General features: G+C 57.6%; 106 protein-coding genes, 1 other RNA gene, 2 pseudogenes and 1 other annotated feature (2 of these 110 only partly in view). Of the genes and pseudogenes, 30 read left to right on the top strand and 79 right to left on the bottom strand.

Features of this window, described 5'->3' with window-relative positions; all coding sequences use genetic code 11:
* The 14 genes from AC236I_RS10720 to AC236I_RS10655 all read right to left on the bottom strand — a co-directional run.
* Positions 1-1599: the 5' portion of a heme lyase CcmF/NrfE family subunit gene (locus tag AC236I_RS10720; RefSeq protein WP_104896377.1), read on the bottom strand. It extends 354 nt beyond the left edge of the window; only the first 1599 of its 1953 coding nucleotides appear in the window; its start codon is at positions 1597-1599; the stop codon falls past the left edge of the window.
* Positions 1596-2054: a cytochrome c maturation protein CcmE gene (ccmE, locus tag AC236I_RS10715; RefSeq protein ID WP_004862993.1), complete on the bottom strand. Its 459-nt coding sequence runs from the start codon at positions 2052-2054 to the stop codon at positions 1596-1598. The genes AC236I_RS10720 and ccmE overlap by 4 nt, the downstream gene beginning before the upstream one ends.
* Positions 2038-2271: a heme exporter protein CcmD gene (ccmD, locus tag AC236I_RS10710; RefSeq protein ID WP_004862998.1), complete on the bottom strand. Its 234-nt coding sequence runs from the start codon at positions 2269-2271 to the stop codon at positions 2038-2040. Before ccmD ends, ccmE begins: the two co-directional genes overlap by 17 nt.
* Positions 2268-3011, bottom strand: a complete 744-nt coding sequence (locus tag AC236I_RS10705) for a heme ABC transporter permease (RefSeq protein WP_004863001.1) — start codon at positions 3009-3011, stop codon at positions 2268-2270. The genes ccmD and AC236I_RS10705 overlap by 4 nt, the downstream gene beginning before the upstream one ends.
* Before the next feature lie 53 nt (positions 3012-3064).
* Positions 3065-3724: a heme exporter protein CcmB gene (gene ccmB, locus AC236I_RS10700; RefSeq protein ID WP_032717706.1), complete on the bottom strand. Its 660-nt coding sequence runs from the start codon at positions 3722-3724 to the stop codon at positions 3065-3067.
* A complete protein-coding gene (gene ccmA / locus AC236I_RS10695) occupies positions 3721-4344 on the bottom strand; it encodes a cytochrome c biogenesis heme-transporting ATPase CcmA (protein WP_015584146.1) in 624 nt (207 codons plus the stop codon). Before ccmA ends, ccmB begins: the two co-directional genes overlap by 4 nt.
* Positions 4345-4427: 83 nt before the next feature.
* The gene (locus AC236I_RS10690; protein WP_004863010.1) at positions 4428-5771 is read right to left on the bottom strand and encodes a c-type cytochrome; all 1344 of its coding nucleotides are present in this window, start codon (positions 5769-5771) and stop codon (positions 4428-4430) included.
* A gap of 10 nt (positions 5772-5781) precedes the next feature.
* Complete coding sequence (locus AC236I_RS10685; RefSeq protein WP_004863011.1) at positions 5782-7566, bottom strand: GMC family oxidoreductase; 1785 nt, start codon at positions 7564-7566, stop codon at positions 5782-5784.
* 2 nt (positions 7567-7568) lie between these two features.
* Positions 7569-8315, bottom strand: a complete 747-nt coding sequence (locus AC236I_RS10680) for a gluconate 2-dehydrogenase subunit 3 family protein (RefSeq protein ID WP_004863012.1) — start codon at positions 8313-8315, stop codon at positions 7569-7571.
* 650 nt (positions 8316-8965) lie between these two features.
* Positions 8966-10036, bottom strand: a complete 1071-nt coding sequence (locus tag AC236I_RS10675) for an ABC transporter ATP-binding protein (RefSeq protein WP_487608791.1) — start codon at positions 10034-10036, stop codon at positions 8966-8968.
* Positions 10029-11798 (bottom strand): ABC transporter permease, encoded by a 1770-nt coding sequence (locus AC236I_RS10670; protein WP_327204497.1) that lies wholly within the window; start codon positions 11796-11798, stop codon positions 10029-10031. Before AC236I_RS10670 ends, AC236I_RS10675 begins: the two co-directional genes overlap by 8 nt.
* A 107-nt stretch (positions 11799-11905) precedes the next feature.
* A complete protein-coding gene (locus AC236I_RS10665) occupies positions 11906-12994 on the bottom strand; it encodes an ABC transporter substrate-binding protein (RefSeq protein WP_004863020.1) in 1089 nt (362 codons plus the stop codon).
* A gap of 400 nt (positions 12995-13394) precedes the next feature.
* Positions 13395-14219: a phytanoyl-CoA dioxygenase family protein gene (locus AC236I_RS10660; protein WP_032717708.1), complete on the bottom strand. Its 825-nt coding sequence runs from the start codon at positions 14217-14219 to the stop codon at positions 13395-13397.
* Between the two features lie 205 nt (positions 14220-14424).
* A complete protein-coding gene (locus AC236I_RS10655) occupies positions 14425-15339 on the bottom strand; it encodes a LysR family transcriptional regulator (protein ID WP_004863024.1) in 915 nt (304 codons plus the stop codon).
* 499 nt (positions 15340-15838) lie between these two features.
* Here AC236I_RS10655 and AC236I_RS10650 point away from each other — a divergent pair, with 499 nt between their 5' ends.
* Genes AC236I_RS10650 through AC236I_RS10635 form a run of 4 tightly spaced genes read left to right on the top strand, consistent with a single transcriptional unit; the run spans position 15839 to position 19832 of the window.
* Positions 15839-17359: an amino acid ABC transporter permease/ATP-binding protein gene (locus tag AC236I_RS10650; protein ID WP_004863028.1), complete on the top strand. Its 1521-nt coding sequence runs from the start codon at positions 15839-15841 to the stop codon at positions 17357-17359.
* A gap of 25 nt (positions 17360-17384) precedes the next feature.
* Positions 17385-18257, top strand: a complete 873-nt coding sequence (locus AC236I_RS10645; RefSeq protein WP_004863029.1) for a phytanoyl-CoA dioxygenase family protein — start codon at positions 17385-17387, stop codon at positions 18255-18257.
* 20 nt (positions 18258-18277) lie between these two features.
* Positions 18278-19096, top strand: a complete 819-nt coding sequence (locus AC236I_RS10640) for a transporter substrate-binding domain-containing protein (RefSeq protein ID WP_015584142.1) — start codon at positions 18278-18280, stop codon at positions 19094-19096.
* A gap of 4 nt (positions 19097-19100) precedes the next feature.
* Positions 19101-19832 carry a class II aldolase and adducin N-terminal domain-containing protein gene (locus AC236I_RS10635; protein ID WP_004863037.1) on the top strand — a complete coding sequence of 244 codons (732 nt, stop codon included), beginning with the start codon at positions 19101-19103 and terminating at the stop codon, positions 19830-19832.
* 40 nt (positions 19833-19872) lie between these two features.
* Here AC236I_RS10635 and AC236I_RS10630 read toward each other — a convergent pair whose 3' ends face one another.
* The 8 genes and pseudogenes from AC236I_RS10630 to nqrC form a co-directional block, all read right to left on the bottom strand.
* A complete protein-coding gene (locus tag AC236I_RS10630) occupies positions 19873-20364 on the bottom strand; it encodes a TlpA family protein disulfide reductase (protein ID WP_097357829.1) in 492 nt (163 codons plus the stop codon).
* Complete coding sequence (locus AC236I_RS10625; protein WP_004863043.1) at positions 20351-21046, bottom strand: ABC transporter ATP-binding protein; 696 nt, start codon at positions 21044-21046, stop codon at positions 20351-20353. Before AC236I_RS10625 ends, AC236I_RS10630 begins: the two co-directional genes overlap by 14 nt.
* A gap of 4 nt (positions 21047-21050) precedes the next feature.
* Positions 21051-22181: an ABC transporter permease gene (locus tag AC236I_RS10620; RefSeq protein WP_032717712.1), complete on the bottom strand. Its 1131-nt coding sequence runs from the start codon at positions 22179-22181 to the stop codon at positions 21051-21053.
* Positions 22171-23454, bottom strand: a complete 1284-nt coding sequence (locus AC236I_RS10615) for an ABC transporter permease (protein ID WP_015584139.1) — start codon at positions 23452-23454, stop codon at positions 22171-22173. Before AC236I_RS10615 ends, AC236I_RS10620 begins: the two co-directional genes overlap by 11 nt.
* A 2-nt stretch (positions 23455-23456) precedes the next feature.
* On the bottom strand, positions 23457-24836 hold the full coding sequence (locus AC236I_RS10610; protein WP_048024879.1) for a Fe-S-containing protein: 1380 nt from the start codon (positions 24834-24836) through the stop codon (positions 23457-23459).
* 88 nt (positions 24837-24924) lie between these two features.
* On the bottom strand, positions 24925-25452 hold the full coding sequence (locus AC236I_RS10605) for an iron transporter (protein ID WP_004863053.1): 528 nt from the start codon (positions 25450-25452) through the stop codon (positions 24925-24927).
* 18 nt (positions 25453-25470) lie between these two features.
* The gene (locus tag AC236I_RS10600) at positions 25471-27420 is read right to left on the bottom strand and encodes an FTR1 family iron permease (RefSeq protein ID WP_065906643.1); all 1950 of its coding nucleotides are present in this window, start codon (positions 27418-27420) and stop codon (positions 25471-25473) included.
* Positions 27421-27649: 229 nt separating this feature from the next.
* Positions 27650-28410: pseudogene (gene nqrC, locus AC236I_RS10595) on the bottom strand (NADH:ubiquinone reductase (Na(+)-transporting) subunit C).
* 443 nt (positions 28411-28853) lie between these two features.
* On the opposite strand from nqrC, the gene AC236I_RS10590 reads away from it, so the two are divergent.
* Positions 28854-29813 carry an AraC family transcriptional regulator gene (locus AC236I_RS10590; protein ID WP_004863061.1) on the top strand — a complete coding sequence of 320 codons (960 nt, stop codon included), beginning with the start codon at positions 28854-28856 and terminating at the stop codon, positions 29811-29813.
* 15 nt (positions 29814-29828) lie between these two features.
* Here the strand turns inward: AC236I_RS10590 and AC236I_RS10585 are convergent, their stop codons facing one another.
* Positions 29829-29948, bottom strand: coding sequence for a small membrane protein (locus AC236I_RS10585; protein WP_099144820.1), 120 nt, complete (start codon positions 29946-29948; stop codon positions 29829-29831).
* A gap of 211 nt (positions 29949-30159) precedes the next feature.
* On the opposite strand from AC236I_RS10585, the gene AC236I_RS10580 reads away from it, so the two are divergent.
* Both AC236I_RS10580 and fdhF read left to right on the top strand, forming a co-directional pair.
* Positions 30160-31242, top strand: a complete 1083-nt coding sequence (locus AC236I_RS10580) for a malate/lactate/ureidoglycolate dehydrogenase (RefSeq protein ID WP_004863067.1) — start codon at positions 30160-30162, stop codon at positions 31240-31242.
* A 240-nt stretch (positions 31243-31482) separates the two neighbouring features.
* Positions 31483-33633, top strand: coding sequence for a formate dehydrogenase subunit alpha (fdhF, locus tag AC236I_RS10575; RefSeq protein ID WP_004863070.1), 2151 nt, complete (start codon positions 31483-31485; stop codon positions 33631-33633).
* Positions 33634-33695: 62 nt separating this feature from the next.
* Here fdhF and AC236I_RS10570 read toward each other — a convergent pair whose 3' ends face one another.
* A complete protein-coding gene (locus AC236I_RS10570; RefSeq protein ID WP_004863074.1) occupies positions 33696-34853 on the bottom strand; it encodes a M20 aminoacylase family protein in 1158 nt (385 codons plus the stop codon).
* Between the two features lie 289 nt (positions 34854-35142).
* Here AC236I_RS10570 and AC236I_RS10565 point away from each other — a divergent pair, with 289 nt between their 5' ends.
* On the top strand, positions 35143-36345 hold the full coding sequence (locus AC236I_RS10565) for an MFS transporter (RefSeq protein WP_004863077.1): 1203 nt from the start codon (positions 35143-35145) through the stop codon (positions 36343-36345).
* A 57-nt stretch (positions 36346-36402) separates the two neighbouring features.
* On the opposite strand, the gene AC236I_RS10560 is transcribed toward AC236I_RS10565, so the two are convergent.
* The 8 genes from AC236I_RS10560 to AC236I_RS10525 form a co-directional block, all read right to left on the bottom strand.
* Entirely contained in the window at positions 36403-37125 is a 723-nt protein-coding gene (locus tag AC236I_RS10560; protein WP_004863080.1) for an amino acid ABC transporter ATP-binding protein, read from the bottom strand.
* The gene (locus AC236I_RS10555) at positions 37112-37876 is read right to left on the bottom strand and encodes an amino acid ABC transporter permease (protein ID WP_004863083.1); all 765 of its coding nucleotides are present in this window, start codon (positions 37874-37876) and stop codon (positions 37112-37114) included. The genes AC236I_RS10560 and AC236I_RS10555 overlap by 14 nt, the downstream gene beginning before the upstream one ends.
* A 65-nt stretch (positions 37877-37941) precedes the next feature.
* Entirely contained in the window at positions 37942-38709 is a 768-nt protein-coding gene (locus AC236I_RS10550; protein WP_004863087.1) for a basic amino acid ABC transporter substrate-binding protein, read from the bottom strand.
* A 95-nt stretch (positions 38710-38804) separates the two neighbouring features.
* A complete protein-coding gene (locus AC236I_RS10545) occupies positions 38805-39704 on the bottom strand; it encodes a MurR/RpiR family transcriptional regulator (RefSeq protein ID WP_004863091.1) in 900 nt (299 codons plus the stop codon).
* Entirely contained in the window at positions 39701-40654 is a 954-nt protein-coding gene (locus AC236I_RS10540; protein WP_004863094.1) for an iron-siderophore ABC transporter substrate-binding protein, read from the bottom strand. The genes AC236I_RS10545 and AC236I_RS10540 overlap by 4 nt, the downstream gene beginning before the upstream one ends.
* Before the next feature lie 15 nt (positions 40655-40669).
* Complete coding sequence (locus AC236I_RS10535; protein ID WP_137055883.1) at positions 40670-41722, bottom strand: FecCD family ABC transporter permease; 1053 nt, start codon at positions 41720-41722, stop codon at positions 40670-40672.
* Positions 41719-42741 (bottom strand): FecCD family ABC transporter permease, encoded by a 1023-nt coding sequence (locus AC236I_RS10530; protein WP_104895227.1) that lies wholly within the window; start codon positions 42739-42741, stop codon positions 41719-41721. The genes AC236I_RS10535 and AC236I_RS10530 overlap by 4 nt, the downstream gene beginning before the upstream one ends.
* A complete protein-coding gene (locus AC236I_RS10525; RefSeq protein WP_071359544.1) occupies positions 42738-43559 on the bottom strand; it encodes an ABC transporter ATP-binding protein in 822 nt (273 codons plus the stop codon). The genes AC236I_RS10530 and AC236I_RS10525 overlap by 4 nt, the downstream gene beginning before the upstream one ends.
* Before the next feature lie 516 nt (positions 43560-44075).
* Between AC236I_RS10525 and AC236I_RS10520 the strand changes: the two genes are divergently transcribed.
* The gene (locus AC236I_RS10520; RefSeq protein WP_086817543.1) at positions 44076-46145 is read left to right on the top strand and encodes a TonB-dependent siderophore receptor; all 2070 of its coding nucleotides are present in this window, start codon (positions 44076-44078) and stop codon (positions 46143-46145) included.
* Between the two features lie 67 nt (positions 46146-46212).
* Here AC236I_RS10520 and AC236I_RS10515 read toward each other — a convergent pair whose 3' ends face one another.
* The 7 genes and pseudogenes from AC236I_RS10515 to AC236I_RS10485 form a co-directional block, all read right to left on the bottom strand.
* Entirely contained in the window at positions 46213-47001 is a 789-nt protein-coding gene (locus AC236I_RS10515; RefSeq protein ID WP_064356970.1) for an ABC transporter ATP-binding protein, read from the bottom strand.
* Complete coding sequence (locus AC236I_RS10510; RefSeq protein WP_004863112.1) at positions 46995-47990, bottom strand: ABC transporter permease; 996 nt, start codon at positions 47988-47990, stop codon at positions 46995-46997. The genes AC236I_RS10515 and AC236I_RS10510 overlap by 7 nt, the downstream gene beginning before the upstream one ends.
* Positions 47971-49017: an ABC transporter substrate-binding protein gene (locus tag AC236I_RS10505; protein ID WP_004863115.1), complete on the bottom strand. Its 1047-nt coding sequence runs from the start codon at positions 49015-49017 to the stop codon at positions 47971-47973. Before AC236I_RS10505 ends, AC236I_RS10510 begins: the two co-directional genes overlap by 20 nt.
* Complete coding sequence (locus tag AC236I_RS10500) at positions 49014-49988, bottom strand: ABC transporter substrate-binding protein (RefSeq protein WP_487608790.1); 975 nt, start codon at positions 49986-49988, stop codon at positions 49014-49016. The genes AC236I_RS10505 and AC236I_RS10500 overlap by 4 nt, the downstream gene beginning before the upstream one ends.
* Before the next feature lie 11 nt (positions 49989-49999).
* A complete protein-coding gene (locus AC236I_RS10495; protein WP_044348910.1) occupies positions 50000-51088 on the bottom strand; it encodes an acyl-CoA dehydrogenase family protein in 1089 nt (362 codons plus the stop codon).
* Between the two features lie 70 nt (positions 51089-51158).
* A pseudogene (locus tag AC236I_RS10490) lies at positions 51159-52245 on the bottom strand (LLM class flavin-dependent oxidoreductase); the annotation flags it as partial.
* A gap of 141 nt (positions 52246-52386) precedes the next feature.
* The gene (locus AC236I_RS10485; RefSeq protein ID WP_004863127.1) at positions 52387-53280 is read right to left on the bottom strand and encodes a LysR family transcriptional regulator; all 894 of its coding nucleotides are present in this window, start codon (positions 53278-53280) and stop codon (positions 52387-52389) included.
* 107 nt (positions 53281-53387) lie between these two features.
* On the opposite strand from AC236I_RS10485, the gene AC236I_RS10480 reads away from it, so the two are divergent.
* The gene (locus tag AC236I_RS10480) at positions 53388-53984 is read left to right on the top strand and encodes a cysteine dioxygenase family protein (RefSeq protein WP_201165722.1); all 597 of its coding nucleotides are present in this window, start codon (positions 53388-53390) and stop codon (positions 53982-53984) included.
* Between the two features lies 1 nt (position 53985).
* Positions 53986-55566 (top strand): rhodanese homology domain-containing protein, encoded by a 1581-nt coding sequence (locus tag AC236I_RS10475; RefSeq protein WP_032717721.1) that lies wholly within the window; start codon positions 53986-53988, stop codon positions 55564-55566.
* A 25-nt stretch (positions 55567-55591) separates the two neighbouring features.
* On the opposite strand, the gene AC236I_RS10470 is transcribed toward AC236I_RS10475, so the two are convergent.
* The 8 genes from AC236I_RS10470 to AC236I_RS10435 all read right to left on the bottom strand — a co-directional run bounded on the left by AC236I_RS10470 (position 55592) and on the right by AC236I_RS10435 (position 63958).
* Positions 55592-56323 (bottom strand): purine nucleoside phosphorylase YfiH/LACC1 family protein, encoded by a 732-nt coding sequence (locus AC236I_RS10470; RefSeq protein WP_015584128.1) that lies wholly within the window; start codon positions 56321-56323, stop codon positions 55592-55594.
* A 103-nt stretch (positions 56324-56426) separates the two neighbouring features.
* Positions 56427-57623, bottom strand: a complete 1197-nt coding sequence (gene mhpT, locus AC236I_RS10465; RefSeq protein WP_004863142.1) for a 3-(3-hydroxy-phenyl)propionate transporter MhpT — start codon at positions 57621-57623, stop codon at positions 56427-56429.
* 68 nt (positions 57624-57691) lie between these two features.
* A complete protein-coding gene (gene mhpE / locus AC236I_RS10460) occupies positions 57692-58708 on the bottom strand; it encodes a 4-hydroxy-2-oxovalerate aldolase (RefSeq protein ID WP_015584126.1) in 1017 nt (338 codons plus the stop codon).
* On the bottom strand, positions 58705-59655 hold the full coding sequence (gene mhpF / locus AC236I_RS10455) for an acetaldehyde dehydrogenase (RefSeq protein WP_004863147.1): 951 nt from the start codon (positions 59653-59655) through the stop codon (positions 58705-58707). The genes mhpE and mhpF overlap by 4 nt, the downstream gene beginning before the upstream one ends.
* Positions 59648-60454 (bottom strand): 2-keto-4-pentenoate hydratase, encoded by an 807-nt coding sequence (gene mhpD, locus AC236I_RS10450; RefSeq protein WP_487608789.1) that lies wholly within the window; start codon positions 60452-60454, stop codon positions 59648-59650. The genes mhpF and mhpD overlap by 8 nt, the downstream gene beginning before the upstream one ends.
* A 9-nt stretch (positions 60455-60463) precedes the next feature.
* The gene (gene mhpC / locus AC236I_RS10445; RefSeq protein WP_004863152.1) at positions 60464-61330 is read right to left on the bottom strand and encodes a 2-hydroxy-6-oxonona-2,4-dienedioate hydrolase; all 867 of its coding nucleotides are present in this window, start codon (positions 61328-61330) and stop codon (positions 60464-60466) included.
* 17 nt (positions 61331-61347) lie between these two features.
* Positions 61348-62292, bottom strand: coding sequence for a 2,3-dihydroxyphenylpropionate/2,3-dihydroxicinnamic acid 1,2-dioxygenase (mhpB, locus tag AC236I_RS10440; protein ID WP_004863155.1), 945 nt, complete (start codon positions 62290-62292; stop codon positions 61348-61350).
* Between the two features lies 1 nt (position 62293).
* Positions 62294-63958: a bifunctional 3-(3-hydroxy-phenyl)propionate/3-hydroxycinnamic acid hydroxylase gene (locus AC236I_RS10435; RefSeq protein WP_004863158.1), complete on the bottom strand. Its 1665-nt coding sequence runs from the start codon at positions 63956-63958 to the stop codon at positions 62294-62296.
* Positions 63959-64145: 187 nt separating this feature from the next.
* Between AC236I_RS10435 and AC236I_RS10430 the strand changes: the two genes are divergently transcribed.
* The 4 genes from AC236I_RS10430 to AC236I_RS10415 all read left to right on the top strand — a co-directional run bounded on the left by AC236I_RS10430 (position 64146) and on the right by AC236I_RS10415 (position 67855).
* Entirely contained in the window at positions 64146-64952 is an 807-nt protein-coding gene (locus AC236I_RS10430) for a DNA-binding transcriptional regulator (RefSeq protein ID WP_487608788.1), read from the top strand.
* A 98-nt stretch (positions 64953-65050) separates the two neighbouring features.
* A complete protein-coding gene (locus AC236I_RS10425; RefSeq protein ID WP_004863165.1) occupies positions 65051-66112 on the top strand; it encodes an ABC transporter substrate-binding protein in 1062 nt (353 codons plus the stop codon).
* A complete protein-coding gene (locus AC236I_RS10420; protein WP_004863169.1) occupies positions 66102-67106 on the top strand; it encodes a FecCD family ABC transporter permease in 1005 nt (334 codons plus the stop codon). Before AC236I_RS10425 ends, AC236I_RS10420 begins: the two co-directional genes overlap by 11 nt.
* Positions 67106-67855, top strand: coding sequence for an ABC transporter ATP-binding protein (locus AC236I_RS10415; protein WP_487608787.1), 750 nt, complete (start codon positions 67106-67108; stop codon positions 67853-67855). Before AC236I_RS10420 ends, AC236I_RS10415 begins: the two co-directional genes overlap by 1 nt.
* Here AC236I_RS10415 and AC236I_RS10410 read toward each other — a convergent pair.
* From AC236I_RS10410 to AC236I_RS10395, 4 genes are all read right to left on the bottom strand, one after another.
* Positions 67839-68579 (bottom strand): substrate-binding domain-containing protein, encoded by a 741-nt coding sequence (locus AC236I_RS10410; protein ID WP_015584119.1) that lies wholly within the window; start codon positions 68577-68579, stop codon positions 67839-67841. The two genes, AC236I_RS10415 and AC236I_RS10410, sit on opposite strands and share 17 nt — an antisense overlap.
* Positions 68580-68638: 59 nt before the next feature.
* Positions 68639-69475 carry a shikimate dehydrogenase family protein gene (locus AC236I_RS10405; protein WP_004863178.1) on the bottom strand — a complete coding sequence of 279 codons (837 nt, stop codon included), beginning with the start codon at positions 69473-69475 and terminating at the stop codon, positions 68639-68641.
* An 11-nt stretch (positions 69476-69486) separates the two neighbouring features.
* On the bottom strand, positions 69487-70809 hold the full coding sequence (locus AC236I_RS10400) for an MFS transporter (protein ID WP_015584118.1): 1323 nt from the start codon (positions 70807-70809) through the stop codon (positions 69487-69489).
* An 82-nt stretch (positions 70810-70891) separates the two neighbouring features.
* The gene (locus tag AC236I_RS10395; RefSeq protein WP_487608786.1) at positions 70892-72745 is read right to left on the bottom strand and encodes a bifunctional sugar phosphate isomerase/epimerase/4-hydroxyphenylpyruvate dioxygenase family protein; all 1854 of its coding nucleotides are present in this window, start codon (positions 72743-72745) and stop codon (positions 70892-70894) included.
* A 125-nt stretch (positions 72746-72870) separates the two neighbouring features.
* Between AC236I_RS10395 and AC236I_RS10390 the strand changes: the two genes are divergently transcribed.
* Positions 72871-73509, top strand: a complete 639-nt coding sequence (locus tag AC236I_RS10390) for a TetR/AcrR family transcriptional regulator (RefSeq protein WP_004863188.1) — start codon at positions 72871-72873, stop codon at positions 73507-73509.
* 27 nt (positions 73510-73536) lie between these two features.
* Here AC236I_RS10390 and fumD read toward each other — a convergent pair whose 3' ends face one another.
* Entirely contained in the window at positions 73537-73752 is a 216-nt protein-coding gene (fumD, locus tag AC236I_RS10385) for a fumarate hydratase FumD (protein WP_015584115.1), read from the bottom strand.
* 222 nt (positions 73753-73974) lie between these two features.
* Between fumD and ynhH the strand changes: the two genes are divergently transcribed.
* The 3 genes from ynhH (at position 73975) to lpp (ending at position 76216) form a co-directional block, all read left to right on the top strand.
* Positions 73975-74250 (top strand): protein YnhH, encoded by a 276-nt coding sequence (gene ynhH, locus AC236I_RS10380; protein WP_419722016.1) that lies wholly within the window; start codon positions 73975-73977, stop codon positions 74248-74250.
* A gap of 7 nt (positions 74251-74257) precedes the next feature.
* Complete coding sequence (gene pykF / locus AC236I_RS10375) at positions 74258-75670, top strand: pyruvate kinase PykF (RefSeq protein WP_015584114.1); 1413 nt, start codon at positions 74258-74260, stop codon at positions 75668-75670.
* 309 nt (positions 75671-75979) lie between these two features.
* On the top strand, positions 75980-76216 hold the full coding sequence (lpp, locus tag AC236I_RS10370; RefSeq protein WP_001082307.1) for a murein lipoprotein Lpp: 237 nt from the start codon (positions 75980-75982) through the stop codon (positions 76214-76216).
* A gap of 73 nt (positions 76217-76289) precedes the next feature.
* Here the strand turns inward: lpp and ldtE are convergent, their stop codons facing one another.
* The 7 genes from ldtE to sufA form a co-directional block, all read right to left on the bottom strand.
* Positions 76290-77288 (bottom strand): L,D-transpeptidase LdtE, encoded by a 999-nt coding sequence (gene ldtE / locus AC236I_RS10365; protein ID WP_487608785.1) that lies wholly within the window; start codon positions 77286-77288, stop codon positions 76290-76292.
* Positions 77289-77386: 98 nt separating this feature from the next.
* Positions 77387-77803 (bottom strand): cysteine desulfuration protein SufE, encoded by a 417-nt coding sequence (gene sufE, locus AC236I_RS10360; RefSeq protein WP_004863272.1) that lies wholly within the window; start codon positions 77801-77803, stop codon positions 77387-77389.
* Positions 77804-77814: 11 nt separating this feature from the next.
* Positions 77815-79035, bottom strand: coding sequence for a cysteine desulfurase SufS (gene sufS / locus AC236I_RS10355; RefSeq protein ID WP_015584113.1), 1221 nt, complete (start codon positions 79033-79035; stop codon positions 77815-77817).
* Complete coding sequence (gene sufD / locus AC236I_RS10350; protein WP_004863278.1) at positions 79032-80306, bottom strand: Fe-S cluster assembly protein SufD; 1275 nt, start codon at positions 80304-80306, stop codon at positions 79032-79034. Before sufD ends, sufS begins: the two co-directional genes overlap by 4 nt.
* On the bottom strand, positions 80281-81027 hold the full coding sequence (sufC, locus tag AC236I_RS10345; RefSeq protein ID WP_487608784.1) for a Fe-S cluster assembly ATPase SufC: 747 nt from the start codon (positions 81025-81027) through the stop codon (positions 80281-80283). The genes sufD and sufC overlap by 26 nt, the downstream gene beginning before the upstream one ends.
* 31 nt (positions 81028-81058) lie before the next feature.
* Positions 81059-82546: a Fe-S cluster assembly protein SufB gene (sufB, locus tag AC236I_RS10340; RefSeq protein ID WP_015584111.1), complete on the bottom strand. Its 1488-nt coding sequence runs from the start codon at positions 82544-82546 to the stop codon at positions 81059-81061.
* 2 nt (positions 82547-82548) lie between these two features.
* Positions 82549-82926: a Fe-S cluster assembly scaffold SufA gene (sufA, locus tag AC236I_RS10335; RefSeq protein WP_004863289.1), complete on the bottom strand. Its 378-nt coding sequence runs from the start codon at positions 82924-82926 to the stop codon at positions 82549-82551.
* Positions 82927-83693: 767 nt separating this feature from the next.
* Between sufA and AC236I_RS10330 the strand changes: the two genes are divergently transcribed.
* On the top strand, positions 83694-84011 hold the full coding sequence (locus AC236I_RS10330) for a hypothetical protein (RefSeq protein WP_004863292.1): 318 nt from the start codon (positions 83694-83696) through the stop codon (positions 84009-84011).
* Positions 84012-84174: 163 nt separating this feature from the next.
* On the opposite strand, the gene AC236I_RS10325 is transcribed toward AC236I_RS10330, so the two are convergent.
* Positions 84175-84423 (bottom strand): GlsB/YeaQ/YmgE family stress response membrane protein, encoded by a 249-nt coding sequence (locus AC236I_RS10325; RefSeq protein ID WP_004863295.1) that lies wholly within the window; start codon positions 84421-84423, stop codon positions 84175-84177.
* A gap of 166 nt (positions 84424-84589) precedes the next feature.
* Between AC236I_RS10325 and AC236I_RS10320 the strand changes: the two genes are divergently transcribed.
* A complete protein-coding gene (locus AC236I_RS10320; RefSeq protein ID WP_004863298.1) occupies positions 84590-84778 on the top strand; it encodes a YegP family protein in 189 nt (62 codons plus the stop codon).
* A gap of 76 nt (positions 84779-84854) precedes the next feature.
* Here the strand turns inward: AC236I_RS10320 and menI are convergent, their stop codons facing one another.
* Both menI and ydiJ read right to left on the bottom strand, forming a co-directional pair.
* Entirely contained in the window at positions 84855-85265 is a 411-nt protein-coding gene (gene menI / locus AC236I_RS10315) for a 1,4-dihydroxy-2-naphthoyl-CoA hydrolase (RefSeq protein WP_004863303.1), read from the bottom strand.
* Positions 85262-88318: a D-2-hydroxyglutarate dehydrogenase YdiJ gene (ydiJ, locus tag AC236I_RS10310; protein WP_487608783.1), complete on the bottom strand. Its 3057-nt coding sequence runs from the start codon at positions 88316-88318 to the stop codon at positions 85262-85264. Before ydiJ ends, menI begins: the two co-directional genes overlap by 4 nt.
* A 370-nt stretch (positions 88319-88688) precedes the next feature.
* On the opposite strand from ydiJ, the gene ydiK reads away from it, so the two are divergent.
* A complete protein-coding gene (gene ydiK / locus AC236I_RS10305) occupies positions 88689-89813 on the top strand; it encodes an AI-2E family transporter YdiK (RefSeq protein WP_044350647.1) in 1125 nt (374 codons plus the stop codon).
* Between the two features lie 172 nt (positions 89814-89985).
* Positions 89986-90093: antisense sRNA RprA (gene rprA / locus AC236I_RS10300), an RNA gene on the top strand.
* 130 nt (positions 90094-90223) lie between these two features.
* Here the strand turns inward: rprA and ppsA are convergent.
* The gene (ppsA, locus tag AC236I_RS10295; RefSeq protein ID WP_004863315.1) at positions 90224-92602 is read right to left on the bottom strand and encodes a phosphoenolpyruvate synthase; all 2379 of its coding nucleotides are present in this window, start codon (positions 92600-92602) and stop codon (positions 90224-90226) included.
* A 340-nt stretch (positions 92603-92942) separates the two neighbouring features.
* Here ppsA and ppsR point away from each other — a divergent pair, with 340 nt between their 5' ends.
* From ppsR to hemP, 3 genes are all read left to right on the top strand, one after another.
* Positions 92943-93776, top strand: coding sequence for a posphoenolpyruvate synthetase regulatory kinase/phosphorylase PpsR (gene ppsR, locus AC236I_RS10290; protein WP_004863318.1), 834 nt, complete (start codon positions 92943-92945; stop codon positions 93774-93776).
* A 155-nt stretch (positions 93777-93931) separates the two neighbouring features.
* Entirely contained in the window at positions 93932-94978 is a 1047-nt protein-coding gene (aroH, locus tag AC236I_RS10285) for a 3-deoxy-7-phosphoheptulonate synthase AroH (RefSeq protein ID WP_004863320.1), read from the top strand.
* Positions 94979-95143: 165 nt separating this feature from the next.
* A complete protein-coding gene (gene hemP / locus AC236I_RS10280) occupies positions 95144-95323 on the top strand; it encodes a hemin uptake protein HemP (RefSeq protein ID WP_046852335.1) in 180 nt (59 codons plus the stop codon).
* Between the two features lie 41 nt (positions 95324-95364).
* On the opposite strand, the gene selO is transcribed toward hemP, so the two are convergent.
* From selO to AC236I_RS10260, 4 genes are all read right to left on the bottom strand, one after another.
* Entirely contained in the window at positions 95365-96807 is a 1443-nt protein-coding gene (gene selO / locus AC236I_RS10275) for a protein adenylyltransferase SelO (RefSeq protein ID WP_015584107.1), read from the bottom strand.
* A gap of 116 nt (positions 96808-96923) precedes the next feature.
* Positions 96924-97388, bottom strand: a complete 465-nt coding sequence (locus tag AC236I_RS10270; protein WP_004863328.1) for an NlpC/P60 family protein — start codon at positions 97386-97388, stop codon at positions 96924-96926.
* A gap of 81 nt (positions 97389-97469) precedes the next feature.
* A complete protein-coding gene (gene btuD / locus AC236I_RS10265) occupies positions 97470-98219 on the bottom strand; it encodes a vitamin B12 ABC transporter ATP-binding protein BtuD (protein WP_004863331.1) in 750 nt (249 codons plus the stop codon).
* Positions 98219-98770, bottom strand: coding sequence for a glutathione peroxidase (locus AC236I_RS10260; RefSeq protein ID WP_004863334.1), 552 nt, complete (start codon positions 98768-98770; stop codon positions 98219-98221). The genes btuD and AC236I_RS10260 overlap by 1 nt, the downstream gene beginning before the upstream one ends.
* A gap of 226 nt (positions 98771-98996) precedes the next feature.
* Here AC236I_RS10260 and AC236I_RS10255 point away from each other — a divergent pair, with 226 nt between their 5' ends.
* Positions 98997-99797: a MetQ/NlpA family ABC transporter substrate-binding protein gene (locus tag AC236I_RS10255; RefSeq protein ID WP_004863338.1), complete on the top strand. Its 801-nt coding sequence runs from the start codon at positions 98997-98999 to the stop codon at positions 99795-99797.
* A gap of 52 nt (positions 99798-99849) precedes the next feature.
* Here AC236I_RS10255 and btuC read toward each other — a convergent pair whose 3' ends face one another.
* Together btuC and AC236I_RS10245 are read right to left on the bottom strand one after the other, a co-directional pair.
* Positions 99850-100836, bottom strand: a complete 987-nt coding sequence (btuC, locus tag AC236I_RS10250; RefSeq protein ID WP_015584105.1) for a vitamin B12 ABC transporter permease BtuC — start codon at positions 100834-100836, stop codon at positions 99850-99852.
* Between the two features lie 152 nt (positions 100837-100988).
* Positions 100989-102422, bottom strand: coding sequence for a gluconate:proton symporter (locus AC236I_RS10245; RefSeq protein WP_004863342.1), 1434 nt, complete (start codon positions 102420-102422; stop codon positions 100989-100991).
* A gap of 278 nt (positions 102423-102700) precedes the next feature.
* Here AC236I_RS10245 and admX point away from each other — a divergent pair, with 278 nt between their 5' ends.
* From admX to AC236I_RS10230, 3 genes are read left to right on the top strand one after another with little or no spacing between them, the layout of a single operon-like run.
* Positions 102701-103624 carry an HTH-type transcriptional regulator AdmX gene (gene admX / locus AC236I_RS10240; RefSeq protein ID WP_004863346.1) on the top strand — a complete coding sequence of 308 codons (924 nt, stop codon included), beginning with the start codon at positions 102701-102703 and terminating at the stop codon, positions 103622-103624.
* A 14-nt stretch (positions 103625-103638) separates the two neighbouring features.
* Positions 103639-104919, top strand: a complete 1281-nt coding sequence (locus AC236I_RS10235) for a D-amino acid dehydrogenase (protein ID WP_227511381.1) — start codon at positions 103639-103641, stop codon at positions 104917-104919.
* Positions 104916-105269 (top strand): RidA family protein, encoded by a 354-nt coding sequence (locus tag AC236I_RS10230; RefSeq protein ID WP_004863350.1) that lies wholly within the window; start codon positions 104916-104918, stop codon positions 105267-105269. Before AC236I_RS10235 ends, AC236I_RS10230 begins: the two co-directional genes overlap by 4 nt.
* Before the next feature lie 53 nt (positions 105270-105322).
* On the opposite strand, the gene ihfA is transcribed toward AC236I_RS10230, so the two are convergent.
* The 10 genes from ihfA to AC236I_RS10180 all read right to left on the bottom strand — a co-directional run.
* The gene (gene ihfA / locus AC236I_RS10225) at positions 105323-105622 is read right to left on the bottom strand and encodes an integration host factor subunit alpha (RefSeq protein ID WP_004102960.1); all 300 of its coding nucleotides are present in this window, start codon (positions 105620-105622) and stop codon (positions 105323-105325) included.
* A gap of 4 nt (positions 105623-105626) precedes the next feature.
* Positions 105627-108014, bottom strand: coding sequence for a phenylalanine--tRNA ligase subunit beta (gene pheT / locus AC236I_RS10220; protein ID WP_004863353.1), 2388 nt, complete (start codon positions 108012-108014; stop codon positions 105627-105629).
* 15 nt (positions 108015-108029) lie between these two features.
* Complete coding sequence (gene pheS / locus AC236I_RS10215) at positions 108030-109013, bottom strand: phenylalanine--tRNA ligase subunit alpha (RefSeq protein ID WP_004863355.1); 984 nt, start codon at positions 109011-109013, stop codon at positions 108030-108032.
* A gap of 173 nt (positions 109014-109186) precedes the next feature.
* Positions 109187-109312: a sequence feature (Phe leader region), on the bottom strand.
* Positions 109263-109307 (bottom strand): pheST operon leader peptide PheM, encoded by a 45-nt coding sequence (gene pheM / locus AC236I_RS10210; RefSeq protein WP_001386830.1) that lies wholly within the window; start codon positions 109305-109307, stop codon positions 109263-109265. (Overlaps the previous feature by 45 nt.)
* Before the next feature lie 118 nt (positions 109313-109430).
* Positions 109431-109787, bottom strand: a complete 357-nt coding sequence (gene rplT / locus AC236I_RS10205; protein ID WP_004102963.1) for a 50S ribosomal protein L20 — start codon at positions 109785-109787, stop codon at positions 109431-109433.
* Positions 109788-109838: 51 nt separating this feature from the next.
* A complete protein-coding gene (gene rpmI / locus AC236I_RS10200) occupies positions 109839-110036 on the bottom strand; it encodes a 50S ribosomal protein L35 (protein ID WP_001124225.1) in 198 nt (65 codons plus the stop codon).
* 96 nt (positions 110037-110132) lie between these two features.
* Entirely contained in the window at positions 110133-110675 is a 543-nt protein-coding gene (gene infC, locus AC236I_RS10195; protein ID WP_049267827.1) for a translation initiation factor IF-3, read from the bottom strand.
* A 3-nt stretch (positions 110676-110678) separates the two neighbouring features.
* Positions 110679-112607, bottom strand: coding sequence for a threonine--tRNA ligase (thrS, locus tag AC236I_RS10190; protein ID WP_015584103.1), 1929 nt, complete (start codon positions 112605-112607; stop codon positions 110679-110681).
* Positions 112608-113060: 453 nt separating this feature from the next.
* Positions 113061-113294, bottom strand: a complete 234-nt coding sequence (locus AC236I_RS10185; protein ID WP_004863364.1) for a YdgH/BhsA/McbA family protein — start codon at positions 113292-113294, stop codon at positions 113061-113063.
* Between the two features lie 270 nt (positions 113295-113564).
* Positions 113565-113734: the end of a DUF481 domain-containing protein gene (locus tag AC236I_RS10180; protein WP_004863367.1), read on the bottom strand. It continues 589 nt past the right edge of the window; the window shows 170 of its 759 coding nt (coding positions 590-759); the start codon falls outside the window, past its right edge; its stop codon occupies positions 113565-113567.

The raw sequence follows: 113734 nt of genomic DNA, 5'->3' as shown, positions 1-113734 counted from the left end.
GTAGCGATGAATATCGATGCTATCGCCGGTTTTCATCCGTACGTCGCGCTCAATACTGTAGTTCTGGCTGAAGGTAATCCCGATAACGGTGACCGCCACGCCAACGTGACCCAGCACCATTCCCCACTGGCTGCGCGAAATCACCCGCAGGCCGCGCCAGAAACCGTGCCGGTGGGTCGCCCGTTCATGGATTTCAATCAGGGCAAAGAGCAGTACCCAAATCGCCATCATCAGACCCAGAACCGCCATGGCGACAATCCGGTCCTGCAACAGCCACGGCAGCAGCAGAGAAAGTGACAATGTCACCAGCAGCGCAATCGCCAGCCGCTTAAGCTGCTTGCCCGGCTGGTCGCGTCGCCAGCGGATCAACGGTCCCAGTCCCAGCAACAGCGCAAACGGCGCCATCAGCGCGGTGAACAGCAGATTAAAAAAGGGTTCGCCGATCGAGATACTGCCAAGCCCCAGCTCTTTGTGCACCAGCGGTAGCAGCGTGCCAAGCAGAACCACCAGCATGGCGGCGATCAGCAAAATATTGTTCCCCAGCAGAAACGACTCTCGCGACCACAGCGCATGTTCGACTCGCGCCCGTACCTGCCCCCCCTTCAGGGCATACAGCAGCAGCGAACCGCCGATAGCCACCACCAGCAGCGCCAGAATAAACAGCCCGCGCGTCGGATCCGAGGCGAACGAATGGACCGACACCAGCACCCCGGAGCGCACCAGGAAGGTTCCCAGCAGGCACAGTGAAAAGGCGGCAATCGCCAGCAGCACGGTCCAGGCCCGGAAGCTCCCGCGTTGCTCGGTGACCGCCAGGGAGTGCAGCAGCGCCGTCCCCACCAGCCATGGCATAAACGAGGCGTTCTCCACCGGATCCCAGAACCACCAGCCACCCCATCCCAGCTCGTAGTAGGCCCAGGCAGAGCCCAGCACGATACCCAGAGTCAGGAATACCCATGCCGCCTGGGTCCACGGACGCGACCAGCGCGCCCAGGCGGTATCCAGCCGTCCGGCGAGCAGCGACGCAATCGCAAAGGCGAACGCCACCGAGAAGCCCACGTAGCCCATATACAGGATCGGCGGATGGAAAATCATGCCGATATCCTGCAGCAGCGGATTAAGGTCGCGACCATCAACCGGATAGAGCGGCAGCGTGCGGGCAAACGGATTCGAGGTGAACAGAATAAACAGCAGAAAGCCGAAGGCGATGGTCCCCATCACTGCCAGCACCCGCGCCACGGCGTCCTGCGGCATCCGCCGACTGAACAGCGCCACCGCGAAAGTCCAGACGCTCAGCAGGAGCACCCACAGCAGCAATGAGCCTTCATGGGCGCCCCAGGTCGCCGCGACCCGGTACCACACCGGCAGCGCGCTGTTCGAGTTATCCGCGACATAGCGCACGGTGAAATCATTGACCACGAAGGCATGGACCAGCACGAGAAAAGCGCCCGCGACGCAGAAAAAGAGCGCGCAGGCCAGAGGCCGCGCCAGCGCCATTAGCCGCGGCTCCTGCCGCGCCGCGCCCCATTGCGGATAAATGCCCAGCAGTAGCGCGAGGCCTGTCGCCAGGCACAGCAGATAGTGCCCCAGTTCCGGCATCATGGTTGTTCTCCTTTCTTCTCCGGCTGCAGCGCCTCTTTCACTTCCGGCGGCGTATAGTTCTCATCGTGCTTTGCCAGCACCTGCCGGGCGGTAATGTGCCGATCGCCATCGAGCACCCCCTGGGCTACCACTCCCTGCCCCTCGCGGAAGAGGTCCGGCAGAATGCCCCGATAGCTGACCTCCACCACACCGCGAGCGTCGTACAGTCGGAAACTGACGTCCAGGGTCTGCGGATCACGCTTGACGCTGCCGGGCTGTACATAGCCGCCGATCCGCAGACGCTGGCCGTGATGTGGCCGCTGATGAGTTTCCGTTTTGCCATACAGGATCTCCCCCGGCGTGTAGAAGAGATCGATATTGGCGCTGAGGGCATACAGCGTCAGGCCAATGGTCAACCCGAGGCCAACCAGCACCGCCAGCGCGATCCCGAGCCGGGTTTTACGACGCGTTTGCATCGGCGCCCTCCGCTTCTGCACGGCGGCGAGCGGCGGCGATACGCCGCTCCCGGGCCTGCTGACGACTCAGCTCGCGGAACAGCGTCCGTCGCTGCCACCAGGTATGCAGCGTCAGAACCCCGAAGATCAGCAGCGTCGCCGCCACCGCCAGCCAGACATAAAATGCGTAGCCGCCCATCGCCAGAAAGGCGGCGACAGATGAAAAGGCGGGGGTCATTTCTCCGCTCCTTTTGGGGCCGTGACCAGCGCCTGGACCCAGGGCCGGCGCCGCTCCTGTAACAGAATCAAATTGCGCAGGCGCATCAGGGTCAGCGTGGCCACCAGGCTCAGGAAGGCCAGAATACAGATTCGCAACGGCAGACGCATACTGGGGTCAATCGACTGTTGCATGTTGGTCGACCCTTGATGCAGCGTGTTCCACCAGATGACCGAATAGTGAATGACAGGCAGATTCACCACCCCCACCAGCACCAGAATACCGACCGCCCTGCCCGCCAGACGGCGATCGTCGAAGGCGTGCCAGAGGGCGATAATCCCGGCATAGAGAAACAGCAAAACCAGCTCCGACGTCAGGCGCGCGTCCCAGATCCACCACGTTCCCCACATCGGTTTCCCCCATGCCGCCCCGCTGACCAACGCGATGGCCGTGCAGGCGGCGCCCACCGGCGCCAGCGCCGCCACCGTCAGATCGGCCATTTTCATCTGCCAGACCAGCCCCACAAAGGCGGCGACGGCCATCGCCAGATAGACGCCCATCGACCACATGGCCGCCGGGACATGCAGATACATAATCCGATAGCTTTGCCCCTGCTGATAATCCGCCGGCGCGTAGACAAATCCCCACACCAGCCCCACCGCCAGCAGCAGTGCGCTCAAGGCCGTCAGCCAGGGAATACAGCGGCCGCACAGGCCGTACAGCCGTTCGGGTATCGCCAGTTGATGTAATGCTTTCCACATAACGTTTGCTCACACTACTGTTTTTATGACTGCGGCAGCGTCACCGCAGCGAATTATTGCACCGTCAGCCGTAATGCGGCGGCGGTGGCGAACGGACACAACGTGGCGCTGGCGGCTAAAAACGCCGCCAGAATCGCCAGATAGCCATCCACCGGCAGCCCCGCGGCGCCAGCCTGAATGGCGCCGCAGGCAAAAATAAGCAGCGGAACCGACAGCGGCAGCACCAGCAGACTCAGCAGAACCCCGCCGCGCCGCAGTCCTACCGTCAGGCCGACGCCAACCGCACCGAGAAAACTCAGGGTCGGCGTCCCCAGCAGCAGGGTCAGCGCCAGTACGCCGGCATCGTGGGGGGCCATCCCCAGCAGCAGCGCCGCCAGCGGGGATACCACCAGCAGCGGCAGACCGGTCATCGCCCAATGGGCGAGCACCTTGACCACAACCACCGCCACCAGCGGTGTCGGCAGCAGCAGCAGTTGCTCAAGCGAACCGTCCTGCCAGTCGTCGCGAAACAGGCGGTCCATCACCAGCAGCGCCGCCAGCAGCGCGGCAACCCAGACAATGCCGGGCGCGATCTGTACCAGCAGCTGCGGGTCGGCGCCGACGCCAAACGGAAACAGGGTGATCACCACCAGGAAAAACCACAGCGGATTGAGAATCTCTGCCCCGTTGCGCCATGCCAGGCGCATTTCGCGGGCAAACAGCGTCCACATCATGCGTTTTCCTCCTCTCCGGCGCCGAGCCTTAACGTGCGCAGAGCGCAGGCCAGCGGACGCAGGGGCTGATGAGTCGTGAGGATCGCGCTGCCACCCGCCAGAACATGCTGCTCCAGCCGACGACTTAAGGTCGCAATAGCCGACGCGTCGAGCGCGGTAAACGGCTCGTCAAGGATCCACAGCGTCGCCGACGTCAACCACAGACGGGTCAACGCCACCCGCCGCTGCTGTCCGGCGGAGAGCTGACTCAGCGGGACATCTTCATAACCCGCCAGCCCCATTTCGGCCAGCGCCGCTTCTCGCGTCTGCTGCCGGGTTTGCGGGAAGAAGAAATGCAAATTTTCGTCCGCGGTCAGCGCCGTTTTGACGCCGGGCTTATGCCCGAGCCACAGCAGCTGACGATGAAACGCTTCACGCACGCTCGCCAGCGGTTCGCCCTGCCAGCTCACCGTACCGCTTTCCGGACGCGTCAGGCCGCACAGCATCCGCAGCAGCGAGGTTTTCCCGGCGCCGTTATCGCCGGCCACCTGCAGGAGTTCGCCTGGCCCGACCGTCAGAGTCAGCGCCTGGAACAGCACCCGGTCATCAAAGATGCCGCTCAGTCCTTCGGCATGCAGCATGAATGTACTCTCCTTGGTTCAGACCGCCGTTAGCGTCGACAATCCGTTCGGGATGCGCCACCCGGGCGGCGCATCCACGACGGTTACTGACCGGAAACAGGCAGTTTCGAGATGTCGACATTACCTGTCGCCTTCTCATCGCGAACGATCGACTTGTCCTTACGCACTTTTGCCACATCGCTGGCGCTCACCGGCGAGGCGTGGTTCCCCCAGCTGGTGCGGATAAAGTTGACCACATCCGCCACCTGCTGGTCATCCAGACGCCAGCCGAACGAGGGCATGGTCAGATTAGACACCGCATTTTTCACCGCCGGCGTGGTGCTGCCGGTGAGGATGATGTGGATGAGCGACGTCGCATCTTCGGTCTGCACTACCGGGTTGCCCTTCAGCGACGGGAAGGCGCGCTTGTAACCCACGCCATCGGTACGGTGGCAGGCCGCGCAGTTATCCACGTACAGCGCCGCGCCGGGCTTGCTGTCATCGCCCTTCCACAGATCCTTCGCTACGCTGTCTTCAACCGGCGCCGGGGTCTGTTTTCCACCGCGCGGCGGCAGCGATTTCAGATAGCGGGCAATCGCGGTGATATCGTCGTCAGAGAGATACTGCAGGCTGTGTTCCACTACATCGCTCATTCCCCCGAAGACCACGGACTTATCGTTACGCCCGGTTTTCAGGAACTCCGCCAGTTCGGCTTCGCTCCAGGTGCCCAGACCGTCCCGATTTTCGCCGCGCAGGCTGGAAGCCACCCAGCCGTCAATCGGCGCATTGCTGCCTGCCAGATAGTCGTCACCCTCGCTTTCGCTAAGCGCTTTTTCCTGCATCGTCAGGCTACGCGGAGTGTGGCAGGCCCCGCAGTGACCGAGTCCCTCCACCAGATAGCGCCCGCGCTCCAGCACCGGGTCGACCTGCGGATTCGCGACAAAATCGGCCGGCGTCGGAGCGAAGATCCCGCGCCAGAACGCCAGCGGCCAGCGCATTGACAGCGGCCACGGAATATCGGTATCGCGATTCGCCTCGGCAACCGGCGCCACGCCATGCATAAAGTAGGCGTACATCGCCCGCATATCCGCTTCGCTCACCCGGGCGAATGACGGGTACGGCATCGCCGGATAGAGGGTTGAGCCATCCTTGCGAACCCCTTTGCGCACCGCGTCGTCGAACTCCTCGAAGGTATAGCCGCCGATGCCGTGGGCGCTGTCCGGGGTAATGTTGGTGGAGTAAATCGTGCCAATAGGCGTCTCCATCGCCAGGCCGCCGGCAAAAGGTTTCCCCTCTTTACCGTTGGTGTGACAGGCCACGCAGTCCCCGGCCCGCGCCAGATACTCGCCCTGCTGAATCAAATTGCTGTCCGCGGGCGCCTCTTCGGCAAACGCCGCACAGCTTAACGCACCGAGCACCAGTGCCGATAACCATTGCATTTTCATCATTTGCCTTCCTTTATGCCTGCACCAGTGGACCCGGGTTTTTCAGGTACCGTTCACGGATCGCTTTTGCTGACCAGTAGGCCAGCGCGGCCACCGTCCCCGTCGGGTTATATCCCAGACCCTGCGGGAAGGCCGAAGCGCCGATAACGAAGACGTTATGCACGTCCCAGCTTTGCAGATAGCGGTTCACCGCGCTGGTTTTCGGATCTTCGCCCATTACCGCGCCGCCGTTCATATGGGTGGTCTGGTAGCTGGTGGTGTCAAAGTGGCTGTTGGCATTTTTCGGGCTGCCGAGCAGATATTTCGGCTTCATCGCTTTGGCGATCGGCGCCATCTTATCGAACATGAACTGCGCCATCTTGATGTCGTTTTCCTGCCAGTCAAAGGTCATTCGCAGCAGCGGCTGGCCGAAGACGTTTTTGTAGTTCGGGTCGAGATCGAGATAGTTCTGGCGGTAGGACTGGTGCGCGCCGTGGGCGTCCATCGACAGATGATGGGTGTAGGTATCGGCAACCGCCGATTTCCACTTGCTGCCCCACGCCGGCGTCCCCGGAGGAACCGGAAGTCCGGAGATGGGTTTGGTCCCGGCCTGGTTGACCCAGAACGGCGAGCCGCCGACAAAGCCGGCCTCGGCATGGTCGAAGTTATCGGCGTTAAAGTCATCCACCCCGACACCGTTACCACCGGCGCCGATAAACGGATTGGTAAAGGTATTCTTATCAAAAATAGCCTTGATGGTGGTCATATTCTGATAGGCGAAGTTGCGACCCACCACCCCTTCCCCGGTTTGCGGATCGTAGGGTTTGCCGATGCCGGAAAGCAGCATCAGGTGAACGTTGTGGAACTGGAAGGCGCCGATAATCACCAGATCTGCCGGCTGCTCCATTTCGCGCCCCTGTCCGTCGACGTAAGTCACGCCGGTGGCGCGCTGCTTATCGGCGGTCAGATTGACCTTCAGAACATTAGCGTTGGTGCGCAGCTCAAAGCGTTTTTCCTGGCGCAGCGCGGGCAGGATGTTGACGTTCGGCGAGGCTTTGGAATACATGTAGCAGGCGTAGCCGCTGCAGTAGCCGCAGAAGTTGCACGGCCCCATCTGCGCGCCGTAAGGGTTGGTGTAGGAGTCCGAGGTGTTCGCCGACGGCAGATTGTAGGGGTGGTAACCCACTTCCCGCGCCGCTTTCTCAAACAGCTGCGCCGACCAGGTGTTTTTCTGCGCCGGCAGCGGGAAGTCGTCCGAACGGTCCGGCGCAAAGGCGTTGCCGCCGCGCCCTTTGCCGACTACCTGTCCCTTCACCGACCAGGCGGTACCGGAGGTGCCAAAGACTTTCTCAGCCTTATCGAAGAAGGGCTCCAGCTCGTCGTAGGTGACGCCAAAATCCTGAATAATCATATCCTGCGGGATAAAGCTTTTGCCGTAGCGCTCTTCATAGTGGCTGCGCATGCGCAGTTCTATCGGATCCACGCGGAAATGGACCCCGGACCAGTGAAGTCCGGCGCCACCGACGCCGGTCCCCGGCAAAAAGGCCGCCAGCTGGCGATACGGTACCGCCTGCTGGCTGGTGTTATGACGAATAGTGACGGTGCTTTTCGACAGATCCTGGAATAACTTACGGCGAATATTGTAAGTCAGCTCGTCAACCACCTGCGGATAAGCACCGTCAGGCCAGGTATCGCGCATCGGGCCGCGCTCCAGGGCGACAACATTTAATCCGGCTTCGGTCAACTCTTTGGCCATAATGGCGCCAACCCAGCCAAAGCCCACAATCGCGACGTCGGTTTTTTTCAGTACGGTGGTCATCGTTATGCCCTCTCCCCATTAATTGATACCGGCGGGAGGGGATAGCGTTCACCCCGTTCAACCCAGTCCATAAAGTCGGCGCGTGCGCCGGGAAAATTAATCAGCGTCCAGCCAACCATGCCTTTGTTGCCGCCATGAATCGGATCGCTGAAGAAACCTTCGCGGGTGTTTTGCAGCAGATAAGAGAAGAACAGCGAAGACGGCAGCTGTTTAAAGGCGGCGCTGCCGGCTTCAAACTGACTTAAAGCGGCATCCTGTTGTTCCGGGGTCAGCCCGGCGAACGGCTGGTGATACTGGCCCTGGCACCATTCATCGGCGTCGGCAATCCCGAGGTTGTAGATCTGTTTGGGGACCAACGGCAGCTGATAACCCATCTCTTTTGGTACATCGGGGTTAAACGGCCCCTGCATGTACCAGATGGAACCGGTGGCATACGGAGTATTCATCTGCCGATCGATAAACTCCGGTACGCCGGCTTCGCGTGCGCCAGGCCCCAGTTCATCGGCCGGAATGAGGCGCGCTACCGCGGCGTTGATAAATGCCCACTCGCGTTCGTTAAAAAACTGCGGTTTCCAGTCGCCGGTGGTCGCGGAAGCGGATCCGCCGGCAGTGGCACGCTCCGCCGCCTGCGCGGTGCTGGCGGCGGCAACCGCGCCGACGCTGCCGCTACCGATCACGACCGTGGGTATCAAAGCCATTGATTTTACTAAAAAATCACGCCTCGAATTATTGGTTTTTTCGCTCGACATTCTCACATTCCTGTCAATTAAATTACTGATTTTGTTGTTACAAGCCCAGCAAACGCTGCTTTGGAACCGATTCCAGAAAGGTACCGCTTTAGCGGACCTGCTGGCACGACGCCATTAAGTCGTACAAAAAATAAATCGCCGCTGGCGATGATGTTTATAGAGTTATCGTTTGGATATTAGTCGATTCTCATACACCGTCATGAAAAAAAGGAAAATATCCCTTTTCATTTGATAATCAGAACGCGTATGCAATATCCAGAGGGCAGAAATGGGGGTGGAATCAGCGCCGAAGTAGGTCTGACCATTTTCCCAAAAAAGAGTGATACGTATCACAAATGTTGCTTTTTTGTTTATGGTACATGGCTGTCTGGCAGCGTGCAAACGTAAGATTCCGTAAAAAGTAAACAATTTGAGCGGTTAAATTGCTTAATAACGGATATTAACTGTATTTCGCGCAATGCTTATTCGCTGAGAGACAATGCACAATGCCGCCGGCGATGAATTATTCGCCGCGACGGTGAATAGAGACAGAATATAGAATTACCGCAGTGAAATTGTTTCTTAACGGTATATTTTCATGACGCCAGTATTACGCTATTTATTTCGCGGACGGCGCTCACGCTATCGCCGTCCGCCAGAGACGTTCAGGCCTACGTTCGCGGGAAAATCCACAGATCATTGGCCGGGAAGGTAAGGTGACAATGCCCGTCGTCGCGCAGCGCTGGACCATAGGCGCGAATAGCGAAATCATCTCCCCGGGTACGGAACAGATACTCCCAGCGGTCGCCGAGATACATACTGGTTAACAGCGGTAGCTCCAGCATATTATCCTGGGGCGTCGCCCCAAGGCACAGACGCTCAACGCGGATCACCGCCGTCGCCTCCTGCCCGACGCTGACCCGTCCGTCCGCCATTCCCCACAGCGCCCAGCTCGCCCCTTCAATCCGCGCCCGACCGTCCATCACATCGGTAATCTTACCGTGCAGGCGGTTATTGCTGCCCATGAACTCGGCGGCAAACAGAGTCGCCGGATTGCCATACATCTCCTGCGGCGTCCCCTGCTGTTCAATCACGCCATTGTTGAGCAGCAGGATACGATCGGAAATCGCCATCGCTTCGTTCTGATCGTGCGTGACCATCAGCGCCGACAGCCCCAGCTTGATAATCAGCTCGCGCAGAAAAACCCGCGCCTCTTCGCGTAATTTGGCGTCAAGGTTCGACAGCGGTTCATCAAGCAGGATAACCGGCGGGTTGTAGACCAGCGCCCGACCAATCGCCACGCGCTGCTGCTGCCCTCCCGATAGCTGATGCGGATGGCGGTTTCCGAGGTGCCGCAGCCCCAGCTGATCGAGCACCGCCTGCACCCGCTGTTTCATTTCGCCAGAGGCGACTTTCCGCAGCCTGAGCGGGTAGGCAACGTTCTCGAATACCGTTTTGTGCGGCCACAGAGCGTAGGACTGAAACACCAGCCCAAGATTGCGCGCCTCGGCCGGAATTTCGCTGCGCGGATTGCCGTCATAGACCGTCTGCTTGCCGATAGCGATCCGCCCGCCGGTGGGCTTCTCCAGCCCGGCAACCGCACGCAGTAAGGTGGTTTTTCCGCTGCCAGAGGGTCCCAGCAGCGACACCACTTCTCCCCGCTTCAAGGTCATCGACACCCCTTTCAGCACCGGGTTGTCACCGTAGGTCAGATGCAGATTTTCTACTGATAATTCAATCATGTAATTTCACTCCAAAGCGCAGGGCGATACCTAACCCGACCACCACCAGCAAGATATTGATAAACGAAAGCGCGGCGACAATATCGATGGCTCCCGCCGCCCACAGCGAGACCAGCATCGAACCAATGGTCTCCGTTCCCGGCGAGAGCAGATAGACGCCGGTGGAATACTCACGCTCAAAGATCAGAAACATCAGCAGCCAGGAACCAATCAGGCCGTAGCGCGACAGCGGCACCGTAACGTGGCGCGTAACCTGGCCCCGCGAGGCGCCGTTGCTCCGGGCGGCTTCCTCCAGCTCCGGCGCCACCTGGAGCAGGGTTGAGGAGATCAACCGCAGCCCGTAGGCCATCCACACAACGGTGTAGGCCAGCCAGACGCTGAAAATGGTATTGCGCAGCGCCCGCAGCTGCACAATCAGATGTTCGCGTAGCCAGTCGGCCACCGGCAGCGCCGAGAGCCAGCCGTTTTTCAGCGACTGATCCAGCCACATCGGCAGGAACAAAAACACCCACAGGAACGCCAGTCCGGCCAGCAGGCCCGGCACCGCACGCGGAACCAGCACGCTGTAGTCGAGAAAGCGCGTGACATTATCCGCTTTGCGATGCATCGCAATCCCGACAAACAGGTAGCAGATCACCGCCAGCGCGCCGCCGAAAATACCGATGGCCATGGAGTTGACGATGGCCCGCAGCAGGTTCGGCTGCTGCCAGATATTACGGAAGGTCGCCAGCGAGAGTTCATCCCAGATAGAAACCCCCACCCCCCAGTTGGAGATAAACGCCCGCAAGGCTACGCCAATCAGCGGCACGCCGATAGTCACGGTTAGCCAGAAGACCACCACCCCGCCGGCAACCCAGCGCCACTTGCCGAGCGGTAGCGCTCGCGCCTGCGACGCTTTGCCCTTCATGGTCACAAACCGATTGGCCGTGCGCATCAGGCGACGCTGCAGCATGACCAGCGGAATGGTGATGCAGATAAGGACGACCGCCACCGCCGCCATCAGATGATAGGAGGGCGTACCGAGTTTATTGGTGAGCTTATACAGGTAGGTGGCCAGCACCATGTTGCCTTCCGGGTCTCCCAGCACCAGCATCAGACCAAACACTTCAAGGCCGAGGAAAAACAGCAGCACGCAGGCATAGAGAATCGACGGACGTACCATCGGCAGGCTGACCGAGGTCATCACCTGCAGCGGAGATGCCCCTACCGTCCGCGCCGCCTCTTCGACATCCGAACCGACGCTACGCAGCGCGGAGGAGATATAGAGATAGGCATGCGGGACGTGAGTCAGCCCGGCAATCACCACAATGCTGAACATGGAATAGATATTCCACGGCACAACCCCCAGCAGCTGCTCTGCCCATTGCGAGAAAAACCCGACCGGTCCGGCGGCGACCACATAACCAAAAGCCAGTACCATCGGAGAAACAAAAATCGGCACCAGAATCAGCGGTTCAATAAACCGTCGCCCGGGCAAATCAGTACGCACCATTAAGAATGCGAGGATCCCGCCCAGCGGTATCGCAATCAGCACCAGCCCCACCGCCAGAATAAAACCGGACTTCAGCGCGAGATAAAAGTCGGGGTCGGTAAAAATAAATTCAAAGGCCCCGAGGCTGAATTCTTTGCTGCGGGCGAAAAACGGGGCGGAAAGAAAGCTCTGCACCACGATAAATAACAGCGGGATATAAATCACTAATGCCGTTATCACTACCACGATGCCACGCGGTAGCCCCTGCCACTTTCTGCGTATTACATTCATAGCTTATCCCTTTGGTCAGGCGCGGAGTACAAACCAGACGGGTGTTGAAAACCGGGAATACCCGGCGCGAAAAGGCGGCGCATCCGATGATGCGCCTCCGGCAGGTATTATTTTGCGGCGGCGGTACGCCATTGTTTGATAAATTCCAGACGTTTTTTCGGTTCAAGATATTCCAGTAACGTTTCATCGACCGGAATCGGCTTCAGCGCATTACCCAACATTTTGGTCATGCCGTCGATATCGTTTTTACCTTCAATATCATTACGAATAGAGGGAATATCCGCCTGGTTGGCCAGAATACTCTGCCCTTTTTCCGACAGAACATAATCGAACCACAGTCTGGCGGCATTCGGGTGTTCGGATTCCTGAGTAATAAACGAGACCCGCGACAATACCAGTACATAATCTTTTGGATAGGAAATGCCTAATGAGGGATCGGTTTTCGCCCGCGCCTCGGCGTAGGAGCCGAGAATGTTATAGCCCAGCAGGTTTTCACCCGAGGAGACCCTCTCCATCATGGTGCCGGTTGAAGACTGCACGGTCAGACCGCCTTTCGCCATCCCGGCCAGATCGGCGAAATAGTTGGCGTCGGCTTTGCTGTCCTGTACCGCCAGCATGAAGCCCAGCCCCGATTTCTCGATATCGTAGGTGGTCACTTTGCCTTTGAATTTATCCGCCTGCGCGGTGACCAGTTTGGCCAGCGCGGTGTGCGAATCCGGGACATCACCCTGCGGAATCAAACGTTTGTTATAGATAAAGACCACCGGTTCGTAGGTGGTTCCATAGGCTTTTTGCTGCCAGACCGCCCATTTCGGCAGCTTGCTCAGTTCCGGAGAGGCGTACTTTTCGGCATAATCCGTCGCCAGTTTTAGCGCCGTATCCATCGATGAACTCCAGACCACATCGCCGCTCCCGCCGCCCGCCGCCTGCTCGCTGATATAGCGATTATAGAGTTCGGTACTGTTCATATCGTTATATTCAACTTTTATCCCGGGGTATTGCGCCTCAAACCCTTTAATTAACGGGCCTGCGGCTTTGGTATCCGTCGTCGAATAGATCACGACCTTGCCCTCTTTCACCCCGGCATCAACCACTTTTTGATAATCAGCCGGGTAACCCTGAGGTAATTCTGCCAGAACAGAACAGGAGAAGACTGTCGTCAGTGAAACCACTAAACCACCAATTTTCCTATGCATAAAACCAACCCTTAATTATCATTTATTAAACACAAATTTAACATATAGCGAGACATCAGGACGTTGCAATGACGGGGGGTGTTTTTTTCCGGCTTTTGTGACGCTGGCTTAATTTAAATAAACTGGCGCCCGCGGCGGTCAAAAAATCGGGGAATAAGGCGAAGAATATTTACCCCGCCCGCCACCGAATATTAAGAAACCTTAAGAATCAGCGGCGCTGTTGATTAAACGGGCGCCGTGCCTTTCCTGCAATAGAATGGCTGCAGGCCACAACTGACCTGCAGGAGGGCAATTTACCGCCACTGAATTGCGTTGCGGAAAATAATATGGGCGATAGGGCTAACAGGGGAAAATGGTGGCCGGGCAAATTCAGGCCGCGAGGAGACGGCCCGGTGATAATTCAACATGACTCTCGCGGCCAGACCCGGGGAAACAGCGGCGAGACCAGCGCCTCGCCATCTTTCAGCGTCAGCTCCGGGAACGGCGGCGAGGTGACTCCGCCGCGATCGGCGAAGGTGGCGTCATCCCCGACCCAGCGAGCGGAGAAAACCCGCCGCGCGCGCGCGGTCGCATTGCCCCGCGCGCCGTGCAGCGTCCGGTAATGAAAGGCGACGGCATCTCCCGGCTCCAGCGCCCAGCTAACAATATCGTAATCGTCCTGATGCGCATCAATATCCGGCAGCTCTTTAAAACGGCTGTGTGCGTAAAGCTTTGAGCCGTTAAAACGGGTTGGGCTGAACTCGTCGCCCCAGCGGTGGGAACCGCGGATGCAGCGCAGCGAGATCGCTTCCGCCACCGGGTCCAGCGGGATCCAGAAGCTGACGTTTTGCTGCCCTTCGACGCAATAATAGGGCTGATCGTGATGCCAGGGCGTCACCGTGCTGCCGCCGGGCGGCTTCACCAGCGTATGTTCATGGAAAAACGTAGCCGTCTTCGATTGCATCAGCGCTGCGGCGATTTCCGCCGCCGGCGAATGCAGGACAAAGCGTTCAAAGTCAGGGATCCGCGACCAGTTGCAATAATCCTGAAAGAACGGGGCGGAGCCATCTTTCGGTACAACCGTGCGGGCGTGGCCATACTCGCTGGGGTTGGCCATCAGCTCCGCGACGCCGGCGGCCAGGCTTTCAATCCACGGCCTGAACACCCCCTTCAGCAACACGACGCCATCCTGCTGATAGCTGTCGATGGTCTGCGAATCAATATGTGGGTCACGCTGATTTTGCATAGCTAACCTTCCTGTGTGGAGAGATGAGGCGGCTGAAGGTGCCCCTGGCAGGCCAGCGGTTTAGCCACCGCGAATGGAACCCACACAGATTATTTAATCCGCCATCGCGGGTAAATTATTATAAAACGAGTCGCTGAATAGAAAATTACGAGCCTTAACGGCAGCGTGAAATAAATAAGCCTGCAGTGACCGCAGGCTTATTTATTCAAAAATGTGCGGGGGTTAATTCAATACTGCGGCAATAGTCCATAAACAGTTGCGTGGGCCGGGTCGGTTCATTATTGGCAAGATGCGCCATAATTAATGTCGAAGCGGGCATCTCATCTTCAATATCCAACTGCACCAGTTTCTCGCCGTCATAGGTCATATCGCACAACGGCCGGGTGACTAATACCGAAAACCCCAGTCCCTGTCCTACCATACAGCGAACCATTTCGATCGAGGGTGAACTGTACGCCACTTCAGGGTGATAGCCCTTCTCTTTAAATATGGTGATGAAATAATTCTTGCTGGGCACCGCATCGAGCAAAATCATCGGTTCATGGCTGAGTTCCTGCAAGGTGACGCTATTTTTCTGCGCCAATGGATGGCTGGCCGGCAGCAGCGCATAGGGTTTATGCGGCGCATTCAGCATCTCTTTATTGACCGAATGACCTAATTCCAGATCGTAGACCAGCGCCAGATCGAAACGCCCGCGATGCAGGCCGTGCATTAACTCATGCTGTTCACCGTCATACAGCTGGAGGGTAATGTCGGGGTACATTTTTTTAAACCCGGCGACCAGCTTTGGCATGTACAGCGGCGCGACGGACTCAAAGCAGCCGACGGAAATCGTCCCGGAAACCAGCTCTTTATCGGCGCGGGAGTTTTGTTCAAACTCATAGGAGAGCCGCAGCAGCTCTTTTGCTTTCTCATAAAAACGCCTTCCGCAGGAGGTCAGCGAGACGCCCTGAGCATGATGGCGAATAAACAGCTGCTGCTCAAAAGTGCTTTCAAGGTTTTTAATGGCAATCGAGATCGACGGCTGGGCAATATGGAGCTGCCGGGAGGCTTCAGCGATACTCTCGGTCTCTACAACGGTGACGAAGTATTTAAGTTGTTTGAGCGTGAATCGCGTCATAGCCTCACCCTTTACGGAATATTGTCACAAGCGGAAACGGTATAGTTTCCTGATATGCAATTTGCAAGCATCGTGCCATTTCACCGGGATTCGCTTATTTCCTCGCTGAGCAAATGATTTATTTAGCGTCCCGGCGAAGTCAACATTATACCGACACCACCGCATCCGCTTAATTGCACCAACCTGAATCAGGCTGCACCAAATTAATTCCTCGCGCGCCCCAACATGGCACAACTCGCGATTTAAACGCCCGTTCCGTTATCCCTTCCGCGCAATTGTTTTTTTAATGTTTAGTTCTTGTTTCGTACTCATTGCTTTAAATTTATTGGAATTAATCCACCTGTATAGTTTTTTTAAACTTAAAGGCCAAAAATTTACTAATTGCCTCGCAGCGAAAACTGCCAGCATAGTGTTATTGCAAGATAAACCCTGGCGATGCCCCATTTTTGATCATCGGTATCGCATTCATGTCCATTCATTATGGCGAGTAAAATAGCCCATGACGTTTAACTGGAACTACATGTTAAGTCTGCTCAGCGATGCAGATTTTTGGCAGGCCACCTGGACCGTCATTAAATTAAGTCTGCTGACCTGGGGTTGCAGTATTGTGCTGGGATTTGTTCTCGCCCTGGCCAAGCAGTCGCCGCGCAAACTGTTTAATCTTCCGGCGCGGCTCTATATCTGGCTGTTCCGCAGCCTGCCGCTGCTGGTACTACTGATATTCGTCTATAACCTGCCCCAGGCGGTGCCGTCGTCAGCGCCAGTGCTCAACGATCCGTTCTGGGCCGGCCTGCTGGCGATGGTGCTGAGTGAGGCCGCCTACGTCGCCGAAATCCACCGGGGCGGCCTGCTTTCAATACCTAAAGGCCAGAGCGAAGCCGCCCGGGCGCTGGGACTGCGCTATGCCGGCACCCAATGGCGGGTGATTATTCCTCAGGCGCTGCGCGTCGCCCTCCCGGCGTTGGCCAACGAATATATTGCCGTCGTAAAGCTCAGTTCGCTGGTGTCGGTCATCTCCCTGACCGAGATTTTAATGGTCGGCCAGCGTCTGTATTCGCAAAATTTCCTGGTGATGGAAACCATGGCGGCAGTGGCGTTCTACTACGTGCTGATCGTGACCGTTTTCGACTTCCTGCTCAAACGGCTGGAGAGCTATCTCGATGTTACCCGGCGGAAAGTCACCCGCCCCATCGACAGCGAGATGCAGCGGCTGGCGACCCAAACACGCCCGGTAATCGTGCGCAGCGCGGTCGATAATCCGCAGCCGGCGCTGCAGGCGTCAAAACTGCACAAAGCCTATAACAATGTGGAAGTGCTCGGGGCCGTCAGCCTGCAAATTCAGCCGGGAGAGGTGGTTTCAGTGATTGGCCCTTCCGGCTCCGGGAAAACCACGCTGATCCGCCTGCTCAACGGACTTGAGCAGATCGACAACGGCGAAATTCGGATCAACGGCCAGCCGTTTATTCACCTCGATCGCCAGGGCGTGCAGAAACCGCGTTTTATGGAGAATGCGCAGTACCGCCTCAACATCGGCATGGTCTTCCAGAGTTTTAACCTGTTCCCCCATCTGACGGTTCTCGGCAACCTGCTGCTGGCGCCGCGCTACCATCGGCTGGCCCCGGACGCCGAGTTGAAGCAGCAGGCCTGCGAATTACTGCATAAGGTCGGCATGCTGGAGCACGCGTGGAAATATCCGCACCAGCTCTCTGGCGGCCAGCAACAGCGCGTCGCCATTGCCCGGGCCCTGATGATGCGACCGCAAATCATGCTGTTCGATGAACCCACCTCGGCGCTTGACCCGGAAAAGGTCAATGAAGTGCTCCAGGTTATCGAATCGCTGGCCCATGAAGGCATCACCATGGTCATCGTGACCCACGAAATGAATTTTGCCTTCAAAGTCTCTGACCGGATTGTCTTTATGGAAAAAGGGCGCGTGGTGTGCGACGACACGCCGCAGGCGATGCGCGACGGTAACCACCCGCGCGTTGACGCCTTCCTGAAAGATGTCTCCCTGGCTTAACTCTCCGTTTGTGAAAGGAAAAATTATGATCGCGCAGTGGCAAATCGAACAGTTTCATCAGCAGGGTTTTCTGGTGGTCGAAGGGGTGCTATCGCCTGACGAAATCGCCGCCTTGCAGCAGGATTTTGACGGTTGGGTCGAAGAGAGCCGCCGCCACACCGAGGTGTGGGGCGAGACGCTCGACGGTCGCCCGCGTTTCGACCTTGAAGGGGATCACCGCGCCGATCACCCCTCGCTGCGCCGGGTCAGTTCGCCGACGGAGATTTCCGTCGCCTTCGAACATGCCGCCCTGCAATCGCGTATGGCGACCATCGCCGCCCAGCTGATCGGCGGTAGCGGCACCCGTTTTCATCACAGCAAAATCAACTCCAAGCTGCCGTTTACCGCGACGCAGGTGAAATGGCATCAGGATTTTCTGTTCACGCCGCACAGCAATGACGACATCATCACGGCCCTGCTGATGATCAGCGACGTCACGCCGGAAAACGGCCCGCTGAACGTGGTGCCGGGGAGCCATAAGGGGCCGCTGTGGTCCCACTGGCAGGAGGGGCGTTTTACCGGTTCGGTTGACGACGAGGTGGTATCCGCGCAGTGCCAGCAGCCCGCCGCCTGCTTTGGCCCCTCAGGCTCGGTGTGCTTTATGCATACCCGTCTGCTCCACGCCTCGAGCCCTAATGAGACCGAACTGCCGCGGACGCTGTTTATCAGCGTTTACGCCGCCGAGGACGCCCTGCCCTTTGGCGAAAACCCCTTACCAAGCCTGCACGCGGGCCAGCTGGTAGCCGGCGTGGAGAGCGGCCTGGTACGCAGCGCCGCCAACCAATTACGTTTGCCGCAGAAGCCGCGCGGTGCCTCATTCTTCGTTCAGCAGGCCGGCCACGATCTTGCCAGCATGTAATGTCATCCCTGGAGGTTTTTATGAAACGATTTAATGCTCTGCTTCTTTGCACCGCCGGCGCCCTGACCTCGTTCAGCACTTTTGCGGCATTCCTGCAGCCGGGGAAAATTACCGCCGGTTCGGATATGACCTTTTATCCTTATGAATATATGCAAAACAACCAACCGGCCGGTTTTGATATTGAGTTTCTCGCCGGTGTGGCTAAAACCATTGGCCGCGAGGCGGTGAATACCGATACCCGTTTTCCTAATCTGATCCCCGGTCTGCAGGGCGGGCGGTTCGATATTACCAACTCCTCGATGTATATCACCGCCGAACGCCTGAAGGTGATTGACATGGTGCCATACCTGAAAAGCGGCGAATCGATCCTGGCGCTTAAAGGCGCCAGCTATCAGCCTAAAACTCCGGAAGCGTTCTGCGGGCATAAAATCGGCTCGATGGGAGCCACCTCCTGGCTGGCGCAGCTGCAAAAACTGTCGGCGGACTACTGCGTGAAGAAAGGCCTGCCGCCCATTGCGCTGAGCGAGTACAGCACCGATCCGCAAACCACCCAGGCGCTGCTGTCGCGGGCGGTGGAGGCGCAGATTACCGATGCGGCGGTGGCGCGTGGCGTCGTTGAGAAACTGGGCGACCGGATCGTTATCTCTTCCGATACCTTAATTTACCCGGTGCTGAACGGCTTTGGCGTCAAAAAAGGCAACAGCGAAGTGAAAAGCGCCCTTGAGGAGGGGCTGAAGAAATTCAGCGCCACGCCGGAATACGCGGCGCTGCTGAAAAAATATCACTTCCAGCCGCCGACGGAAGACGACCTGAAAACCCTGATGCCGAAAGCGGAGTAAGGCGATGGCTTACTCTTTCGAAGAACAAACGCGGATCGATCTGGCGGCGACCTTTCGCATCATCGCGCATCTCGGCATGCACGAGGCCGTCGCCAACCACTTTAGCGCGGCCCTGTCGCCGGACGGCAAACAGTTTCTGCTGAATCCGAAGTGGAAACACTTTTCGCGGATCCGCGCCAGCGACCTGCTGCTGCTGGATGCCGATGATGAAGCGACCGCGCAGCGACCGGACGTGGACGCCACCGCGTGGGCGATCCACGGCCAGATCCATCAGCGGCTGCCGCAGGCGCGGGCGGTGCTGCATCTGCACCCGATCTACACCACCAGCGTCGCCTGCCTGGCGAATCCGCAGATCCTGCCGGTCGATCAGAATAGCGCGCGCTATTTTAATCGCGTGGCGGTGGATACGCTGTATGGCGGGATGGCGGATACCGTCGCCGAAGGGGCGAGGCTGGCCGGGCTGCTGGCGGATAAACGCCGCCTGCTGATGGGCAACCACGGGGTACTGGTTACCGCCGCGACCATCGGCGAGGCGTTTGACGATATCTGGACGCTGGAGCGGGCCTGCCAGATTCTGGTCACCGCGTGGTCAACCGGCCAGCCGCTGAAGGTGTTGTCGGCTGAGGTGGCGGAGAAAACTGCCCAGGACTGGGAGAATATCGCCGATTTTTCCCGCCAGCACTTCGCCGAAATGAAGCAGCTGATGATTGATGCCGATCCTTCGCTGCTGGACTGAGCGATAACCCCTCTGTCCCGGGCCAGCGCCCGGGATGCCGCTATTCAGATTGGGCCAGGCGGGTAAAAACCGCCTGGAGCTCTTCGGGTTTTCGCCACCCCTGATGCAGGTCGCGCACCCGCCCGCGTGCGTCAATCACTATCGATGTCGGCGTCCCGATCACCTGATAACGATCCTGAGTAATATGAAGCTGATCGCGCAGCACCGGGTAGCTGATGCCATACTTCGCCAGCAGCGGAGCGATATCCACCTGCTCCGGGTCGGTATTCACCCCCACCACCACCAGTTTATCCGGCCAGCGTTGGCTGAGCGCCTGCAGCGTATCCATTTCCGCGAGACAACCTCCGCAGCTGGCCGACCAGAAGTTGAGATACACCGCCTTCCCTTCCCAACGTTCCAGGCTGGCAGGTTTCCCTTGCAAATCAAAAGCCGCCAGCGCAGGTGCCGTCTCACCACGTGCCAGCTTCTCTTCTTTACAGCCGGCCAGGAGCAGAACCAGCAGTATCGCTATCATCACTTCAGGCATGCGCATGGGGATTCATCTCCTCACCGAGATATTTGCCGTGCTGGAGCCGAACGATACGGTCGGCGAATTTTCCCAGCGCCGGGTTGTGGGTCACCATCACGATAGTGCGCCCCTGACGATGCAGGTCGGTCAGCAGGTCCAGCACCCGCTGTTCATTCTCTTCATCCAGGTTACCGGTGGGCTCATCGGCAAAAATCACCGGGGGTTCATTCACCAGCGCCCGGGCAATACAGACTCGCTGCTGCTCCCCGCCGGAGAGCTGGCTGGGTAAATGGGTCATGCGATGTTCAAGGCCAACCTGCGCCAGCACAGCCCTGGCCGCCGCCTCATCGACGACGCTGTGGTAATGCTGCGCCAGCATGATGTTTTCCAGCGCCGTCAGAAAGGGAATCAGATGGAACTGCTGAAACACCAGGCCTATCTTCTGCGCGCGAACGCGCCGTCGCCCTTCTTCATCCAGCGCCGCGGCATCGGTTCCGTCGAGGATAACCTGCCCCTCGCTGGCGGTGTCCAGACAGGTCAGAATATTCATCAGCGTCGTTTTCCCGGAGCCTGAAGCCCCCATAATGGCGACGAATTCACCGCGGGCGATGCACAAATTAATGTCATCCAGCGCGGTAACCTCTCCGAAGCGCTTAGATAAATGACGGGTTTCAATCGCCATCTGACGTAAAGGCGTGACGGTCATGGCGTTATTCTCCTTTCAACACTTTCGCCGGTTCAACACTCACCGCGCGGCGTACCGGAACAATGGCCGCCAGCAAGGCGACCAGTAAAGACAGCGCCAGGGTAATCGGCAGCACCGGCAGGCGCAGCGAAATAGTGGCATTAAACACGGTCAGCCCCAGCAGTTGGGCGAGCAGATAGCCGAGCAGCCAGCCGCAGACCACCGCTGCCAGAGTGATAATGCTGGTTTCGAGCAGCATCTGGCGGATAATATCGCCATTGCTGGCGCCCAGCGCTTTTTGCAGCGCAAACTCACGGGCGCGCTCGCCTACAATTGCCATCAGGGTGGTATTCACGCACAGCGACGACAGCGCCAGAATCACCAGAGAAACCAGCCCCATCAGCCCTTTGATTTTATCCAGTACCTGACCTTCGGTTGCCGAGACCTTACGGATCGGGCGGATCTCAAGAGCGGGATAGCGCTGCTGCAGCTGCCCGGCATAGTTTTCCACCTGGCCGAGATCGTTACTGACGCTCAGCAGGCCGTGGCTGATAATACCGGGCTTTTGCAGCCACGCCTGCGCCACGTTCAGGCTGACAATCAGCATGTTATCGGTCGCGTCACCGGCCTCGACGATCCCCTTGACCAGCAGTTTTTTGCGCCGCTGATGATCCACCAGCGTGACGCTATCGCCCACGTTTAGCGCCAGCCGCTGAGCCAGCTTAACGCCCACCATCGCATGGCGATCGTCAAAGCTGACGCCGATCCAGTTGCCGCTGACCTGCCAGTACGGCACCAGCTTTTGCAGCGACTCAAACCACACGCCGACGATCGCCACTTTTTCCAGCTCGGTACGCGCCGTGCCGTATAGCCAGGGGCTGGCGCCATGAATCAGTCCCTTCGGCGCATCGTCAAGAATCGCCTGCAGGGTCGGCTCCGGCATACGGGTACCGTGCCCCGGGCCGATATAAAAATTTGCGCCGAAGGTCCGCAGCTCCTCGCTCATTTTGCTGTTGATGTCAAACCACACGGCGGAAAGCGCCGTCACGATGGTCGCACCAACCGCCAGCGCGGTGAACACGACGCTGACGCGCTGCAGACGCAGACGCAGCGCCCGCCAGACCAATAGCCACAGCATGTCGCGCTTAGCGGCCATACAGCACCTCCACGGGATAAAGTCGGGCGATACGACGCGCCGGGAACCAGGTGCCGATAAGCGCAATCAGCACTGCGATCACCAGCACACAGGGCACCACCACCCAGGCAAAGTCGAGCGGCGTGGCAAAGAGCATCAGGCCAATCATCTTCGCCAGCCCCCAGCCAGCGATGCAGCCCAGCCCCCCACCTGCCAGCCCACCCAGCGCTGCTTCGAGATAAAACAGCAGCAGAATTTGCCACTGTCGGGCGCCAAGCGCTTTCATCAGGCCGATCTCCCGGGCTCGCTCCATAATGGTACTGGTCATCAGCGAGGCAATACCCATTGCCGCAGCGGCCAATGCCGCCAGGGTAACGACCGCCATCAGCAGCTGAATTTTATCGATAACTACGCCCTCCGAGGCCGCAACCTGCCAGACCGGGCGCACTTCCGCACCGGAAATGGCCTCCTCCAGCTGGTGAGCGATAGAAGAGACGTATGCCGTGCAATACCACAGGTCATACTCTTCGGCGTTGAGAGCCTCGAGATTCTCACGCGCCCGGCGCGACAGCTCATTTTCGGGTACCGTCAGCGCCGATACGCGAATTGCCTGTACTTTTCCCGTCAGACCCAGCAGCTGCTGTACGATGCTAAGCGGCATCACCAGTTGGTTGTCTTCATCACCCCCGCTGGAGAGAACGCCGCTGACCACCACATCCACGGCCTCGTTCGCCACCTGGAGCCTGAGATGGTCACCGGGTTGCCAGCCGTAATTACGCGCCAGCGCATGGCCGACTAATGTTTGCGGCGTCTTGCCTACAGGTTCCTGCGGCCAGTTGCCGGTAACCTGCCAGAACGGACTGACCGTGCGCTGCCCGGTCTCATAGCCCTCTTCATCCGGTATCGCGACCGGCTGACTGAAGAAGGTCCCGAGTATGCGGATATCGTGCCCGTCAACGGTCGCCTCGCCGCTGAGCATGGGAGCAAACCCAACGATATTATTTCGCCAGAAAATATCCTTAATATTCGCCAGCTCGGATTCATCAAGGAAATCATCGCTGGCCAGCGGGTTGCTTTGTTCGCTGAATAACGCAGGTAGCGCTGCCTGCCCTGCCGGTTCAATTAAGATATTGGCGCCGTAGGATTTCAGTTCCCGGGACATTTTGTCACCGATGTCGATAGAAATAGCCAGCAGCGCCGAGATCAGACTCGTGGCCAGGAAAACGGTTAACACCGCCAGCGCTTTGCGGCGCAGATTACGCCCCCATGACTGATAGATCATTCGCCACAGCATGGTTACTCCTCCTGCGCCGTGCCGGGAACAAACGCCTCTGGCGCGTTGCGGAAACGGTTGTAGTTTGCTTCAGAGGCAAAAAACCAGGTTCTGCCTGCGTAGCTGTATTTATACTCTGCGGTCGTGTTGGTCAGGACCGTCCCGTCCACCGGGTCGGTCACGTTGATAGTCAGCACGGTAGAGAAATAATTGCCTCCGACGGCCAGCGCCGTACCGGGTATCGTCAGCTCACGTTCGTCGTTATGCCAGCCATCGATCGGTACCGGATTACAGCCGCCGGGTTTACCAATCGAAGGAATGAATATGTGTACCCCGCAGGCGACACAAATCACCTGATTACCTTCCATGACATATCCCTGATCGCCGCACAGCAGGCAGGCATCAAATACCACGCCAAAGCGTAATTTGTCGGGATAGCGGTTGATGACAAAGAAGCGAACCGCCTTTCCGTCGTCTGCCACCCAAACGAAACGGTGCAGTTTTCCGTCGCGAACCTGGGTAAGCGGAATATGGACCAGACCATCAGCGGCAAGGCTGACCGGCTGAGCTTCCGAGAGCCTCGGCGGTTGCGAGGCCACCAGATCCCACCACAGCTGGCCACCTGAAATCACCAGCGCACAGCAGATCGTCGTTAACCAGAGGCGGACAGCGCTGCGCCGCTCGGCCAACGCCAGTCGACGGGCAACCGGCGCCGTCGCCGCCTTCACCGCCCGGGCATAGCTACGGATAGCCGGGGTCCAGCACAGGCACAGCAGCAGGAGCACGGCGGCGGCAAGCCAGCTATACCAGGCGGCATTGTTGGTCACCCTGGCCACAAAACTCAGCAGCGGCTTCAGTAAGGGGATGATTTGCAGCTTCATCAACAGCAGCAGCAGATTGCCGAACAGCGGCAGCCACAGCAGGATCATCAGGAGAATTGTCAGCGGCCAGTACGGCCAGCTCATCCGCCGCAGCAGCAGAGCGCACAGCACCGCGGCCAGACACAGCAGCGCAACGGCCAGCGCCAGCGCGGTCAGGTTCAGCAGCAGGTCGGTATTCAGCACGTGGGTGGAGGTTAATCCGCCAAGATTGGGATCCAGAGCCCAGTGACGGGCGGCGCCAAATACGAGGATCCATTGCCACACGTAGCGCAGACGCGGCGTGGCCCACCAGAAGCTCAGTAAAAACAGCAGGGAAAGGAGGATTTCTCCGCTCACCAGCATCAGCTGTAGCGTCTGGCTCCCGCGAATAAACAGTCCGGCCAGTAGCCCACTGGCCAGCGCCGTGAGCAGCGTCCACGTGAGGGGGCGCAGTGAAGGAGGTTCGCCGCGGCCCCAGAGCACCGAGGAGAGCAGCGTTATGCAGAAAAAAACCTGCAGCGTGGTGACGAAAAAATAACTCATAACTTCGACCCGGTTCGGCGGATAATGTGCAATCCGCATGCGGTAATACACCGCAGGACGGCATGCTGGCCATCCTGCGCGACGAACGTTAGTTCAGGCCGACGTATTTGAATTCATAGCTGACATCAAACGGTTTCCACCAGCGGCCAACCCCGGTTTCGCTGTCGGTATGACGGTGCATCCCAGCTTTTGATGGCGGTTCAATGTGATACGTCACTTTATAATTGCCGACGCCCATCATTTTAATATTGGCGCCATAGTGTGGACCGTCGCTCGCGACCATCGGCATAAAAGTCCCTTCCTGCTTTTCACCGGTATCGCTATTGACCAGGGTATAGGCAATCGTCAGATAGGGAATCCATTCCCCGGCGCCAAAACCATTCTTTCCCCCTTCAACCGCATGAATATCGGCCTCCAGATGGATATCTGATTTCGCGGCCGGCAGACCCATTCCGCGCGGTTCCATATCAATCGGCTGAAGATAGACGGCGGCGATCTCCATCTCATTCATGGTGACCGGTTCACCGGCCGGATACTCTTTAAAAGCCAGCGCCGCGGGCGCGGTAAAAATAGCGGCCACAGTGGCAGCGATAATCAGGCTCTTTTTGATGGTCATTTGACAAATCCTCTCGTCTTAATTTGTTGAAGTATTATTTTTTATCTGTGCTGTGGGTAGGTGATTGCGACGGAGCGTAATCCACAGGGCGACCAGGGCAGCAATCAGTAAAATCACCTGTGGCGTCAGGGTTTCCAGATAGGGATAAATGCCCAGCCAGCTGATTTCGGGCACGCCGCCAACCAGCGTAGGCTGAAACAGTTTGCCTTCTATCAGTTCAAGGACACCTTTACCGGCAAAAACAAATGCCATCAGGTACATAAAACCGCCGGTGAAGATGAAGAAGGGTTTGAGCGGCAGACGCACCACCGAGTAGCGCATGATGAGCCACGCGGCCAGCAGCAGCACGCAGCCAATAACAAACCCGGCGCCGATGGCAAGATGCCCGGAAACACTCTGCGCGTCGCCCACCAGGGCGTAGTAAAACAGGACCGTTTCGGCGCCTTCCCGATAGACGGCAAGAAAGCTGGTCAGCCATAGCCCCACCAGCGAGCCGCGAGAGAGCGAATGCGTCAGCTTACCCTCCAGCCAGGCTTTCCAGCGGCGGGATTCAACCTTCGACAGCAGCCAATAGCTCATAAAGAACAGCATCACCACGGCGATCAGCATGGTAATCCCTTCCAGCAGCTCCCGACTGGCGCCGGAGCGGGTAAACACCAGTTGGAAAACGACCGCCGTCGCCACGCTGGCAACCAGCGCTACGACCACCGACTGACGAATCAGCGGCAGCTTGTCGTGATGGTCATTTTTCACCAGCCAGGCCACGATGGCCGCCACAATCAGCAGCGCCTCCAGCCCTTCACGGACAATAATCATCAGGCTGTATAGCAGCAGGCTCCACTGCGTCTCTTCCCCCTCGCCCAGCATCGCCACCGCCTGATGCAGATCGGCTCGTAGCGCAGCGGCTTCAGCCACCAGTTTGTCCTGCGGCTGCCCGGCCTTCATCAGGCTGACCAGACGGGTGAAGTGGGCCTCAAGACGGGTTTTAAATGCGGCATCGCGGGAGCCGATTTTGTTCTCCATCCCGCTGGCTTCAAAGCGATCGAAGTAGGTGTCCTGAATATCCAGAATGGCATCGGACGCCTCGCCGTGCTGGTAGCGCGTCAGCGCCGCCTCGATACTCTGGTTGATCCCCGTTGCAACGTTAGCCCAGTCAGCGGCCGGCGCGCCAGCGGCGAGCGGAGTGTTCCCTTCGTCTGCTGTCGGGGCATTCACCGGCTGGTCATCGCGGGTCGTCGGCAGCCCGGGCAATATGTCTTCGAGTTCCTGCAACAGCGTCGTCACCTGATAAGCCACGTCGTTCAGACGATCCGGCTGGGACGTCAGTGCAATCAGGGCGGTAAACTGCTGGTTAATGGCCGCCGCCTCTTTTGCCGAGCGGTTTTGCCGCACCGACATTTCCATCTCTGAGTTTTTAAACCCCTGATAGTGCGCCTGCTGCACCTGCTGACTGGCGAGGGGGTAATTTCCCGTCTGATAGGCGCTCACCGCCTGCGCCAGCAGATCGTCGATGGTGCGGAAGCTGTTCTGCCAGTGCAATGCGATATCGCCCCGGGTCAAAGCGGTATGCTGCTCTTCCGCCACCAGCCGATGACCGCCATCCAGCACAGGCTCAACGTCGCGCAGCGCTTTCTTAAGTCCGTCCACCCGAGCCTGAACCTCTTGCAGCGGCTTGCCGTCTGCAATCATGCGACGGATGTCACCGAAAGTGCTCTCCATTTCGTAACTTTTGCGCGCCGAAAAATTGATGCGGATAGGGCCTTCGAGGTTTTCAAACACTTCGAAATAGGCGGCCTGCACTTCCCGACGCGCCTCGTTGTTTTTTTGCTGCTGGTAGAGCTCGATCGTTTTATCCAGCCGGTGCTCAATATCCTCGATCAGCGGCGCGTAGCGGGTTTGCGCCGTCGCGCAGGCGCAGAACAGGACGCTGAGCAAAGTGAGCAGCAGAAAAGAGCGAGGAGCTGACATGACGGGTTCCATTAACGGCAATGATAATAGTTATCATTGTCATTTTTCCTTGCAGTCCACATGACCCAGATCATGAAAATGTCAAATGGTGACAATTTATGTAAAAAGCTGCAAAGAACAACACGTTTTGTGTCGGCTGCGCGCGTCCGTTTTTGATGTCATCCCCGCCCGCAAGATAAAAAAACGACGCCGGAAGTGGCGTCGCGGCAGGGAGGCAAACGGCTGAAGGTTACTGGGTTAATATCGCGGGATTATCCTGCAGATGGCGGAGAAAATTGGCGTAACCTTGCTCCCCCATCCAGAAATTGATGCTTTTCTCCACGCCGGTTGAGGTCAGGGTCGCGCCGCTGATGCCGTCAACGGTATAGGCGTCATGCTGGCCGGTATTGTCCTGAACAACCTGCAACGCGGGCCGCCCATGTTCATCGCGGATTTTTTCCCTGCCCACTGCCTGCGCCACTGCGGGTCTTCCACCCTCGCCCCCAGCAGCGGCGTCTCATTCTGCTGGTAATAGATCAGGTCATTTACCGTACGGCCATCCGTGCGGAGAGCAACCAGCGCATACATCATTGATTTGGCGCCCTTACCGTAGACCGGCAGAATAATTTGCTGAATACGCTGGTCGGTATCACGGACCAGGTAAATATCCACCAGCGCGCAGCGACGCCGGATCTGCGCCGGGTCGCGGTTCGGTGGCAGGTCTGCACAGCGCTGGTGTTCTTCGCCAGTCTGCCCGGCAGGTACCAGCTCGCCGCGATCGAGATTCAGCTGGCGAGTCACGATGCGTGCCTCGAACAGCGCTCTCAACGTTTGCTCGTCGCGATGCCCGTTGTTCGTTAATCCGGCGACGTTGAGGACCGCAGCTTCCGTCTCTTCATTGACCGGCTCCGCAGCGTCATCCTTGAGCAATAAAAAATAAACAGCAACAATTGCAAAACATAAAACACAAACAACCATCAAAGATAGAACAATTATTTTACTCTTGCGCATACGCGTATTTTCCCCGTTGCGAAATGAATGTCTCTTTTTAGATTGCGATGATTTTCATCCTGCTGTCCACTCTCTTTTTTTGCTGTTGCGCGAGCCCGAGGAAGATGAGAAATAAAAAAGACGGGGTTGATTTATTTTATTAAAATGTAAAAATAACAACTCAAAGCGCCCACTTAAAATACAAAAAAAGAAATTAAAATTAATTAATCATATATTTCAACGCTGCGAAAATGTTAACCGCAAATAGATTTCCGCTGGTTGATGCGGCCAGCCTGTCACCGCGATGTGCTACGAATTGATTGCTTTCCACGCAATACTGCACAATCTCCCCTCAGGCCAATGTAAAAAACCGGCCGCCCGCTGGCTTTCATGAAGATTAATATTATAATCAGAGAGATAAAACAGAACTACCTGCCAACGTCAACCCGGGATAAGAGACAAGCATGTCCAGACCTTCGACGCTGTACGTTCCACATGTTTTAAGCGCGGCGGATATCGCGCCGGAAGAGCGCTATCAGCAAATAGCACAAAACCTCAGCTGCTATGGGATCAAGGTGGTGAACAACCGCCGTCCGGCAGACATTATTGCTAATCACAAAACCATCTCCGGAGTTTCTGGCGACTATTGTAGTGCGATGGGCTCAAGGAATGAGACGTTCTTCGATCCTCATCAGGTTGCAGAGTCCTCCGTTTATATCTCATTATTAGTCCACGGCCACCAGTTAATTAACGGCAGAAAAAAATCTGCCGCCGCGCAGGTGAATCCGGGAATGTTGATTGTTCACCAGCGTAATGATTATTATCATTATCAATGTGACGATGTTAAACAGCTGTATATCATTCCGCATAATGAGAAAGTCAAACCATTATTCAGCGGGAAACTCACTAGTCCCATTATTTCACTGGAAAACCATCCTTTAGCGCTATTTTTAAAATCGCATATGCAGCTCCTCGATCAACGGTCAGACCGTTTATCACCGCAAGAAACCGCCGCTATCGTCGATAGTTTGCATCAAATTTCACTGCTGGTGCTGGCCGATGTGGCCAAGGAAAAAGGGCTGCGTTCATGCGGAAAATTAAGCCATATCGTCAATAGCGCAAGAGCGTTTATTACGCTCAACTATCATCAACACCAGCTCTCTCCCGACCAGCTTTGTCGGACGCTGCGCTGCTCGCGAGCCAGCCTTGACCGGGCCTTCAACGAACAGGGAACCTCGGTAATGGCGGTGATCAAAGAGATCCGCCTGGAGGCCGCCCGACAGCTGTTGGAAAGCAATCCCCATCTGCCCGTCGAGCGCGTCTCCTGGCTATGCGGCTTCATCAGCCACCCGTTATTCAGCAAACACTTTCGCGAAAAATATCATCTCTCGCCGAAAGCCTGGCGCGATAACTATCCATATTAAAACCGCGCATTGACGTTAACGATGGCGGAATGATTTAAAATGTGTCGCCCTACGCTCTTTAATATAGCTGAGTAAACAATAGACGGATATTCCCAGCAGGGCGATGGCGACGATAATTAACAAGAGCGTGCTGATATTCATTCTGGTTTTCTCTTTCACATTGATTATCATTTTTATCATAGTGATTATCGCCGCCGCGAACAGCACCTGCGGCCTCAATCCTGTTCTCTGCCCCTCAATTCTCTCCTCGGCGCAAAGTATTGATCTTCTTCGCCCAGGAGCGCAGCATGGAAGCGCAAACTTAACAAAACAACAACACAATCAAATAGGTCACAGGAGCGTATCAGTGCAAACCGGATATCGTTTTCAGGCGACGGATCTGCATCAGTTCGTCAACACTCTCTTCATTCAGCTTGGCAGTTCTCCCACCGAAGCCTCCCTTGTCGCCGACCATCTGGTGGCCGCTAATCTCGCCGGCCACGACTCACACGGCGTGGGGATGATCCCGAGCTACGTGCGTTCTCATGCGCAGGGGCATCTGCAGCTTAACCGCCATGCCAGCGTGATGAAGGACGCCGGCGCGGTGGTGACGCTCGACGGCAACGCAGGCTTTGGTCAGGTGGTAGCCCATGAAGCGATGCAGAAAGGGATTGAGAAAGCCCGGCAACACGGTATGGCGGCTATCGCCCTGCGCAACGCGCATCATATCGGACGCATCGGCTACTGGGCCGAGCAGTGCGCGGCGGCAGGTTTTATTTCGATCCACTTCGTCAGCGTCGTAGGCGACCCGATGGTTGCCCCGTTTCGCGGCAAAGACAGCCGCTTTGGCACCAATCCGCTGTGCGTTATCTTCCCGCGAGAAGGTCAGCCTCCGCTGCTGCTCGACTACGCCACCAGCGCGATTGCCTTTGGCAAAACGCGCGTCGCCTGGCATAAAGGCGAAGCCGTTCCGCCCGGTTCACTGATTGACGCCCGAGGCGAACCGACCACCGACCCGGCGGTCATGCAGACGTCGCCGCTGGGTGCCCTGCTCACCTTTGCCCAACATAAAGGCTACGCCCTCGCCACGCTGTGCGAAATCCTCGGCGGCGCCGTTTCCGGCGGCCAGACCACCCACCAGCAGAGCCTACAGACCTGCGTTGATGCCATCTTCAACTGCATGACCACCATTATTCTCGACCCGAAAGCCTTCGACGCACCGGATATGCAGCGCGAGACGGAAGCCTTCATCGACTGGTGTAAACAGTCGCCTCACGATGCGCAGACGCCGATTCTGGTGCCGGGCGAATGGGAAGAAGCCAATCGTCAGGCGCGCCTGGCGCAGGGCATTCCACTGGATGCCGGAAGCTGGCAGGCCATCTGCGAAGCGGCGCTGGAAGCCGGATTCCCGGCGCAGGAACTGGCGCAGTTTCAGCCCAAAATGCGCTAGCCCCTGACAGAACGCCCTCCCCGGGCGTTCTGTTACGTCATCGTCATTAGTGACGACATCACGACGACACCTCCGCAGCACGAATTAATCCCCTTATATATCAACGCATTAATTTTGGCACAACTTCTGCATACCGCTCCTGCCTTCCGCTTGCATCGCGGCGAAAGGATTCCATGACGATGGCGGGCCGGGCCCGGCCTGACCATCGATCTTCATTCACTGTTAACAGGTCTGTTACTGATGAAAAAAATCACAAGCGTTTGCCCTTATTGCGGGGCGGGTTGCAAACTCAAGCTGGTTGTCGATAACAATAAAATTATCCGTGCGGAAGCCGCCGATGGGGTGACCAATCAGAATCAGCTGTGCCTCAAAGGGTATTACGGATGGGATTTTCTTAATGATACTCAGCTGCTTACCCCACGCCTGAAGCAGCCGATGATTCGCTACCAGAAAGGGGGGAAACTCACCCCGGTCAGCTGGGACGAGGCGATTCGCTATACGGCTAAAAAACTCCGGGAGATTAAAGAACAGTATGGCCCGCGCGCGATTATGACGACCGGTTCGTCTCGCGGTACCGGGAATGAAACCAACTATGTGATGCAGAAATTTGCCCGGGCGGTGTTAAACACCAACAACGTCGACTGCTGCGCCCGCGTGTGTCACGGTCCGTCGGTAGCGGGTCTGCAGGTGGCGCTGGGTAACGGCGCGATGAGCAACTCCATCAGCGATATTGAACACTCAAAATGTCTGCTGGTCTTTGGCTACAACTGCGCCGATTCCCACCCTATCGTCGCCCGTCGGGTGATTAAAGCGCGCGAAAACGGCGCGAAAATCATCGTCTGCGATCCGCGACGAATTGAAACCGCCCGCATTGCCGATCGCCACCTGCAGCTCAACAACGGCAGCAATATGGCGCTGGTCAACGCCTTCGGCCACGTTCTGCTGGAAGAAGATCTCTATAACCATGATTACGTCGAACGCTTTACCGAAGGGCTGGACGCCTACCGTGAGGCGGTGAAAGCCTACTCGCCTGAAGCGGTGGAAGCGGTCACCGGCGTCCCGGCGCAAGAGGTACGTCAGGCGGTGAGAATGTTTGCCGCCGCGCCGTCGGCCACGATTATGTGGGGCATGGGCGTTACGCAGTTCGGCCAGGCGGTCGACGTGGTGAAAGGCCTGGCCAGCCTGGCTCTGCTGACCGGTAATCTCGGCCGGGAACATGTCGGCGTCGGCCCGGTGCGCGGGCAGAATAACGTCCAGGGGGCCTGCGACATGGGCGTGCTGCCGAATCTGTTCCCCGGCTATCAGGAGGTGACCGATCCCAACGTCCGCGCCAAATTTGCCGAGGCCTGGGGGATCGACCCGGCCATAATGGATGACAAAGTCGGCACCCGTATTACCGAAGTTCCGCATAAAGCGCTGAGCGGGGAGATCAAAGCCTACTACATCATGGGGGAAGACCCGCTGCAGACCGAAGCCGATCTGGGACTGGTGCGTAAGGGCATCGAGGCGCTGGATTTTGTCGTGGTGCAGGATATTTTCATGACCAAAACCGCCGAAATAGCCGACGTGCTGCTGCCGGCCACCTCCTGGGGCGAACACGGCGGCGTCTTCACCTGCGCCGATCGCGGTTTTCAGCGCTTCGAAAAAGCCATCCCGGCCCCGGGCAACGTAAAACGCGACTGGGAGATCATCAGCCTGCTGGCCAGCGAAATGGGCTATCCGATGCATTACGACGACAACCAGCAAATCTGGGACGAAATGCGCGAACTGTGCCCGCTGTTCTACGGCGTCACCTATGAAAAAATGGGCGATATGAACCACGTGCAGTGGCCGTGTCCGACGCTCGAACATCCCGGCACGCCTTGGCTGTATAAAGGAAACCGCTTTGATACCCCGTCGGGGAAAGGTCAGCTGTTTGCCGCGCCGTGGCGTGCGCCGGCGGAGACCCCGGATGCCGACTATCCGCTGGTGCTCTGTACCGTGCGCGAAGTCGGCCACTATTCGTGCCGCTCGATGACCGGCAACTGCGCGGCGTTGCAATCCCTTGCCGATGAGCCCGGTCGCGTGCAGATAAGCCGCGCCGACGCCGACCGGCTGGGGATCGCCGATCGGCAGCTGGTGTGGGTGAGCTCGCGTCGCGGAAAAGTGATTACCCGCGCGGATATCAGCGATCGTATTAACCACGGTGCCGTCTATATGACCTACCAGTGGTGGGTCGGTGCCTGCAATGAGCTGACTCAGGACAACCTCGACCCGGTCTCGAAAACGCCGGAAACCAAATATTGCGCGGTGAAGATAGAAGCCATCAAGGACCAGCTCTGGGCAGAGCAGTTTGCCTGGCGCGCCTACAGTGACATGAAAGCGCGCCTGAAGGCGGCAGTAAACGCCTGAGTGTTGGGGGAGAGGCATCGCCTCTCCCTTTCACGGCGATCGCAACAGGTTCCGCCGTGGCGTCAGCCCGCCGGCAGCAGTTTTTCCACCAGCGCCGTCCACAGCGTCACGCCGTGTTCAATCAGATCGTCGTTAAAATCATAGCCGGCATTATGCAGCGGTTTCGACGGCGTTTCGCCATCGGTACCGATCCAGAAATAGGCGCCAGGGCAGGCCTCCAGCATGCAGGCAAAATCCTCCGACGCCATCGACGGCGCGATCTGCCCGCTCACCGCCGCCTCGCCCAGTACCGCCACCGCCGCCTCGCGCACCTTTAGCGCCTCCGCGCGATGGTTTTTGGTCACCGGATAGCCGGGATACCAGGCAATGCTCCCCTGCACGTCGGAGACCTGCGGCTGCGTACTGACATAGTGCGCAATCAGCCCTTTCACTCGTTCACGCACCCGGTTGCTCAGGCAGCGGAAGGTGCCGCGCAGCACCACTTTGTCCGGTAAAACGTTAATCGCTTCACCGCCGTTAATCTGGGTAATGCTGACGACCGCCGACTCTTGCGGCGACAGGCGACGCGAGGGGATCGTCTGCAGGGCCATAATCAGCTGCGCGGCGGCGACAATCGGATCGGCGCCGCTTTCCGGCATCGCCGCATGGCAGCTTTTGCCGGTCAGGGTGATTTCAAACGCATCCAGCGAGGCCATCATCGGCCCTTCGTTAACCGCCACGTGCCCCAGCGGCAGCCCGGGCCAGTTATGCAGCGCGTAGATACCGTCCATCGGGAAACGTTCAAATAGCCCCTCTTCCACCATCTTGCGCGCACCGCCGAGGTTCTCCTCGGCCGGTTGAAAAACAAAATGCACCGTCCCGCGAAAGCGGCGAGTCTGCGTCAGATGCGCGGCGGCGGCCAGCAACATAGCAGTATGACCATCGTGGCCGCAGGCGTGCATCACGCCCGGATTACGGGACTTGTAGCTGACGTCACCCAGTTCAGTAATCGGCAGCGCGTCCATATCGGCGCGCAGGCCGATAACCGGCCCGGGGCCGTTCTCCAGGGTGGCCACCACCCCGGTCCCTGCCAGCCCGCTATGCACCTGCAGGCCAAAAGATGTCAATAATTCAGCGACGCGACGCGAGGTTTTCTGTTCCTGGTAGCCCAGCTCCGGGCAGGCATGAAAATCACGACGCCAGCGGATGGCCTCGGCGATCGATGAAGGCGATACTGCCATGTGTTACTCCTTTCCTGCACAGCATCAACGCTGAACGAGTATGAAATCGGGATACATTTTATGCATGCGCCCGTCGCTGGCGGAATGCCCTCTTCGTTATATCCTTTCGCCAGCGCGCTGACAACACTCCCCGGAGGCCCGAACGGCGCGTTTTGCCGGGTGCCCGCACCCGCGTATCAATATTAGTAGTCATTTCAACGGTGACAGCGCGCATACGATTAATTAATATTCAGGGTCGTCGGCACTTTGCCGGATTATCCACCTGTTGACTTCCGTTATCGGGAATAAAATGTTTAACCCAGACCAGAATCGCCTTGCCCCCACGCTGGCGATGATTATGGCCGCGTCATTAGTGGGATTTATCACCGGTTATACGGTGCCTTTAATCAGCCTTGAACTTGCGCAGCAGCAGATAGACACGGTCTATGTCGGCCTGCTGGCCGCACTGCCGCCGGCGGGGATGATGCTCTCGTCGTTTCTCTCGCCCGCGCTGTGCCGTCGTTTTGAGATGGGCACCCTGCTCACGGCCAACCTGATCCTGCTGGCGCTCGCCACCATCGCCTCCTGTCTGACCGTCGATCTGCTGCCGCTGCTGCTGCCGCGCTTTCTGACCGGTATCGCCTCCGGGGTGATCATCGTGCTTGGCGAAAGCTGGATAACCGGCGGCGCGGCGGGTAAAAACCGCGCGACGCTGACCGGTATTTACGCCTCGGCATTCACCGGCTGCCAGCTGGCCGGGCCGCTGCTGATCTCTGCCGGCGCCGATTATCAAATCTGGGTGCTATTGGCCGTCGTCGGTCTGACCGCAGCCTGTCTGTTGATGCTGCGCCATCTGCCGAGCGGAAGTCGCGAAAGCCTCTCTGAACGCGCCAGCTGGCGTAGCCTGGGCGCGTTTTTACCGGTTCTGGCGTCCGGCGTCTTCTGCTTCGCCTTCTTCGACGCCAGCATTCTGGCGCTGCTGCCGCTCTACGGGATGGATAAAGGGCTGAACGAAGCGATGGCGGTCCTGCTGGTGACCATTGTGCTAACCGGCGATGCCTTCTTCCAGGCGCCGCTGGGCTGGGTGGCCGACAAATTTGGTATCCGCCGCGTGCATCTGAGCTGCGCGGCGGTGTTTTGCCTCGCCCTGGTGGCGCTGCCATTCCTGCTGGCGTCGCCTGTACAGCTCATTGTCGGGTGTCTGATCCTTGGCGCGGCGGCGGGGGCGCTATATACGCTCTCGCTGGTGCGCGCCGGTAAAACCTTCAGCGGGCAGAAGCTTATTATGATCAACGCGCTGCTGGGCTTTTTCTGGTCGGCGGGCAGCGTTGCCGGGCCGGTTGTCAGTAGCCTGCTGATCAGCGTCTCCGGCTATGATGGCCTGCTGATCGCCCTGCTGGCCTGCGGAGTGTTGTTCCTGCTGATTCAGTGCCTGGGGAAAACGGAGAAAGCGCTGCTGGCGAATGAACGCCAGGACCGCGATGACGACGATGCTCAGACTGAAACCGCCTGAGATGCGACGGCAAGCGCCATCAGCGGATGTTCCCTGATGGCGCGCCGTCGTACGGTATTATAGTACCTTGCTTAAAAAGGCCGCGGTGCGCGGATTGACCGGAGCGGTAAAAATCTGCTCTGGTCTCCCCTCTTCCTGAATAATGCCCTGATCGATAAAGATAACCCGGTCAGCCACTTCACGGGCAAAGCCCATCTCGTGCGTGACGATAACCATCGTCATCCCTTCGCTGGCGAGATTTTTCATCACTTCCAGCACGTCGCCCACCAGCTCGGGGTCCAGCGCAGAGGTCGGCTCATCAAACAGCATAATCGAAGGCTTCATCGCCAGCGCGCGGGCAATGGCCACCCGCTGTTGCTGGCCGCCGGAGAGACTGGAGGGCCAGGCGTCACGCTTATCGCTTAATCCAACCTTCGCCAACAGCTCCTCCGCCAGCAGCACCGCCTGCGAACGGCTCACGCCGTGCAGGTTGACTGGCGCCATGATCAGATTTTCCAGCACCGTCATATGGGGGAACAGATTAAAGCGCTGAAATACCATGCCAACGCTTTCCCGCATCTTGTTCAGATCGGTGCTGCGGTCGTGGGCGGCAAAGCCGTTGACTTCGACGATGCCTTCGCTGACGCTTTCCAGCGCATTCATACAGCGCAGGAACGTGCTTTTTCCGGAACCCGACGGCCCGATAATACAGACCACTTCCTGCGGTTTAATATCGCAGCTGATGCCCCGCAGTACGTGGCTGTCGCCGAAACGTTTGTGCAGATTATTAATGTGAATCACTTTTGCCAAACCTCTTTTCCAGACGGTTAACCAGCTGCGCCAGCAGGAAGGTAATGACCCAGTAGACCAGAGAAATGGTCAGGTAGGGTTCCCAGTAGGTGGCATAGGCGCCGGACACGGTACGCGCGGCATAGGCCAGATCGGCAAGACCAATCGCCGAAGCCAGCGAAGAGTCTTTGACGATGGCAATGGCATTGTTCCCCAGCGGCGGCAGGATCCGCCGAAAGGCCTGCGGCAGAATCACCTGGCGCATGGTTTTCCACCACGGCATCCCCAGCGCGCGTGAGGCTTCCATCTGCCCCTTATCAATCGACTGAATCCCGGCGCGGAAGATTTCCGAGACATAGGCCCCGGCATTAAGGGTAATGGCCACGATACAGGAGAGAAACGCGCCGTAGTTAGAACGCAGTTCGCGGGCGAAATCGGCGCTCATCAGCCCATGGCTGACCAGCAGACCGTCACGCGGGTTGATAAACAGCGGCACCAGCGCGAAGTGCACCACCATAATCTGCACAAACAGCGGGGTGCCGCGAAACGCGCTGACGTAAACGCGCACCGGATACTGCACCAGATAGCGCAGCACATATTTCCACGCGCCGTGTTCCGCTTTCGCCATACGCCCAAGGCCCAGCGTCAGGCCCCACAGAGTACCGAGGATCACGCAGATAATGGTACATTTAATGGTCATCAAGGCGCCGTCCATAAACAGCGGACCGTACTCCTCGATGATCTCCCAACGGAATCCCGTCATAGTGCTTCCCTAAAAAATACGGCTATCGCACGCGTCGATAGCCGTCATGAAAACCAAAAGATGAATTATTGCGCAGGCAGCGTCGGGACGTTGTCGTCAAACCAGGTTTTATAGATTTTGGCGTAGGTGCCGTCGGCGACGATTTTCTTCAGACCGGCGTTGATTTTCGCCTGCAGCTCAGCGTTGCCTTTGGCCACCGCAATACCGAAATACTGACGTTCAAACCTGGCGTCCGGCACCAGCCTGAACTGCTTCTCCGGGTGCTGTTTGATGTAGTATTTCACCACGCCCACATCGCCCACCGCCGCGCTGACGCCGTCTTCAAACAGCTCCTGCAGCATCAGCGGGGTATTATCAAAACGCTTAATAGAGGTGCTGTTTTTACCCAGCACATCAGAGACCACGATATCGCCGGTGCTGGAGTTCACCACGCCGACCTTCTCACTCTTCAGCGCTGCCAGGGAGGTCACTTTGGAGTCTGCCGGCACCACGATGGACTGTTCAGCCGGGAAGTAAGGAGCGGAAAAATCAACCATCTGTTTACGCTTATCGGTGATGGTTATCCCGGAGATAATGATGTCGCGGTCGCCGGAGCCGAGAGTGGCGAAGATCCCTTCCCACGGGGTATTCACCAGCTTGATATTAAAGTTTTCCGCTTTGGCGATCGCTTTGATGATATCGATATCAAAACCTTCCAGCTGCTTCTGGCTGTTTTCATATTCAAACGGGCGGTAGGTCCCGCCGGAACCGACAACGTACGTCTCCTGTGCCGCCTGCGCGCTCCCTGCCAGAGCCACCAACAGACAGCACGCCTTCATCCATTTTCCCATCATGACAACCTCTTTTTATGCATTAATTTTGCATAAAAATACACATCATCACGATTACTTGCAACAGGAAACCTTTCAGCCTGTGAATTATCGCGTACTTAGCTGCGTTTACCGCCGGATTTACCAATCGCTTTATGCAGTTCGTTAATGCGCTTCATTGATTTCATGGTCCGCTGCGGCGTGGTGGTCGCCACCGACAGCACCAGCATTTCGAGACAGACCAGCACCGTACCGTGCAGCGGTACCCGGCCGTTATCGCCGCCGCGCGGAACGTCGATCACCACCTGCGCCTCCTGGCTGAAGCGTGAGTCCACCGCCTGGGTTAACAAAATCGTCGGGATCCCCAGCCGCCGGGCTTCACGCAGCGCGGTCATCCCTTCGCGATGCGGCGATTTTTGTCCCATCATAATCATCACATCGCCGCGCTGCAGACCGATCAGCTGCTCGGCAAGGCTGAAGCCGGTGCGGTTGAGCACGCTGGACGGTAATCCGATACGGCTGAACAGCCTGCCGGTGTACTCCGCCAGAATCCCCGATGCCCCGATGCCGAAAATCGCCACCTGCCGTGCCTCGCTGAGTAGCGCTACCGCCTGGGCGACGGCGGCGCGATTGGTGGGGCGAGAGAGCACTTCACAGGCGCGTTGATGGCCCTCCAGCACAAAATCAATGCTCGAATTCACATCGCAGGAGAGCGCATTCACCGTTGACAGCATCTTCTCCGATGAGGTGATGGAGGGGCCGAACCAGCGCTCCATGGTCTGCTTCAGTTCGCGCAGGCCGGCAAAGCCCAGCGCCTGAATGGCCCGCACCACCGTGGCATCCGAAGTCTGAGTCGCCGCGGCGATCTCCATCGCCGTGCGCTCCAGCACCACTTCCCGGTTTTCGTTGATATAGCTGACGACCGCCAGCAGCCGCGGCGAGAGCTGGTGCGCCCGGGCGCGAAAGCGTTCGCCGAACAGGTCGACCCGCCCTTTCTCTCTTTTTACCGGGGTTTTCATTTCAGCTCCGCCGGCAGCGGCCGACCGGCAATGTGCGACTGCACCTGTGCCACCATCAGGGTCAGAGCGGCAAAGGAGTTGGAGATAACCTCCTCACGCGGCAGCAGGATATAGCGACCGGTGCGGCAGGCACGCATAAAGTCGCACCAGCCGGGCATCACCCCTTCCATCGCCTGCAGCTCCTCCTGCGGTTTACCGCCGGTATCCGAGCGCCAGGTAGCAAAAACAAAATCTGCATCCAGCTCCGGCAGCTGTTCGGCGCTGACGTCAATACGTTGGCCGTCAGGGATCTTGTCGATCAACGGCGGAAAACGAAACCCGGCGTCGCGCAGTACCCGTCCCAGCGCGTGGTAAGAGTGGTGAACGGTGACTTTGCCATTGTTGGCCTGAATAACCGACACCGTGATGTTGCGGGTATCCACCATCGCTTTGAGCTGGGCTATCTGCGTCTGATAGCGGCGCTCAAGAATGGCCAGCCGCGCTTCGCTGCCGGTGAGCTGCGCCAGCTTGCTGTAAATTCGCGGCGCGCTGCCCTGCAGATGGTCAATGCTGACCGTCGGTGCAATCTTCGCCAGCTGTTCCACAGAGACGTGGCGACTCGGTTCGGTAATAATCAGATCCGGCTTCGCCGCTGCAACGGCTTCGAGGTCAATATCCGCGGTGCCGATAAACTGAATCGCGCTGTTATCAAAATCGACCCCGGTCAGCTGGGCGCTGGAGCGCAGATAGTGGCTACCGTCGGGGCGGGTGCGCCCGTGGCTGGCCACCGGCGGCACGCCAAGCTCAATCAGCGGAATCGTGATATCCAGGTCGTGCATCGAGACGATACGCTGCGGATGCAGCGGCACCGTCACCACCCGCCCTAAATCATCAGTAAACGTTTGTGTTTGACGCTCGGCGGCGCCGGTCACGCCCGCCGCTAACAACAGCAAAGAAATAAGCCAACGCATAGCAACCCTTCTACATTACAGGGCGTCACGACGACGCCACAGCAGCAAGATAAAAAACGGACACCCCACCAGCGCAATAACAATTCCGGCCGGAATTTGCAGCGGCGCGAAGGCCAGACGGCCGAGAGTATCGGTAAACAGCACCAGCAGCGCGCCAATCAACGCGCTGCCGCACAGGAGCGACACCTGACCACCGCGCAGCAGAAAGCGTGCCATGTGCGGCGCCATCAGCCCCACAAAACCAAGGCTACCGACGCAGGAGACGCTGGCGGAGGTGAGCAGCACCGGCGCAAAAAAGCGCAGCAGGGTCAGCTGCTGCAGGCGTACGCCGAGTCCCACGGCGGTACGGTCGCCAAGCAGCGCCACATCTGCCGCCCGGGCGGTCAGAAACAGAATCAATGTCCCCGGCAACGCCCACAAAAAGGCCACCAGCAGCAGCGTCCAGGTTGCCGCATGCAGACTGCCGGCAAGCCAGATCATCGCCGTTTGCACATCGCGCACATCGGCGGTGGTCATAAAAATGCCGACCGCCGCCGCCAGCGTCCAGGAGACGCCGATACCGATCAGAATGAAGCGCGGCCGCGAGCAATCCCGGGCCAGAACCAGCACCAGCAGCGCCACCAGCGCCCCGCCGAGAATGCCCGCCAGCGGCCGCCAGACCAGCCCGACGGCGGGAAAGAACAGAATCAACGCCAGCACGACCACGCTGGCCCCTTCTTTGACGCCAATCAGCCCCGGATCCGCCAGTCCGTTTCGGGTGATGCTCTGCATCGCCGCCCCCGCCAGCCCGAGCATGGCGCCGCACAGCAGCGCCATCAGCAGCCTGGGAAGGCGAATATCAAACAGGATAAAGCGTGACTGGTCGCCAACATTTTCCGGGGCAAAGAGCGCACGCGCCAGGGTACCGGCAGGCAGCGGGAAGCTGCCGCGCGTCAGGCCAAAGCTTGCCAGAAGCAGAATGGCAATAATCAGCACCGCGGCGATGTTCAGCGCCTCAGGGCGCAGGAGCAGATGGCAGCTCCCCGCGCGAAGGGGCCGGAAACCGGCACGGCGCACCGCGTTTTTCATTTAAAAAACCTCGCCGCGATAAAGATAAATACCGGAGCGCCAACCAGCGCAGTCATCGCCCCGGTCGCCAGCTCCTGCGGCGCCACCAGGGTGCGGGCGGCGATATCCGCAAACAGCAGCACCAGCGCCCCGACCGGCGCCGCCAGCGGCAGCGCCAGACGAATATCTTCGCTGATCAGGCGACGAATAACGTGTGGCACCACCAGTCCGACAAAACCGATCGGCCCGGCGACCGCCACTGCCGCACCGCACAGTAGCGCAATGGCACCCAGCCCCAGCAGTCGGGTCTGAAGAATGTTCACCCCCAGCCCCAGCGCCACCTTGTCGCCCAGCGCCAGAACGTTCAGGCGAGGCGCGATAAGCAGCGCGAGCAGGCCACCGGCCAGCGCCGGAAGCGTCGCCGATCGTAAAACTGGCCAGTTGAGTCCGGCAAGATCGCCTGCCAGCCACGTGCGCATCGCCAGCAGCGTTTGTTCATCCAGAATCAGGATCGCGGCGGTGACCGCCGAGGCAAAGGCGGAGAGCGCCACGCCACAGAGCGTGATGCGTAGCGGCGTCGCCCCGCCGCGCCCGGAGGTCGCCAGCAGCATGACGCCGCCAAACAGCAGCGCAGCGCCGGCGGCGGCAATCAGCGGGCGACCTGACGTCATTCCGCTCAGACCCAGCGCCGATGTTGCGACTACCGCCAGTGAGGCGCCGGCATTAAGCCCCAGAATATGCGGTTCCCCCAACGGGTTACGAATCACCGTCTGCAGCAGCACTCCGGCGACGCCCAGCGCCGCGCCGGTCAACAGCGCCGCGGCGAGGCGAACCAGACGCAGCTCGACAATAATCCGCTGGTCAAAATTACGTGGATCGTAGTGAACCAGCGCCTGGAGCACCGTCTCCGGCGCAATCCAGCGAGCCCCCAGTCCCAGCTGCACCACCGAACCGACAATCAGCAGCAGCGTCAGGAGCGCGAGCGCGCGTTTTGGCCGCGCCTGGCGGCGGCGGTGCAACAGCAGCGCGGAGGCGCTCATTGGGCTTCCTCCTGCCGCGCGCGAAAGGGCATAAAAAAGGGTTTACCGGTCTGCGGGTTGAGCGACATCTGGACCTCAACGTCAAACACGGTTTTGATCAGCTCCGGGGTACAGCTGGCGTTTTCGTCCACGACCCCGGCAATACGCCCTTTCTTGAGGAACACCAGGATATCGGCATAGTTCACCGCAAAGTTAAGGTCGTGCAGCACAGTGACCACCGTGCGTCCATGGTCACGGGTCAGGGTTTGCAGCAGTTCGAGGATATCGACCTGATAGCGCAAATCGAGCCAGGTGGTCGGCTCGTCCAGCAGAATCGTCGGCGTTTCCTGCGCCAGCGCCATCGCAATCCAGCAGCGCTGGCGCTGGCCACCGGAGAGGCTGTCTACCGGCAGATGGGCAAATTCGGCGGTGCCGGTCAACGCCATCGCCTCTTCTACCGCCCGCTCGTCGGCATCTGACCACTGGCGCATCAATCCCTGCCAGGGGTAGCGACCGCGGGAAACCAGCTCAAAGACCGTTAATCCTTCGGGAGTGAGCGGCGACTGAGGCAGAATCCCCAGCTGACGTGAAACCGCCCGGGTCGGCATAGTGTGAATCGTCTGACCATCCAGACGCACGCTGCCGCCAAGCGGTTTCAGCATGCGGGCAATCGTCGACAGCAAGGTAGATTTACCGGAGCCGTTAGCCCCGGCCAGTACCGTCATTTTACCGTGAGGGATCGTCAACTGAATATCATCGACAATCAGGGTCTGGCCGTATCCGGCCGACAGGGAATCCAGCACGATTCCCTGCTCTGCAGGCATCACCCGCTGTGGCATAACTCGCTCCTGCGCCGCAACGGCGTGGCATCAGCCAGCACGTTCTGCACTCAAACAAAAATAAATCTCATTCTCTTTTGATCATGCTGCGGATGAATGTAGTAGTCAATACTCTGTTTTATCGGACATAAATTGCCTGCACCACCAGGATTCCTGCATAAAGAAGTTTAAATTTTTTACATAAAAAACAAAAAATTAGCTCAAAAAAACGGGTAAGAAAAAGCGCCGCAATCACCGATCCTGCAACGGTTAATTTTTTATCTTACATAACATTTACTACTACATTCTCTCGTGATTGAATGATTCTCAATTACATGTCTGAACGCAAATCATCGCGACCAACAGGCAGATAATATTTTTAAGGGCAATGATTTAATTGGCTTTTTCTGTCTGCAAAGGACAGATTCGTTCACGAGAAACAGACAAATGACGCGATCAACGATCCCTTTCACAACGCTGAAAGGGCGAGCTCTTTTTTCACTGATATTTTTGGGTTCTTTTACCTCACCGGGATTAATTGCAGCAGAAAACAGCGCCAGCAAAGAGAAAACGGCTGGCGACGAAACCATGACGGTGGTCGCCGCGGGTGCTCAGAGCGACACCAACGGCTATCAGCCGGTTGCCAGCTCAACGGCGACCCTGACGTCGATGCCGCTGTTGGATATTCCGCAGGTGGTAAATACCGTCAGCGACAAGGTGCTGGAAGATCAGCACGCCACTACCCTTGACGAGGCGCTGTATAACGTCGCCAACGTCGTCCAGACCAACACCCTCGGCGGGACCCAGGATGCCTTTACCCGCCGCGGTTTTGGCGCCAACCGCGACGGCTCAATCATGACCAACGGTCTGCGTACCGTTTTGCCGCGCAGCTTTAATGCCGCCACCGAACGCGTAGAAGTACTGAAAGGCCCGGCCTCCACGCTGTACGGCATTCTTGACCCCGGCGGATTGATTAACGTCGTCACGAAACGCCCGGAGAGAACCTTCGGCGGATCGATTTCCGCCACCTCCAGCAGCTTTGGCGGCGGTACCGGCCAGTTTGACGTCACCGGCCCCATCGAAGGCACGCGGCTGGCCTACCGGATCATCGGCGAGTACCAACATGAGGATTACTGGCGCAACTTTGGTAAAGAGAAAAGCAGCTTTATCGCCCCTTCCCTGACCTGGTTTGGCGACAGGGCGACGGTGAACGTGTCGTACTCCCATCGCGACTACAATACTCCGTTCGATCGCGGTACCATCTTCGATCTTAATACCGGTCATGCGGTCAACGTCGATCGGAAAACGCGCTTTGACGAGCCGTTTAACGTGACCGATGGTTATTCCGATCTGGCGCAGCTGAACGCCGAATATCGCCTGAACGATGCCTGGACCGCCCGCTTTGACTACAGTTACAGCCAGGATCACTACAACGATAACCAGGCCCGGGTGACGGCCTACGATTCGGCCACCGGCGATCTGACCCGCCGCGTTGACGCCACCCACGGCTCAACGCAGAAGATGCACACAACTCGCGCCGATTTACAGGGCAACGTGGTCGTCGGCGGGTTTTATAACGAAGTCCTCACCGGCATCGCCTATGAGAATTACGATCTGCTGCGCACCGATATGATCCGCTGTAAGAATGTGAAAGGGTTTAATATTTATAACCCGGTCTACGGCACTGTCGGCACCTGCAGCACCGTTTCGGACTCCGATAGCGATCAGCGTATTCAGCAGGAGAGCTACGCCGCCTACGTTCAGGATGCGCTCTATCTGACCGACAAGTGGATTGCCGTCGCCGGGATGCGCTATCAGTATTACACCCAGTACGCCGGCAAAGGGCGTCCGTTCAACGTCAACACCGACAGCAGCGACCAGAAATGGACGCCGAAATTTGGTCTGGTGTATAAGCTCACGCCAACCGTGTCGCTGTTCGGTAACGTGGCGCAGTCGTTTATGCCGCAGTCATCGATCGCCAGCTACATCGGCAATCTGCCGCCCGAAGAGTCTACATCCTATGAAGTGGGCGCCAAGTTCGATCTGTTAAGCGGTATCACCGCCAACATCGCGCTGTTTGATATCCATAAACGCAACGTGCTGTACACCGAAGCCGTCGGCGATGAGACTGTCGCCAAGACCGCCGGGAAAGTGCGTTCACGCGGCGTCGAGGTGGATCTGGCCGGTTCGATTACCGATAACCTGAGCGTGATCGCCAGCTACGGCTATACCGACGCGAAAGTGCTCGACGATCCTGACTATGCCGGTAAGCCGCTGCCCAACGTCCCGAAACACACCGGTTCGTTGTTCCTCAGCTACGACATCCATAACGTCTACGACAGCAATACGCTGACCGTCGGCGGCGGCGGTCGCGCGGTGAGCAAACGCTCCGGCACCAACGGCGCGGACTATTATCTGCAGGGCTACGCGGTCGCCGATGTCTTCGCCGCCTATAAGATGAAGCTGCAATATCCGGTGACGCTGCAGGTTAACGTGAAGAACCTGTTTGATAAGACCTACTACACCTCATCCATCGCCACAAACAACCTGGGCAATCAGATTGGCGATCCGCGGGAAGTGCAGTTTACGGTGAAAATGGACTTCTGATCGCATCACCACGCCCGGACAGCGCCATCGCGGCCTGTCCGGGTCCATCCGTTGCTCCTGCGCCAGACTACCAGTCCTCCGCCTGCCCCAACATGCGTAAAATATCCTGTCGGTGCTGCAACAGCTGCGGGTTATCCCGATGCCGGGGAAAGGCCAGCGGTAGCGTAAATTCGCCAATGATACGCCCCGGCCGCGGCGACATCACCAGCACGCGTTCGCATAGCAGCAGCGCCTCTTCAATGTCATGGGTCACCAGCAGGCTGGTGTAGCCCTGCTGCTGCCAGAGCGTAATCAGCTCGCGCTGCATGCCGATGCGGGTCAGCGAGTCCAGTTTGCCGAGGGGCTCATCGAGCAGCAGTAAACGCGGCTCGTTGAGCAGCGCGCGCGCCAGCGCGGCCCGCTGGGCCATCCCGCCGGAAAGCTGCCGGGGCCACGCCTGGCTGAATCCCTGCAGACCGATACGCGTTATCAGCGCATCGGCCTGCGCTTCACGCCCTTTTTTGCCCTGCGCCTGCGGCCCCAACAGCACATTTTGCCGCACCGTCAGCCACGGATAGAGCGTCGGATCCTGAAACACCAGAATGCGGTCGGGCCCCGGACCGCCCATCGGCGCGTCATCTATCCGGATCTGCCCGCCCTGCATGGGTTCCAGTCCCGCCAGCAGCCGCAGCAGCGTCGACTTACCGCAGCCCGAAGGTCCCAGTAGCGCCACGCTCTCTCCCGGACGCAGCCGCAGACTGATATTTTCCAGCACCGGCACCGTTTCCCTGCCGAGGGAAAAGGCATGGTGCAAATGGTGAATCTCGATGCCAGCGCCAACCCGGGCGCTGTTCTGGGATGCCGCTGTCGCTACCATGTCATCCCTCCTCGCTGCCACTTCAGCAGCCGATCGCGCACCATAAACAGCCCGCTTATCAGGCCGGAACAGAGAAAGGCCATGACCAGCAGCGCGGCATACATATTGGGGTAAGCCGCCCAGCCCTGCGCCCACTGCAAATAAAAACCGATGCCCGATTTCACGCCAACCATTTCAGCGACGATCAGCACTGAGAACGATGCGCCCAGCCCCATGAACAAGCCGACAAACACATTCGGCAGCGAGGCGGGAATCGCCACCCGTAAAATCAGAAAACGCTGGCTGGCCCCCAGCGTGCGGGCGACATCATACCAGGCTTTATCGATACTCATGACCCCGGACCAGGTCAGCACGGTGACCGGAAACCAGGTACTCAGCGCAATCAGAAACACGCTTGCCCCAAAGCTGGAGGGAAAAATAAACAGGCATAGCGGCAAGAGCGCCGTTGAGGGCACCGGGCCAAGCAGGCGCAGGACCGGATGCAGCCAGTAGCCGATACGCTGCGACCAGCCAATCGCCAGCCCGCTGATAAAACCGCAGGAGGTGCCGAGCAGCACCCCAAGCCCGAGCAGCCCCAGAGAGTGCAGCAGACTATCCAGCAGCCGCGGCCAGTCGTCGACCAGGACTTCGATCAGCGCCTGCGGCGGCGCAAAAAACGGCACCGGCAGGATCGCCGTTTTTGCCGTCAGCCACTGCCATAACGTAAACAGCAGCGGCAGCAGCGCCAGCCACTTTCCGGCCGCGAGCAGACGACCGCCCCGCTGATGCCAGTAGCGGCAACTTAGCGCCAGCGCCAGCAGTCCACCGGCGATGGCGAGCTGACTCATCGCCCACCCCGCGCTGTAGGGCCAGCGTCGCCCGACATCCGGCCACGCCAAAGTAAACATCCCGCCCGCCAGCCACAGCGCGGCGGCCAGCAGCCCTTCAGACCACAACGGATAGCGCCCCCCGGCGCGCGACAGCGCCCGATCAGGCGAATACGTTGGCATAAATACTCTCCGCAAACTGGTGAGGATTGGTCCCCGGTTTGATCACCTGTACCCGCTGCAGATCGCTCACGTACTGGGTCAATTCATTCACAAAGGCTTCTCCTACGGCGTGGTGTCCATGCCCCTGGCCATGAAGGATCCCCGAGACTTCGGCCTCATCGGTGTTTAATGCATGGGCCATGAACGATTGCGCCACGCTTTCGGGGTGAGCCGATGCATAGCTGTGCGCCTCGAGAATCGCCTGGGTCAGCGCGGCGGCAACCGGTTTGTGATCCCGGGCCAGCGCCCCGCTTACCCCCAGCACGCAGCAGCTCAGGTTGGCGTAATCGCCGCTCATATTGCTGGCGATCAGCTGATATTTCCCGCTTTGCAGCAGGCGGAAGCTGAAGGGCTCGCTGCCGCTGATGGCGGCAATCTCCTGCTTATCCAGCGCGATACTGAGCAGATCCGCCGGGTAAACTTTCCACTGCACGTCGCTTATCGGATCGATGCCATGGCGTTTGAGCAAAATAGCGAAGAAGTTTTTGTCCGGTCCGGCCATATCGGTGACGCCAATCGTCTGCCCTTTCAGACTCTCCAGACCGCCAAACGGCGAATTTTTTGCCGTCAGCAGATTCAGACAGCCGCCGTGCGTTCCGGCCGTCAACTTGACGTCAAAACCCTGCTCCAGCGCCTTCAACCAGCGCAGCGCCATCCCGACGCCGGCATCGGCCTTGCCGGTCGCGATGGCCTCCAACAGCACATCGGTCGAGTTGCCGAAGTTAACGAACTCAACCTCAAGGTTGTATTTGCTGAAAAACTTCTGCTGCTCAGCGACCGCCACCGGCGCGAGGCAAACCGCGCTCTTGTTGATGGCCAGCTTCAGCTTGTAGGGTTCCGCCAGCCGCAGCGCCAGGTTTTCACCGTTTCCGCCCTCCGCCGGCATCGTGGTCATCGTATGCGCCCACAGCGGCCAGGCGGCCGCTGCCAGCATGGTTCCACCGCTGAGCTGTAAAAAGCGGCGGCGTGAGAAAGCGGACTGATTCATGGTCTGTTCTCCTGAGCGGCCGGGACATCAGGCAGCGTAAATCGGGTATCAAAGGTCGGCGTGACATCCAGCTTCGCGCGAATCAGACCATTGGCCTGATAAAAGTCGGCGGTCGCCTGCTGCTGTTCAATGGTGCGCGAGTCCAGACGCTGCCACTGCGACTGGCGGTTAGCAAACTGCGCCCGGGCAATGTCCGGCGGGAAACGGATGATGTCACCAAGGGTTTTGCCATAGCTCTCGAGATTGGCGTAAGCCCAGCGCTCCGCCCCAGCCAGGCGGGTGAAATAATCCTGTAGCGCCGCGCGCTTAGCCGGATCCTTTAAGCTTTCATCCGTTGCCGCCAGAAACGTATTCCCCGGCAGCAGCCCTTTACCGCTCACCAGAATCTGACCTTCGGCGGTTTTCACCAGCTGAGTGGTATAGGGTTCCCAGGTCGCCCAGGCATCGACCGAGCCGTTGAGTAAAGCCACTTTGGCATCGACCGGGCCGAGAAATACCCACTGCACCTCTGTCGGTGAGATCCCCGCCTGCTGCAGGGCTTTCAGCGCCACGTAATGACCGATCGAACCTTTCCCGGTGGCGATCCGCTTACCTTTTAAATCCGCGGCGCGCTTTAGCGAACTTCCCGGCGGAACCAGCACGGCCGTGCCCGCCGGGTTGCTTTTATCGACGGCAATGGCCTTTACCGGCGCGCCGTTGGCGAGGGCAAATAACAGCGGCGCATCGCCAATAATCCCGGCGTCTACCGCGCCGGCGTTCAGCGCTTCCGCCAGCGGTGCGGCGGCCGGAAACTCAGCCCACTTGATCTCATAGCCAAGGTTTTGCAGCGCGTTGGCCGCTTCGAGCTGCGAGCGCATGCCCCCTTTCTGATCGGCAATTCGCAGGGTGATGCGCTCCTGCGCCGACGCCAAAGCGCTCAGCGCCAGCAGCGAGAGCCCCGCGGCCAATCTTGTTATTGTTCGTTCGTGCATAAACATTATCCTTATGATTGAAAAGCGTGTTGACCCGCCGCCTGCCACGCGCTGTCGCTCTGCGGCGTATGCACGCGCCCGCACAGCACGTTGCGATAGTGGCGTTCAAGAGGATGTTGTCGGCTAAGGCCATGATTGCCGGTAAGCTCCAGCGCCAGAGTCACGACCTGCACCGCGTTGTCGGTAATGGTGACCTTGGCCAGATTGGCCTCGGTGGCGGTCAATTCCAGTCCGGCGGCCTGTTGCAGCAGACAGCGGTTCGTCAGCAGCCAGCCTTCTATCTGACCTGTTTTTTCCTGCACACGCGGTAGACGGGAGAGCGGGTGCCCGAGGTTAGCCGGCGCCCGCGTACTTAGCCAGCCCAGCAACCAGTCCCGCGCCGCGCGGGCCACGCCGTCATAGATCGCGGCTAACAGCGCGGTCTGTCGATTGGCGAAGAGACGGAAACGTTCGGCATCCGCGGCGGGAGGCGCAGATGCCGGCCAGATATCCACCGCATTTTGCCGGGGGATCGGTACATTTTTCAGTATCACTTCATGGCTGCCGGTCGCGCGCATTCCGGCATGGTCCCAGCTTTTAATAATGGTGACACCGTCACTTTCTCGCGGTACCAGCCAGGTGCCGACCTGCGGATCGAGATCGTCGCTTCGTGCCCAGATAGCCAGCCAGCTTAGCCCTTCAACGCCGGTGGTATAGAGTTTGTGCCCGTTAAGACGCCAGCCGTCGGCGGTACGTGTTGCAACCGTCTGCGGCAGCCCCCCGCGCGCCGGCGAGCCGAGTTCAGGTTCAACTCTCAGGCTGTTGATCAATCCCCCTCGCTCGACGGCATCGCGATAGACCTGCCGACGCAGCGGTTCCGCCCAGCCGTCGCTCTCCGCCAGACGCAGATGATGCAGATACTGCATACAGACGATCAGCGCCGTCGCCGGTTCCCCCCACGCAATGGCGGTAATCGCCTGCTGCAGCCGGGCCAAATCCGCCCCCGCCCCACCATACTGCGCCGGCGTGGCAAGGCTCAGAAAACCGCTCTGATGCAGGAGCGCGAGATTGTGGTGGGGAAAATCGCCGCTGCGGTCAAGCTCTGCCGCCTGTTCGGCCATCTGCTGACGAATGTGGGTTAGCTGCCGCAACCAGTCGGCCTGCGGCCGCAGGGGCTGTTGAACGGAATGCGTCACGATGCGCGCTCCTGAATCGCACGCTGAGCCGCTTTTTCGCGAGCAATCGGCAGCAGAGCCTTCCCGTATTCCCGCGCATCGTTTAATGGATCGAAGCCGCGAATCAGGAAGTTGCGCACCCCGAGGTCGTAATAATCCAGCAGCGCATCGGCAACCTGTTCCGCCGTTCCGACCAGCGCGGTGGAGTTATGGCCGCCGCCAACCAGTTTCGCAATACCGGTCCACAGACGTTTATCCACCACATTTCCCTGTTCTGCCGTGGCCCGCAGGCGCCGTGCCCCTTCGCTGTCTGGCTTCGCTTTGAAACCCTGGCCCGCCTGCGCCGCCCGTTCGGAAGCGACATGTAAAATATGCTCGGCCTTCTCCCAGGCCTGCGCTTCGCTGTCGGCAATAATCGGCCGGAATGAGACGCTAAAATCAATGTGGCGCTGATGCTTCGCGGCTTCGGCCCGCACCCGACGGATGGTCTCCGCCGTTTGCCCTAACGATTCGCCCCACAGGGCAAAAACATCAGCATGTTTACCGGCTACCGCAATGGCGGCCTCGGACGAGCCGCCGAAGTAGATCGGAATGTGCGGTTGTTGCAGCGGGCGGATTGCCGACCACGCCTGCTCGGCCTGATAAAAGTCATTGTCGATATCAACGGGCTGTTCCGCAGTCCAGACTTTTCGCACCGTATCCAGGAAAGCATCGGTACGCGCGTAGCGCTCGTCATGGTTGAGGTAGTCACCATCCCGACGCTGTTCGGCATCGTTGCCGCCGCTGATGATATGCACCGCCAGACGCCCGCCGAGCAGATGCTCCAGGGTAGCAAACTTACGTGCCGCCAGCGTCGGCGAGACGAATCCCGGGCGATGGGCCAGCAGAAAATTGATTTTCTCCGTCGATAACCCGGCCAGCGCGGTAACCAGAAAGCCATCCGGCTGATCGGACCAATGCCCCACCAGCAGGCGATCGAAGCCGGCCGCTTCGTGAGTTTGCGCAAAGCGCACGATATAGTCGCGGTCAAAAACCGGTCCTGCCGGGGCGATGGTTTCGGATGAGAGGCGATGGCCGATCATCCCGAGAAACTGAATGCTCATAACATAACTCCTTGCGTCGGGTAACGGTGGCCGCAGCGGCGGCGCCTGTCGTTACCCTATACATCGGCAGTTAATGAGCAAAATGCATTTTTATCATATCTTAATATGCAAAATTAGCATTTTGGTAATTTAATATACTATTCAGTCAGATAGAGTTAACTGCTGGACGATTTTCCCGGCAAAAAAAGTGAACGGCTGCTGTAGATTCGCCAGATTCTGTGCGCTCACCTGCCACAAGCAGACCGCCGGCTGGAAATCGGCTAACGTCAGGGCTGTCACCTCATCGCGCCACGGGCTGGCGGCCAGCGCCGCACGCGGCACCAGACCCAACCCTTGACCCTGAGCGACGAGGCCAATTTGCAGGTGAGCGCCCGCTGTTTCGACGTTCAGCTGAAGCCGCAGCCCCTGAGCCTGTAGTTCACGAATTAACCCTGCCCGCAGTCCGCAGCCGTCAGGGTTAAGCACCCAGCCCTGAGACGCGCAGTCCCGCAGTTCAGCGGCCTGCAGGCGCAGGCTTTTCGCCGCAATCACCACAATATCCAGCGAACACAGCAACCGGCCGACATAGCCGTCGGCAAAGACCTGCTGTGCCGGCCCCATCGCCAGCATGCCATCCAGCTCGACGCTCTCGAGCCGCTTTTGCAGCAACCCGCTCCAGCCGCAGGTGACCTGCGGCTGGAGCTGCGGAAACTGCTGGCGTAGCGCCAGCAGCGCCGGCTGAAGCGCAATTTCCGCCACGCTCTGCGGTACGCCGAGGCGCAAAATACCGTGCGGTTCGGCCTGCGGATCCAGCAGCCCGTACAGCTTTTTTGTCTCCCGCTTGATGCTCAGGCATTGCTCATAAACCCGGTGCCCGGCAGCAGTTAGCGTCAACGGCCGGGTCTGGCGCTCCAACAGAGTCACCCCGAGAGTTTGCTCCAGACGCTGCAGCCGTCGGGTAATGGCCGACTGGGTAATTCCCAGATATTCCGCCGCCTGATTGAGGGAAGAAAACTGTACCGTCGCCAGCAGGGCGTCAATGTCGTCGATGCGCATAGAATCCTTAATGTTAATTTTGCATATTAATATATGCGTAAATTGCATTTAAATAATATTAACGCCTTTGTTAGCGTAATGACCAGTCCCTCTGACAGGAACCGTACATGACCGCACCACGACTGGAAAAACTACGCCATTTTATTCAAGAAGTTGATGCCCTTCATCGGCAGTTCACTGACGAATCGCCTCTGCTGGAGGCGGTGGCGCAGCGCCTGGCGCGGCTGGTCCGGCAGGATGACTGGCTGCCGGACGAGTACGCGTTGCCGCATCCCCACCACTATCAGCAATACCTGCTGCACGCCGATTCCGGACAACGCTTTTCGATCGTCAGCTTTGTCTGGGGGCCCGGGCAGGCCACGCCGATTCACGATCACCGCGTGTGGGGCGTCATCGGCATGCTACGCGGCGCGGAAGAGAATCAGCGCTATCGCCTCGATACGACAGGCCTTCCGGTGGCCGACGGTATTGCCGGACGACTCTCCCCGGGCGAGGTCGAAAAAGTCTCCTCCCGCGATGGTGATATTCACCGCGTCAGTAACGCGTTGGCGGAGAGCGTGTCGATCAGTATCCATGTCTACGGCGGCAATATTGGCGCCGTTAAACGTGCCGTCTATACGCCGGAAGGTCTCATCAAACCCTTTATTTCCGGCTACTCCAATCGCCACTTACCCAATATCTGGGATTTCCCGAAGGATAATTAATATGCCCATCCACACTTATCGCCAGCCGGCACAAGTGCGCCAGTCGCTGCTCGACCACGCCGAACTGGCGCTGATTGACGTGCGTGAAGAAGCGGATTTTGCCACCGCTCACCCGCTGTTTGCGGCCAATCTTCCGCTGAGCAAGCTCGAGCTGGAGATCCACCGTCGGGTGCCGCGGCTGACGACGCCGCTCACCGTTTACGATAACGGCGAGGGGCTGGCCGCCCAGGCCGTCGATCGCCTGCGCGGCTGGGGATATCAAGATGTCGCGCTGCTGGAAGGCGGCCTGAAGGGTTGGCAGCGCAGCGGCGGCGCGCTCTTCCAGGACGTTAACTCCCCCAGCAAAGCGTTCGGCGAGCTGGTGGAGAGCCAACGGCAGACCCCCTCTCTGGACGCGGGAGAGCTGAAGGCGCTGATTGACAGCCGTCAGCCGGTGCTGATTGTCGACGCCCGACGGTTCGATGAGTATCAGACCATGAGTATTCCGGGCGGTATCAGCGTTCCCGGCGGTGAGCTGGCGCTGCGTATTGACGGACTGGTCGATTCGCCGCAGACGCCAATCGTCGTCAACTGTGCGGGACGCACCCGCAGCATTATCGGCGCCCAGTCGTTGATCAATGCCGGCGTGAGCAACCCGGTCTATGCCTTACGTAACGGCACCATCGGTTGGACGCTGGCCGGACTGGCCCTCGATCGCGACCAGCAGCGCCGCTATGCCGAGGAATCGCGGGCTTCGACGGCGCGTCTTCAGCAGGTCAGCCAGCTGGCGGAAAAAGCCGGAGTGGCGGTTATCGACCAGGCCACGCTCCGGCGCTGGCAGCAGCAGACCGACCGCACCACCTATCTTTTTGACGTCCGCAGTCCGGAGGAGTACGCCGCAGGTCACCTGCCGGGAAGCCTCAGCGCACCGGGCGGCCAGCTGGTCCAGGAGACCGATCACCACGCCAGCGTTCGCGGCGCACGTCTGGTCTTAGTGGATGATGATGGTATTCGCGCGGCGATAACCGCCTCGTGGCTGGCGCAAATGGGCTGGGAAACGGCAATCCTGCGCGGTCTGAGCGCGGCGAACTTTAGCGAACGCGGCGTACCGGCCGCCAGCCTGCCCGCGGCGCCTGCGGCAGAGGAGATCGACGCATCCCGGCTGGCGGCGCTGTTGCGCGAACCGGGAACGGTGGTTCTGGATTTCACCACCAGCGCCAACTATGTGGCGCGGCATATTCCCGGGGCATACTGGCTGATACGCTCGCGGCTGAAACAGGCGCTGGCGCTGATTCCCTCTGCCAGCCGTTACGTACTGACCTGTGGCAGCAGCCTGCTGGCACGCTACGCCGTCGACGAAGTGGCGGCGCTGACCGGCAAACCGGTGCAGGTATTAAGCGGAGGCACCGCCGGGTGGATCGCTTCAGGTCTGCCGCTGGAGCATGGCGCAACCCGTCTGATCAGCGCGCGTAGCGATCGCTATCGTCGCCCCTATGAAGGAACCGATAATTCCCGCGAAGCGATGCAGGCCTATCTGGAGTGGGAGTATGGCCTCGTGGCCCAGCTGGCAAACGACGGGACGCACGGGTTTACGGTACTGTAGCGCGGCAGCGCGATGCCGGGTGATATCAGGCCTCGCGCATAATCCACGAGTACTGGAACGTTTTCTCTGCCGGGAAGTGCGTACGCCGCCGGAACGACCCCAGCGACTGCGGCGTACAGTAGGTACAGCTGCCCAGCCATTCAATATGACTTTCCGGCACCCCGGCGCGGCGTAACAGCAGCTGGCCAAAAGCCCGCAGATCGAACCACATTGTGTCGTCGCCCGTCGCCCGCGCTTTTTCCGCCGCAGGCTCAGGGCCACGGCGGTGCAGAAACAGCCGATCGCGGTGCTGTTTGACCAGCCCGACCACCGGCGTCGCCAGCAGCGCCTGATAAAATGCCGCCGACACTTCATAGCAGCAGACCTGAATATGCGGCCCGATCGCTACCACGACCTCGTCCGGCGGTATGCCATGTCGGGCAAAGAGATCGAGGCTATTAGCAATAATGCCGGTCGCCGCACCGCGCCAGCCCGCATGTACGCTGCAGACAAAGCGCCCGTCGCGGGAAGCCATCAACATCGGCAGACAATCGGCAGTCACCACTCCCACCTTTTGCCCACTTGATGCGGTAAAAACCGCGTCGGCATGCGGGCGGTCGGTAAGCGGCGCCGGCTGCTGAAAATGATGAACCACATTGCCGTGCACCAGCTTCACCGGGGCCATTTCGCTGTAAGGAAAGGCGGCCGTTTCGTGGACATCGAGAAAGGCGTAGCGAATGCCGGGAATATCGCTAAGTAACCGGGATTGAAAAGACATGGCGGCAGAGATGATCAATGGGTGATGATTTACCGTATGCCAAAGTCTGCCGTTGTGCAAGGTGGCGCGGTGCCGGGTCCTGAAACATAACCCGGCACCGTCGTCAGGCTATTGATTGCCGTCTCTGACGATTCATCAGCCAGAATACCGCCACGCCGGCCAGCAGAATCCCCGGCGCGGCGGCGGCCATTACCCCAACGGTACCGGCGCCCAGCGCCAGCATTTTTCCCGCCAGCAGCGGACCGCTCATCGCCCCCAGCCGCCCGACGGCCACCGCCGTCCCCACCCCGGTGGCGCGAATTTCCGTGCGGTAGAACAGCGGCGCCAGCGCGTACAGTACGCTTTGCCCGCCGGTGGCAAACAGCCCGGCCACAAAACCCGAGAGCAGCATCGCCGGAAAGGAGGAGGCGCAGCCCAGCGCCAGCAGCGACGCCAGCATACCGCAATAGATCAGCAGCGACATCAGCAGCGGACTCAGTTTATCCAGCAATGCCCCCAGCAGCAGCGTGCCGCAGGCGGCTCCCAGCTGCAAAACAAACATGACGCCAGCCGCCTGACCGGCGCGAAATCCCTGACCTATCAGCAGCATGGGCAGCCAGTTGATCAGCATGTAGACCACCAGCAGCGTAAAGAAATAGCACAGCCACAGCAGCAGCGTGGCGCTGGCGTTTTCCGGCGCCAGCAGCGTCCGTAGCGGCGCACTCTGCATACCGGCGCGAAAGACGGCGGACTCAGGCAGCCAGCGCAGCAGCATCGGCACCAGCAGCAGCGGCACAACGCCGCCGACCCAAAACACCGTCTGCCAGGCGGAGGTTTCCCCCCAGAATCCCAGCACCGCTGCCAGCGCGGCGCCCACCGGCACCCCGCAGTACATCAGGCTGACGGCGGTACCGCGAAATCGCGGACCGGCCGCTTCGGAGGTCAATGCAATAAGATTCGGCAGCGCCGCCCCCAGCCCCACACCGGTCATCAGGCGTGCCAACAGCAGCATCGGAAAGCTCCCTGCCAGCGCGGTAGCGATGGAAAACAGGCCGAACAGCGTGACCGCAGCGATCAGCAGCCGTTTGCGGCCGTGACGGTCAGCCAGGATTCCCCCCACCAGCGCGCCGGGAAGTAACCCGAGAATACCGGCGCTGAAGATCCAGCCCATTTGCATATTATCGAGCGCGAAGGCGTGAGCCATCCCGGCGGCGGCGATCCCGGCCGCCTGAAGATCCAGCCCTTCCATCAGGGCAACCATAAAACAGAGCCCGATGGTTAACATCAGGCGTGAAGCCGATCCAGAGGTTGTCGTGGTCATAGGGTACCTGTGCGATAGCGAAAACGGTGCAGGTGAAGGACGGCTGATTCGTTGCCAGCCGCCGGTTTTTATTTCGCGCGGTTGAGCAGGTCCAGCGCCACATCGACGATCATATCTTCCTGGCCGCCCACCATCCGTCGCTTGCCCAGCTCGACGAGAATATCGACCGCGCTCAGACCGTAGCGCGCGGCCGCCACTTCGCTGTGGCGCAGAAAGCTGGAGTAAACCCCGGCATAGCCCAGCGCCAGGGTTTCGCGATCGACGCGTACCGGACGATCCTGTAGCGGCCGCACCCGTTCATCGGCCGCGTTCATCAGCGCATACAGATCGGTGCCGTGGTTCCAGCCAAGTTTGTCCGCCGCAGCAATAAAGACCTCCAGCGGCGCATTCCCCGCCCCGGCCCCCATGCCGGCAAGGCTGGCATCGATGCGGTCGCAGCCCTCTTCCACCGCGGCGATGGAGTTGGCGACGCCGAGGCTCAGGTTATGGTGCGCATGCATCCCGGTGGCGGTTTCCGGCTTGAGCACCGCCCTAAGGGCGCGGAAACGATCGCGAATATCGTGCATATTCATCGCCCCGCCGGAATCGACCACGTAAATGCAGGTCGCGCCGTAGGATTCCATCTTAAGCGCCTGCTGGGCCAGCTGTTCCGGGCTGATCATATGGCTCATCATCAGGAAGCCAACGGTGTCCATCCCCAGCTCGCGGGCAAAGGCGATATGCTGGGCGGAAACATCCGCTTCCGTGCAATGGGTTGCCACACGCACCACCCGCGCCCCGGCCTGATAGGCATTTTTCAGGTCGTGCAGAGTTCCGATACCAGGGAGCAGTAAAGTGGCGATTTTCGCCCGGCTGACCGACTCCGCCGCCGCTTCAATCCACTGCAGATCGCTGTAGGCGCCGAAGCCGTAATTGAAGCTCGAACCTTGCAGGCCGTCGCCGTGGGCCACCTCAATAGAATCCACTCCTGCGCTATCCAGCGCCTGGGCAATCTGGCGCACATTGTCGAGCGAGTATTGATGGCGAATCGCGTGCATCCCGTCGCGCAGGGTCACGTCTGAGATATAGATTTTTTTGCCGTTCATGCTGCTTCTCCCGCCGCGTCATTCATTGACTGGGCCATTTTTTCCGCCGTCGCCAGCGCAGCCGAGGTCATAATATCGAGGTTACCCGCGTAGGCAGGCAGATAGTGCGCCGCCCCTTCAACCTCGAGGTAAACCGCCGTTTTCAGACCGGAGAAGCGGCCAATGCCCGGCAGGTTGACCGGCTTATCTTCGGGAATCACCTCAAACTGCACCTGCTGTTTCAGGCGATATCCCGGGACATAGGCCTGCACCGCGGCCGCCATCTCCGCAATCGACGCGGCAATTTCCTGCTGCGACGCCGCTTCGCTCAGGAGATATACAGTATCGCGCATCATCAGCGGCGGCTCCGCCGGGTTCAGTACGATAATCGCTTTACCTTTTGCCGCGCCGCCGACTTTCTCTATAGCCTGCGAGGTGGTTTCAGTGAATTCGTCGATGTTAGCGCGTGTTCCCGGACCGGCAGATTTACTGGCAATCGAGGCGACGATTTCCGCATAGTGCACTTTGGCCACCCGCGATACCGCCGCCACCATCGGGATGGTCGCCTGGCCGCCGCAGGTCACCATATTGACATTACCCTCGGCAAGATTGGCCTCAAGATTGACCACCGGCACGCAGTACGGGCCGATGGCCGCCGGCGTCAGGTCGATCATGCGGATCTCCGGTTTGGCTTCCCGCAACGCGGCGTCGTTTTTCACGTGCGCCCCGGCGCTGGTGGCGTCAAATACAATATCGATATCGGCAAACTCCGCCATCTGCATCAGGCCGCCGACGCCCTCATGAGTGGTGGCGACGCCCATGCGCCGGGCGCGGGCCAGACCGTCGGATTCAGGGTCGATACCGACCATCACCGCCATCTCCAGGTGTTGGCCATGGCGCAGAATTTTGATCATTAAATCGGTGCCGATATTACCGGAGCCGATAATGGCGACTTTGCGTTTACTCATCACTGCTTCCCTCTTCGGCGGCAAACGTTGCCGCTACTGAACCTAAACCATCAATGTGGGCGGCAAAGCGATCGCCGGCGTTAATCGCCACCATCGGGCCTAACGCCCCGGTCAGCACAATATCGCCCGCCCGCAGCGGCTCGCCGAGGCTGGCCATTTTGCGCGCCAGCCACACCGCCGCATTGAGCGGATGGCCAAGACATTCGCTGCCGTGCCCGCTGGACACCTCTTCCTCGTTACGGGTCATACGCATAGCGCAATTTTTCAGATCCAGTCCGGCCGGACGCCGCGCCGGACTGCCCAGGACATAAACGCCGCAGGAGGCGTTATCGGCGACCGTATCGACAAAAGCAATCGACCAGTCGCGGATACGGCTGCCGACCACTTCCAGCGCGGGCAACACCCAGTCGATAGCGGTGTACAGCTCATCAAAGGTGGTATCGGCATGCGGCAGGTCGTGTTTAAGCACCAGGGCGATTTCGGCTTCCACTTTCGGCTGCTGCACCCGGGAGAACGGCACAGCGGCGTTATCGCCGTAGCACATGTCGGCAAACAGGGTGCCGAAGTCCGGCTGGTCAACGCCCAGCTGCTGCTGCACTTTAGGATGGGTCAGCCCCACCTTGCGCCCCACCACCCGCCGTCCGTTCGCCACGTGGTGCTGGACGTTAATCCGCTGGATGGCGTAGGCTGCCTCCGCATTATCGGTGCCGAGGAGATCGCGCAGCGGTTCAATGGCCCACCCCTGGACTTCGGCATCGCGCAGTCGTTGCGCCAGCTGTTCGAGAGATAGCGTTGTCATCACGGCTCCTTATTTGCGCGCCAGAAAATCCAGCACCAGCTGGTTGAAATTGTCGGCATGTTCCCACTGCGCCCAATGGCCGCAGTCACGATAGATATGCAGTTCAGAACCGTTAATTCCGGCCAGCAGGCGCAGGCCGGCGTCCATCGGGACAAAGCGGTCGTTGCGCCCCCAGACGATCAGGGTTTGGGCGCGGATTTCGCCGAGACGCGGGCTAAAATCCGGGAACTGCTTCGGGTTGGCTTCCAGACTTTTGACGAAATTATCCAGATGTTCCCGGCGCGACAGCATATTGTTGAGACGCGCGTCGAACAGGGCGTCGGTCAGATCGCGAGTATCGAAAACAAAGATGTTCATCATCTTTTTCAGGTTTTCGATGGTCGGTTCGCGATACAGGCCGTTCAGTAGCTTGATGCCTTCCGTCGGCATTGGCGTAAACAGACTCATGCCGCCGGTTCCGCCGCCCATCAGCACCAGCTTGCCCACCCGTTCCGGCCAGCTCAGGGTGAAGGCCACCGCACTGTGACCGCCCATGGAGTTGCCCAGCAGATGCACCTGGCTGATATCCAGCCGATCAATGACGCTTTTCAATACTCGGGCGTTCAGGTCGGAACGCGAGCCGCGATTGACAATCGAGTCGCTCTTCCCCCAGCCGGGGCAGTCCAGCAGAATCACCCGATAGCCCGCCTCAACCAGCGGATCGATATTGCGGCTAAAGTTGGCCCAGCCGGTGGCGCCGGGGCCGGAGCCGTGCAACAGGACCACGGTTTCATCTCCCTGGCCGCAGTCGTTAAAATGAATGCGTAGTGTTTCTCCGCCTTCTTCCACGTTGAGGAAACGGCTGGTGGCGGCTTCGGTTTGCGGTTGGTAGCTCATCATATTCTCCCGTTAATTCAGTTCTGCGCGGTGGCGCTCAGCGAGCCAAATCCGGCTATCCACTCGGGGATGGGTCGGTAATAGCGGCCTTCGCAGCGCCAGCTGCCAAATGCGGATAGCGCGGCAAAGGCGGCCACCCAGGTTTTAATTTCGTGCGTCGATTTGCCGGCCATTGCCGACAGCTCTTCGTTACTGACGGCATCCAGCTCCATCAGCCGTCCCTGCTCCAGCAGGCTCATAAAACGGTTGTCCCAGACGGGGTTGAGCGGATAGAGCGAGTTCTGGTCTTCGATAAACTGTTTCGCCGCGCTGATGACCCGCTGCTGGCGCAGTTCCCGCTCGACCGGCGGCAACTGTTTGCCGCTGCCCAGCAGCCGATCGCGCATATGGGCATCGGCCTTCGCCAGCTCCGGCACCGGAGGCTGATGCGACAGCCCGCCGGAGCCGAGGATTAATACTCGTTTGTTGAGGGTGGTCAGGAAGCGGCCGACGGCTTCGCCCAGCATGCGGGTGCGCTGAAAGCCCGGCAGCGGCGATGCGACACCGTTGATAAACACCGGCAGAACCGGCAGCGTATCCAGCCCGCCGAGCAGGAACTCCAGCGGTTGCGCAAAGCCGTGATCCACCTGCATGCAGTAAGAGACCGCCAGATCGATCCCCTCCTTCATCACCGCGTGGGCGCAGGCTTCCGCCAACGCCGTCGGCACCGGCAGGACGCCGCTGGCGCTGCTGAAATCACCGATAGAAGTCGCGCCGATGCCTAAACAGAACGGCGGCATCACATCGTAGAAAAAACCGTTGTAATGATCGGGGGCAAACAGCACCACCAGCTCCGGGGCGAAGGCGGCAATCCGCGCCCGGGCGTCGGCAATGGTGCCGTTAACCTCGTCCAGCACCGCCTGTGCCGGGTCAACATAGCCCACCAGCGGCGTATGCGAGAGACAATGAAGATACGCGTTCATATCAAGCCACCTGTTCAATCGTTGTTGTGGTCTGTACGGAGGCCAGCTGCATCTTGCTCGCCAGCGCGTCAAGCTTTTGACCCAGGGTTTGCGGGATTGCCACAGCGGCGACGAAGCGGTCCGGACGCACTACGGCAATCGCGGTATCGTGCTGCGCAAACCAGCTTTTCAGACGGTTTTGCGTATCGCCGACGCGGATAACGCCCGCAAAATTGTCCTGCTGGCGATGAATCTGTACCTCCGGCACGACCTGGATAAATCGCACGCCGACGGCGCGCCACTGGGCTATCTGCCCGGCATTCAGCCCCCATTGTGGGTTGCAGCCCCAGGCGAGAATGGCGACATTCGCGCCAATGACCTCATCAAGCAGCGTGACCGTACCGCTCTCCAGGGTGACTTTGGGCTGAATAAACATTTTCCCCACCGGCGAGTTTTTGCTTTCCCCCTCCAGCAGCAGGGCGCCGGCACGGTATTGCGGCATCGGCTTGAAACGCATCTCGAGGAAGTAGCGTTTGACCGGCGGCAGATAGTTGAGCAGCCACGAAATTCCGTCGCGCACCGCGCCATGCCAGCGTTTCGCCGGCGCCAGCACATTGCCGGCGGTGACCGAGAGATCGATCATCGCTTTAGCATGATCGCGCCGTTCCTGCTGGTAGCTGTCCAGCAGCGCCTCACCGGCTTTGCCGTTCACCACCAGCGCCAGTTTCCAGGCGAGGTTAAATGCATCGCGCATGCCGCTGTTGTACCCCTGCCCCTGCCAGACCGGCATGATGTGGGCGGCATCGCCCGCCAGCAGCACGCGATCGACGCGAAAGCGTTCGGCGATACGCGCGTTATGGGTATAGACGCGCTGGCGAATCAGCTCGACGTTGTCCGGATCCGGCAGCACCTTGCTCAATAGCTGGCGCATCTTGTGCGGCTCGCTGAGCTGGGCTTCGGTTTCGCCGGGCATCACCATAAATTCAAAACGCCTTACGCCGTGCGGCAACGCGGCGGAGACGTACGGACGCACCGGGTCGCAGCACAGATAGACGTGCGGCGTCGCCAGCGGATCATTGGCGATATCGATAACAATCCATTGATTCGGCGCGGTTTTACCTTCGAAGGGAATATTCAGCGTACGGCGAATAAAGCTGGCTCCGCCGTCGCAGGCGACCAGCCAGTCGGCCTGTAACGTTTCGCGTTCGCCCGCCGGTCCCTTCAGATGCAAGGTCACCGCATCCGAAGACTGGCTAAAGGCTTCAACTTCGCGAGAAAACAGGCAGCGCACATGGGGAAAACGCTGCAATCCTTCATACATGACGGCATCCACCTGCGGCTGAATAAACGCGTTACGCCGCGGCCAGCCAAACTCATCGGTCATCGGCTGGATATCGGCGAAACAGCGCCCTTTCGGCGTCAGAAAACGCATCGCGTGCCACGGCGTGGTATGCGGGAGAACATGGTCCACCAGCCCGATGCCCTGCATCGCGCGCAGCGATTCATCGTCGATGCCGATAGCCCGCGGGTAATCAATCAGCGCCTCGAGTTTTTCGACAACCAGTACGCTGACGCCCATCTGACCAAGGTAGTTGGCCATCATCAGGCCGACCGGGCCCGCGCCGGCGATCGCGACCTGGGCGGTATGCTGTACAGCGGGTTGAATATCCGGATTCGATGTTGTCATTTCAGAACCTCACGACTCAGACACCGTGCCTGCGTCGCAAACTGACGCCCGGCACTTTGTTAAATAGATGTAAATACATTTTTATAGTGAGGTCAGTATAGGGTCGGCCGGATGCGCTACAATCAAAACATCACCGGATGTGCACCAGGTGCACATCATTATTTATCTGGATATTAATTGAGGAAATATGCGCGAAAGCAGGCAGGCAGATTACAAAACGGTCCGCGGATTGAGTCGGGGATTATTGTTACTTAATTTGTTAAATAAATTCGATGGCGGGGCCACGGTCGGCACGCTGGCTGAGTTTAGCGGCCTGCATCGCACCACCGTCAGACGACTGCTGGAGACCTTGCAGGAGGAGGGTTACGTTCGCCGCAGTCAATCCGATGACAGCTTTCGTTTAACCCTCAAAATCCGTCAGCTGAGTGAAGGATTTCGTGACGAACATTGGATTTCTGCCCTCGCCACCCCGCTACTGGGGGAGCTGTTGCGCGAAGTGCTGTGGCCGACGGATATCTCCACCCTGGATGTTGACGCCATGGTGGTCCGTGAAACCACGCACCGCTTCAGCCGCCTGTCGTTTCATCGCGCGATGGTCGGCCGTCGGCTCCCGCTGCTGCTGACCGCCTCGGGGCTCACCTGGCTGGCCTTCGCCCCGGATCATGAGCGCCAGGCGATGATCGAGATCCTCGCGGCGCGCCCGGAAGAGGAGTATCAGCTGGCGCGAGAGCCGGAAAAGCTGGCGGCAATACTTGAGCGCACACGACGTCAGGGCTACGGCGAAAACTTTCGCGGCTGGCAGCAGGAGGAGAAAATCGCCTCCATCGCCGTACCGATCCGCAGGCAGCAGCGGGTTATCGGCTGCCTGAACCTGGTTTATATGGCGAAGGCGATGAGTCTTGAGCAAGCGGCGCAGAAATATCTGGCACCGTTGCAAAAAGTCGCCGCGCAGAGCGAGTCGCGAATGACCGAAGAAGCGGTTTTTTACGAGTAAACTTGTCCTGAATGGGTAGACCGGCCGGTAAGAATTGCTTCCGCTAACGCTATATATTTTAATATACGACGATTCTTCTCACCTAACCGAGTCCACTCATGTCAAAACGACCCCGTTTGTTACCGGGGCTGACGCTGGTCAGCGCCTGCCTGTTTGCCGGTCATGCTTTTGCCGACCGTACCGTCACCGACCAGCTTGGCCGCGAGGTGACGCTTCCTGACCACATTACCCGCGCCGTCGTTCTCCAGCATCAAACCCTAAACCTGCTGGTGCAGCTTAATGCCAGTGACGAGATTGTTGGCGTGATGAGCAGCTGGAAAAAGCAGCTTGGCCCTGCTTTCGCCCGCTTTATGCCGGGGATTGAACAACTGCCAACGCCGGGAGATTTAACCCAGGTCAATATCGAGAGCCTGCTGGCGCTGCATCCGCAGGTGGTGTTTGTCGCCAACTATGCGCCGCAGGCGATGATTCAACAGATTCAGAACGCCGGGATCCCGGTGGTGGCTATTTCGTTACGCCAGGATGCCGCGGGTGAAAAAAACAAAATGAACCCGTCGATGGCCGATGAAGAGCAGGCCTATAACGAAGGGTTAAAGCAGGGTATTCGCCTGATTGGTGCGGTGGTCGATCGCAAAGATCAGGCGGAAACGCTCATTCGCACCGCCTTCGCCGCGCGCAAAGAGGCCAACGCGCCGGTCGCCGATATCCCCGACAATCAGCGGGTGCGCGTCTATATGGCCAATCCAGACCTCAATACCTACGGCTCCGGCAAATACACCGGCCTGATGATGAAACATGCCGGCGCGCTGAACGTCGCGGCGGCCACGGTCAAGGGCGCGCGTCAGGTTTCACTGGAGCAGGTTTTACAGTGGAATCCGCAGGTGATCTTTGTCCAGGACCGCTATCCGCAGGTGGTCAAACAGATCGAATCCGACCCGCAGTGGCAAGGGATTGACGCGGTAAAAAATCACCGCGTCTGGCTGATGCCAGAGTATGCCAAAGCCTGGGGTTACCCGATGCCGGAAGCGCTGGCCCTCGGCGAGCTGTGGATGGCCAAAAAGCTTTATCCTTCCCGCTATAACGGCGTGGATGTTGATAGCAAAGCGCAGGAGTACTACCAGCGGTTTTATCGCGTGAAGTGGACGCCGGATGCTCAGTAATCGTCACCCGGCGCTGTTGCAAGGCGGGCTGGCGCTGGCAACCTTGCTGATTGCTGTCGCCTCGCTGTGCGCCGGCCAGTATCACCTGAGCCTCAGCGACGTGTTCAGCCAACTGGGACATCTGTCGCCCGCAGACGGCGTGGCCGGGCAAATTGTCTGGTCGGTGCGCCTGCCGCGCGTCATCATGGCGCTGCTGGCCGGCGGCGCGCTCGGACTGTGCGGCGCCACGCTGCAGGGCGTGTTCCAGAACCCGCTGGTGGACCCCCATATCATTGGCGTCACCTCCGGTTCCGCGTTTGGCGGCACGCTGGCCATCCTGCTGGGGCTGGACACCGTACTGATGATGACCTCCACCTTCGGTTTCGGCCTGCTGGCCTTAATGCTGGTGTACCTGATTGCCGCGCTGCAAGGGCGGGAAAACACGCTGGTGCTGATTCTTTCCGGGATTATTCTCAGCGGCTTTTTCGCCGCTCTCGTCAGCCTGATGCAATATCTGGCCGATACCGAAGAGACGCTGCCGAATATCGTCTTCTGGCTGCTGGGCAGCTTCGCCACCGCCAGCTGGCACAAAGTGGCGATCATGGCGCTGCCGATTCTCGTCAGCACCACGCTCCTGATCGCGCTGCGCTGGCGAATCAACCTGCTGGCGCTGGAGGAGAGAGACGCGCGCGGTCTCGGCGTCTCGGTCACCGCGCTGCGCCGCGGCGTGCTGCTATGCTGCGCGGTGCTGGTGGCCGCACAGGTGGCGGTCAGCGGCAGCATCGCCTGGGTGGGACTGGTGATCCCGCATCTGGCACGGCTGCTGGTCGGCGCCGACCACCGCCGTCTGCTGCCCACCGCCTTCTGGCTCGGCGGCGGATTAATGATCGTGGTCGACGATCTGGCCCGCTCGCTGACCCAGGCAGAGATACCCGTCGGGATCATTACCGCGTTGCTCGGCGCCCCGCTGTTTACCTGGCTACTGATCCACTCACGTCGTCGGGGGATGGTCTGATGAACATGTCGCTTCGGCTGGCGGAACTGCGCTACGGCCACCGTCATCCGCTCTTCCGGCCGCTCAGCCTGCAGTGCCTGCCCGGTGAAATCTGGGCGGTGCTCGGTGCCAACGGGCGCGGGAAAAGCACCCTGCTCGACACCCTCACCGGCGTGCTGCCGCCGCTTGGCGGGAGTTTCCACAGTGAAGGCGGGATAGCGATTGTGCCGCAATCGTTCCGCCCGGCGTTCAACTGGCAAGTGCGGGAGGTGGTGTTGATGGGCCGCGCCCGGCAAGTCAGTCTGTTTGCCCAACCGGCCGTTGACGATGAACGCCGGGTTGAGGAGGCGTTACGCCAGCTGAGCATCGCCGACCTCGCGGGCCGCGCGTTTCGTTCGCTCTCCGGCGGCCAGCAGCAGCTGGTGCTGATTGCCCGCGCGCTGGTGGGTGCCAGCCAGAATATCCTTCTGGATGAGCCCTGCTCGGCGCTGGACCTGTCCAACCAGCAGGTGGTGCTGCAGCTCATCAGCGACCTGGCCCATCGCCAGTCGCGCACCGTGATCTTCACCACCCACGACCCCACCCATGCCCTGCAGGTCGCCAGCCATACGCTGCTGCTACTGCCGGACGGCGAGTGGCTGGCGGGACGCTCCGGGGAAGTGCTTAGCGAGCCGCATCTGCAGCGCGCCTACGGCCTGGCGGTGCGTAAAATTGATTACCCCGGCTCAGACTCACCGCTGCTGGCGCCGCAGTTTACGATTCGGCGTTAGCCGGTAAAAAACCCGCGGCCTGCAGATACTGCTGCCCTTCTGCGCCGAGGATAAAGCGGCACAGACGCTGCGCCCCGGCGCTCTCGTCGAGCGTCGTCAGCTGATAATCAGCCTGGATATTCCACGGCGCCGGAATCGTTACCGTCCGCAGATCGTCGGCCATCGTCATCTGGCTGGCGTAATGGGCATAGCCAATAAACAGGTCGGTTAACCCTTCGCGGATAAGCCAGGCTCCCGCCGTCTCGCCCGGCGGGACGCTGAGCGACTGCCGTCCCCCGACCAGCTGCTGCGCGCGGGCCATCATGGCGCTGCCGCAGCCAGGGAAGCGGGCTTCAATGCGCTCAAACAGCTGCCAGGTATAGTCGCCGGACGGGTCGCAGCCCGGCGTCGATGTCGCCAGACGCAGCTGCGGGTTAGTGAGGAGCGCCAGCCAGTCGGCGCGGTCATCGCAGGCGGCGCGACGGGCGGTCAGCATCAGCTGGTTGCGGGCGAACGAATAACATTCTCCCGCCCGCCCGGCCTGGCGCAGCGCCTGGGGATGCTGACGGTTGGCAGAGGCGAATACCGAACACGCCGCCCCGCCTTCAATACGCTCGCGCAGTAAACCTGCAGGACCAAAATGGGCCTCGACCCGAATACCGCTTTGCTGATGGAAACCTGCCAGCAGCGGGATAAAAGCCCCTTTCAGGCTCCCCGCCGCCAGCAGAACGACTGCGTTGGTCATCATGATGGCTCGCTAAATGCCCGGAAACAGAACGATATATTAACCGGGCCGCCAGCGATTCAGTAGCGAATTTCCGCCAGTTCGCGCAGCTGTTCCGGGGTCGCTACCGGCAGGTTGAAGAAACGCAGATAGGCCGGGATCATTTCAAACAACATGTCGGTACCGCGCTGAACCGGACAGTCGCGCGCCTGGGCGGCCTGCAGCAGCGGCGTAAAGGCCTGGGTCATCACCACTTCCCCTACCCAGGTACCGGGCGTCAACCGCTGAGGATCGAGCGGCAGCGGGTCCCCCGCCTTCATCCCCAGCGGCGTGGCGTTCACCACCAGATCGTGCCCCTGCGGGTCACGCTGCATCAGGCTGATATCCAGCAGCGGATAGTGTTGCAGCAGACGGAGCGCCAGCGCATGCGCAGCATCGGCGTGGCTATCGTAGAGCGTCAGGGCGCGTACCCCCGCCGCTGCCAGCGAAGCCGCGATCGCCGACCCCACGCCGCCGCAGCCGACCACCAGCGCCCGAGCCCCCTCAGGCTGAAAGCCTTTACGCCGGATACCGAGCACGAAACCATCGCCATCGAACATATCGCCGCTCAGAGTGCCGTCGGCCTCGCGGCGAATGGCGTTGCAGGCGCCGGCAATGGTCGCCGTGGGGCTGAGGCGATGCACCAGCCCGCAGGTGGCAATCTTGTGCGGCATCGTGACCAGCGCACCGATAATATTGGTCAGCGTAAACAGCGCCGGAACCACCGTCGCCAGCGCCTCCGGCTTCACGCCCGTGGGCACCACTTTGACATCCACCTGCTGTCGGTCGAACCACGGGTTGTAGATCATCGGCGCCTTAAAACCACCGGTCGGATAACCCAGATGCGCGATCAGCTGCGTATTACCACTAATTATCATCCCCTGCTCCTTTACTGCGATAGCTCGATGCGTTTGACATCGCCCAGAATAAACAGATACGCCACGACGCCGAGCAGCGCCGCGCCGCCGATATAGATCAGCGCATAGAAGAAGTCGCCGAAGGCCGCGACGATAAAGCCAATCACCAGCGGCGTGAGGATCCCCGCGAAATTAGCGCAGAAGTTAAACAGGCCGCCGGTCAGGCCACCCAGCCCTTTCGGCGCGATATCGGAGATCAACGTCCAGCCCAGACCGACCATTCCCTGACCAAAGAAGGCGAATGACATCACCAGAATCACCGCCAGATCGCTGCTCAGCCAGTTGGCGGAAATAATGCTGCTGGCCATCAGCAGACCGGCAACGATCGGCAGCTTACGCGCGAGGTTGGCCGAGCCGGTGGCCTTCAGCAGTTTGTCGGAGATCCAGCCGCCGAACATCACGCCGCCGGCGGCGGCAAGGAACGGCAGAATGGCAAAGATCCCCACCTTCAACCACGGCATATGGCGCGCGGTGGCCAGATAGGTCGGGAACCAGGTGAGGAAAAACACCAGTACCGTATTCCCGGCAAACTGACCGATGCTGGCGCCGAGAATCTGCCGTTTCCCCAGCAGCTGACGCACCAGCGGCCAGCTGAAAGCCGTCTGCTGGTCGCTCGCCGTCACCAGACCGCCGCCGTTGACAATATGATCTCGCTCCTGCTGGCTGAGGCGTTTGTCTTCATGCGGTTCGCGGTAGCAGCGCCACCACACCAGCGCAAACAGCACCCCGACCGCGCCGACGCTGATAAACAGCGCTCGCCAGCCGAAACTGCCCATGATCCAGAACAGCAGCGGTGAGAAGCAGGCCAGCCCGAGGTACTCCCCGACGGTATAGACCGCCGTTGCCTTGGCCCTCTCCTGCTGCGGGAACCAGGCGCTGACCACCCGACTGTTCACCGGGAAACAGGGCGCCTCGCTGACCCCCAGCCCAAAGCGGCACAGCAACAGGGTTTTCAGCCCTATCGCCATGCCGTGAAACAACGTAAACAGCGACCACAGCGTCAGCGACAGGAAGTAAGTCACTTTATTGCCGAAACGGTCGAGGAACAGGCCGCCGGGAATTTGCGCCAGCGCGTAGGTCCAGGCGAAGGCGGAAAACACGATCCCCATGACCGCCGCATCAATCCCCAGTTCGGAAGTTAAACTGGGGGCCGCGATGCCCAACACCGTCCGATCGAGGTAGTTAATCATCGTGCCGATAGCCAGCAGCGTGAGGATCCCCATTCGCCGCCGGGAGCGCGGCACGGCGGTCGCGGCTTGCGCCGCTGCCGTGTGATTCTGGCTGTACGCGTTCATAGTCGTTTTCCTGTCATAGGGTGCAGATGAATGTTGTTATTGTATTGACGATGTTGTGCTCAACGAACCATTTGATACATCACTAGCTGTATTGCATTGCCGACAGGCGAACGGCGGCATTTGCCGCACCGTACAGGGCATAGCCATCGCGTCTTTCGGTCAATTCGAAGAAAAAGCGCCCTGCCGAGAACGGGCGGGTATAAAGGTGGAGGAACTCCCCGCCGCGCGGATCGCGGTCATAGAGAATGTGCAGACGTTGCAGCGTCGCGACATCCACCGCCTCGCCATAGCGCGCCAGCAGGTCATCATAGTAATTAGCCGGAATCGGCAGCGCCTGACGGGAGACCTGCGGCAGGGCGTCGAGGGTTTCCGGCAGGTGACGGCAGGCAAACGCCGCGTGCTGCAAGCCTGCCCCCTGATAGCAGGCCACCGACCGGGCAATCTGGGTGGCGCGGCTCTGGGAGATATTCAAGGCCAGGCGAATATTGCCCTGCGGGCTGTGAACCGCCAGGCTGCGCACCAGACCATACGGATCCGGCAGCGTCTGTTCATGTTCGAGGGTGAAACCAAAGACGGTGCGGAAAAAGATAATCCAGTTATCGCGACTTTCCGCCTCCATTCCCAGCGCCAGATGATCGATGCCGCGGTAGTCATCGCGCAGCGCCGGCGCGTCATGCAGATGAAAATCGCGGGCGTAGATATCGTCACCGGCTTCGATTAAATAGATCAGGCTGCCGTCGGGGGCGCAAATCGCCGGAATCGGGCTTTCATTTGGCCCGGCATCCCCTTGCCAGGTGGCGTAACCATAGGCGCGGGCGCGCTCAACAATCGCCGCGCTGCGGCTGACGCGCAGCGCCATTGCACACAGCGAGACCCCGTGGCGCTGGTGAAAATGGTCGGCCCAGCTGTGCGGCTGGGAGTTGACAATCGCTCTTGCCCCGCCGTTACGCCACAGCGCCACCTGTTTCGAACGGTGGCTGCCTTCCTGACAGAACCCCAGCTGCGACAGGCGCTGGCCGAGAGCCTGCGCTTCCGCTGGGCTGGCGGCAAATTCGATAAATTCCAGGCCGAGATAGTCCGGCACTGTCGCAGCGTGAAACAGCGACGCATCGCTGTCCTCCAGCCGCCGGCGGGTCTGCTCTTCCAGCCATTGCAGCGAGCGGTAGCCATCTTTCGCCGTTGCGCCGTTCGGCGACGCGCGGAAGCCATCATTGAAAATTTCCAGCGACCACGGGCCGCGGTAGCCGCAACGGGTCAGATCGCAGGCAAAGTCCACCAGCGGCAGCTCACCCTGCCCCGGGAAACAGCGGAAATGGCGACTCCATTCGAGGACATCCATCTTCATCAGCGGCGCATCCGCCAACTGCAGGAAGGTGATTTTGTCCACCGGGGCTTCAGGCAACCGCTGCAGATTGTCGCCGCGGGCCAGAATATGAAAGCTGTCCAGAACGATCCCCAATGCCGGGCTGTTCACGCTTTTCACCCGTTCCCAGGCCTGATACCAGCGGTTGACGTGCGTTCCCCAGGCCAGTGCTTCGTAGCCGATGACGATCTTTTCCTGCTCCGCCAGCGCCGCCAGCGCGGCGAGATCCGCCACCTGCAGCGCAACATCTGCGGAACAGTCCGGCTGCACATTGCTGCACAGGAGCAGTGTGTCGCAGCCCAGCTCATGCATCAGGGCGAATTTGCGCTTCGCCCGCGCCATATTCGCCGCAAACTGGCTGCGGCTGGCACCTTCAAAATCGCGAAACGGTTGAAAAAGCGTGATTTTTAGCCCTAAATCAGCCGCCAGATTGCGAATATCAGCCGGCGTGCCGGTATAATAAAGCAGATCGTTTTCAAAGATTTCGACGCCTTGATAACCCGCAGCCGCAATAGCATGGAGCTTTTCGGGCAAGGTGCCGGAAATCGAAACGGTAGCAATAGAGCGCAGCATAGGTCCTCGTGTCATCAACAGACGTGAGTCCTGAATATGTATCATTTGGTTCATTTGCGCCATACACGGTTGCTAATTTGTGATCATTATGTGTATTTTTTGTCTCTCAGAAAAAAGGAGTGGTTATGTCTGTCGTGGCTCATGATGAAGCACAGTCCCTGAAGGAGCGGATTTTCACCGCCGCGATCGTCGTCTTTGCCGAACACGGGCTGTCCGGGGCGCGCATGGAACAAATTGCCACCGAGGCGCAGACAACTAAACGCATGGTGGTTTACTACTTTAAGACGAAGGAGCAGCTGTACCAGGAGGTACTGCAGCATGTCTACGCGCGCATTCGCGAGACTGAACAGCAGCTCGGGCTGGAACAGCTTCCGCCGGTCGAAGCGCTGGTTCAGCTGGTGCGCTGGAGCGTGCGTTATCACGCCACCCATGCGAACTTTATGCGGGTGATTTGTATGGAGAATATGCAGCGCGGGAAGTGGTTACAGTCGTCAGGGCAGCTTAAGCCGCTGAATCGAACCGCCCTGTCGATTCTGGAGGATATTCTGCAGCGCGGGCAGCAGCAGGGAATTTTTCAGGAGGGTCTGCAGGCGCGGGATGTCCATCGCCTGATCAGCAGCTTTAGCTTTTATCAGGTGTCGAACTTTTACACCTTCAACAGTCTCTTCCTCGACGACCCTTTGCCGGCTATCGACGATGAAGAGATGGTCGCCCACCACTGCGATATCGCGGTGAAAGCGGTCGTGCGTTTCGTGATTTCCTGAGCCTGCGCGATCCGCGCGCCGGGAAGGTTAATCGTGTCCGGATAAGGCGTGGATCACCTTCGCCATCGCTTCTTTGGTCAGTTCAGAACGGGCGATTTTCGGGTTAGCCAGCGAGGTCCGTACCACCCCGGCGATCACGATATGTTTTGGCTCCTGGCCGAGATCGCGCATTTCAAGCACCACTTTCCCTACCACCCGGCACATTTCCTGGTACAACTCGTCGTCTTTGGCTTTATTTCCCATTCTTGTCGACTCACAAATTATCATTATCAATCAAATTATTATTGATATGTTTTCGTGATAAATCAAACCAGCGCACTTTTTTTGCGCCAGTGCGCTGTTTCCAGCGGCTAACCGCGAGCAAATCCGCGAAATAGCGGCGTTGATTTTTGTCGGCTGGTGAAAAAATGTGTTGCGGAGAAGATTTAGATTAGTTTGAGTTTTGTTACATTTTTATGGGAAAGAATGAAACGTCGTTTTCATTTTCTTTTTTTGTTCCAGCGTCGTATAATGCCCGCCGATTCTTTCTTGAATGGTTTCAGCACATTGGACTGCACAACTAAACGCATAAAATACTGCCTCTTTTCATGGGCTGAACCGCCAGCACACTTTCTTCTGCACGCTCTTTTGTTGTCACCTATTCTTAGAGCGTGGCATAGCAACTTTCGCAATACAGGTTTGACTCCACGGCCGTGCGCCCACGGAGCGAGATTTCCATATCCTTCACAACTTAAAGACTAAAACTTTCATGAAAAAGACCAAAATTGTTTGCACCATCGGTCCGAAAACCGAATCCGAAGAGATGCTGTCCAAAATGCTGGACGCGGGCATGAACGTCATGCGTCTGAACTTCTCTCACGGTGACTATGCTGAACACGGTCAACGCATCAAGAACCTGCGTAACGTGCTGAGCAAAACCGGTAAGACCGCGGCTATCCTGCTGGACACCAAAGGCCCGGAAATTCGCACCATCAAGCTGGAAGGCGGCAATGACGTCTCCCTGAAAGCCGGTCAGACTTTCACCTTCACTACCGATAAATCCGTCGTCGGCAACAACGAAATCGTCGCCGTGACCTATGAAGGTTTCACTACCGACCTGTCCGTCGGCAACACCGTTCTGGTCGACGATGGTCTGATCGGCATGGAAGTGACTGCCATTGAAGGTAAGAACGTCATCTGTAAAGTGCTGAACAACGGCGACCTGGGCGAAAACAAAGGCGTTAACCTGCCGGGTGTTTCTATTGCCCTGCCGGCGCTGGCGGAGAAAGATAAGCAGGACCTGATCTTCGGTTGCGAGCAAGGCGTTGATTTTGTTGCTGCTTCCTTTATCCGTAAGCGTTCTGACGTCGTCGAAATCCGCGAGCATCTGAAAGCGCACGGCGGCGAAAACATCCAGATCATCTCCAAAATTGAAAACCAGGAAGGCCTGAACAACTTCGACGAGATCCTCGAAGCGTCTGACGGCATCATGGTTGCTCGTGGCGACATGGGCGTTGAAATCCCGGTTGAAGAAGTTATCTTCGCCCAGAAAATGATCATCGAAAAATGTATCCGCGCGCGTAAAGTGGTTATCACCGCCACCCAGATGCTGGATTCCATGATCAAAAACCCGCGTCCGACCCGCGCAGAAGCCGGTGACGTTGCGAACGCCATCCTCGACGGTACCGATGCGGTTATGCTGTCTGGCGAATCCGCCAAAGGGAAATACCCTCTGGAAGCGGTCACCATCATGGCTACCATCTGCGAACGTACCGACCGCGTGATGACCAGCCGTCTGGAATTCAACAACGACAACCGTAAACTGCGCATCACCGAAGCCGTGTGCCGTGGTGCGGTAGAAACGGCAGAAAAACTGGAAGCTCCGCTGATTGTTGTCGCGACCCAGGGCGGTAAATCTGCGCGCGCCGTGCGTAAATACTTCCCGGACGCCACCATTCTGGCGCTGACCACCAACGAAACCACTGCTCGTCAGCTGGTGCTGACCAAAGGCGTGGTGCCGCAGCTGGTTGACCAGCTCTCCTCTACCGATGATTTCTACATCCTGGGTAAAGAACTGGCGCTGCAGAGCGGCCTGGCGCGTAAAGGCGACGTGGTTGTTATGGTCTCTGGTGCGCTGGTCCCGAGCGGAACCACCAATACAGCCTCCGTACACGTGCTGTAATAATTTACAGGTTAATTCGTTTTTTAAAGGCGCCTCTTCGAGGCGCTTTTTTTTTATTCAATCACTAGCTACTCTTAATAAAAATGCAAATCGGAATTTACTATTTAATAAGAGATTATCTAAGATGAATCCGATGGAAGCGTGCTGTTTTCACAAAGATTTTTAAACTAATCTGCCAAATTCGATGTTTCTTTGAGCGAACGATCAAAAATAAGCGTATTACCGTAAAAAAATATTCTCATCCCAAAAAAGTTTGTGTAATACTTGTAACGCTACATGGAGATTAACTCAATCTAGAGGGTATTAATAATGAATCGTACTAAACTGGTACTGGGCGCGGTAATCCTGGGTTCTACTCTGCTGGCTGGTTGCTCCAGCAATGCTAAAATCGATCAGCTGTCTTCTGACGTTCAGACTCTGAACGCTAAAGTTGACCAGCTGAGCAACGACGTGAACGCAATGCGTTCTGACGTCCAGGCTGCTAAAGACGACGCAGCACGCGCTAACCAGCGTCTGGACAACCAGGCTACTAAATACCGTAAGTAATAGTACCTGTGTAATAAAAATGGCGCACATTGTGCGCCATTTTTTTTTGTCCTCTCTCCCCTTCCGCCTCGCGCTACTGCACTCTTTTCGCTTCGTCCATCGCGCCATTCTGCACAGACATCGTCGATAGCGCTGCGCCGCTCGCCGCCTCATTGCCCGTGGAGACGACCACCGGATAGCCCGCACGTCGGGACAGCGCTTTCTTAAGCTGCGCATCGTCTACGGTCTTATCTCCGGCAAACTGATGGAAGGCCGCTGGCAGCGTGTGCGGGATCGTACGGGTGTCGCCCGCTTCATCCTGCGTCAGAGGCCGATGCACTTCGACATAGCGTTTACCGTCCGGCTCAATCGCAAATTTCACCGGCTGGTTGATAACGCGAACCAGCGTCCCCGTTTTGACCTGACTAAACAGCGCCTGGATGTCCGCGGCGTTCATGCGCATACAGCCCGAGCTGACCCGCAGGCCAACGCTATCCGGCGCGCTGGTACCGTGGATAAGGTACTCGCCGTTGCCGTACGCCAGACGCAGCGCATAGCGCCCTAACGGGTTGTTCGGCCCGGCCGGCACCACGGGCGGCAGCTTGATGCCCTTCTCCAGCGAACGCGCGCGGATGCCCGCTGTCGGCGTCCAGGTCGGATTGGGGATCTTCTGCCCGACGCGCGTGGTCATCTCCGGCGTCTCCAGCCCTTGCTGACCAATACCCAGCGGATAAACCTGAACCTGGTTCTGTCCCGGCGGGAAGTAGTACAGCCGCAGTTCCGCCAGGTTCACAACGATACCTTCCCGGGGCACATCCGGCAGCAGCATCTGTGAAGGAATTAATACCTGAGTCCCGGGTTTCGGCTCCACCGGTGCGAGGGTGTCGTTAGCTTCGAGAATCAGCATCGCCGCCGTGTCGAAATGGCGGGCAATCGCCTGCAGATTGCGATCCCCTTCCTGTACCGTCCACCATTGATTCTGGCCAATGAGCCGACTGTTCGCCGGGGGAAGTGGGTAATCTACCGCCCAGGCGCCGTGTGAGACGCTAAGGGCTGTCAGAAGCGCTACGGTGATAAGAGATGCGCGTTTCATACTGAGATTCCTTCTTTCGCTGATAAAACGCCAGGATCTGCCGTCGGGCCGGCATCATCTCCGGCCTGACGTAACAGAATGAAATCTACCTGTTTATTCTAGCTAAGATTTGCGGCTTTCGCGCGAATTGCGCGAATCATGGCTTCCAGGCCCTGAGATCGCGAAGGGGTAAGATGCTGGGTCAGCGCCATTTTTTCAAACCACGGCCGTACGTCAAAGTCGGTGATATCCTTGGCCGTCATCTGGTCGTAGAGGATAAAGACCACGGCAATCAGCCCTTTGACAATCGCCGCATCGCTATCGCCGCGCAGCGACAGCCCTCCGTTTTCGCCTTGTTCTACCACGATCCACACCTGGCTCTGGCAGCCCTGAATGATGTTTTGCGCGGTATGCTCTTCGGCGCTCAGCGGCGCCAGCCGCTGGCCGAGTTCGATAATATAGAGGTACTTCTCTTCCCAGTTCGCGCAACGACTAAAGTTGCGCAGCAGTTTGTCTTTATCCGGTAATGCCGCCATGATTGCTTCCTTTAGCCCAATAGCGTGTGGATGCGCTGTAGTCCTGCGACCAGGCGATCCACCTCTTCCGTGGTATTGTACATCGCCAACGAAGCCCGACACATGGCCGGTACGTTGTAAAACGCCATTAGCGGCATCGCGCAATGGTGGCCGGTGCGGATGGCAATACCGTAATTATCCAGGAAGCTGCCCACGTCGTAGGCATGATGTGCGCCAAGGTTAAAGGCAATCACCCCCAGGCGCTCGTCAGGGCCATAGAGGGTCAAATCCGGCACCGCCTTCAGCGCCTGCAAAGCGTAGCGCATGAGCGTCTGTTCATATTCGCCAATGTGCGCCAGCCCCAGCGCGCTGACATACTCCAGCGCGGCGCCGAAGCCGATAATCCCGCCGGTATTGGGCGTGCCCGCCTCGAAGCGCCACGGCGCTTTCGCCCAGGTCGTCCCTTCGGTCAGACTGACGGTGGCAATCATCGACCCGCCCCCTTCCCACGGCGGCATCTCCTGCAGCAGCGCCTCTTTGACATACAGAATGCCAATCCCGGTCGGGCCGTACAGCTTGTGGCCGGAGAAAACATAAAAATCGCAGTCCAGCGCCTGCACATCCACCGCGTGGTGCATCACCGCCTGCGCCCCGTCCACCAGCACTTTCGCTCCATGCTGGCGGGCGAGCGGAATCAAGGCCGCCAGCGGGTTCTCCGTCCCCAGCACGTTGGAGACCTGGGTAATGGCCAGCAGGCGGGTCCGCTCATCAAACAGCGCCGGAATGGCATCCAGCTGCAGGGTGCCGTCCGGAGTGAGCGGGATAACCCGCAGCTCGGCGCCCACCCGGGCACAGAGCATCTGCCAGGGGACGATGTTCGCGTGGTGCTCCATGGCGCTGATGATGATGTTATCGCCGGCGCCGACGTTGGCATTCCCCCAGCTATTGGCCACCAGATTGATCCCTTCGGTGGTCCCCCGGACGAAGACCAGCTCTTCCGCTGAGCGGGCATTCAGGAACCTCGCCGCCTGCTGACGTACCTGTTCCATCCGCGCCGTCGCCTCTGCGCTCAGCGTATGGATACCGCGATGGACGGCGGCATAGCCGTGGCGATAAAACTCCGCCTCGGCGCGAATCACCGCCTCTGGTTTTTGCGCGCTGGCGGCGCTGTCGAGATAGACCAGCGGCTGACCGTTGACCTCCCGGCTAAGCAACGGAAAATCCGCGCGTATCCGTTCAACAGAAAATGTCATGCTTTTTCTCCCGGTAGACGTTGGCCAATACGCGCCAGAATCTGCGCCCTGAGCGTCTCATCGCCAATCGCCTCCGTCAGCTCGGCGGCGAAAGCGTACAGGATCATATGCTGCGCCGCCCGGTAGGGAATGCCGCGAGAACGAAGATAGAACAGCTGTTCGTTGTCGATGCGCCCGATGGTGGCGCCGTGGCTACACTTGACGTCGTCGGCATAAATTTCCAGCTGCGGCCTGGTGTCCACTTCAGCCAGGCGCCCCAGCAGCAAATTATTGTTGGTCATCTGACCGTCGGTTTTAATCGCGTGCTTCGCGACATTAATCAGACCGTTAAACACCGCCCGCCCTTTATCGCTGACGATGGTCTTATGCAGCTGGCGGCTATTACAGTAGCCAACGCGATGATCGAGCCAGGTTCGGCTGTCGCAGACCTCATTGTTGACCGGCATCGCCAGGGAGTTGATCCGTAGGGTGCTGTTCTCCCCCAGCAGCTGGGTACTGGTGCGGTGATGCAATACCGCGCCGCCAAGCAGGAAGCTACTGCTGAAGGCCGAAGCGTCGCGGCCCAGCGCGAGATCGTTGTGGGCAAAATGGTTGCTCTGCGCATTTTCGAACGCCAGTTTGATATGCTGCAGATGGGCATTATCCGCCACCGACATCGTCAGACGCGCGCCGGTAAAGTGGCGCTGTTCATCCAGGCTCAGATAGTGCTCGATAATCGTCGCCTCGGCGCCGCTCTCCAGCTCAAGATGATGGCGATAGTGCGCGGTGTTCAGGTCGTCGCCCGTTCCTCCACGCGTCACATGCATCAGCAGCAGCGGCTTAGCGGGCCGCTGATGGCGTTTTACGCGGATTCGCGTCACCGTCTGAGCAAGGCTCTCCGTGAGATGCAGGAACACTTCCGGCTGCACCGCGTCAGGCAATCCCTGACGATCGTCCGCCACGCTGACGTCGTAGCCGCTGCCGGCCAGGTTGTCGCTTAACGTCTCGCTGAACTGCCCGTCGATGAACACCAGCCGCCAGGCATCCACCGACAGCGCCCGTTGATCGCGCTCTGTTGCCGTTAAGGTACCCGGCGGAAGCGCGACAAATGTGCCTTTGTTCAGTGTATCCAGCGGCGTATATTTCCAGTCTTCATGTTTGCGCGTCGGCAAACCGAGGCGCAGGACCTGCTGGAGATGCCGGCGGGCTTCAGGCGTTCGCCTTTCACCCAGCGCCTCAAACAGATGATGCCACTGCTGCAGCGCGTTACTGCTGTTCGGTAAGCCAGCCATAGCCCTGCTCCTCCAGTTGTTTGACCAGGGTAAAATCGCCGGATTTGACGATTCTCCCCTGATAGAGCACGTGGACGTAATCAGGCTTGATATAGTCGAGAATACGCTGATAGTGGGTGACGATAATAAATGCGCGCTTGCCGTCGCGCAGCGCGTTGACGCCGTCAGAGACGATCTTCAGGGCGTCAATATCCAGCCCGGAATCCGATTCATCAAGAATGCACAGGTCCGGCTCCAGCACGGCCATTTGCAGGATATCGTTGCGCTTCTTTTCACCGCCGGAGAAGCCCACGTTCACCGAACGGGTCAGCAAATCCTCCGGCATCTTCAGCAGCTTAATTTTCTCTTCCATCAGATCCTGGAAATCGAAACGGTCTAACTCTTCCTGGCCGCGATAGTCGCGCACCGAATTCAGCGCGGTCTGCAGGAAGAACTGGTTGCTGACGCCGGGAATCTCTACCGGGTACTGGAAGGCCATAAAAATGCCTTCACCGGCGCGGTCTTCCGGCGCCAGGCTGAGCAAATCTTTGCTTTTGAACTCCACGCTACCGCCGACGACCTCATAGTCCTCGCGCCCGGCAAGCGTTGCAGAAAGCGTGCTTTTGCCGGAGCCGTTCGGCCCCATAATGGCGTGCACTTCGCCAGGGCGGATTTCCAGATTCAATCCGCGCAGGATCTCTTTGTCTTCAACGGCGACCTGCAAGTTTTTGATACTTAACATCTCATTTCCCTTAATTCGTAAAGCCTGGCGCTTAGCCGACGCTGTGTTCCAGACTGATAGCCAGCAGTTTTTGCGCTTCGACGGCAAACTCCAGCGGCAGCTCCGAGAAGACATCTTTACAGAAGCCGTTGACGATCATCGAGATGGCATTGTCTTCGCTGATGCCGCGCTGCAGGCAGTAGAACAACTGGTCTTCGCCGATCCGCGAAGTGGTGGCTTCGTGCTCCAGCTGCGCGCTGTCGTTGCGACACTCCACGTACGGGAAAGTGTGCGCCCCGCAGTCCGGCCCAATCAGCATCGAGTCACATTGGGTGAAGTTACGCGCGTTAGTAGCCGTCGGCATAATTTTGACCAGCCCACGGTAGCTGTTCTGGCTTTTCCCGGCGGAGATCCCTTTCGAGATAATCGTCGAGCGGGTGTTTTTGCCGATGTGGATCATCTTGGTGCCGGTGTCTGCCTGCTGGTGCCCGCTGGTCAGCGCCACGGAGAAAAATTCGCCGATGGAGTTATCGCCGCGCAGAATGCAGCTCGGATACTTCCAGGTGATGGCGGACCCCGTTTCTGACTGCGTCCATGACATCTTGCTGTTTTCACCTTCGCACAGCGCGCGTTTGGTGACGAAATTCAAAATCCCGCCGGTGTTGTTATCTCCGGGGAACCAGTTCTGCACCGTGGAATATTTCACTTCGGCATCTTTGTGAATAATCACCTCGACCACCGCCGCATGCAGCTGATAGCTGTCGCGCACCGGGGCAGAACACCCTTCGATATAGCTGACATAGCTGCCTTCATCGGCCACCAGAATGGTACGTTCGAACTGGCCGGTTTTTTCCGCATTAATGCGGAAATAGGTCGACAGCTCCATCGGGCAGCGCACTCCTTTTGGCACGTAGATAAAGGTACCGTCAGAAGCTACCGCCGCGTTGAGGGCGGCAAAAAAGTTGTCATTCCCCGGCACCACGGTGCCAAGATATTGCTTCACCAGCTCCGGGTGGTCGTGGATCGCTTCACCAAACGAACAGAAAATAATCCCCTGCTCCGCCAGTTTTTCCCGGTAGGTTGTCGCTACCGAGACGGAGTCGAAAATCGCATCAACCGCGACTTCACGCCCTTCGCGTACCGGCACGCCCAGCAGGTTAAAGGCCTCTTCGACTTCCTGAGTCAGATAGGCGCCGGGGCCGGTTTGCTGCACCGCACCAGGCTCAGAAGCGCAGGTGTCGTCGCAGTTACCGCAGGACGGCGCCGAGTAATAGCTGTAATCCTGGTAGTTGAGCTTTTCATAATGCGCTTTCAACCAGTGCGGCTCCTCCATCTCCAGCCAGGCGTGATATGCCTTTAGCCGGAATTCGAGCATCCACTCGGGCTCGTTGCGGCGGGCGGAAATGGCGCGCACCACCTCTTCGTTGATGCCTTTCGCCAGCTCATCGGTCTTTAAGCGGGTAAAAAAGCCTTCTTTATAATTGAGCGGCCCGTCGGACCAGGTTTTGACATCGTCAGTTGCTTCAGTATTACGAGACATAGTTACTCCGCCTGAACCCCAAAGCTTTCGCCGCAGCCACATTCGTGCTGTGCTTTCGGGTTATGAAACTTAAAGATTTCATTTAATCCTTCCCGAACATAATCCAGCTCCGTCCCATCGATAAACGGCATAGCCTGCAGCGGTGCCCAGAGTTTCGCCCCGTCGCGCTCAAACAGCAGGTCGTCTTCTGCCGGCTCGGCAATCAGCTCGAGTACGTAACCAAACCCGGCGCAGCCGCTGGTTTTGATCCCCAGACGCAACCCCTGCTTATCGGGCTGTTGACTCACCAGATCGCGAATATGGGCGGCTGCCGCTGGGGTCATCATCAGACCCCGCCAGCTAAATTCATCGGGATTGAAGGTTCCTGTATCTAATTCCATCGCTCTACCTCATTGGTTAGCGCCATAAGGGCATACGACCATGTTAATGATAACGATTATCACTTCAACCCAGCCGGAGAAGGGATATTCCCCTTGCGAACCCTTTTATCTCGCTTTTTATAAGCATAGACCCTCCCCCGCAGGTTATCAGGTGACTATTTTGTAATTTAATATATTGATAAATAATAAGTTATTTAGTGTTTTGCAGAGGTATGGCGGGCAATGGGAAAGGTGCATCGGAAATACCTATTTTTGAAATCGAAAAGAGTCCATTCAGCATCCGTAGCACTTACTGTCAAATCAATAGCTTGTTATTTGTACCGGACGACGACAAGGCGCTATCGGATCTACCCCTTTAGCATTATCTATAACCATCCTTCTGGATGGCTATTTGTTATCCGGTAAAGCGAAGCGGTTATCATGTTAAATTCGGACAAAAACCAGGAATAAAGGTTTTTTCTCTACTGGTAAATTGATGTACAATTCCCGCCTAAATTTCCTACAGTTTTCGGCCCTGTGTCGGAGGCACTGCTTACCTGGAGTTTGTCCGTACAGGATGATAGATATCAGTATTATGTCGATGTGCATGGTGGTACTGCTGGTGATGAGCGTACTGCTGAACTAAGCCAGCCACAAACCCTGCCTGCCACGCCGGAGCTTCACATTCGTTATGAAATGAGGAGTTTTGGAGGATTCGCCCGCCGTGGGATTGTTCGTCAATGACCTTGCCTCTAAGATTCCAGCCACATTCCAACGAGGTAACGAAGATGAAAGGAACAATCATTGCTCTGTTAGCCACCGCGTCAATTGTCGCGGCCAGTGCATTTGCGGCAGATAAAAATGACGGCCCTGCTCCCGCCGGTAATAATGCCGGACAGCCGGTGATGGACATGCCGCAAGGGCGTGGTCCAATGCCTATGCCTCTGCCGCCATTCCCGCCGAGAAAACCGGTATTATTCTCTGCAACGGTTGCCACCGATAACCCGGTTGAGACCATTAATAAACTGACCGCGCTGATCCCGACAGGTAGCGCGAAACATTATGAAGTGCGCGTGGAAGTCGTTCCCGCTCCCGATATGCCCTGAGTTATCCTGGGGTCATATACCGGTAGCCTTGAGCGGCTGATGTCAGCCTCATAAAAAAAGCTGCCAGTGAACGTGGCAGCTTTTATTTTGCGTCTTCTTTCGTGCTCAATATCTATATCCTCACCACCGACGGCAATGAGGATGCGGGTATGATGACGGTATATTAACTCTTAATCTTTCTGTAGATAAACAGTACCACTAATGCACCAATTACCGCCACGACAAAGCTGCCAAAATTAAAGCCGTCGACCTTGCCGAAGCCAAAGAACGTACTGATCCAACCACCTACAACCGCACCAATGACACCCAGAACGATAGTGACGATAAACCCGCCGCCGTCTTTGCCTGGCATAATCCACTTAGCCAAAATACCGGCAATAAGACCAAAAATGATCCAGGAAATGATACCCATAGTTAACTCCGTCCTCTTGGTTACACATAAGTATTTCGTACTTAAAATAGTAGCATAAGTAGCGTGAACAATTCATGAATTATATTTTTAGCGCCGATAGCTTGCTGTATAAGCCGCGATGGTCTACATATCATGATGTCGATGCTAATGCGCAAAGGAGTTAACAATGGGCTATTACGTTATTAAAAAATCCGAGAAAAGCGTTTCCCAGCCATGGTATTTTCTGCTAAAAGCGGATAACCATGAAACCATCGCCACCAGTGAAATGTATTCCTCGAAGGAGGCGGCGAAAAAAGGAATTGCCTCGGTGCAGAAGAATGGTCCCAGCGAAACGATTAAGGATGAAACACAATAAAATCTGCTGAATATAAGGGGGAAATATATTCCCCCTTATATTTGGACAAGTAGAATCTCAGCCCGCGGTAGCTATCTCAGACTACCGCCGTGGTCAGGCGCGAAGAGCAGCACAGGCGCCCCTGTTCATCGAAGATTTCAATCTGCCACACCTGATGGCGCGATCCGACATGCAGCGCTTTACAGACGCCTCTGACCCGGCCACCGCGCACCGAGCGAATGTGGTTGGCATTGACCTCCAGCCCTACCACCTTTTGCTCGCCTTCACTGCACAAATAGCCGGCAACCGAGCCCAGCGTTTCCGCCAGTACCACCGATGCTCCACCATGTAGCAGACCAAACGGCTGGTGCGTGCGGCTATCCACCGGCATGGTGGCTTCGATGGTCTCATCGGTGAAGCTATCAAAATGAATATCCAGCAGCCCGACCATATTGCCTTCGCCCATGCGGTTAAGCTGTTCCAGCGTTGTCTGACGTTTCCAAATCATCCAATAATCTCCAGCAGCGCCTGCAGCGGATGACGAACACCGCTGCCTTCAATGCGCTTCACCTGACTGCGACAGGAATATCCGGTCACCAGGCACCGGTTGCGCGGTAAACGCTGGATCGCCTGTTGCCAGGAAAGCGCGTAGATATCCAGCGAGTTGGCGTGGTTTTTTACCTCATGACCGTAGGTTCCGGCCATCCCACAACAGCCCACGCTGACGTTTTCCAGTTTCGCGCCAAAGCGCGCAAAAATCTCGGCCCACTGCTTCGGCGCCGCGGGCAGCGCCGTGACTTCCGTACAGTGACCAAACAGATACCACGCTTCGCCGCCATTCTCCTGCTCGCGAGCTTCCGGCAACGCCTGTGGCAGCCACTCGTGCACCAGCATCACGCGGAAATCGCCGCGTTTGTCCCCCAGAACCTGGTTGTACTCATCGCGATAGCACAGCACCAGCGCCGGATCGACGCCAACCATCGGCATCCCCAGCTGCGCCACACGGTTGAGAAAATCTGCGGTTTTCTGCGCCGTACGCGCAAAGCGCGTGAGGAACCCTTTGATATGCTGCGCCTTGCCGTTTGGCGAGAACGGCAGCAGTACCGGCTGGTAGCCCACTTTTTCAACCAGGCGCACAAAATCGGCCACCACCTGCGCGTCGTAATAGCTGGTGAACGGATCCTGCACCACCAGCACCATTTTGGCTTTCTGCTCAGCGCTGAGCGTTTCCAGCTGCTCCAGCGTCATGTTTGCCGAGCGATGTCCCACCATTCTCTGCTTCAGCGACGGCGTCGAGAGCAGCGGCAGATCCACCATCCCGATGTGCTTCTCTGACAGCTTGCGCATCCACGGCTGGTTAATAAAGAAGTTAAACGTCTTCGGCACCTGAGCCATCAGCGGCGCATAGGATTCCACCGTTGCCACCAGATGATCGCGAACCGGCCGCAAATAGCGGCTGTGGTAAAGCTGCAGGAAGCGCGAGCGGAATTCCGGCACATCGATTTTAATCGGGCATTGGGTAGAGCACGCTTTACAGGCCAGACAGCCGGACATCGCCTCTTTGACCTCATGGGAGAAGTCATATTCCCCCTTGCGCGCGTGCCAGCTGTTGCGGGTCCGCGCCACCAGCGTACGCAGGCTGGCGCGTTTTTCCGGCAGATCTTTTTCCAGCTGATTGGGATCGATGCCGCGATCCGCCAGCAGGCGCAGCCACTCGCGCACCAGCGTTGCGCGCCCTTTCGGCGAGTGGATACGATGATTGCTGACCTTCATCGACGGGCACATCGGGCTTTTAACATCAAAGTTAAAGCACAGGCCGTTACCGTTACACTCCATCGCGCCACGCCATGCGCTGCGCACCGCAATCGGAATCTGCCGATCCCAGGTGCCGCGCTTCACGGCATCCACTTTCATCATCGGCGCATCTACGCCTTCCGGCGGACAGATTTTCCCCGGATTAAGACGGTTGTGCGGGTCGAACGCCGCTTTGACTTTTCGCAGCTCGCCATAAAGTTCTTCGCCAAAGAATGCCGGACTGTACTCGGCGCGGAAGCCTTTGCCGTGTTCCCCCCACAGCAGGCCGCCATATTTGGCGGTCAGCGCCACGACCTCGTCGGAAATTTGTTTCATCAGCACTTCTTGCTGCGGATCGCACATATCCAGCGCCGGACGCACGTGCAGAACGCCGGCATCTACGTGGCCAAACATGCCGTAGCTCAGGCCGTGGCTGTCGAGCAGCGCACGAAACTCAACGATGTAATCGGCCAGATGTTCCGGCGGCACGCAGGTATCTTCCGCAAAGGGAATCGGCTTGGCGGCACCTTTGGCATTCCCCAGCAGCCCCACCGCTTTTTTACGCATCGCGTAGATGCGCTCAACGCCGTCCAGTTCGTTACAGACCTGCCAACCGATGACGCCCGCTTCGCTGGCGGCAATCAGCTCATCAAGGCGCTGACACAGCGTGGTCACCTGGTTGTCGATAAGCGCCGCGTCATCGCCGGCAAATTCGACGATATTCAGCCCCAGCATCTCTTTATCCGGGACATCGGTAATCAGCTCACTGACCGAATGCCAGACGATATCTTCGCGCGCCAGGTTAAGGACTTTTGAATCGACGGTTTCCACCGACAGCGCTTTCGCCTCGACCATAAACGGCGCGTTGCGCAGCGCGGAATCAAACGAATCGTATTTGATATTCACCAGACGGCGAACTTTCGGCAGACGGGTAATATCGAGACGCGCTTCGGTGATAAAGGCCAGCGTCCCTTCCGAACCGGTGAGAATACGGGTCAGATCGAACTCGCTCATGTCATCATTAAAGACGTGGCGCAGATCATATCCGGTCAGGAAGCGGTTAAGTTTTGGAAATTTATCGATAATGAGCTGACGTTGCGCTTTGCAACGCTGATATACCGTTCGGTAAATCCGCCCAATCGCCGACTGTTCCCGGCTCAGTGTCTCCGCCAGAGCGACGGGCATCGCCTGGGTATCGAGAATATCGCCGCCCATCAGCACCGAACGAACGCCGAGAACATGGTCTGAAGTTTTGCCATAAACCAATGACCCCTGGCCGGAGGCATCGGTATTGATCATCCCGCCCAGAGTGGCGCGGTTGCTGGTGGAAAGCTCCGGGGCAAAAAAGTAACCGTACGGCTTAAGATACTGGTTCAGCTGATCTTTAATTACGCCTGCTTCGACACGAACCCATCCCTCTTCCGGGTTGATTTCGAGTATGCGGTTCATATGGCGGGACATATCGACGATGATTCCCGTATTCAGCGACTGGCCGTTGGTGCCGGTGCCGCCCCCGCGCGGGGTAAAGACCAGCGATTTGAAGCGATCTTCGGCGGCAAGCCGCGCCAGCAGGACGACATCGGCCGTCGAGCGGGGAAATAAAATGGCATCCGGCAACAGTTGATAAACGCTGTTATCTGTCGCCATCGTTAGCCTGTCGGCATAGCTAGTGGCGGTATCGCCGGTAAATCCTTGTTGCTCCAGTACCTGCAAAAAAGTCAATACCAGTTGAACGACGCCTGGTGCTTGAGAAATTTGTGGGATCATAATGCTTGACCCTGCCTGACTATGTTGTGTTGTAGTGATGTCATCCTTCAGACTGCCTCTTGTTGGCGCATTTGCTGCCGAATCCTTGCGTGAAGCTGACCCTTGCGGGCAATGTAAACCACGTCCACCACGGCGGGCAAAAATAGCCTGAGAGCCGGGAGTCTGTCGCCGACTCGATGCGTCCGGATGATTTTGTCTATGGATAACTAAACGATTGCGTGGCGCAGTCAACTTTTTATCACATTTTTTTCATATGCGCCCACGAGATTTATGTGCAAAATCAGGCCCGTGAAATTATTGATATTATTATCAGTATATGGATTTACGCGGCGTCAGCATTTTGACGCGACTGGAAAGGTAAAATTTCTTTATGATTAACGATCGCCAACCCCGGGATATACCGCAAATACTGCTGTCGGTACTGTTCTTATCCCTGATAATTATCTCCTGCCTGTGGGTGGTGCAACCCTTTATTCTGTCCTTCGCCTGGGCTGGCACCGTCGTCATCGCCACCTGGCCCGTTCTGCTGCGTCTGCAGCGTTTGCTGTTCGGTAAACGCGCCCTCGCCGTGCTGGTCATGACCGTGCTGCTGTTTTTACTGTTCGTCATCCCGATTGCGCTGCTGGTGAATAGCCTGGTAGATAACAGCATTCCGCTGATAAAACTTATCTCCACCGGGAATGTCACGCTGCCGGATTTCGCCTGGCTCAATAGCGTTCCGCTGATTGGCGACAAGCTCTACGCGGCCTGGCACGGTCTGCTGGATATGGGCGGTGCGGCCATTATGGCCAAAATCCGTCCCTATATCGGCACCACCACGACCTGGTTCGTCGGTCAGGCGGCGCATATCGGCAAACTGCTGGTCTATTGCGGGCTGATGCTGTTGTTCAGCGCCCTGCTGTACTGGCAGGGTGAGAAAGTCGCCTATGGATTCCGTTACTTCGCAACGCGTCTGGCGGCAAAACGCGGCGATGCGGCGGTCCTGCTGGCCGGTCAGGCCATTCGCGCCGTGGCGCTGGGCGTGGTGGTGACTGCGCTGGTTCAGGCGGTGCTCGGAGGGATTGGTCTGGCGATTAGCGGCGTCCCTTACGCCGCGCTGCTGACCGTGGTCATGATCTTCACCTGTCTGGTACAGCTGGGGCCATTGCTTGTCTTGATCCCCTCGATTATCTGGCTCTACTGGAGCGGAGATACCACCTGGGGCACGGTGCTGCTGGTATGGAGCTGCGTGGTGGGGACCATGGATAACGTTATCCGCCCGGTGCTGATTCGTATGGGCGCCGACCTGCCGATGATCCTGATTCTCTCCGGCGTTATCGGCGGGTTGATCGCCTTCGGAATGATTGGCCTGTTTATCGGTCCGGTGCTGCTCGCCGTCTCCTGGCGCCTGTTTGATGCCTGGCTGCAGGAGGTGCCGCCGCCGCCGAAAGATCCCGATCAGGTACTGGCGGAACTTGAAGCGTTAAACGTCAGTAATATCAACAGCGAAAAGTAAAAAATTAAGGCGGGGAAACCCGCCTTAATCATAAGAAAAACTGATAAAAATAATACCGTTCTCCCCCACTATTCCCTCTCTCATGTTACGCAATCGACATATTCTTCACAGCTGTTTAACTATTGAGATGAATCCGATCGACGCCAAAAAAGGCTGTGTCTACTATTAGGGCACGGTTATAGATCAACACCTTGATTTATAAGCATGGAAATCCCCTGAGTGAAACAACGAATTGCTGTGTGTAGTCTTTGCCCATCTCCCACGATGGGCTTTTTTTTTACCTGGTTCCGCTAGCTGCCCGCTATTTTTTCTTGTTTGCCCATACGGCTGTCAATAGCGGTCGCCAGACGCTGAAAATAAAAAAATCCCCGCCATTGCTGACGGGGATTGGGGGAATGTAAAGCGAGGGCTTACTTATTCAGTTCAGCCAGACCAAGCCAGGTCTGCACCACGGTATCCGGGTTCAGAGACAGACTATCAATCCCTTCTTCCATCAGCCATGCGGCAAAATCTTCGTGGTCAGAAGGCCCCTGGCCGCAAATACCGACGTATTTACCCTGCTTCTTCGCCGCGCGAATCGCCATCGACAGCAGCGCTTTCACCGCGTCATTACGTTCATCAAACAGCTCAGAAACCACGCCGGAGTCACGATCGAGGCCAAGCGTCAGCTGAGTCATATCGTTTGAACCGATAGAGAAGCCGTCAAAGTACTCGAGGAACTGTTCGGCCAGCAGCGCATTCGATGGAATTTCACACATCATAATGATTTTCAGACCGTTTTCGCCACGCTTGAGTCCCTGGCGCGCCAGCTCTTCTACCACCGCTTTCGCCTGGGCGACGGTGCGGACAAACGGCACCATGATTTCGACGTTGCTCAGCCCCATCTCGTTGCGCACGCGCTTCACCGCTTCGCACTCCAGCGCGAAGCAATCGCGGAAGCTGTCTGAGACGTAGCGACCGGCACCGCGGAAGCCGAGCATCGGGTTCTCCTCTTCCGGCTCATAACGCTCGCCGCCCACCAGGTTGGCGTATTCGTTAGATTTGAAGTCGGACAGACGCACGATTACCCGCTTCGGATAGAACGCCGCGCCGAGAGTCGCAATCCCTTCGGTCAGACGACCGACGTAAAACTCTCTCGGGGAATCGTAACCTTTCATCAACTCGCGGATTTCGTTCTGCAGCGCCGGCTCCTGGTCGTCAAACTCCAGCAGCGCGCGCGGGTGAACGCCAATCATACGGTTGATGATGAACTCCAGACGCGCCAGACCAACGCCTTCGTTCGGCAGACAAGCGAAATCAAATGCGCGATCCGGGTTACCGACGTTCATCATGATTTTCAGCGGCAGATCGGGCATTTCCCCCACGCTTGAGCTCTTAATGCTGAAATCCAGCAGCTCGGCGTAGACGTAGCCGGTATCGCCTTCGGCACAGGAGACGGTTACATTCTGGTTTTCCTGAATGCGATCGGTCGCGTCACCGCAGCCAACGACCGCCGGAATCCCCAGCTCGCGGGCAATAATCGCCGCGTGGCAGGTACGACCGCCGCGGTTGGTAACGATCGCCGAGGCTTTCTTCATGATCGGTTCCCAGTCCGGGTCGGTCATGTCGGTCACCAGGACATCGCCCGGCTCAATCCGGTTCATTTCACTGATATCGTGAATCACTTTTACCGGGCCAGCACCGATGCGATGACCGATAGCGCGGCCTTCAGCCACAATCTGTCCTTGCGCATGCAGGGTATAGCGTTCCATCACCTGGCCGCGCGAGCGGACGGTCTCTGGACGGGCCTGGACGATGAACAGCTCACCGGTGTGGCCATCTTTCGCCCATTCGATATCCATCGGACGGCCGTAGTGCTTCTCAATCTGTACCGCCTGCTTCGCCAGCTCCTGCACTTCCTCGTTAGTTAACGAGAAAATATCGCGCTGCGCCTGCGGAACGTCTTCGATACGCACCTGCTTGCCGTGTTCCTGGGTCGGGGCATAAATCATGCGGATCTTCTTCGACCCCATGGTGCGACGCACGATGGCCGGACGACCCGCCGCCAGCGTCGGTTTATGCACATAGAACTCATCCGGGTTAACCGCGCCCTGCACCACCATTTCCCCGAGGCCCCAGGCGGAGGTAATAAATACCACCTGGTCAAAGCCGGACTCGGTATCAATGGAGAACATGACGCCGGATGAGGCAAGGTCGGAACGCACCATCCTTTGTACCCCGGCGGATAGCGCCACGCCGCGGTGGTCATAACCCTGATGCACGCGATAGGAGATCGCGCGATCGTTAAACAGCGAAGCAAACACGTGCTTCACCGCGACGAGCACGGCATCGAAGCCCTGCACGTTGAGGAATGTCTCTTGCTGCCCGGCGAAGGAGGCATCCGGCATATCTTCCGCCGTGGCGGAGGAACGGACGGCAAAGGAGGCCTCGGCATTATCCGCGGACAGCTGTGTATAGGCATCACGAATGGCGTCTTCCAGTTCGCTCTGGAACGGCGTATCAATGATCCACTGACGGATCTGAGCGCCCGCTTTCGCTAATGCGGAAACGTCGTCAATGTCGGTTTCATCCAGCAGTTCATAAATGCGCTGGTTTACACCGCTTTGGTCCAGGAACTGATTGAAGGCATCAGCGGTGGTGGCAAAGCCGTTCGGTACGGAAACACCCATACCGGACAGATTCGTAATCATTTCACCAAGGGAGGCATTTTTGCCCCCAACTCTGTCTACATCATTCATGCCGAGTTGGTTATACCAAAGCACCAGCGGTGACGAGCCATTGTTGGACATCGAGACAATCCTTTTGTGATTTAATACCAGTGATAAAAAACTCACGATCAACTACGGGATTTATCCTGACATATTTATGCGGCTGAAAAAAACGGTGAATCGTTCAAGCAAATTATTTTTCATTTTTTAGGATACTTTTCCCGATATAGCTAACCCAATGATTCTGCTGAAATCTGCTGCAATAAGATACAAAATGCCGGCAAAATCGAAAACTGAACCGACCTTTTCATTAAAAATAAAAATACCGTTTCATTTTAAAAGTGAGACAAAGCCTAAAGGGATATGCTTAAATTTAATTTCTGCTTTCAGATAATTAAACTCATTATACCGGATGGTCAAAATGGAAAGTGCTGTAGATCGCCACGTATTTTATATTTCTGACGGTACCGCCATTACGGCCGAAGTACTGGGGCATGCGGTGATGTCGCAATTCCCGGTCGCGATCAGCAGTTTTACGCTGCCGTTCGTCGAAAATATCAGCCGCGCGCGGGCAGTAAAGGAACAAATTGACGCCATCTATCAGCAGACCGGCATCCGCCCACTGGTGTTCTACTCCATCGTTATCCCTGAAATTCGCGATATTATTTTGCAAAGTGAGGGGTTTTGTCAGGATATCGTGCAGGCTCTGGTGGCTCCGCTTCAGCAGGAACTGCGGCTCGACCCGACGCCTATCGCGCACCGCACCCACGGCCTGACGCCGGGTAACCTCAACAAATACGATGCACGTATTGCGGCGATTGATTACACCCTCGCCCATGACGACGGGATCTCGCTGCGTAATCTCGATCAGGCACAGGTCATTTTGCTGGGCGTCTCGCGCTGCGGCAAAACCCCGACCAGTCTTTACCTGGCGATGCAGTACGGTATCCGCGCGGCAAACTACCCGTTTATCGCCGACGATATGGACAACCTGATCCTCCCGGCTTCGCTTAAACCCTTACAACATAAGCTGTTCGGTTTAACCATTAATCCGGAACGGCTGGCCGCGATCCGCGAAGAACGCCGTGAAAACAGCCGCTATGCATCGATGCGCCAGTGTCGCATGGAGGTGACCGAGGTGGAGGCCCTGTATCGCAAGAATAAAATTCCGTGCCTGAATAGCACCAATTATTCTGTTGAAGAAATTGCGACTAAAATCATGGACATCATGGGGCTGAATCGAAGAATGTACTAACGAACTAGTGCATTGGAGAAAATTTGTTTATGCTATCGCCCGTGGCCTATACAGGATCATGACCTGCCCTTGCAATAAGCAGAGATTGGTTTATCGTGATGCGCATCACTTCCCGGCATTTTCGCCGCGGAAGAAACAGATTTTTTGAGACTCCAATGAATAAAACAGACGAATTGCGTACCGCGCGCATTGAAAGCCTGGTGACGCCCGCGGAACTGGCGCAGCGGCATCCCGTGTCTGCCGACGTTGCGGCGCACGTTGCCGCTTCCCGCCGCCGGATTGAAAAGATCCTCAACGGTGAAGATCGCCGCCTGCTGGTGATTATCGGACCGTGCTCCATTCATGATACCGACGCGGCGATGGACTACGCGCGCCGCCTGCAGGGGATGCGTGAACGCTACCAGCCGCAGCTGGAAATCGTCATGCGTACCTACTTTGAAAAACCGCGTACCGTTGTTGGCTGGAAAGGGTTAATTTCGGATCCTGACCTTAACGGCAGCTATCGAGTGAATCACGGTCTTGAGCTGGCACGTCGGCTGCTGCTGCAGGTCAACGAGCTGGGGGTCCCCACCGCCACCGAATTTCTCGATATGGTGACCGGACAGTTTATTGCCGACCTGATAAGCTGGGGCGCTATCGGCGCGCGTACCACCGAAAGCCAGATCCACCGGGAAATGGCCTCCGCGCTCTCCTGCCCGGTCGGCTTCAAAAACGGTACCGATGGTAATACCCGTATTGCCGTCGATGCCATCCGAGCCTCCCGCGCCAGCCATATGTTCCTGTCGCCGGATAAACAGGGACAGATGACCATCTATCAGACCAGCGGCAACCCGTACGGCCATATCATCATGCGCGGCGGTAAACAGCCGAATTATCATGCTGAAGATATCGCCGCCGCCTGCGATGCGCTGCGTGAATTTGATCTGCCGGAACAGCTGGTGGTTGATTTCAGCCACGGCAACTGCCAGAAGCAGCACCGTCGTCAGCTGGAGGTGTGTGCCGATATCTGCCAGCAGATTCGCGCCGGCTCCACTTCGATTGCCGGCATCATGGCCGAAAGCTTCCTGCAGGAAGGCACGCAGAAGGTGGTTGCCGGGCAGCCGCTGACGCGGGGCCAGTCCATTACCGATCCTTGCCTGAGCTGGGAAGACAGCGAACGTTTGCTGGCCGAACTGGCCGCGGCAACCGCAACCCGCCTGTAGTTCCTGCCCCCGCCACGCCGTGGTGGGGGAGATTCTTTCCGCGCAGTCTGGCGCAGCCTCCCCCCAAAAAACAGGGTTTTCGCAAATAACGCTTGCCGTGAAAATTAACATTATTGATAATGATTATCATTGTTTCTTTTATTTTTATTTGGTGCTATGACGCGTATGGATAACACTGCCACAGCAGAAAAAACAAAAGACAATGCCCCTTACCCCATTCCCACGGACCGTAAGATCAACAGCCGCACCTTACTCGGCGCTGAAGGCCGGGTGGTGATTGAGCATGGTGGCCAGCGCTATTTACTGCGCCAGACCCATGCGGGGAAACTGATTCTGACTAAATAGACCTTCTCCGCCCGCGAGCACAGAGAAGGTCCGGGGTAACATCAGCTGGAGCAACTCACTTCCAGACGCCTTCCCCAGTCGGGCGGACGATTGATATACTCATCGTCCCGGTCTGCAAACGGCTGGCTTAATACCTCATGCAGACGCGCCAGTTCGCTCATATCCCCTTGCTCCGCCTGCTCAATGGCCCGCTGTGCCAGCCAGTTTCGTAACACCAGCGCCGGGTTGACGCTCTGCATCTGTTGCTGGCGTTGCGCATCGTCGATCGGCTCATCGCGCAGGCGCGCGCGATAGCCTGCAAACCAGCTATCGAAGGCCGCGCGATCGATGAACTCATCGCGCAGCGGCGATGCCGCGCTGTGTTGTTCACTCACGCTCAGCATCCGGAAAGTCCGGGTGTAATCGCTGCCTTCCCGTATCATCAGCGCGAACAGCCCATCCAGCAGGTCGTTATCACCTTTCTGCTGGGTGAACAGACCCAGCTTATCGCGCATCCGGCGGCCGTATACCGTCAGCAAAGCATGCTGGTAGTCATCCAGCGCGGCATTAAGCGCATCCACCGCAATAAACGGCGACAGCGACTGCGCGAGACGTTGTAAATTCCACAGGCCAACCGCCGGCTGGTTTTCAAAGCTGTAGCGGCCCTGATAATCGGAGTGGTTGCAGATAAAATCGGGTTTGAAGTCGTCCAGGAAGCCGTAGGGGCCGTAGTCCATCGTCAGCCCAAGAATCGACATGTTATCGGTATTCATCACCCCATGGGCGAAGCCAACCGTCTGCCAGCTGGCGATCAGCGTCGCCGTCCGCGTGACAACGTCACGGAACCATAGAACATATTTATCAGCGTCATCAACCAGCTCCGGCCAATGATGACGAATCACGTAGTCGGCCAGCTGCTGTACCTTTTCCGGCTCACGGCGATAATAAAAATGTTCGAAATGGCCAAAGCGCACGTGGCTTTCGGCCAGACGCATCAACATCGCGCCGCTTTCCAGCGTTTCGCGTTGCACGGGGGTATCGCTGGTGACCATGGCGAGCGCGCGCGTCGTCGGGATCCCCAGCGCATGCATGGCCTCCGAGGCCAGACTTTCGCGGATCGTGGAACGCAGCACCGCCCGCCCGTCGCCCATTCGCGAATAGGGCGTCAGTCCGGCGCCTTTAAGATGCCAGTCGAGACGACGGCCGTCCGACAGCTGCTGTTCAGCAAGCAAAATCCCCCGGCCATCGCCAAGCTGGCCGGCCCAGGCGCCAAACTGATGGCCGCTGTAGACCTGCGCCAGCGGCGACATGCCCGGCAGCAGCGTTTCGCCTCCCCACACGCCGGCGCCCTGCGCCGGATGAAACAGCGCCTCGGGAATGCCCAGGGTTTGCGCCAGCGGCGCATTGTGCCAGATAAGTCGGGCATTTTTCAGCGGAGTGGGCGCTAAAGGGGTATAGAAATCCGGCAGTTCATCACGCCAGTGGGTAGTAAAAGACAGGGTCATGGTTCCTCCTCTCTCCAGTGTAGTGCCTTCAACAAGGTATTAACACGGGAGAAACGCAGGGTTATCGACATAAAAAAAGGGAAGCCAGTGCTTCCCCTTCGCCACGACGTCCGTCGCTATATCCTGCGGGCCTGCCAGAACTTCTTATTCCAGTAGACGTTATCCAGGGAGGAACGCGTCACGCCCTGGCTGGTCGATGCATGGATAAACTGATTGTCGGTATCGTAGATGCCCACATGCAGACCGCTGTCGCCGGACCCGGTTTTGAAAAAGACCAGATCCCCCGGTAACAACTCACTTTTATCAATTTTAGTGCCAATCTCTGCCTGATCGCGAGTTTCACGCGGCAGCTGCAGGGCAAACTTATCGCGGAAGGTCATGAGGACAAATCCGGAACAATCGACCCCGCGCGGAGACATACCGCCATAGCGATACGGCGCGCCCCGCCAGTTGCGCAGCTGTTCGTTCAGGTTCGCGATAACGGTAATGGAATCTGCAAGCCGCGGATTCGGCGGCGGCGCCCGGTGGCTGCTGCAGCCAGCCAGAAATAGCGCCGTCAATAAAATGAACCACAAACGCATCTCAGACGATTCCTCTGTTCCTTATCAATTCGTCAGGATAATTTAGCTGGTTTATCAATGCACTGGCAAGGTTGCTTCGTGCTACTGTGACGCAACGAGCATAAAATGACCGGCAACCGCGATGCGCTGAAAAGGAATCGCATAGGCCGCGGTTAAGTTTTCTTCGGTTAACACTGCCGATGTCTCACCGCAGGCAATGGCTTGCCCCCGGCAGATAAGCCAGGATTGATGGGCGTGTCGCAGGGTATGGTTAAGATCGTGACTGCTCATCACTACCGCCACGCCCGCCTCGCACAGTTCACCCAGAACGCGATCCAGCGCCGCCTGCTGCGCCACGTCCAGACTGTTCATCGGTTCATCCAGCACCAGCAGCTGCCCCGCCGGATTCGCCAGCGGATGAACCTGCAGAATGACCGCCGCCAGGCGTACGCGCTGCCACTCGCCGCCAGAAATATGATTCACCTGGCGCCCGAGCTTATCGCTCAGGCCCAGCTTATCGGCAACGCTGGCGAGCAGTTCGCTTTGCCCGCCATTTTGCAGATGCAACGACAGATAGTGCCATACCGGCATGGCAAAAGGCGGCATCTGGTGCTGGCTCAGGTAGGCCCGGTGACGCGCCAGCTCCTGTGCCGACCACTGGCCCAGTTTACGTTCGTTAAGAATAACGTCTCCGGGCCCCGCAGTCAGACCGGCCATTCGCATCAGCAGCGTGCTTTTGCCTGCGCCGTTTGGCCCTACCAGATGGACCATTTCACCCGGACGCACCTGGGCGCTAAACGGCGCCAGACGCCCCGCTTCTTTGACATTCCGCAGCTGCATCAGAAACGGCATTATTTCGCTAACGCCCCTTTAATGGCGGCAACCAGCAGCGGATCGTCCGGGGTCATATCCGGCGAGAAGCGCTGGATAACCTGGCCATCTTTGCCCAGCAGGAATTTTTCGAAATTCCACAAAATGTCGCCGACGTTGGCCGGCGCACGGCCTTTGCTTGCCATACGCTCGTAGAAACCGCTGCCTTCTGGCGCCACGGCCTGCGGCGCGGCCTCAACCAGTTTCTGGTACAGCGGATGACGATGTTCACCGTTGACGTCTACCTTGCTGAACAGCGGGAAAGTGACGCCATAGGTCGTACTACAAAACGTCTTAATCTCCTCTTCGCTCCCAGGCTCCTGGCCCAGGAACTGGTTGCAAGGGAAGCCAAGCACGGTAAGCCCATCGTGCCCGAGATCTTTTTGCAATGTCTCCAGCTGCTCATACTGCGGCGTGAGACCACATTTTGAGGCCACGTTCACAATCAGCAGAACGCGACCCGCATAGTCCGCCAGCGTCGTTTTTTGACCATCAATCGTGGTGACTTCAGTATTCAGAATATCGTGTTGCATAGCCTTCCCTCCGTCCATAAAACGGGTTTCTGATTTAAGGTGATCCCTATCTACTGTAGCGGATTCACGGGCGCTCATTGTACGTCTAATCGGCGGCCAGGAATACCGCACCGTACGCGCCGCTAACATGAATTCCTCTCAATATGGTCAGCAGACAATTCAGTGTACAGTGTTAAATGGATGTAATAGCCTTTTGTTATGGACTAATTTGAGAGAGTTTTTATAGATGAAAAAGTTGTTAAGCTCAGTGTTAATCGCCACATCGGTAGTATTGTTATCGGCCTGCTCTCCTGACGATAACAACAAAGTTAAGGTGGCGATTAACACCGGACCGGATGAAGCCATCTGGAAAGTGGTTGAGCAGGTGGCGAAGGATAAATACAACCTCGACGTTGAGGTTATCTCTTTCAATGACTACGTACTGCCAAATGAAGCGTTAAATAATAAAGACGTCGATGCTAACGCCTTCCAGACGCTGCCCTATCTCGAGGCGCAGTCAAAAGAGCGCGGCTACAAATTTGCCATCGTTGGCAAAACGTTCGTCTTCCCGATTGCCGCTTATTCACGCAAAATTAAACATATTAACGAGCTGCCGGACGGCGCAACGGTATCTATCTCTAACGAAACCACGACCTTAGGCCGCAGCCTGCTCCTGCTGCAGGCGCAGGGCTTAATCAAACTGAAAGAGGGCGTGGGCTATCTGCCGACGTCGCTGGATATTATCGACAACCCGAAACATTTGAAAATTGTTGAAGTCGATACGCCGCAGCTGACCCGTACTCTCGACGATCCGAACGTCGCGCTGTCGATTATTAACACCAACTTCTCCGCGCAGGCAGGTCTTTCCGCGGCCCGCGATGGTTTATTTATGGAAGGACCGGACTCTCCGTATGTGAATGCCATCGTTTCACGTGAAGAGAATAAAGACAGTAAAAAGATTCAGCAGCTGAAAGAGGCCTTCCAGACCAAAGAAGTCGCCGATAAAGCCATGGAAGTATACAAAGGCGATGCGATCAAAGGCTGGTAAGCCCCAGCGTCCCGCCCCTGGCGCAGCGATCATGGCTGCGCCAGCCCACCGCTTATTGCGAATGCACGGATTTCAGCAGTAGCCAGATGAAGACCGGCGCGCCCAGCGTCGCGGTGACCACGCCGATCGGTAATTCCGCCGCCGACAGCGCCAGGCGGGCAATGATATCGGCGCCGAGCAGCGCACTGGCGCCGGCAAGCACGCAGGCCGGAAGCAGCACCCGATGATCGCTCAAGCCGCACAGGCGAAGAATATGCGGTATCACCAGCCCAATAAATCCAATTGCCCCAGCCAGCGCCACGCTCACGCCAACCAGCCAGCCTGTCGCCACCACCAGCAGCCTGCGCCATAGCCAGAGAGGCAGCCCCAGCTGACGAGCGGACACCTCTCCCAGCGCCAGGAGATTCAGCGGCTGTGATTGCAGACACGCCCAGATAAGTACCGGCAACAGCGCCAGCATCAGCCACAGCTGCTGCCAGTCCACGCCGCCAAACCCGCCCATCATCCAGTACATGAGTTGACGCAAGTCGAAAGAGGTGGAGAAATAGACCGCCCAGGTCATCAACGCGCTACAGATAATGCCGAGCGCGACGCCCGCCAGCAGCAGACGGCTGGTTGACAGATGCCGCCGGGCAAAACGCAGCAGAATAAAAGTAATCACCAGCGCACCGGCAATCGCGCACAGCCCCAGCGCCCATCCCGGCAGATAGCCTTTGCCCAGCAACACCGCAGCAATTAACCCCACGCCAGCGCCGTTAGAAACGCCCAGCAGCCCCGGTTCCGCCAGCGGGTTTTCGAATAATGCCTGCATGATCGCCCCGGAGAGTGCCAGCGCGGCGCCCACCAGCAGAACGGCCAACGTCCGCGGCAGACGAATCTGCCAGATAAATAGCTGCCCTTTGGCGCTGAACCACTCCTGCGGACCAATCCACTGGTCTCCGGCGCAGAGACTGACGGTCAACATGGCGAGGAGCAGCAGCAGGAGTGCAATAAGCCAGCGCCGGCTGCGGCGCTGTTGAGTTTGGACAAAGGTCAGCATAATTTCCGTCATGCCAGAAAGAGATGCCGTTGATTTTACGGTGGCGATAGAGGTGAGAAAAGCAAAACCTCCCGCAGGGGAAGAGATAACCTGATGATCCAATGGCCACAACGACGGGACATCGGCCCCGCCGCGCTGAGCAGAAAGGTCTCTTACACCAGCACCTGAAACAGCAGAGCGAAGAGAATAATGTTAGCAATCACGATAGCCCAGCCGTTATAGAGCATGTACTTGAGATGGGTCGACTGCGCCAGCCCCATCTGCCCGAACATGTCCGAAGAGGGGAACGGGCCAAACCAGTCCACCTGCGATGAAGCCAGCAGAACCGCAGTGGTTCCCTGCGGCGGGACGCCGGCAGCCATCAACATCGGGCCAAAAATCTTGTGGGTAAAGGTCATCTGCGCCACCGCCGCGCCGGGAACATGGCCAATGATATTGAAGGCGAAAATACAAAAGCACAGCCAGGCCGGGGAGATCCCTTCCAACAGCGGCTGGGTGTAGTCCAGCAGCCCCTGATAGGCATGGAGCCCATCCATCAGTTCAAGAATCGGGTTATAGAGCCAGTAGAGGATAAACATCCACACCAGACGGCCGCAGCCGTGATACAGCGCCTGCAAAATCTGCGTGGGCCGTAGGCCGCCGACCAGTCCGGTGATCAACGCCACCAGCAGCATCACAATAATCGCGAAGCTAAAGCCGGCTTTTATCACTACCCCAACCACCGCCATCACGATAATCGTTGCCGCAAACGCCAGCGCGCTGAGCTTTTTGCGCCTTGAAACGGCGGCACTGGCTTGCTCCTGCGTTTTTTCAGACAGGTCGACCTCATACCGCAGCTTCCCTTCGGTCATCTTCTGAATGCGCCCCGCCATCACCCAGCCGGCCAGCAGAGTCACCGCACTCATTGGCAACCCGACATACAGCAAATAGTCCGGATAGCTGAGGCCGCCGAGCTTGAGAATCGTCACGGTACTCGGCGTAAACGGCCCGGTAAAAAGCCCGATGGAGCCGGCGGTCATCATCAGCGCGGCCACCGTCGGCGGCGTCAGTCTGACCGCCGCGGCAACCGGAATAATTACCGCCACGATGATCGCATTTCCCCCGGCCATGGTCCCCAGGGCGCCGCAGATGAGAATCGACGAAATGACAATACCCAGTTTAACCCGGGTCTGACTCGACAGCCCGATACGATGAACCACAAATTTCACCAGCTCCACTGCGGCGCCGGTACGAGTCGCCACTTCTCCGACACCGGCACCGAGCATAATGATTAACCCGACGGTGGCAATAAAAGAGCCGGTCGATTTTGCCAGCATTGTTCCCATTTCAGGCAAGCTGGTCGAGGTCATAATCATCGCAATAATAATGGATGAGATCACCGCCAGCACAATATCTACCCCGACGAGCGAGAGGATGGCGAGGGCGACAAGCGGTGTAAAACTCAGCAAGCCGAGTTCGTCTGCGGGGTGTCCATGGCACCAAAATGCCGTCGCTAAAAACAGCCCTAATAACAGGCCAATAATAATATTTTTTCTGGTGATATTCTGTCTGGCTAGCGGGTTGCCAGAGAGCGTTGAGTCACTCATATAACTCCTTGATGCCAATAAAACCGGCCGCTATTGGGACGCGGTGTATTCGGGCCTGCTCAGAAAATATCCCCCTCGTTATAATGTGTTGGCTTGGTTGCCTGAGGGTGTATGTAGGGACAACAGGTATTGTTCTGAGAATCGGATTATCCGCCGGAAGGCGGCGCAGTCAGCGCGATAAGTAAACAGCTCGCTGATTGCGGATTAAATTTATGTTAACTTAATGTTATTGGAAAATGACTTTTTATCTGGCCTCTATAACCCTGAGTTAACTCCTCATGAAACTGCGTCACCTGGAAATCTTCCACGCCGTGATGACTTGCGGCACGCTTTCCCGAGCAGCGGAATCGCTCAATATCTCTCAACCCGCCGCCAGCAAAGCGCTAAAAAACGCCGAGCAGAAGCTCGGTTTTAAACTTTTTCAGCGGGTACGCGGTAAACTGCTGCCCAGTAGCGAAGCGCTGATGCTGTTTGAAAAAGCTCAGAATATTTATCAGGATCTGGATAACCTCCGCCTGCTCGCCGATAACCTGGCCCGCGACCCCCGGGCCAAAATGAGCCTCGGTTGTCTGCCGAGCCTTGGGTTGAGTCTGGTCCCGGAACTGGTCACCGATTTCTATCAACAAAATGCCAATCTGGTGATGACACTCACCACCGAACACACTGAGACATTGGTCAAAAAACTGGATCTGCGCGAGATCGATCTGGCCCTGACGCTACAGCCCGTCCAGCAAGGGGAGATCACCAGCACCGCTATCGCTGAGGTCCCGCTGGTATACATTGACCGCGACTATCGCCAGGGAGAAGTGGCGATTGAGGAGATTGACCAGCAGCGGTGGATCTCGCCAGGACCACACTCCCTCTCCGCGGCCATTGCGACCCGCCGCGATTTTTCGACCACCCGTCTGAACGTGCAGACCTACTACATGGCCACCGAATTTGTGAAACGCGGCATGGGATGCAGCATTACCGATATTTTTTCCGCCCGGCATAACCTGGCGCCGGCGATGATTCATCCGATCGCGCCGCCGATGATGATCACCCTGTGTTTACTGCGTCGGGCAGACGTTTCACTCAGCCCGATCAGCCAGAAGTTTGTCGATTTTCTCTGCACCCGGCTCCGCCAGCAGCTGCAGGAGATTAACCTGGAGTTATACCCTGAAAATAAAAAGTCAATTGCGCCGCAGAGGCAAATGCTTTGACATAAAGCCCATGCATTTATCAGCGGTGGGTTTATCAGGTTATGAAAAAGCGCATTGTCATTATCGGCGGCGGTGTTATCGGGCTGGCAACAGCTTATGAGTTAATCAAGAGCGGTCATCAGGTCCAGTTGCTGGAACGTCAGGCGAAGCCAGGTCTGGCAACCAGCTTTGCCAACGGCGGGCAGCTTAGCTACCGGTATGTGGCCCCCCTGGCCGATCGTGGCGTTCCCCTGCAGGGGATGAAATGGATGGGTAAAGCCGACTCGCCTCTCAATATGCGTTTGAAAATGTCGGCGGATCAATGGCGCTGGCTGCTGCAGTTTCTCCGCGCCTGTAATAGCCAGACGAATAAGCTCAACGGCGATCATATATTGCGCTTGTCGCTGCTCAGCCGTCAGGTGATGCAGGAGTGGCTGACGGCGGATAATCTGCACGACTTTCACTGGCGGCGTTCCGGGAAATTGATCGTTCATCGCCGGACATATGATTTTAATAAAGCCGCCAAAGGTATCAGCCCGCACTATCAGCAAGCGTTGAATGCCGACGAGTGTATTCAACTTGAACCGGCGCTGAAATATATTCACCCTTCGCTGCAGGGCGGTATTTATTCGCCCGGCGATGAGACCGCCGACTGTCAAAAATTCTGCCAGGCGCTGCTGGAGAAGCTGCATGCCAGCGCCAGCTTTACTCTGACCAGCGATTGTGAGGTGCTGCGCCTGAATAAAAAAGGCGCCCGCATTGATTCTGTCGATACCCGTCAGGGAACGATGGTCGGCGATGAGTACATCGTGGCGGCAGGAAACGGCAGCGGTCCCCTGCTGGCCGGTACCGGTATTCGCGTGCCGCTGTGCGCTCTGAAAGGCTACAGCCTGACGCTCCCCTACCCCACAAAGCCCGGGATTGCGCCTGATATCAGCGTAACGGATTATGGCCATAAAGTGGTCTACGCCCGGCTGGGCGATCGGCTGCGCATTGCCGCCATGGTCGATATTGGCTACGACGGCGATGAACTGCGCCCCGAGCGTATCCAGGCGCTAAAAAAGATCGTCACCCGCAGCTTCCCTGAGTTGCAGGGCGTTGAGGATGCAGAGGCCTGGTGCGGTATGCGCCCTTCAACCCCCGCGGGTCCCCCTCTGCTTGGTCGTGCCGGGTATCAGAACCTGTGGATGAACCTCGGTCAGGGTAGCCTCGGCTTTACTCTGGCCGCCGGCAGCGCGGTGGTGCTCGGCGCGCTACTCAACGGCGCAAGTCCCGCCATTTCTTTAGAAGGTCTGACATGGGAACACTCAGCATGAAAATAGAACGTCATCATTCGCAGCCCCGCCTTTCCGCCAGCGTCGGGTACGGCGATCTGATCTTTTTATCAGGGCAAACCCCGGCAAGCAGCGATGACGATATCCGCCAGCAAACCCGGGAGGTTTTAGCAAAAATTGACGCACTGCTGGCCGAAGCCGGCAGTGATAATCGTCATATTCTGTCTGCTCAGGTGTGGCTGAAGACGATGGCACGTGATTTTGCCGGGTTTAACGAGGTCTGGGTCGCCTGGATGCCGGAAGGTCACAGCCCGGCACGCGCGGCCGTCCAGGCGGAAATGGCACGCCCTGATATCCTCGTCGAGGTGATGGTTACTGCCGTAAGAAGTTGATTTACGCCACAAAAGAAAAAGGCCGCATCAGCGGCCTTTTTAGTTAGTTCAGATTATTTGTCTCTGGGCGAAGCGTTTTCGACACGGCTTTTAAGTTTCTGACCGGGTCTGAAGGTCACCACACGCCGGGCTGTAATGGGAATATCTTCCCCCGTTTTCGGGTTACGACCCGGGCGTTGGTTTTTATCCCGCAAATCGAAGTTGCCGAACCCGGAGAGTTTTACCTGTTCTCCGTTTTCCAGAGCACGACGCACCTCTTCGAAAAACAACTCTACCAGCTCTTTGGCATCCCGCTTGCTAAGCCCAAGCTTATCAAACAGATATTCTGACATTTCAGCTTTTGTAAGCGCCATAGGTTCAATCCCTCAATGATGCCTGGAATCGCTCTTTTAATGCCTCTACACATCTGGCAACGGTAGCGGCAATCTCCTCTTCTTCGAGTGTACGGCTGGTATCCTGCAGGATGAGGCTAATCGCAAGGCTCTTACTGCCTTCCGCCACCCCTTTACCACGGTACACGTCAAATAAGTTTACGCCAACTACCTGATTTACGCCAACTTTCTTACACTCTGTCAAAACATCGGCTGCAGGTACGTTTTCCGCGACGACAACGGCGATATCACGACGGTTCGCCGGGAAACGAGAAATCTCGCGCGCCTGAGGCACCACGCGGTCTGCAAGCTTGTTCCACTCCAGCTCGAACGCTAAAGTCCGGCCGTTCAGATCCAGTTTACGTTCCAGTTCAGGATGAACAACCCCAATGAAACCAATACGTTCACCTTTCAGATAAATCGCGGCTGACTGCCCCGGATGCAGTGCGCTGTTCGCTTCTGCGCGGAATTCGATATCCGCTAATTTGCCGGTCAGGTCGAGAATGGACTCCAGATCGCCTTTCAGATCGTAGAAATCAACGGTCTCTTTTGCCAGATTCCAGTGCTCTTCGTAGCGGTTGCCGCAAATCACACCGGCCAGCATCACGTCCTGACGAATGCCCAGCGGAGCCTGGGTATCCGGAACAAAACGCAAACCGCTTTCAAAAATGCGGACGCGGCTTTGCTGACGGTTCTGGTTGTACACCACCGTACCCAGCAGACCGGTCAGCAGCGACAGACGCATCGCCGACATTTCGCTGGAGATAGGGCTCGGCAGAATCAGGGCTTCTTCACCCGGGTGAATCAGCTGCTGCACTTTCGGGTCAACAAAGCTGTAGGTGATGACTTCCTGGTAGCCCTTGTCGTTAAGCAGCGTTTTTACACGTTTCAGCGACAGATTAGCTTCGCGGTGGGTGCCCATAATCAGCCCCGCCTGCACCGGCCGATCCGGAATATTGTTATACCCGTAAACGCGGGCCACCTCTTCGACCAGGTCCTCTTCGATGGCAATATCGAAGCGCCAGCTCGGTGCAACGGCCTGCCACTCACCGTCGCCGACGGTCACCTCACAGCCCAGGCGAGTCAGAATATCGCTCACCTGCGCATCATCAATATGATGGCCAATCAGACGATCCAGTTTGCTACGACGCAGGGTAATGGTCGCCGCCTTCGGCAACGCAGCTTCGTTGGTCGCATCGATAACCGGGCCCGCTTCGCCGCCGCAGATATCGATCAGCAGGCGGGTTGCACGTTCCATCGCTTTATACTGCAGCGCTGAATCCACGCCGCGCTCATAGCGATGAGACGCATCGGTGTGCAGACCGTGGCGACGCGCGCGGCCAGTGATCGACAGTGGGCTGAAGAACGCGCATTCCAGCAGCACGTTCTGCGTTTCGTCATTGACGCCAGAGTGTTCACCGCCAAAGATGCCGCCCATAGCCAGCGCTTTGTGATGGTCGGCAATAACCAGGGTATCGGTATCCAGTTTGGCTTCGGTCCCGTCCAGCAGAACCAGTTTCTCACCCTCTTTCGCCATTCGGACCACGATCCCACCGTCAATACGGTCGCAATCGAACGCATGCATCGGTTGACCCAGCTCGAGCAGCACGTAGTTGGTGACGTCAACGACCGCATCGATGGAGCGAATCCCGCAGCGACGCAGCTTCTCTTTCATCCACAGCGGCGTTGGCGCTTTAACATTGATACCCTTCACCACGCGGCCCAGGTAGCGAGGACAGGCCTCCGGCGCTTCAACGGTGACAGGCAGAGTATCGGTAATGGTGGCGGCAACGGGGGTAATCTCCGGTGCGTTCAGCGGTTCTTTATTCAGAACGGCCACGTCGCGGGCGACGCCGATGATACCTAAGCAGTCCGCACGGTTCGGCGTGACGCTGATTTCGATCGTGTTATCGTCCAGCTGCAGATATTCACGGATATCGGTGCCAATCGGCGCATCCGCCGGCAGTTCGATAATTCCGCTATGATCGTCGGACACGCCCAGCTCAGAAAACGAGCACAGCATCCCTTCGGAAGGTTCACCGCGCAGCTTCGCGGCCTTAATTTTGAAGTCGCCCGGCAGCACGGCGCCGATGGTTGCTACGGCAACCTTTAGCCCCTGACGGCAGTTTGGCGCCCCGCAGACGATGTCCAGCAGACGTTCGCCGCCGACGTTAACTTTCGTGACGCGCAGTTTGTCGGCATTCGGGTGCTGACCGCACTCAACCACTTCACCGACAACAACGCCGTTGAAGCTACCGGCTACCGGCTCAACGCCGTCCACTTCGAGGCCCGCCATGGTGATCTGGTTAGCCAGCGCTTCGCTGTCGATCGCCGGGTTAACCCACTCGCGTAACCACAGTTCACTGAATTTCATTATTCTGTCCTGCCCTTATTTAAACTGTTTGAGGAAACGCAAATCGTTTTCGAAGAACGCGCGTAAATCGGTCACGCCGTAGCGCAGCATCGTCAGACGCTCCATCCCCATGCCGAAGGCGAAGCCGGAATAGATTTCCGGATCGATGCCAACATTGCGCAGAACGTTCGGATGCACCATGCCGCAGCCGAGGACCTCCAGCCACTTGCCGTTTTTACCCATAACGTCAACTTCCGCGGAAGGTTCGGTAAACGGGAAGTAGGACGGACGGAAACGAATCTGCAGGTCTTCCTCGAAGAAGTTATTCAGGAAGTCATGCAGCGTCCCTTTCAGGTTGGTGAAGTTGATATTGGTATCAACAATCAGACCTTCCATCTGGTGGAACATCGGCGTATGGGTCTGGTCGTAGTCGTTACGGTAAACGCGGCCCGGCGCAATAATGCGGATCGGCGGCTGCTGGTTTTCCATAGTACGAATTTGCACGCCGGAGGTTTGGGTACGCAGCAGACGCGTCGCATCAAACCAGAAGGTATCGTGATCGGCACGGGCCGGGTGGTGGCCCGGAATGTTCAGCGCATCAAAGTTGTGGTAGTCATCTTCAATTTCCGGACCGGTCGCGACGGTGAAGCCAAGCTCACCGAAGAAGTGCTCAATACGGTCGATGGTGCGCGTCACCGGATGCAGCCCGCCGTTCTCGATCCGACGACCGGGCAGAGAGACATCGATAGTCTCTGCGGCCAGGCGCGCATTCAGCGCTGCGCCTTCCAGATCCGCTTTACGCGCGTTAAGCGCCTGCTGAACCTGCTCTTTCGCTTCGTTGATGACCGCACCAGCCGCCGGACGCTCTTCTGGCGGCAGTTCACGCAGGGTTGTCATCTGAAGGGTCAGATGCCCTTTCTTCCCCAGGTATTCCACGCGGACGTTGTCCAGCGCGGCAACATCTGATGCCTCATTAATGGCTGCCTTCGCACTGGCAACCAGCTCTGCGAGATGTGACATGGTTTTCCTCATTATGTCGGTGCAGACACCGGTTATGATCATTATTTTATTCTGACTATTTCGAGTCACAGGCGGCGTCGGGCCGCATGGCACTTAGCACAGAAAATCGCTGTCGCCGGATGCGCACTCAGCCCGCGCACCTGCAGCTTGAAATAGAATGAACACGTTCATATACGAAAAAAGCCTCCACAGTGGGAGGCTTTCTGGCGCTGTTTTCCGTTTCTTCTTTCACGCGCTAGCCTCCTGAGTTCAGGTGCTAAAGTAAAAAAAGAAGCGGAAAATAGCAGCATTCATGCTTGCATTACCTTGTCTGGTACGAAACGTAAGACCTGTATTGAAAAGCTTACGGCAATAAAAGTCAATGTATTGATGGTGTTGAAACGAAAAGAGGGAGACAAGCTCCCTCTTTCAACTGGCTTATGCCAGAGCTGCTTTCGCTTTTTCGACCAGCGCGGTGAACGCTAATTTGTCGAATACGGCGATGTCAGCCAGGATCTTACGGTCGATTTCAACAGAGGCTTTTTTCAGGCCGTTGATGAATTTGCTGTAAGAAATACCGTTCTGACGTGCTGCTGCGTTGATACGCGCAATCCACAGTTGACGGAACTGACGCTTTTTCTGACGACGGTCACGATAAGCGTACTGACCAGCTTTGATAACAGCCTGGAAGGCAACGCGGTATACGCGAGAACGCGCACCGTAGTAGCCTTTAGCTTGTTTCAAAATTTTCTTGTGACGTGCACGGGCAACTACACCACGTTTTACGCGAGCCATATGTGCTCTCCTGTATCTATTCTAATTAAAAAGTTTAAAAGGGTTAACGACTTATGCGTACGGCAGGCACGCGATTACCAGGCCCAGATCGCCTTTGGAAACCATGGCTTTCGGACGCAGGTGACGTTTACGCTTGGTAGCTTTTTTAGTCAGAATGTGACGCAGGTTAGCGTGCTTGTGCTTAAAACCACCTTTACCGGTTTTTTTGAAGCGCTTAGCAGCACCGCGTACGGTCTTAATTTTTGGCATTTTAATAACTTCCACTTCGCATTGTTAATAAACGAAACATAGGCGAACAACGCCTGCGAAGCCTGATGGCTCCACAGGAGTTGCTACTTGAAGGCCTTACTGTTTCTTCTTAGGAGCGAGCACCATGATCATCTGGCGGCCTTCGATCTTCGACGGGAAGGATTCGACCACTGCCAGTTCACTCAGATCGTCACGGACGCGGTTAAGCACTTCCATACCGATCTGCTGGTGAGCCATCTCACGACCGCGGAAACGCAGCGTGATCTTAGCTTTATCACCCTCTTCCAGAAAGCGAACCAGGCTGCGGAGTTTTACCTGGTAGTCGCCATCATCGGTGCCAGGACGGAATTTGATTTCCTTAACCTGGATAACTTTTTGCTTTTTCTTCTGTTCCTTAGAAGACTTGCTCTTTTCATAGAGGAATTTGCCGTAATCCATAATACGACAAACCGGCGGCTCGGCGTTAGGGCTGATTTCGACTAAGTCTACTCCGGCTTCTTCAGCTTTTTCCAGAGCTTCTCTCAGACTCACAATACCAAGCTGCTCGCCTTCCAGACCTGTTAAGCGAACTTCTTGCGCGCGAATTTCGCCATTAATACGATTCGGACGCGCCGTTTGAACTCGTTTTCCGCCTTTAATACCTTATTCCTCCAGTTGTTGAAGACTGCGGCTGCGAATCTCTTGTTGCAGCTTTTCGATCACTTCATTTACGTCCATGCTGCCGAGGTCTTTACCACGACGGGTACGCACGGCCACTTTGCCGGCTTCGACTTCTTTGTCGCCACAGACCAACATATACGGGACACGACGTAAAGTGTGCTCGCGGATTTTAAAGCCAATCTTCTCATTTCTCAAGTCCGCTTTTACCCGAATGCCCGCATTTTGTAGTTTACGAGTCAATTCGTTAACGTATTCAGACTGAGAATCGGTAATATTCATCACCACGACCTGCACCGGCGCAAGCCAGGTTGGGAAGAAGCCGGCAAACTCTTCGGTCAGGATGCCAATGAAGCGCTCCATAGACCCCAGAATTGCGCGGTGAATCATTACCGGTACCTGACGCTCGTTATTTTCGCCCACATAAGAAGCGCTTAAACGCTGCGGCAGAGAGAAGTCCAGCTGTACTGTTCCGCACTGCCATGCACGATCGAGGCAGTCATACAGAGTAAATTCAATTTTCGGACCGTAGAACGCGCCTTCACCCAGTTGATATTCAAACGGGATATTGTTTTCTTCCAGCGCGACCGCCAGATCCGCCTCAGCACGATCCCAGGTCTCGTCGCTTCCGATACGTTTTTCCGGACGAGTTGAGAGTTTGACGACGATTTTCTCGAAGCCAAAGGTGCTGTACATATCGTAGACCATACGAATACAGGCGTTCACTTCCTCACGGACCTGCTCTTCTGTACAGAAGATGTGCGCATCATCCTGAGTAAAGCCACGTACGCGCATCAGACCATGCAGCGCGCCCGAAGGCTCGTTACGATGGCAGCTACCGAACTCCGCCATACGCAGCGGCAGATCGCGGTACGATTTCAGACCCTGATTAAAGATCTGCACGTGACCCGGGCAGTTCATCGGCTTGATGCAGTATTCACGGTTCTCAGAAGAGGTGGTGAACATCGCATCTTTGTAGTTGTCCCAGTGCCCGGTTTTTTCCCACAGCACGCGATCCATCATGAACGGACCTTTTACTTCCTGGTACTGGTACTCTTTCAGCTTGGAGCGAACGAACACTTCCAGCTCGCGGAAGATTGTCCAGCCGTCGTTATGCCAGAAGACCATACCCGGCGCCTCTTCCTGCATATGATACAGGTCGAGCTGCTTGCCAATCTTGCGGTGGTCACGCTTGGACGCTTCTTCCAGACGCAGCAGATGCGCGTTAAGCGCTTTTTTATCTGCCCATGCGGTACCGTAAATACGCTGCAACATCTTGTTGTTGCTGTCGCCGCGCCAGTACGCGCCTGCGGTTTTCATCAGTTTAAAGTGATGACAAAAACGCATATTCGGCACGTGCGGTCCACGGCACATGTCGACGTACTCTTCATGATGATACAAGCCAGGCTTGTCATCATGGGCGATATTTTCATCAAGAATGGAAACTTTATAAGTCTCGCCACGCTTCACAAAGGTTTCACGCGCTTCGTGCCAGCTGACTTTCTTCTTGATGACGTCATAATTCTTCTCGGCGAGCTCATGCATACGTTTTTCGAGCGCGTCGATATCTTCCTGGGTCAGCGTATGATCGAGGTCGACGTCATAATAGAAGCCGTTATCGATAACCGGGCCGATAGCCATCTTGGTGTTTGGCCACAGCTGCTTAATCGCATGACCGAGCAGATGCGCGCAGGAGTGACGAATGATTTCCAGGCCGTCTTCATCTTTTGCAGTAATGATGGAGAGGGTTGCATCGTTTTCGATGAGGTCGCTGGCATCGACCAGCTCACCATTCACTCGTCCCGCGATCGTGGCTTTCGCCAGGCCTGGACCGATATCCAGAGCAACATCCAGCGGGCTAACGGCGTGGTCAAAATGGCGTTGGCTGCCATCAGGAAGCGTAATTACAGGCATTTTATGTCCTTATTTGCAGTGGTGCCCCACACGAAAGAGCACATACAAAACAATATAATAATAATTATCAACAAGTTATAGCTCAGTTCCCGCTTCACTCTGCGAAATATGAGGACGATCGTTTACCGAGTCGTTCCCACCTGCAGCCGCCTGCTGATAACACCGACCCTTAGTTTACACATCATTAGTGCGTGTTAAAAGTCAGAACAAGATAAATGGTGGCGGTTATGGATAAAACAAGGGGGACAGAATCATATGCTGGATATTCAGCCACAGGAACAACGTGGCGGGACGGCGGACGAAAAAAGAAAAACAGCTCGTGCCACAATAGGTAATGGCAAGAAATAGCAAAGTGGAAGAATCAGTGTTGACCACCATTCAGGAAATAAACCGGTACATCTCTACCCGGCTTTATATTCCCTGAAACGTCATCATATTATCTACAGATGAAAATCAGGACCACTCGCCGGCAACAAGAGTATGGACATTAAATGCATCATCCATAGAGTGACCGGTTGATTGTGAACCGGGAGCAATATTCGATCCGGCTTCAACATCGGTCGCTTTCGCAATACCAACCTGCGTATGGTCGGTGTTGCCTGGCTGCGGGACCGGGTTCGCGGCGAATACGCCAAAAGACAGGGTGCACAGCATCACAGCCGCAGTTGCGATTTTGCTATTTTTCATGATGGTGATTCTCTTATTTACTGAAGGTTGTCCGGCAAAGATCTCATCTTCGTCGATAGTCAACAGTATAGATCCCGATCACACTTTTGTCCGACTAAATATTTAGCTATTTGTGTCAAATTATCTACAGAGTTGTCAGGAAAAAATGAATTATGAGGAAATTGTGGAGTTATTTTCTTTTTATAAAAAATAAAACGAATGACCAAAAATAATAATGCCGATGGTTGCTAATTTTAAAACAATCAGGCCGGTTTCCCGGCCTGAAATACATTACATCTTATAACCCAGAGACAGCGTCGTGCGGCGATCGGTATGATTCGGCGCCGATGACGGCGGCTCGGAGTTCCAAGTCAGGTTGTAGGCAACCCGCAGTGCAAAATGCGCATTGATGGCGACATTCAACGCACTTTCCGAGTTCAGCGTAGTGTCCTGGGCACCGA

It is taken from the genome of Klebsiella sp. Sb-30 (assembly GCF_057652795.1).
The sequence above is the reverse complement of the archived record's forward strand: the minus strand, read 5'-3'. Positions and strand labels throughout refer to the sequence as shown.

What these genes read in the sequence shown, in the direction of transcription:
- AC236I_RS10260 (WP_004863334.1), bottom strand. Translation starts at nt 98,770, where the DNA reads ATGCAACACGATATTCTGAATACTGAAGTCACCACGATTGATGGTCAA.
- pheT (WP_004863353.1), bottom strand. Translation starts at nt 108,014, where the DNA reads ATGAAATTCAGTGAACTGTGGTTACGCGAGTGGGTTAACCCGGCGATC.
- AC236I_RS10325 (WP_004863295.1), bottom strand. Translation starts at nt 84,423, where the DNA reads ATGGGTATCATTTCCTGGATCATTTTTGGTCTTATTGCCGGTATTTTG.
- sufB (WP_015584111.1), bottom strand. Translation starts at nt 82,546, where the DNA reads ATGTCTCGTAATACTGAAGCAACTGACGATGTCAAAACCTGGTCCGAC.
- admX (WP_004863346.1), top strand. Translation starts at nt 102,701, where the DNA reads ATGAAACTGCGTCACCTGGAAATCTTCCACGCCGTGATGACTTGCGGC.
- AC236I_RS10245 (WP_004863342.1), bottom strand. Translation starts at nt 102,422, where the DNA reads ATGAGTGACTCAACGCTCTCTGGCAACCCGCTAGCCAGACAGAATATC.
- AC236I_RS10685 (WP_004863011.1), bottom strand. Translation starts at nt 7,566, where the DNA reads ATGACCACCGTACTGAAAAAAACCGACGTCGCGATTGTGGGCTTTGGC.
- AC236I_RS10475 (WP_032717721.1), top strand. Translation starts at nt 53,986, where the DNA reads ATGCCCATCCACACTTATCGCCAGCCGGCACAAGTGCGCCAGTCGCTG.
- hemP (WP_046852335.1), top strand. Translation starts at nt 95,144, where the DNA reads ATGGATAACACTGCCACAGCAGAAAAAACAAAAGACAATGCCCCTTAC.
- fdhF (WP_004863070.1), top strand. Translation starts at nt 31,483, where the DNA reads ATGAAAAAAATCACAAGCGTTTGCCCTTATTGCGGGGCGGGTTGCAAA.
- AC236I_RS10495 (WP_044348910.1), bottom strand. Translation starts at nt 51,088, where the DNA reads ATGGCCGAACAGGCGGCAGAGCTTGACCGCAGCGGCGATTTTCCCCAC.
- AC236I_RS10675 (WP_487608791.1), bottom strand. Translation starts at nt 10,036, where the DNA reads ATGATTGAATTATCAGTAGAAAATCTGCATCTGACCTACGGTGACAAC.
- mhpC (WP_004863152.1), bottom strand. Translation starts at nt 61,330, where the DNA reads ATGAGCTACCAACCGCAAACCGAAGCCGCCACCAGCCGTTTCCTCAAC.
- AC236I_RS10690 (WP_004863010.1), bottom strand. Translation starts at nt 5,771, where the DNA reads ATGATGAAAATGCAATGGTTATCGGCACTGGTGCTCGGTGCGTTAAGC.
- AC236I_RS10645 (WP_004863029.1), top strand. Translation starts at nt 17,385, where the DNA reads ATGATCGCGCAGTGGCAAATCGAACAGTTTCATCAGCAGGGTTTTCTG.
- AC236I_RS10470 (WP_015584128.1), bottom strand. Translation starts at nt 56,323, where the DNA reads ATGTCTTTTCAATCCCGGTTACTTAGCGATATTCCCGGCATTCGCTAC.
- AC236I_RS10635 (WP_004863037.1), top strand. Translation starts at nt 19,101, where the DNA reads ATGGCTTACTCTTTCGAAGAACAAACGCGGATCGATCTGGCGGCGACC.
- AC236I_RS10555 (WP_004863083.1), bottom strand. Translation starts at nt 37,876, where the DNA reads ATGACGGGATTCCGTTGGGAGATCATCGAGGAGTACGGTCCGCTGTTT.
- fumD (WP_015584115.1), bottom strand. Translation starts at nt 73,752, where the DNA reads ATGGGAAATAAAGCCAAAGACGACGAGTTGTACCAGGAAATGTGCCGG.
- mhpF (WP_004863147.1), bottom strand. Translation starts at nt 59,655, where the DNA reads ATGAGTAAACGCAAAGTCGCCATTATCGGCTCCGGTAATATCGGCACC.
- AC236I_RS10500 (WP_487608790.1), bottom strand. Translation starts at nt 49,988, where the DNA reads ATGCACGAACGAACAATAACAAGATTGGCCGCGGGGCTCTCGCTGCTG.
- AC236I_RS10330 (WP_004863292.1), top strand. Translation starts at nt 83,694, where the DNA reads ATGAAAGGAACAATCATTGCTCTGTTAGCCACCGCGTCAATTGTCGCG.
- AC236I_RS10510 (WP_004863112.1), bottom strand. Translation starts at nt 47,990, where the DNA reads ATGCCAACGTATTCGCCTGATCGGGCGCTGTCGCGCGCCGGGGGGCGC.
- AC236I_RS10630 (WP_097357829.1), bottom strand. Translation starts at nt 20,364, where the DNA reads ATGCGCATGCCTGAAGTGATGATAGCGATACTGCTGGTTCTGCTCCTG.
- AC236I_RS10480 (WP_201165722.1), top strand. Translation starts at nt 53,388, where the DNA reads ATGACCGCACCACGACTGGAAAAACTACGCCATTTTATTCAAGAAGTT.
- ydiJ (WP_487608783.1), bottom strand. Translation starts at nt 88,318, where the DNA reads ATGATCCCACAAATTTCTCAAGCACCAGGCGTCGTTCAACTGGTATTG.
- mhpD (WP_487608789.1), bottom strand. Translation starts at nt 60,454, where the DNA reads ATGACAACGCTATCTCTCGAACAGCTGGCGCAACGACTGCGCGATGCC.
- AC236I_RS10665 (WP_004863020.1), bottom strand. Translation starts at nt 12,994, where the DNA reads ATGCATAGGAAAATTGGTGGTTTAGTGGTTTCACTGACGACAGTCTTC.
- AC236I_RS10415 (WP_487608787.1), top strand. Translation starts at nt 67,106, where the DNA reads ATGAACATGTCGCTTCGGCTGGCGGAACTGCGCTACGGCCACCGTCAT.
- AC236I_RS10570 (WP_004863074.1), bottom strand. Translation starts at nt 34,853, where the DNA reads ATGGCAGTATCGCCTTCATCGATCGCCGAGGCCATCCGCTGGCGTCGT.
- thrS (WP_015584103.1), bottom strand. Translation starts at nt 112,607, where the DNA reads ATGCCTGTAATTACGCTTCCTGATGGCAGCCAACGCCATTTTGACCAC.
- AC236I_RS10430 (WP_487608788.1), top strand. Translation starts at nt 64,146, where the DNA reads ATGCGCGAAAGCAGGCAGGCAGATTACAAAACGGTCCGCGGATTGAGT.
- AC236I_RS10670 (WP_327204497.1), bottom strand. Translation starts at nt 11,798, where the DNA reads ATGAATGTAATACGCAGAAAGTGGCAGGGGCTACCGCGTGGCATCGTG.
- AC236I_RS10515 (WP_064356970.1), bottom strand. Translation starts at nt 47,001, where the DNA reads ATGGTAGCGACAGCGGCATCCCAGAACAGCGCCCGGGTTGGCGCTGGC.
- AC236I_RS10660 (WP_032717708.1), bottom strand. Translation starts at nt 14,219, where the DNA reads ATGCAAAATCAGCGTGACCCACATATTGATTCGCAGACCATCGACAGC.
- AC236I_RS10400 (WP_015584118.1), bottom strand. Translation starts at nt 70,809, where the DNA reads ATGAACGCGTACAGCCAGAATCACACGGCAGCGGCGCAAGCCGCGACC.
- menI (WP_004863303.1), bottom strand. Translation starts at nt 85,265, where the DNA reads ATGATTTGGAAACGTCAGACAACGCTGGAACAGCTTAACCGCATGGGC.
- AC236I_RS10435 (WP_004863158.1), bottom strand. Translation starts at nt 63,958, where the DNA reads ATGACAACATCGAATCCGGATATTCAACCCGCTGTACAGCATACCGCC.
- AC236I_RS10270 (WP_004863328.1), bottom strand. Translation starts at nt 97,388, where the DNA reads ATGCGTTTGTGGTTCATTTTATTGACGGCGCTATTTCTGGCTGGCTGC.
- AC236I_RS10540 (WP_004863094.1), bottom strand. Translation starts at nt 40,654, where the DNA reads ATGCGTTGGCTTATTTCTTTGCTGTTGTTAGCGGCGGGCGTGACCGGC.
- AC236I_RS10535 (WP_137055883.1), bottom strand. Translation starts at nt 41,722, where the DNA reads ATGAAAAACGCGGTGCGCCGTGCCGGTTTCCGGCCCCTTCGCGCGGGG.
- ccmB (WP_032717706.1), bottom strand. Translation starts at nt 3,724, where the DNA reads ATGATGTGGACGCTGTTTGCCCGCGAAATGCGCCTGGCATGGCGCAAC.
- AC236I_RS10625 (WP_004863043.1), bottom strand. Translation starts at nt 21,046, where the DNA reads ATGACCGTCACGCCTTTACGTCAGATGGCGATTGAAACCCGTCATTTA.
- AC236I_RS10395 (WP_487608786.1), bottom strand. Translation starts at nt 72,745, where the DNA reads ATGCTGCGCTCTATTGCTACCGTTTCGATTTCCGGCACCTTGCCCGAA.
- lpp (WP_001082307.1), top strand. Translation starts at nt 75,980, where the DNA reads ATGAATCGTACTAAACTGGTACTGGGCGCGGTAATCCTGGGTTCTACT.
- AC236I_RS10605 (WP_004863053.1), bottom strand. Translation starts at nt 25,452, where the DNA reads ATGACCATCAAAAAGAGCCTGATTATCGCTGCCACTGTGGCCGCTATT.
- AC236I_RS10320 (WP_004863298.1), top strand. Translation starts at nt 84,590, where the DNA reads ATGGGCTATTACGTTATTAAAAAATCCGAGAAAAGCGTTTCCCAGCCA.
- AC236I_RS10405 (WP_004863178.1), bottom strand. Translation starts at nt 69,475, where the DNA reads ATGATAATTAGTGGTAATACGCAGCTGATCGCGCATCTGGGTTATCCG.
- AC236I_RS10550 (WP_004863087.1), bottom strand. Translation starts at nt 38,709, where the DNA reads ATGATGGGAAAATGGATGAAGGCGTGCTGTCTGTTGGTGGCTCTGGCA.
- AC236I_RS10525 (WP_071359544.1), bottom strand. Translation starts at nt 43,559, where the DNA reads ATGCCACAGCGGGTGATGCCTGCAGAGCAGGGAATCGTGCTGGATTCC.
- AC236I_RS10505 (WP_004863115.1), bottom strand. Translation starts at nt 49,017, where the DNA reads ATGAATCAGTCCGCTTTCTCACGCCGCCGCTTTTTACAGCTCAGCGGT.
- btuC (WP_015584105.1), bottom strand. Translation starts at nt 100,836, where the DNA reads ATGCTGACCTTTGTCCAAACTCAACAGCGCCGCAGCCGGCGCTGGCTT.
- AC236I_RS10420 (WP_004863169.1), top strand. Translation starts at nt 66,102, where the DNA reads ATGCTCAGTAATCGTCACCCGGCGCTGTTGCAAGGCGGGCTGGCGCTG.
- AC236I_RS10600 (WP_065906643.1), bottom strand. Translation starts at nt 27,420, where the DNA reads ATGTCAGCTCCTCGCTCTTTTCTGCTGCTCACTTTGCTCAGCGTCCTG.
- AC236I_RS10425 (WP_004863165.1), top strand. Translation starts at nt 65,051, where the DNA reads ATGTCAAAACGACCCCGTTTGTTACCGGGGCTGACGCTGGTCAGCGCC.
- AC236I_RS10255 (WP_004863338.1), top strand. Translation starts at nt 98,997, where the DNA reads ATGAAAAAGTTGTTAAGCTCAGTGTTAATCGCCACATCGGTAGTATTG.
- AC236I_RS10545 (WP_004863091.1), bottom strand. Translation starts at nt 39,704, where the DNA reads ATGAAAACCCCGGTAAAAAGAGAGAAAGGGCGGGTCGACCTGTTCGGC.
- sufC (WP_487608784.1), bottom strand. Translation starts at nt 81,027, where the DNA reads ATGTTAAGTATCAAAAACTTGCAGGTCGCCGTTGAAGACAAAGAGATC.
- ppsA (WP_004863315.1), bottom strand. Translation starts at nt 92,602, where the DNA reads ATGTCCAACAATGGCTCGTCACCGCTGGTGCTTTGGTATAACCAACTC.
- mhpT (WP_004863142.1), bottom strand. Translation starts at nt 57,623, where the DNA reads ATGACCACGACAACCTCTGGATCGGCTTCACGCCTGATGTTAACCATC.
- mhpB (WP_004863155.1), bottom strand. Translation starts at nt 62,292, where the DNA reads ATGAACGCGTATCTTCATTGTCTCTCGCATACGCCGCTGGTGGGCTAT.
- btuD (WP_004863331.1), bottom strand. Translation starts at nt 98,219, where the DNA reads ATGCCGTTTCTGATGCAGCTGCGGAATGTCAAAGAAGCGGGGCGTCTG.
- sufE (WP_004863272.1), bottom strand. Translation starts at nt 77,803, where the DNA reads ATGGCGGCATTACCGGATAAAGACAAACTGCTGCGCAACTTTAGTCGT.
- ccmD (WP_004862998.1), bottom strand. Translation starts at nt 2,271, where the DNA reads ATGACCCCCGCCTTTTCATCTGTCGCCGCCTTTCTGGCGATGGGCGGC.
- AC236I_RS10390 (WP_004863188.1), top strand. Translation starts at nt 72,871, where the DNA reads ATGTCTGTCGTGGCTCATGATGAAGCACAGTCCCTGAAGGAGCGGATT.
- AC236I_RS10530 (WP_104895227.1), bottom strand. Translation starts at nt 42,741, where the DNA reads ATGAGCGCCTCCGCGCTGCTGTTGCACCGCCGCCGCCAGGCGCGGCCA.
- pykF (WP_015584114.1), top strand. Translation starts at nt 74,258, where the DNA reads ATGAAAAAGACCAAAATTGTTTGCACCATCGGTCCGAAAACCGAATCC.
- AC236I_RS10705 (WP_004863001.1), bottom strand. Translation starts at nt 3,011, where the DNA reads ATGTGGAAAGCATTACATCAACTGGCGATACCCGAACGGCTGTACGGC.
- AC236I_RS10485 (WP_004863127.1), bottom strand. Translation starts at nt 53,280, where the DNA reads ATGCGCATCGACGACATTGACGCCCTGCTGGCGACGGTACAGTTTTCT.
- ldtE (WP_487608785.1), bottom strand. Translation starts at nt 77,288, where the DNA reads ATGAAACGCGCATCTCTTATCACCGTAGCGCTTCTGACAGCCCTTAGC.
- AC236I_RS10620 (WP_032717712.1), bottom strand. Translation starts at nt 22,181, where the DNA reads ATGGCCGCTAAGCGCGACATGCTGTGGCTATTGGTCTGGCGGGCGCTG.
- AC236I_RS10610 (WP_048024879.1), bottom strand. Translation starts at nt 24,836, where the DNA reads ATGAGTTATTTTTTCGTCACCACGCTGCAGGTTTTTTTCTGCATAACG.
- selO (WP_015584107.1), bottom strand. Translation starts at nt 96,807, where the DNA reads ATGACCCTGTCTTTTACTACCCACTGGCGTGATGAACTGCCGGATTTC.
- AC236I_RS10565 (WP_004863077.1), top strand. Translation starts at nt 35,143, where the DNA reads ATGTTTAACCCAGACCAGAATCGCCTTGCCCCCACGCTGGCGATGATT.
- mhpE (WP_015584126.1), bottom strand. Translation starts at nt 58,708, where the DNA reads ATGAACGGCAAAAAAATCTATATCTCAGACGTGACCCTGCGCGACGGG.
- ccmA (WP_015584146.1), bottom strand. Translation starts at nt 4,344, where the DNA reads ATGCTGCATGCCGAAGGACTGAGCGGCATCTTTGATGACCGGGTGCTG.
- AC236I_RS10655 (WP_004863024.1), bottom strand. Translation starts at nt 15,339, where the DNA reads ATGACGCGATTCACGCTCAAACAACTTAAATACTTCGTCACCGTTGTA.
- AC236I_RS10615 (WP_015584139.1), bottom strand. Translation starts at nt 23,454, where the DNA reads ATGCTGTGGCGAATGATCTATCAGTCATGGGGGCGTAATCTGCGCCGC.
- ihfA (WP_004102960.1), bottom strand. Translation starts at nt 105,622, where the DNA reads ATGGCGCTTACAAAAGCTGAAATGTCAGAATATCTGTTTGATAAGCTT.
- AC236I_RS10640 (WP_015584142.1), top strand. Translation starts at nt 18,278, where the DNA reads ATGAAACGATTTAATGCTCTGCTTCTTTGCACCGCCGGCGCCCTGACC.
- rpmI (WP_001124225.1), bottom strand. Translation starts at nt 110,036, where the DNA reads ATGCCAAAAATTAAGACCGTACGCGGTGCTGCTAAGCGCTTCAAAAAA.
- ynhH (WP_419722016.1), top strand. Translation starts at nt 73,975, where the DNA reads ATGAAACGTCGTTTTCATTTTCTTTTTTTGTTCCAGCGTCGTATAATG.
- AC236I_RS10680 (WP_004863012.1), bottom strand. Translation starts at nt 8,315, where the DNA reads ATGTCGAGCGAAAAAACCAATAATTCGAGGCGTGATTTTTTAGTAAAA.
- pheS (WP_004863355.1), bottom strand. Translation starts at nt 109,013, where the DNA reads ATGTCACATCTCGCAGAGCTGGTTGCCAGTGCGAAGGCAGCCATTAAT.
- ydiK (WP_044350647.1), top strand. Translation starts at nt 88,689, where the DNA reads ATGATTAACGATCGCCAACCCCGGGATATACCGCAAATACTGCTGTCG.
- AC236I_RS10410 (WP_015584119.1), bottom strand. Translation starts at nt 68,579, where the DNA reads ATGACCAACGCAGTCGTTCTGCTGGCGGCGGGGAGCCTGAAAGGGGCT.
- AC236I_RS10650 (WP_004863028.1), top strand. Translation starts at nt 15,839, where the DNA reads ATGACGTTTAACTGGAACTACATGTTAAGTCTGCTCAGCGATGCAGAT.
- sufS (WP_015584113.1), bottom strand. Translation starts at nt 79,035, where the DNA reads ATGACATTTTCTGTTGAACGGATACGCGCGGATTTTCCGTTGCTTAGC.
- ccmE (WP_004862993.1), bottom strand. Translation starts at nt 2,054, where the DNA reads ATGCAAACGCGTCGTAAAACCCGGCTCGGGATCGCGCTGGCGGTGCTG.
- ppsR (WP_004863318.1), top strand. Translation starts at nt 92,943, where the DNA reads ATGGAAAGTGCTGTAGATCGCCACGTATTTTATATTTCTGACGGTACC.
- AC236I_RS10590 (WP_004863061.1), top strand. Translation starts at nt 28,854, where the DNA reads ATGTCCAGACCTTCGACGCTGTACGTTCCACATGTTTTAAGCGCGGCG.
- aroH (WP_004863320.1), top strand. Translation starts at nt 93,932, where the DNA reads ATGAATAAAACAGACGAATTGCGTACCGCGCGCATTGAAAGCCTGGTG.
- rplT (WP_004102963.1), bottom strand. Translation starts at nt 109,787, where the DNA reads ATGGCTCGCGTAAAACGTGGTGTAGTTGCCCGTGCACGTCACAAGAAA.
- sufA (WP_004863289.1), bottom strand. Translation starts at nt 82,926, where the DNA reads ATGGAATTAGATACAGGAACCTTCAATCCCGATGAATTTAGCTGGCGG.
- AC236I_RS10185 (WP_004863364.1), bottom strand. Translation starts at nt 113,294, where the DNA reads ATGAAAAATAGCAAAATCGCAACTGCGGCTGTGATGCTGTGCACCCTG.
- sufD (WP_004863278.1), bottom strand. Translation starts at nt 80,306, where the DNA reads ATGGCTGGCTTACCGAACAGCAGTAACGCGCTGCAGCAGTGGCATCAT.
- AC236I_RS10230 (WP_004863350.1), top strand. Translation starts at nt 104,916, where the DNA reads ATGAAAATAGAACGTCATCATTCGCAGCCCCGCCTTTCCGCCAGCGTC.